Here is a 96,495-nt window from a genome sequence, read left to right as displayed (position 1 = left end):
GAAAGCGCCTTCTGGTAGATGATCATAATCGCCATTAACTACTGCTTTGAAAGATGAAATTGTGTCTTCTAATGGTACTTGCACACCATCTGAACCGGTAAATACCTTTGCCACGTCGAATGGTTGAGAAAGAAATCGTTGTATTTTTCTTGCACGGGCAACTGTCAGCTTATCTTCTTCAGAAAGCTCATCCATACCTAAGATGGCAATAATATCTTGAAGTGACTTATATCTCTGAAGAATTCCTTGAACTGACCGAGCAACATCGTAGTGTTCTTCCCCGACAACAGCAGGATCCATCAATCTTGAAGATGAATCAAGCGGATCAACTGCGGGGTAAATTCCCAGCTCAGATATGGCACGAGATAAAACTGTCGTAGCGTCCAAATGTGCAAACGTGGTCGCCGGCGCAGGGTCCGTCAAATCGTCAGCAGGTACGTAGACTGCTTGAATTGACGTAATCGAACCATTTTTTGTAGAGGTAATACGTTCCTGCATTGCACCCATATCAGTAGCAAGTGTTGGTTGATAGCCTACGGCTGAAGGTATCCGACCAAGTAGTGCAGAAACCTCAGATCCAGCTTGTGTGAACCTAAATATATTGTCTACAAAAAACAAAACATCTGTACCAGATTGGTCTCTAAACTGCTCGGCCAAAGTCAGGCCAGTTAGCGCAACACGCGCACGAGCACCCGGAGGCTCATTCATCTGCCCATATACTAGTGCAACCTGAGACTCTTCTAGATTATCTGGTTTAATCACGTTAGATTCAATCATTTCGTGATACAAATCATTACCTTCACGGGTACGTTCACCCACACCCGCAAATACAGAGAAACCGGAGTGTACTTTAGCAATATTATTTATCAATTCCATGATCAGAACAGTCTTGCCCACACCGGCGCCTCCGAACAAACCAATTTTACCACCTTTCGAGTAAGGCGCTAGGAGATCGATAACTTTAATACCTGTAACCAAGACTTCTGATTCTGTAGACTGTTCAGCGAACTCTGGGGCTGGTTGGTGAATTGCACGATACTCATCTGACTTAACGGGACCTTGTTCATCAACAGGTTCACCAACAACATTAACAATCCGGCCCAATGTAGCGTTCCCAACTGGTACAGAAATCGGTCCTGCCGTATCAACAACTTCTTGTCCCCTAACTAAGCCTTCAGTGGCATCCATAGCAATTGTGCGCACTGTATTTTCACCAAGGTGCTGAGCTACTTCAAGCACGAGCGTCTTACCATTGTTGTCTGTATTAAGTGCATTCAAAATTTCAGGTAATTGATCGTCGAACTGTACGTCCACAACAGCACCGATTACTTGTGTAACTCTACCTTTTGCATTTGCCATATCTGTTTCTCCGGTTCTTAGAGCGCTTCCGCGCCCGAGATTATTTCAATCAGCTCATTAGTTATCACGGCTTGCCGCGAACGATTATATTGTATTGTTAATTTATCGATCATATCACCTGCGTTCCGCGTTGCATTATCCATCGCGGACATTCTAGCACCCTGTTCAGAGGCGCCGTTCTCCAATAATGCAGAGAAAATTTGAGTGCCTACTCCTCTTGGCAGTAAATCAGCGAGAATTTCTTCCTCCGATGGTTCATATTCATAATTCATGCTTTGTGCGTTGCTGTCCTCAGCATCCTCGAAGCTTGCAGGAATAATCTGTTGCGCAGTTGGTATCTGAGTAACAACATTGACAAATTTTGAATAAAAAAGAGTTGCTACGTCAAACTCCCCAGCCGTGAACCTATCCAAAATTGATTTGGATATCCCCTGCGCATCCGTGTATCGTACTGTCTTTATTTCAGACAAATCAACGTGATCAACAAAATGCTCACTAAGGTCCCTCTTTATAACGTCACGACCCTTTTTACCGACTGTTATGATTTTTACAGTCTTGCCCTGCTCTACAAGTTTTAAAGCGTGTGTTTTTGCTAGCTTCGCAATGTTAGAGTTGAAACCGCCACACAAACCACGCTCAGCGGTCATTACGATAAGCAGGTGCGTCTGGTCTTTACCCGTTCCAACTAATAATTGAGGTCCGCCTGAATCTTTATTGTTTGCAGAGGCCAAAGCGCCCAATACAGAATTGAACCTCTCAGTATAGGGTCGGGCTGCTTCTGCAGAATCTTGAGCACGTCGCAGTTTCGCGGCTGCAACCATCTGCATAGCCTTGGTGATTTTTCGAGTGTTTTTCACACTCTCAATACGATTTTTTAAGTCTTTTAGACTTGGCATAACCGAATCCCCTTAAGAAAAATCTGCCGTGTATTCATCCAAGGCTGAACGGATTTTATCTTCAACTTCACCTTTGATTTTAGGATCATCATTCGTAATATGATCTAACAACCCGCCATGCTTACCCCTTAGATGCGCCAACAAACCTGTCTCGAAAGCGCCAACTTGATTGACGTCAACTTTGTCCAAGTAACCGTTTGTCCCCGCATATATCAAACAAACAATCTCAGCGTTGGTTAGAGGTGAATACTGCGCTTGCTTCATAAGTTCTGTCAGCCGAGCACCACGGTTTAATAACTGTTGGGTGGCTGCGTCTAAATCTGATCCAAATTGAGCAAATGCAGCCATTTCACGATACTGCGCCAAAGATAATTTCACTGGTCCTGCAACTGATTTCATGGCATTCGTTTGAGCAGATGATCCCACTCGAGATACTGATAGCCCGGTATTAACTGCAGGGCGTATACCTTGATAAAACAACTCAGTTTCAAGAAAAATCTGACCATCAGTAATGGAAATAACATTTGTAGGAATAAACGCCGAAACGTCCCCACCTTGCGTTTCAATCACCGGCAAGGCTGTTAAAGATCCAGCTCCATTATCTTCATTTAATTTAGCTGATCTCTCCAGCAACCGTGAGTGTAGATAGAAAACATCTCCAGGATATGCTTCTCGTCCCGGCGGCCGTCTAAGCAACAATGACATTTGACGATAAGCAACTGCTTGTTTGGACAAGTCATCGTAAATGATAAGAGCATGTCTGCCGTTATCGCGAAAATATTCCGCCATAGATGTGGCTGAATAAGGTGCCAAGAACTGCATAGGGGCTGGATCCGATGCTGTTGCAGCAACTACGATTGAATACTCAATCGCACCACTTTCCTCTAGTTTTTTTACAAGCTGTGCAACTGTTGATCTTTTTTGACCCACTGCAACATAGATGCAATATAATTTTTTGCTCTCATCGTCGCCTGCAGCATCATTATAACTTTTCTGATTAAGAATAGTATCCAAAGCTACTGCTGTTTTACCCGTTTGACGATCTCCAATGATTAACTCTCGTTGACCTCTACCAATGGGTATCATCGCATCAACGGACTTCAGACCCGTCGCCATGGGTTCATGTACTGATTTGCGGGGAATAATACCAGGAGCCTTTACATCCGCTACTCTACGCTCTACCCCTTTGATTGGACCCTTTCCATCTAGAGGATTTCCTAGACCATCCACCACGCGGCCCAGAAGAGCATCACCTGCCGGAACGTCCACGATGGAATTAGTACGCTTTACTACATCGCCTTCTTTGATATCCCGGTCAGACCCAAAAATAACGACGCCTACATTGTCACTTTCCAAATTTAGAGCCATTCCACGAATACCCCCTGGGAATTCAACCATTTCACCAGCCTGAACGTTATCAAGGCCGTGAACCCTGGCAATACCGTCGCCCACTGACAAAACACGCCCGATTTCGGCAACCTCAGTCTCTTGACCGAAATTCTTTATTTGATCTTTTAAAATGGCAGATATTTCTGCAGCTTGGATACCCATTACCCGACCTCTTTCATAACAGTTTGAAGGGAATTCAGTTTAGATCGAATTGAAGTGTCTATCATCTTCGATCCAACCTTAATTACAATGCCACCAATGATTGATTCATCAACAGATGCATTAATTTTAATCTCTTTACCTACTCGATCCTTAATAGCTTTCGCTATTTTGTCAGATTGTGCCTTGGTTAGACTTTTTGCGCTAACTACATCAGCCGTGATTTCACCTTTATGCTCAGCTATTAGAGCTTTTAGCTGGCGTAGAAATGAGTCCATAACAAATAGACGTCTTTTTGATGCCATGAGAGCCAAAGTGTTAGTGAGATTTACCAACAACTTCATGTTATTTCCAATAGCTACAATGGCACCCTTTTGCTCATCCCTAGTGTACATGGGCGAGCTGATAAGATCCCTAAGTTCCTGGCTGTCTTTTAGTGCTCTAGCTAAACTTTCAACGTCAGTTTCTAACTTCGCCACTTCATTATCTTCCAGAACCAAATCGAAAATAGCTTTTGAATAACGGGAGGCCACACCCATAGAAATTGAAGCAGTTTCAGACACGTTTTACCTTTCGGCTTAGTAATGCGCCAGTTACATTCACTTTGACGCTGTTCTTCTCACTCGTTTCAGAACAAACTGAAATCGATGCGGTATTAGCAGAGCTAATCAGTTCTAGCAACATGCTAAAATGGATTTAATCGTACAAAATTTCAATAATTTGCCGTTATGATGTTTTTACACTGCTGCTTAGGTGGAATCTTGAGATGAATTTCATATATGATTCTTAGAATAAAGCAGCAGGTTAGCCCACTGGTTTGGGCTCAGCCAATCCTCCTAAAAGCCCAATAGCTTTTTCCTTTGCTGACTTTTTAATTTTGTGAACGGGCGGATACCGAGTGCTTGCTTCAATTATGATTATCCCACCAGCCAAAATGGGAAGGAATTTTCCAGATCCTTCAAAAAATTGACCGATTCTTTGCAAACTTTTTCGATGAGATGGAAGCTGATACAAAGCCATTGTATGTCTCTCCGGTATGAATGACTGTGATCTCAATTGCGCCTCTAGTTGTCCAATCGAGTAAGGTCGCCCATATCCAAACGGTGTCTTATCGCTTCGACACCAAAGTCCTGCTCGGTTGGGAACAATAAATAATGCTTTACCACCAGGGCCCAGCACCCGCAGGGCTTCGTCAAGCATCATTGATGGATATTCTGATGTCTCTAACCCATGCATTATTATCAAGCGATCAGCAAACCCAGTATCAATTGGCCATTGATGTTCATGGGTTAGAACTGACTGATTTGGATGCCCTAGCGGCCAATGCAAAGCACCCTGCGGTCCAGGCATAAGCGAAATAATTTTTCTAGAGTGATCATAAAAGTGCCGCAAAATAGGATTTGCAAAGCCGTATCCCATCATTTTATAGCCTGACCCGACAGGCCACATCTTGACAACTTCCCTACTAATTTCTTTTTGAGCAGCTCTGCCTAATGCTGATCTATAATAAAAGTTTTTTAAGTCTTGAACATCAAGGTGCATTGCATAAAGCTCTCATTTGGGACAGCATAAGTGTACGTTAAACATTTTTTGGTGGCACGTCATGTCTTTTGAACTTTTAACCATACCCTGCTTATCAGATAATTACGCATTTTTGGCCCATGATCCTGACACTAAGGCTACTTTGCTAGTCGATGCGCCAGAACCTGATCCTATATTGCTAAAACTTCGAGAAAAAAACTGGGATTTAACTCACATACTTATAACGCACCATCATTGGGATCATGTGGACGGTTTATCTAAATTACTTGAATATTATTCGCCGCAAGTAATAGGGTCTTCATCAGACGTCAATCGCTTACCACCTCTTCACTTATCAGTCGCAGAAAATGATAAAATAAAAATTGGAAATAAGGTTGGTAAAGTATTTGAGGTCTCAGGACACACAATTGGACATATCGCAGTCTATTTTGAAGAGAGCAAATTGCTATTTACTGCTGATAGTTTAATGGCTCTTGGGTGTGGTAGATTATTTGAAGGAACCCCTGGTCAAATGCGGCAATCGCTAAAAAAGCTTTCAAACTTACCAGATGAAACAGTTGTATGTTCCGGCCATGAATACACCGAAACAAATGCTAATTTCGCCCTAAATATCGATCCTCATAACCAAGATTTAATACGAAGGTATAAAAATATTAAGAAGCTTAGATCAGACGGCATACCTACCGTTCCAAGCAATTTGGGTGAAGAGCGAGCTACCAATCCATTCCTGCGTCCGTGGAGCAAAAACATCAGAGCTAATTTAGATATGATTGATGCCACAGATGATGAAGTATTCGCAAAAATTAGAGCGCTCAAAGATGCTTATTAGCTGAAATCTTGAGATTTTACCCGGTAAAATAAAAATTTTGGCACATAAATAGCATTATTGACTTGAATAGTGCGAATTCTCACCCACACTATATAGTATGTGAAAAGTAAACGCCGAAAGGGATTTTAACGTGCCTTCTTTTACAACAACGTTGGAGCATTCCATACACGCAGCATTAGCATTAGCAAATTCTAAGTCTCACGAATTCGCCACCTTGGAACATTTACTTTTAACCCTTATTGACGAACCAGATGCAGAACGCGTGCTCAAAGCATGTGACGTTGATCTAGCAATACTACGCGAAGCACTAGGCGACTTTATAGACGAAGAATTGTCATCGATGACAAAAGAAGACGAAAATCTGGAGGCAACACCAACAGCTGCCTTTCAAAGAGTTATTCAACGCGCTGCAATACATGTGCAATCATCAGGACGAAGCGAGGTAACAGGTGCTAATGTTTTGGTAGCAATCTTTGCTGAGAGAGAGTCCAACGCTGCATACTTTTTACAAGAACAAGAAATGACTCGTTATGATGCGGTAAATTTTATAGCCCACGGCGTGGCCAAAAATCCTGCTTTTGGAGAACAAAGATCAGTACAAGGTTCCGATGAAGGCGGAGATGATTTTGCTACGTCGGGCGCCGAGTCTGAAACAGAAAAAAAAGAGAGTGCACTGGCAAAATATTGCGTCGATTTAAATGCAAAGGCAATAGATGGGGATATCGATCCTCTTATAGGTAGGGATTTTGAGATAGAGCGCTGTGTTCAGGTCCTTTGTCGTCGAAGGAAAAATAATCCGCTACTTGTGGGGGATCCGGGAGTCGGGAAGACGGCGATCGCAGAAGGGCTAGCACGAAAAATAATTTCGAAAGACACCCCAGAAGTTTTGAGTGAAACTACTATCTTTTCTCTAGATATGGGGTCCTTGCTTGCCGGCACTCGCTACAGGGGCGACTTTGAAGAAAGATTGAAAGCAGTTATAACAGAGCTGGAAGACCATCCTGATGCGGTACTCTTCATTGATGAGATTCATACAGTTATAGGAGCTGGAGCTACTTCTGGAGGAGCAATGGATGCTTCCAACTTGCTTAAACCCGCATTGCAAGGTGGCAAGCTCCGAACGATGGGTTCTACTACCTACAAAGAGTTTAGGCAACATTTTGAGAAAGATAGAGCTCTTAGTAGGCGCTTTCAAAAAATTGATGTCAACGAGCCGTCTGTTCCTGACACAATAAAAATACTGAGAGGAATAAAAAGTTATTTCGAAGATCACCACAACTTAAAATATACCGCAGATGCAATAAAAACAGCAGTCGAGTTGTCAGACCGCTACATTACGGATAGAAAGCTACCAGACAAAGCAATTGACGTAATAGATGAAGCAGGTGCGGCACAGCATCTACAGAACAGCAAGCGACGCAAAACTATTGGTGTCAAAGAGATCGAAGAGGTCGTAGCAAAAATCGCGAGAATTCCACCTAAGAACGTTTCCAAGGACGATACCCTTGTTTTGAAAGACCTAGAGAAAAACCTAAACCGAGTAGTATTCGGTCAGCACGAAGCTATAGAAGCATTATCAAGTGCAATCAAGCTGGCCAGAGCTGGCTTGAGAGAACCAGACAAACCGATTGGCAATTACCTGTTTGCAGGTCCAACTGGAGTTGGCAAAACAGAAGTTGCAAAGCAACTAGCTGATACTTTGGGCGTAGAATTGCACAGGTTTGATATGTCTGAGTATATGGAAAAACATGCTGTTAGCAGACTAATAGGGGCACCCCCAGGCTACGTAGGTTTTGATCAAGGCGGGCTGCTAACTGATACGGTTGACCAACATCCCCACTGTGTATTGCTTCTAGATGAAATAGAAAAAGCCCACCCAGACGTTTTCAATATCCTTTTACAAGTTATGGACCATGGCACACTAACCGATCATAATGGCAGATCTGTCGATTTTAGAAATGTCATCCTTATAATGACATCAAATGCTGGGGCTACTGAGCAAGCCAAAGCAGCAATTGGATTTGGACGTGACAGGAGAGAAGGAGAGGATACGGCTGCAATTGAGCGTACCTTTACACCAGAATTCAGAAATCGTTTAGATGCCACGATTAGTTTTGGCCCACTGCCAAAGAAAGTCATACTTCAAGTTGTCGAAAAGTTTGTACTTCAATTAGAAGTACAACTAATGGATCGGAACGTTTCAATCGAGTTATCGAAAGCGGCTGCAGAGTGGTTAGCCAATAAAGGCTATGATGACAAGATGGGGGCTCGACCGCTAGCTCGTGTGATACAGGAGCATATTAAAAAACCTCTTGCAGAAGAACTTCTTTTTGGCAAATTGTCTAAAGGTGGCCTTGTGAAGGTCGGTATTAAGGATGATAAAATTGATATTGAACTTAAACCGCCTCAAAAGGCCCGTATTGCGAAAACAAAACCCAGGTTACTGCCTGCAAATTGATTTTTAGGTTAGTTGTACTCACTAATCATTTTTCAGTAAGCTTGATCTCAATTCTACGGTTTTGAGCCCTTTCCTTTGGCGAAGATCCAGATGTGACCGGTTGAAATTCTCCAAAACCAGTTGCGGCCAATCGATCTTTTGGGAATCCCAGATCAGAAATCATAAAACGTACTACCGAGAGAGCCCTTGCTTGGCTTAGCTCCCAATTATCTTTGAATTCCGCACCTGAAACCATGGAAGTATTATCCGTATGACCATCAACTCTTATTATCCAATTTAAATTCTTTGGGAGTTCTTTTACTACTTGATTTAAAATCACGGCCACTTTTTGGATTTCTAATCGACCCGGCATAGATAAATCGGCTTTTCCAACATCAAATAATACCTCAGATGAGAAAACAAATCTATCGCCTACAATTTTTATACCCTCCTTCCCTTCCACTAATTCTCTTATTCTCCCAAAGAAATCAGACTTATATCGTTCCAATTGAGTTGCCTGAGATTGGAGGCGCTCACGCTCTGCTTGCAATCTATTAAACTCGGCAACTTCCAGCTTTATTCGCTTATCTTCTTCGACTTGGGCTTTTGTTTCCGCACGTTCCAAATCTGTTTTGGAGGCAATTAACTGTGAATTAAGGATCGTAATTTCATTTAATTTAGCTTCAATCTCTAGTCTCAAGGTTTGTTCCAGATGCCTTTTCTTTCTTTCCTCCGACGCAACGCGGGCTAGTGCAGCGTTAAGCCTGTTGCCCAAGTTTTGGAGTTGAATTTCATCTTCCCTATCTTTTTCTTCAGATAGGGTTAAAATTGATTGTAGCGAACTCAGCTGACGACGAAGCTCTAATACTTGCTTGTTCAAAAGTGCCGTCTCTCGTTGGCTTTTTAAAAGGCTATCAGAACTTTCAGATAATTGTTCAGACCGTTCTAGCAACTGCTGTTGGGCCTTTTGCAACAAAATTTCTTTTTGCTTTAAATTTGAGGTGTTCTCTGCATTTAATTTTTCAGAAACAAGCTTAGCTGCCAGGACATTTTTAAGATTTTCTAGTGCCTCTTTCTGAGACTGAACGGCGGCCCATCGAGCCGCTAGCGCATCTGCTAATTTTGAACGAAGATCAGTAATGTCTTGTACGCTATCGTCCTCAAAGGTTTGGCGACTCAGTTTTTCTTGCTCCAACGCCATTAATGCACTAGCCAAATCACTCTCAGCAATTGTTAATTTCTCACTGTAATCTTTAAATTGTGCTGTTTTCTCGTTAATATTTTGACTTAAATTTGACAGCTCCAACTCTAATCTCTGCTGCCTTGCTAACGATGCAGCAAGTGCAATTTTGGTCTCATCTAACTCAGCATCACTACTCTGAATATCTTCCTGTAGAGATTTAAGTTCCGTTTCACTATTTCCAATTGTTAGATTAGCAGCCTCTAAAGCGATGATAGTTTGCCTGAGATTGTCTTCGATTTCTAATTTAGCTGCATCTGCAGCTGCCAATAGCGTCAGGGTGTCCTCTGCACGTTTTCTTTCTTCCTCCAAAACCAAAGTCATTGCTGTAAGCTCAGCATCGGCTTCTTCAAGCCTCTTCCTGAGTTCAGCGGCAGCGGCAGCTTCAATTAGTTTGGCAGCTTCTTCATCATCAAGGGCTATTTTTAAATCCTGAATTTCACTAGCTTGCAATTCTATAGTTTTGTTTGCATCACTTTTTTCGGTCTCTAATGACCTAATTAGAGCATCTAATGCTTCTCTCTCCGCTGCTTTCAATCTCGCTTCTTGCTCTGCCAAGTCTATTTCATCACGTGCTTGAGACAGGGTCAAAGCAAGTGCTTCTTGCTGATCCAACAAAGATTTGCGTTCAGTTTCCAATTGATCAATCTGGATTCTAGATGTAGCTTGTGCTGCTAATAAATTTGCTACCTGGACCTCAAACTGAGTGATTTGAGTTAGCGCATCATCTAAAGCTACTTTACTTTCATTGTTTTGAAGCCTCAGGCTTTCTATTAACAGGCTTTTCTGCTCGTTTTCTGCGTCTCTGTCATTTAGTGTACTTGTTAAAATTCCCAAGTCACTTTCAAGTTCGACTACTTTAGATTTTTCAAGGCCTAAGGCCTCCGAAATAGCAACAATTTCTGCAGCAAGGGCATCAAGTTCGCTTTCTTGCCCAGTGATAGTTTCTCTTAGAACAAATTGGATGACCATGAAAATGGTTAATACAAACATCAATACGAGCAATAAACCGGTCATTGCATCCACAAAACCAGGCCAAATGGATGCCTGAAATCGTTGACCTGTGCGTCTCGATAGAGCCATGTTTATGTTTTCCGATCAGAACTCTTAGCACTAGTTGATTGCAAACTATCTGCTAAATTAGCTATTTCTTCTCTGATAGCTTTGATAGCTTCCTGCCTTCCAACGGCTATTTCCTCTGATATGTGAAGCATTTGAACATCGATTGATCTTAGTCTCATCCTACTTTCAGCATCAATCCCAACCTCAACCGACTCTTTTGACTTAAGAAAATCTAATAATTGTTTCTGTGATTTAGTAAAATTGCCGATCAAATTCTCCAAATTAGACTTATTCTCGTCCATAACTTTAACAAATTTATCTTCTAGAATCGCAAACTCGCGATCGGTTGGTGCCATAGTGGATTGATCTTTATTTAAGAAACGCTCCATCAATTCGATTTGATCCCCTAAACGCTCGAAGATACCTAGGAGAATCGTGTTGTCTGTTGAAGAATTGCCTTCGTCTACTGTCACATTGAAACTAGTAATTGTAGAAAGCCATTCTTCAAGTTCACGATAAAATCTATTCTGCGCTTGACCTGCAAACAGTTCTAACAATCCAACTACTAATGATCCTGCAAGCCCCAATAAAGAAGAAGCAAAAGCAACCCCCATTCCGCTTAACTGTCCCTCAAGGCCACTCATCAATCTAGTAAAAACCTCAAAGCCTGTCTCACCCTCTTGAGGAGCTAGCGATCTTATTGTTTCTACAAGTGCTGGCACCGTTGTTGCCAAACCGTAGAATGTTCCCAATAGTCCTAGAAAAATCAACAAATTGACAATATAGCGAGTTATTTCTCGAGCCTCTTCGACTCGAGTAGAGACAGATTCAAGAATTGACTGCGATGAAGAAGCCGAGATTTGGATACTTGCTCCACGCGACCTTAACAAGGTTGCCAATGGAGCCAGTAGCTGGGGTGCCTTTGCAGAACCCTTATCTGGCTTATTTACGAACTCCTCTATCCAACGAACAGACTTTATTAACTGAACAACCTGAACAAAGCAGCTTATTACTCCAACAAAAAAGACAAAAAGGATAAAGCCGTTCAACCACAAATTAGCTGTAAATACTGCCAACACTCTCGGTGCCGCTACAACTGTTCCTGCACTGGTAAGCGCTAGAATGCTGAGCATCAACAAAACTTGACGTATTGGCTGAGAAAAATGTAGCTCGACCTCTTGTTCTAATTTTACCATAAAATAAGGCCTGTTTTAATTTTTCTTTAATTCTAACGCTCTGTGAACAAAAGTGAAAGCTATCAGCTCTTAATTTTCTTAACCTGTTGCACCAAATAGCGCAGATCAACGGAAGAAACTCCTAACTCCGTGAGTTTTTTTCAGTACTAAACAGATATTCATCATTACTACCGCGCCCTCCTTCTGCCTCCGCGATAATCTTTGCTTGCTCATCAAGCGTTAATTGACAGTACTGATCATGATCTTTCTTTATGACGAAAGTAATTGCTGTTACCAATTGTTTAGAAGTAGCTAACTCGACTTGAACTTCGGTTTCTTCATATGCCGATGACACGAGTTCTCTCTCTCGAAGATATAATAAAACTTGGGTATAGTTATCTGGGGATACCCTGAACACTACCCCCTTACAGCTGTGACCATTACATTTTTCCAAAGCCAAAACCAAACCAGGCCTTTTGACAGTTCCTCTATGATGAATTGACCACATGGAAAAACTTCGCTTGTAATTTTTTATTTCTGCAAGCTCACTTGTTTGAAATTCAAAACCTGGATTCCAAATTAAAGATCCATAGCCAAAAACATACATTAGCTACCCCTAGTATTTGGTGATAACTCACTTTAAAACAGAACTTCTTCCGCTATACTAGGAGAGAATTTTGGCACGCATATTAATACCAATACTACTGATGGCTATAATATGGAGTGGTTATTGGTTTTGGGGTGCCAACGATAACCTGGAAAATATTTATAAAAGTCTAGAAAACCCTAAGAGCGGCTCAATAAACATAAAATATGGATCAACTAGTCAGGTTGGTTTTCCAAATAGATACGACGTAACCGTGAATAATCTTTCAATTGAAAACCGCAATGGCAAACAAATTGCAACGTTTCCATTTATTCAAGTTATACGGCTGATTTATAATAAAAAGCACCAAATAATTATTTTCCCAAATGAATTATCTATCTATAATTTTAATATTAAATGGGAAAATGCAAAAGCCTCTATAGTAAAGGACACTTTTGAAGACAGATTGATAATTGAAGCCGAAAATCTAATGATTAATGACGAAAAAGAATTTCGCTTCCAGGCAAAAAAACTCCAAATATCGCTTTTGTATGAGAAATTTGTCAATGCAAAACCTGAGATTATTGTTAATTTTTCAGGAATAGAAACTGAACAGCAAAACATCGAGTTCAAACTTCAACTAAAGACTAATTTAAATTTTATTGATACTCCCACGCTGGACGTAGTCCATTTTTTAAATTCAATAAGTCAACCCAAAACTTGGATCGAGCTAAGTAAAGAAGATTACAAAATCGATGAAAGCTTTTCCATCGGAAATCAAGAGTTCCGTTTTTCAAGTCCTGCTTATCAATTATTCAAATAAAAGTCTGATGCTACACTAATATAACAAAGAATTAAGGAATTGGCTTAATTACTCCAAAATCATTGAAAAAATTTTTGGAGTTTTTTTTATTTTTGGGGATATAGTAAAGACATGGGAGAAAAAGGGAGACTAAAATGAAGTATCATTTTAAATTATTGCTATCCGCGGGGGTTATAGCAACATCATTAGGTATTCAAGGCGCACATGCAGCTAAAACTAGCATGACAATTGCGTTGCAGCTCGAACCCCCTCATTTGGATCCAACGAGTGCCGCAGCTGGTGCCATAGACAGTGTGCTTTACTCAAATGTATTCGAGGGTTTAACTCGATTTGCTTCGGATGGAGCAGTAATTCCTGGGTTAGCGAAATCATGGGAAATATCTGAGGACGGGACAGAATATATATTTCACTTAAATTCTGCTGTGACCTTCCATGATGGTTCAACAATGGATGCAAACGATGTTAAGTTTTCGTTAGATAGAGCAAGAGCAGAAGATAGCACAAACGCTCAAAAGGCCTTATTTTCTGGTATCAAAAATGTTGAAGTTTTGGCAAGCGATAAAGTCAAGGTAACTTTAGCTTCTCCGAATGGTAGTTTTCTATTTAATATGGCTTGGGGGGATGCAGTTATTGTTGCTCCCGAAACGATAGACGACATAAAAACTAATCCAGTAGGAACAGGCGCATTTAAATTCTCTAACTGGGTTCAAGGCGATAAAATTGAGCTACTAAGGAACGAGGAATATTGGGGCAAGCCTGCTCATCTAGAGACTGCAACCTTCAAATTTATTTCAGATCCAAGTGCTGCTTTCTCTGCAATGATGGCACAAGATATTGACGCATTTGCGGGATTTCCAGCTCCTGAAAATTTAGCGCAATTCGAATCAGACAGCCGCTTTCAGGTCTTGGTTGGAAATACCGAAGGTGAAACTATTTTGTCTACAAATAACAAAATGCCACCTTTGGACAATGTAAAAGTCAGAAAAGCCATCGCACACGCAATAGACAGGCGGGCAATTATAGATGGTGCAATGTTTGGTTATGGCACCCCAATTGGCACCCACTTCGCGCCACACCATCCAGACTATGTGGACCTAAAGGCAAACTCAAACTATGATCCTGAAATTTCAAAAAAACTTCTATCTGAAGCCGGATTTAGCGAGGGTTTCACAACAACTTTGAAACTACCACCCCCATCTTATGCGAGGCGCGGCGGTGAAATAATTGCGTCGCAATTAAGAGCCGTAGGAATCGAGACAGAAATTTCAAATTTAGAATGGGCTCAATGGTTAGAAGAAGTCTTTAGAGGCAAAGACTATGGTTTGACAATTGTAAGCCATACAGAACCAATGGATATAGGGATATACGCCCGGCCCGAATACTATTTTCAGTATGATAGTTCTGAATTTCAAGCGGTGATAAAGGCGCTCAATGTTGAAAGTAACCCACAAAAGCGAAGTGACCTTTTAAGGAAAGCCCAACGAATTATTTCAGAAGATTATGTAAATGGGTATCTTTTCGAGTTGGCTTTTCCAACAGTAGCAAATGCCAAAATTATGGGCCTTTGGGAAAACGCTCCAACCCAAGCAACTGATCTAACAGACGTTAAATGGGCTGACTAATTATTCAACTGCTATGTCCCCCATTATTTTGGGGGACATAATTAAACTGGCAAATTTATGATTAAATATTTTTTCAGACGCCTATTTACGTTTGTATTGAGTCTTGCCTTAGCATCCATTGTTATTTTTTCCCTGGTAGAAATTGCGCCCGGTGATCCGGCGAGCTTTATGCTTGGTATTAATGCGCAACCAGATACAATTGCAGCGCTTCGATCTGAACTGGGGTTGGATCAACCCAAAATAAATAGATATTTCGATTGGATAGGTGGAATGCTCACAGGAGATTTTGGCATCTCATACACATATAGAACAAACGTTACAGAAATGGTTGGAGACCGTTTATGGGTTTCACTTCCTTTGGCAATTTATGCGCTTTTTTTATCCACGGTAATTGCTATACCCACCGGAATATATGCCGCTGCAAAAAGAGGAAAAACCGGCGATTTTGCTGTTATAAGTGCAACTCAACTTGGAATTGCAATTCCAAACTTCTGGTTTGCAATAATTTTAGTTGGAATATTCGCAATCAAACTGCAATGGTTTTCTGCAGGAGGGTTCTCAGGTTGGAAGGATGGTCTCTTTAACGGAATTACCTCGCTTACCCTTCCCGCAATTGCTCTTGCGCTGCCTCAAGCTGCAATTTTGTCTCGTGTCATGCGAAGTGCTCTAATTGAGACGCTTGGAGAAGATTACATTCGCACTGCTCGCGCTAAAGGCCTAAGTTCATCGCAAACGATCTGGACACATGCACTTCGCAATGCTTTAATTCCAGTCCTTACAATAATTGGGCTTCAATTCTCTTTTTTACTGGCAGGCGCAATAATTATTGAGCAAGTATTTTATCTTCCAGGTTTGGGACGTCTCGTATTTCAAGCAATAACCCAAAGAGACTTAATCGTTGTAGAAAGTGTTGTTATGCTTCTTGTTTTTGCAGTGATACTGGTCAATTTTATCGTGGATATCACTTACATGTTAGTCGACCCAAGGTTACGACAGGACAGTATATGATACGACCAAGCACAAGCTTACAATTTGGTATTTTATTGTGCTTGATACCAATGATTATGGCTACTATTTCTTTTTTTTGGCAGCCATTCGATGTCACCGAACTAAATATATCAAACCGATTACAGCCTGTAAGTTTAACCCACCCATTTGGTACAGATCACTTTGGTCGGGATATGCTGTCAATGATAATGGTGGGAGCCCAAACATCAATTGCTGTAGCTTTTGTCGCGGTTGGGATTGGGGTGCTCTTTGGTGTCCCACTAGGACTATTCGCCGCAAACTGGAGGGGCAGTTTCATAGACGATGGCATAATGCGATTTAACGATTTGGTATTTGCATTTCCAAGTTTAGTAATCGCCATTCTCATTACTGCGATTGCTGGGCCAAGTGCATTCAATGCCATAGTTGCTATAGGAATTTTCAATATCCCAGTTTTTGCCCGTATTTCTAGGGGGGCTGCCTTATCTCTATGGCAACGTGAATTTATTTTATCTGCACAGGTTGCAGGAAAAACTGGTTTGCGAATTTCGACCGAACACGTCCTGCCCAATTTGATGCATATATTGATAGTACAAGCAACTATTCAATTTTCACTCGGTATTCTTGCAGAGGCTGGACTAAGTTACATAGGCTTGGGAGCACAACCTCCCACGCCGAGTTGGGGCAGAATGCTGGCAGATGCACAAACAATGGTTTCTTTGGCGCCAAGATTAGCAATTGTACCAGGAGTAGCGATTATTATAACAGTTTTAGGTTTAAATCTTTTAGGAGATGGACTGCGTGACGCACTTGATCCCAAGCTTAGAGGAAGCATGAAGAAATGACGCTTCTTTCGGTAAGAAATCTTTCTGTTGCAATTCACGAGAAACCGATCGTCAAAGATATTTCCTTTAATCTTGGTGCTGGTGAAATTCTAGCTCTAACTGGTGAGAGTGGGTCTGGTAAATCAATTTCTGCATTGGCCCTAATGGGTCTCTTACCCCTCGGCTCAAAAAAAGGGGGTATAATTAATTTTGACGGAAATGACCTTAATAAAATATCAGAAAACAAGTTTTGTAAGCTCAGGGGAAAAAAGATAAGTATGGTTTTTCAAGAACCAATGACAGCTCTAAATCCTTTGAAAAATATTGGAAGGCAAATCTCTGAAACATTAGTTCAACATAAAGCCTGTGCTCCACACGAATTAAAGAATCGAGTTCGAAATACAATGGACCGGGTTGGATTAAGCGGTATAGACCCGTCACGTTTCCCTCATCAACTGTCGGGGGGCCAACGTCAGCGTGTCGTCATTGCTATGGCTGTTTGTTTGGAACCAAGCATTTTAATTGCAGATGAGCCAACAACTGCTTTAGATGTAACAACACAGGCGAAAATCCTAGAACTTCTAAAAAAGTTTGCTGAACAAGATGGTATTAGCATTATTCTAATCACACATGATTTGGCGATAGTTGCAAATATTGCTAATTACTTAATTCTTATGAAAGAGGGCATTCTAGTAGATCAGGGAGAACCAAAAAAGGTTTTTAGAGACCTTGCACACCCATATACAAAAAAATTATTTTCAGCCTCCAGCCAAAAATTGATTTTAAAAGAAAATGAGATTTCCAAAGGAAAGCTACTAGAAGTAAATTCAGTATCGGTTAACTATAAATCTCACAATAGGGGACTTTTTTCAAAAGGTACATCTATCGAGGCGGTGAGCGATGTCTCATTCGATATCAAAAGAGGTGAGCGCCTAGGGTTAGTTGGGGAATCTGGCAGCGGAAAATCTACCCTAACAAGAACCATTCTGGGTTTGCAATCAACCAGCTCTGGCTACATAGAATTTGAAGGGAAAAAAATTTCTAAAGACAACAGAAGTTTTAAAAAAAATATACAGGTAGTTTTTCAGGACCCTTACGGTTCTTTCAATCCTAGGCACAAAGTCGAACGTTTAATTGCAGAACCCTTTTTTGCATTAGGTAAAGAAGCTCCTCATGAAACCGAGCAAAAAAGTATCGTGAAGGAAATGCTCGAAGAAGTTGGATTACCGCTAAACAGTACCGAAAAGTATATTCATGAATTCTCAGGCGGTCAGAGACAGCGCATAGCGATAGCCAGGGCACTTGTGATTAAACCGAAACTTATAATTTTCGATGAAGCTGTATCGGCGCTTGATTTATCAATTCGAAACCAAATTCTTAAACTTATTTCAGATTTAACGGAACGTCATGGGCTATCATATTTGTTTATCAGTCATGACCTTACAGTAATCGAAAATATCACTGAGAAATGTTTAGTTATGAAAAATGGAAAAATTGTCGAACAAGGACAAACTAAGCAAATTTTAAACGATCCAAGAAATGAGTATACTCATTCACTTATTGATGCTGCACCAAAGTTTCCTGAATTTGGTCATGCTTAATTAAAGGAATATATTATGACAGTAGATTTTCCGAATAAGCACTTTTTAATAAATGGTGAGTGGGTCTGCTCAAATACAGAAATAGACCTTATCAATCCATCAACAGGGGATGTTATTGCCCAAGTTTCTGAGGCAAATAATGAACATGTAAATGATGCGGTTGGCGTAGCAAAAGACACCCTTGAGAATACATGGAAAAATATAACTGCTCGAGAAAGGAGTACTCTTTTAAGTACACTCGGGCGCTTAATAGAAGAAAACTATGACGTACTCGCCAGCCTAGAGGCCACAGATGTTGGTAAGCCGCTCCGGCAAGCACAAGCAGACGTAAAGGCTCTAGCTCGATATATGGAATTTTATGCAGGTGCGGCGGATAAACTGCATGGTGATACAATCCCATATCTAGAGGATTATACAGTTTATACTTTACGAGAACCTCATGGCGTATGCGCGCATATAATCCCCTGGAACTACCCAATGCAAATAATTGGCAGATCTGTAGGAGCAGCACTTGCAACTGGAAACACCTGTATCCTTAAACCGGCTGAAGAAGCCTGCTTAACTGCATTAGCATTTGGCGCATTAACAAAAAAAGCTGGCTTCCCCGATGGGGTTTTAAATATTGTAACAGGTTCAGGAAAGACGGGGGCAAGCCTAAGCCAACACAGCGATATCGATCATATTAGCTTCACTGGATCTGTATCAACTGGCATCAAAATTCAACAATCCGCTGCACAAAATGTTATCCCTGTTACTCTAGAACTTGGAGGAAAATCTCCGCAAATTGTCTTTGCTGATGCAGACCTAGATGCAGCGTTACCTTTTTTAGTTAATGCAGGAGTACAAAACGCTGGGCAAACCTGCTCAGCTTCAAGCCGCATCCTAGTCCAAAAGGAAGTTTATCCAAAAGTTGTATCAATGATGACCAAGCAGTATGAGATGCTTTTGGTTGGATCTGCCATGGATGATTTAGACGTTGGACCTCTAATATCGAAAAAACAACATGAAATCGTTTCAAACTATATTCAACAAGGTAAAGATTTAGAGTTAGTAGCAACCGGCAAATACAAAGAAGAAATAAATAAGGGTGGTTTTTATTGCTTACCTCATCTTTTTGTAGACGTTCCCGCCGACCACAGTTTGGCGCAAAATGAAATATTCGGACCAGTTCAAATTATTATGCCTTTCGACGACGAAGACCACGCGGTCGAGATTGCAAATGGGACTGGTTTTGGGCTGGTGGCTTCAGTCTGGACACAAGATGGATCAAAACAAATGCGAATGGCTAAACGTCTAAAATCTGGTCAAGTTTTCATAAACAACTATGGAGCAGGTGGTGGAGTTGAACTTCCATTCGGTGGGCGCGGCTTATCTGGCCATGGACGTGAAAAGGGTTTTGAGGCAATGTTTGGTTTTACAACAATCAAAACGGTAGCTCATTACCATGGTTAGGAAGTCTTTATGAGATTAAACGGCAAAAGAGCAATAGTTACTGGGGCTGCTTCTGGATTTGGTGCTGGCATCGCTAAAAAATTTATTGAAGAGGGCGCTGAGGTACTTATTGCGGATCTAAATGAGAAAATGGCACGAAAAGTTGCTTTAGATCTTGGTGAACGCGCTTATCCATTTTTGGTTGACGTTTCAAAAAGAAAATCTGTAGCAAAGTTGAAAGATTTTTCATTATCGCACTTTGGCATACCCGACATTATCGTAAACAATGCAGGAATAACGCATACCCCTGACGCCTTGGAAAATATTTCAGAAGATGACTTTGATAAAGTATTTTTTGTTAATTGTAAGTCGGTTTACCTAATGGCTCAGCTATTTGTACCAGAAATGAAAGAACAAAAATCTGGGGTTTTTCTAAATGTTGCATCCACTGCAGGCGTTTCCCCTCGACCAAATTTAAATTGGTATAATGCATCTAAAGGATGGATGAACACTGCAACGAAAACTATGGCTATCGAACTCGCCCTCCACGGTATAAGAGTCAATGCAATTAACCCAGTAGCGGGCGAAACCCCGCTATTAGCCACCTTCATGGGCGAAGATACCCCAATGATACGATCTAAATTTCTATCAACCATACCCCTTGGAAGGTTTTCAACTCCAGAAGACATGGGAAATGCCGCCTGTTTCCTTTGCTCTGATGAAGCATCAATGATAACTGGCGTATGCCTTGAGGTTGATGGAGGACGCTGTATATGACCTTTAAACCAGGCTCTAAAAATTTAATTACTGATGTGCCGGGATTGATTGTTGGAAATGCAGAGGATCACATCCTGAAATCGGGCGTTAGCGTTTTGACAAGTTCAAACCCAATGACAGCTTCATACTGTGTTATGGGTGGTGCACCTGGTACCCGAGAAACTGATTTGCTCGAGCCGGATAAAACAGTACATGGTATTAATGCTATTGTTCTTTCCGGAGGGTCTGCCTTTGGTTTGGACGCTACAAATGGTGTGGTAGAATATTTACGTGAACAAGGTAAAGGCTTTGCAATGGGCCCTTTCAATGTACCAATTGTTCCTACAGCAATTATTTTTGATTTACGAAACGGCGGAGATAAAACTTGGCATAAAAATCCATATCCAGCACTGGGGAGACAAGCAATTGAAAATGCGTCAGAAAACTTTCAGTTAGGAAGCCATGGGGCGGGCTTTGGTGCAACAACCGGACAAGTAAAAGGTGGACTAGGATCAGCCTCTTCTATACTGAGTAATGGAGTAATAGTTGGCGCGTTAGTCATCGTTAACGCAATGGGAAATGTTATTGACCCAGTTTCTGGAAAGTTTTGGGCCGCGCCTTTCGAAGTTGAAAATGAGTTCGGCGGGTATGGGGCTCCTGGGGATGCTATTTACGGCTCTGCACTCAAATATAGCAAGATTAATTCAATAAAAGAGGGAGCTAATTCAACAATAGGCATCGTTGCCACCAATGCAACAATTACAAAGTCTGAAGCAAAGCGTGTTGCGACGTGTGCGCATGATGGCCTTTCTAGAGCCATCGTCCCATCCCACTTACCGTACGATGGCGACTTGGTCTTTTCTGTTAGTACCGGAGAGCTAAATATAATATTTTCAAACGAAGAGTTTGCAGAGCTATGCCATTTATCAAGTGTCACAATGTCTCGTGCTATTGCTAGAGCTGTTTATCATGCTTCTTCAAATGAAAACGATACTATGAAGTGTTTTCAGGATAAGTATGAAACGATCTAAGTATCATTGAAATGATTATAGATACGCTCCGCCAGACCAGATGATATACCATCGACTGACTTTAGATCAGATAAGTGCGCACTCTTAATGCGCTTAGATGAACCAAAGTGATCAAGAAGAGCTCTTTTGCGGGAGGCACCAACGCCTGGTATATCGTCTAATAGATTAGCAGAAATCGTTTTTGACCTTTTTGATCTATGGGTCCCAATAACAAAATTATGAACTTCGTCCCGCATCCTTTGTATAAAATATAGAACTGGATCATTTTTTCCTAATGCAAAAGCAGGCCGATTGAGCATATAAAATTCTTCTTTTCCATGGTTGCGATCGACACCTTTGGCGACACCTACCATAGCCACATCCTCAATACCAAGGTCCGCCAAAACTTTCCCAACTGCACTGACTTGCCCTGCTCCACCGTCAATAATTATTAAGTCTGGCCACATACCAAGGCCTCTATCAGGATCCTCTTTACTTAATCGTCTTATCCGTCTTTCGAGGACCTCTCGCATCATTCCAAAATCATCACCAGGAACAAGGTTTTCATTTTTGAAATTAAACTTTCGATATTGGTTTTTCATAAACCCATCTGGGCCAACAACAACCATCGCGCCGACCGCATGCGCACCCTGTATATGCGAATTATCAAAGACTTCTATCCGTCTTGGCGTTGATCTTAACCCAAAAACTTTTGCTAAATCTTTAAGAAGTTTAGTTTGGGTAGCCGTTTCGGCCATTTTTCTATTTAAGCTACCAACCGCATTACGAAGGGCACCACTAACTAGCTCCAACCTTTCCCCTCTTTTAGGAACAGATACCTCAACTTTACGACTTAATCTCTCCGATAGTAAATCTGTAATTAAATCGGAGTTTTCTGGCTCGTGAGATAGAATTAGTAATCTTGCAGGTTCCTTGGAATTATAAAACTGACCAATAAAACCTTCCATAATTTCCGCATTGGACATATCATCAGATATCTTTGGATAAAAATCACTATTACCCCAATTTTGATGCGCTCTTATAAAAAATACTTGGACACACGCATGACCCTTATCTACATGCAGGGCAATAACATCAGCCTCTTTTACAGAGCGAGGATTAATCCCTTGTCTGGTTTGCACCTGGGTTAAAGCGCCTATTCGGTCTCTAATAGAAGCCGCTTTTTCAAACTCCATCTGATCTGATGCTCGCTTCATTTCTTTTGCCAGATTTTCCTGAATATTGGTTGTTTTACCAGAAAGAAAATTTTGAGCATCTTTAACGCTTTTAAAATATTCCTGTTCAGAGATACGCCCCACGCACGGCGCCGAACAGCGTTTAATCTGATACTGAAGGCAGGGTCTTGTACGATTACTAAAAATACTGTCTGAACAATTCCTTAGCATGAACGCCTTTTGCAACTGGTTTAAAGTTCGATTTACCGCACTTGCACTCGCGAAAGGACCAAAATAAGATCCTTTTTCTTTTTTATTGCCCCGATGCTTTTTTAATTGTGGGAAGCTATGCTCCTTGGATACCAAGATATTTGGAAACGACTTGTCATCTCGTAACAAAACATTGTAGCGCGGTTTTAATTGCTTGATAAGGTTTTGCTCTAAAAGCAGTGCCTCCGTTTCGGTACTAGTTGTCAAAAACATCATAGACGCAGTTTCTGAAATCATGCGTGCGATTCTAGATGAGTGACTCGGTGAAGGTCGTGAGTAACTTGAAACTCGGTTTCTTAGATTACGGGCTTTTCCAACATACAGTACTCTGTTTTGTTCATCAAGCATTCGATAAACCCCTGGCGAGTTATCCAGAGCGGTTAAGTACGAGTGTATCAACTCATAACCTGAATTTTTATTTGAAGGCTTCATTTTTTAAGAGTCTTGTAAGGATGAAATTGATTCTCTAATGGCTGCAATGAAAGCGGAAATTTTTCAAGAGGAAATGTTTCCACGTCTCCTGTGGATAAACCTGAAGATAACTTTTTGAAAATAGGAATTTTTTGTTGTATTTTCGGCATTTCACTGATTTGCCTAAAATTTAGGCAAAATACTAACCTATTGTTTTTATTAGTTTTATTTTTTATCTTTTTAGTAAACGGCTGAAATTATTACATTTTTAAAACTATAACATCTATTTTAACTGCTGCAGTGCAAAACTATCACCCAAAATCAAGTTGTAATCTACTCAACTCCTTGAATATCAGGTGTTTTCCAGCCTAGATGCTGTCCACCATCCACACATAGCAGCTGCCCCGTTACGCTTTTAGCATCAATAAAGTAACCAACAGCAGAAGTTATATCTTCGGCGTTAGCTCCTCGCTCTAAAATCGTATTTTTTCTTTGCCCATCAAAATGATATTCCTTTTGACGTGCTCCAATCAAAGTAGGCCCCGGACCAATTGCGTTTACCCTAATGCCCGGAGCAAGAGCTCTGGCGGCAGTTTGCGTCATTGCCCATAAACCCATCTTTGCAATAGTATAGCTTGCAAAATCTGGTGTTAGCTTTTTAACTCTCTGATCGATCATATTCAGGACTAACCCTTGGGAGATTGGCTCATTTTTTTCATCTAAGATTGGTGCCAGGGATTGCTTTGCAAAGTTCTGTGTTAATACGAATGGCGCTCTTAAATTACTCTCAATATGACGATCCCAACTTTTGCGGGTTGCATCTTCAAAACTATCATACTCAAATATAGAAGCATTATTAACCAATAAAGTAATTTGCCCGCCGATCGCTTCAGACGCGCGATTTACTAATTCCTTTACCTCGTTCTCAACCAGCAAATCACATTTAAGGCACTCAGATATACGGCCGAGATCATTTATGTCTTTGGTGACATCAAGCGCCTCGCTTTCTGAATTATTATAGTGTACGACCACATCATACCCGCGACTTGCCAGGTATGTTGATATCTCACGGCCTAACCGTTTAGCCCCACCGGTTACTAATGCACGCATTACTAAATTTCACTTTCATTGAACCGTTAAATACAGATAGCTCGCATACGCGAGCGTCAAGAAGGCACCCCAAAGCCTGTTAATGCTAAGCCCCATAAAAACAAATGGAAACAAAACAATACCTGCCCCTAACATTATCCAAAAATCAAATTCGAAAAACGAAGAGGATATCGGGATATCTCCAAACATTGTGGTTATTCCCACTATCGCGAGTATATTAAATATATTTGATCCTATCACGTTGCCCAGTGCAACATCAGCCTGTCTTCGAACAGCAGCCATAAATGTGGTTGCAAGTTCAGGCAGAGAAGTGCCAACTGCTACGAGTGTCAACCCAACCACCTCATCAGATATACCATAAGATGTGGCTATCAATGAGGCATTTTTTACTAATATGTCAGCACCAATTGGCAAGCCTATTAATCCTAAAGACAAGAAGAGCATTATTTTCCACAGTGCGAGGTTTGGATCCACATTTTCCACCTCTGAATAGGATACTTCTGCATTTCCCTTTAAACTGTCTCGAAAAGCTATAGATAGAAACAAGGTTAATAGAATTAGGAAGATAATTCCTTCAGAAACTGAAAAATTACCTAGGAATGCTAACGAGAGAAAAACAAGTGTTGCAAGCATCATAAACACATAGTTTTTTCCCGTCTTACACTCACTTGTATTAATTCCAGCAATTAGAGCAGGTATACCCAAGACAAGAAGAACATTTGCGATATTTGAGCCAACTACATTTCCCAAAGCAATTCCCGGTGAATTGTCTAAGGTAGCTCTAATTGCTACCAATAATTCAGGAGCCGATGTGCCTAATGCAACCACTGTTAAAGAGACGATAAACGCTGGAATTTTAATCCTTAAGCTAAAATTTACCGCACCACGGACGAGAATATCACCAGCAATTAAGAGGATGATCAGACCGATAAGTGCTTGAAGCCAAACCATAACTATCCAGATTTTTTAGAACATTGACAATCTTTGCCGATTTTAAATTTACCGCACTTATTACATCGTTTAGAATTTAACAGTTTAACTTTTGGTACCCTCAATTTTCCAAACATGGCCATCACGCCCATCACGATTAAAAAAAGAACTACAATCTTTAAGATCATCTTTTAAAGCCCATACTTAGCAAATTCTGCCCTTTCCTCCACTAGGCTGATTGCATCATTTGCAATGCTAACTCCAAATCTCTGAGATAGAGATTTTTTCTGACTATATTCCTTAAAACGAGTTTTTTCGCCAAATCTCTCTTTCAAAACCGGAACAAAGTGCCCTATACCATCTATTAAACCAAGTTCTTTTGCTCGAGCGGCCAACCAAATCTCTCCTGTAAACAGATCATGATCGGTCGATAATTTTCCATCTCTAGCCCCATTCACGTGAGATATAAAAACTTCATGTAACTGCGAAAGAATATCCTTTAATCTTTTGACATCTTCAGCTTTTTCTTTCTTAAAAGGATCAAGCATCGACTTAGATTTACCAGCGGTATATACTCTCCTCTCAATTCCATATCTTGAAAGCAACTCTTGCAAACCAAATCCTGAGGAAATTACACCAATAGAACCAATAATAGAGGCATGGTCTGCATAAATTTCATCAGCGGCTGATGCTATCCAATACCCACCAGATGCGGCAACATCCTCCACAAATGCAATAGTAGGCACCTCTGTTTCTTCCGATAGTCTTTTAATCCTGTCGCCGACAAGAGAAGACTGGACTGGCGATCCACCGGGTGAATTAATAATGAAAGCAACGGCACTGGGATTTCCTTTTCGGAATGCTTTCTCAAGTGTGGGTGCAATCACACTATCAGAAATACCCCCACGCGCTCCTGACGAAATTAGACCGTTGAGCCGAACTACTGAAACCGTCTTTCGCCTGTTCAATTTGTTGAGGAAAGGTATACGTAACATAAGTATCATTTAGGCACAGTGCTCATTTACTTCAATATACAGATTACTTAAACCTGCTACTAGCGACATTTATTCAACATGGGTTTAGTTGCATTATGGCCTTAGTCTCCAACCAGTTTTGAAAATTAAAAAAATTATAAAGATACAGAAAACAGTAAATATTGTTATAGCAAAAAGACTTGCTGCTATGGAAACGTCAGAATTATTGTAAAAAGCCCACCTGAATCCTGAAATCAAATAAACAACTGGATTAAAAAGGCTTACAACTTGCCAGAATTTTGGAAGCATCGATATCGAATAAAATGACCCACCCAAGAAAACTAAGGGAGTGATTATTAACAAGGGTACTAATTGCAGCTGTTCAAAATTGTTTGCCCAAATTCCTAGGATGAAGCCAAGTAACGAAAAAGAGATGCAAGTCACCACTAATAAAAAAATCAAAATAAAAGGGTGAATGATTTCTATATCGACAAAGAATAGTGATGTCGCCAATATTACTAAACCAATAAACAAAGCTTTAGATGCCGCAGCACCGACATATCCAATAACAATTTCCAAAAAATTTACAGGAGCTGACAGAACCTCATATATGGTTCCAATAAACTTTGGGAAATAAATACCAAATGATGCATTTGAAACCGCCTGCGTCATTACGCTGAGCATAATCAATCCAGGCACTATGAATGCACCGTAACTAACACCATCAACAGCATCTATCCGGCCACCAATTGCCGCCCCAAAAACGACAAAATACAAACAAGTTGATATGACTGGAGAGACAAAACTCTGTAATAATGTTCTAAAAAATCTAGACATTTCAAAAATATATATTGCTCGTATAGATCGAAAATTCATTTAGACGGCTCCTCGATTAGTGAGACGAATATTTCTTCTAATGAGGACTGTGATGTTTTCAAATCACTTATTTGCAAATTTGAAATCGAAATCTCATTTAGTAATTTCGTAATTTCATTACTAGAAGCTTTAGCATCATATAGATAATTTATGGTCAAACCATCGTTTGAAAGGTAGAGATCAAAGTTTTGCAGTTTAACAGGAATGACCGCAATTGGAGATTGTAATGAGATCTCTACTTTTTTCCGGCCCATTCGCTTCATTAAAGCTTTTTTCTCTTCCAATAAAATTAACTTACCCTTTGAGATTACTCCAACTCGATCAGCGATTGCTTCTGCTTCTTCGATGTAATGCGTGGTCAATATTATTGTAACACCTTGAGACTTTAAATCAGACACCAGTTTCCACATGTCTCTTCTTAACTCTACATCTACACCTGCAGATGGTTCGTCGAGGAATAATACTCTTGGCTCGTGCGCCAAAGCTTTAGCAATTAGCACGCGTCTTTTCATACCGCCTGACAACTGCAAAATTTTAGAATCTTTTTTGTCCCACAACGATAACTGGCGGAGAACTATTTCTATTTGATCATCATTAGGACTCTTTCCAAATAAGCCTCTTGAAAAACGCACTGTATTGATAACTTTTTCAAACGGCTCCAATGCAATTTCTTGGGGCACCAAGCCAATTAGAGATCGTGCCAACCGATAATTCGATCTCGTGTCAAATCCCCCAACTGTTACTTGACCCGCCGTTGGCACAACCAGTCCACAAACTGCAGAAATAAGAGTAGTCTTTCCCGCCCCGTTCGGCCCAAGGAGGGCAAGAATTTCACCCTCGTTAACATCAAAAGAGACGTTTTCAAGCGCTACTTGTCCATCATTATATCTTTTCGAAAGTCCAGTAATAGACAGCATATTTGTCATGTTAAAATATTCTTTTGATGGAAGTATCAATCAGGAACGTTTAAAGTTTCTAATTGTTTCTATCATTAGGGCAACGTTATCTGGGTTAGCTTCAGGGGTAATACCATGACCTAAGTTAAATATATGAGGACCTTGTGACAAATCTGAAACTATAGTTTCGATTTCATCAATCATATTTTGACCACCTGAGACCATATGAGAAGAGTTTAAATTTCCCTGTATACAACCATCCTTTTGTAAATATTTAGCAGCCCATGCTGAACTTATACTATCGTCAATCGCGAGACAGTCTGCACCTGTGGATTTTAAAAAGCCTTTGTAACAATCGCCCGCCTGTCTCGGGAAAACTATTATTGGCACCGTTGGATATTTGGCTTTTAACTCCATTACTATCTTTTTTGTCGGCTCATGAGCATATTTATAAAAATCATCTCCTTTCAAAGAACCGGCCCAGCTATCAAATATTTTTACCACCTCAGCTCCCGCATCAATTTGTGCAGACAAGTATTTAATGGTTGCTTTTGTCAAAATCTCAATCAAATTTTCAAAAACTAATATATTATTATCTTTTAAATCATGCGCTGGCTTTTGATCCGGCGTACCCCTTCCGGCAATCATATAAGTGGCGACCGTCCATGGAGCTCCTGCAAAACCAATAAGTGTTGTCTCTTCGGGCAATTCTTTTGATAAAATCCGGACAGTCTCATAGACTGGACGCAATGTATCGTGAATTTCATCAACAGGCTTAAGCAAATTCAATTCATCGGTAGAGTTAATTGTTGATAGCCTTGGACCCTCGCCCGTTACGAACCACAAATCTGCCCCCAGAGCTTGGGGAAGAAGCAGGATATCAGCGAATAAAATTGCCGCATCAAATCCATATCTTCTAATCGGTTGCAACGTAACTTCAGCAGCAAGATCACTGTTGTAACATAGTGATAAAAAGTCACCCGCTTGAGCTCTGGTCTCCCTGTACTCTGGCAAGTAACGACCAGCCTGACGCATCATCCAAATAGGCGGTGTGTCTAGCACTTCGCCAGCAAGAGCTTTTAAAATTTTTTTCTTAATGGTCATTCTTCTGCCTTTCTCTGAGTACTTGGTTCACGTTCTTTAAATAAATGTCAAGCTTGGTATCTTGCTTTGATGCAAAACACCGCTTAAACCCTATTTATGAAATTAAAATTACCAGATCCGAAATCACCATTGCGCATTGGTACCAGGGGTTCACCTCTAGCGTTGGCACAAGCATATGAAACAAGAGAGAGACTTAGCATAGCATACGGCTTGTCACTCGACTCATTTGAAATTGTTGTAATTAAAACAACTGGCGATAAAGTCCTTGATCGCCCTCTAAAAGAGATTGGTGGAAAAGGACTTTTTACCAAAGAAATTGAAGAAGCATTACTACAAGAGAGTATTGATATTGCAGTGCACTCAATGAAAGATATGCCCGTTCAGCAGCCCAACGGCCTAATTTTGGACACATTCTTGCCCAGAGAAGATGTGCGAGATGCATTTGTATCGAGGATCCACACAAGTTTAGCAGATATTCCACAAGGGGCTACGGTGGGCACTTCATCGCTCAGACGAAAAGCTCAAATTATGTCAAAGCGTCCTGATTTAAAAATAGTAGAATTTCGCGGGAACGTGCAAACAAGGCTGAAGAAGTTAGACGACGGTGTGGCTGAGTGTACATTTTTAGCAGTTGCTGGACTAAATCGTCTTAAGATGGAAGATATAATAACTGCACCTATTTCAACAGACGAGATGCTTCCAGCCGTTGCACAAGGTGCAATAGGCATTGAGCGTCGTGAAAAGGACATAAAAGTTGCAACAATGCTAGAAGCAATTCACAATTCTGCAACGGGATTGCTACTGTCTGCCGAAAGAGCTTTCTTAGAAGCCTTAGATGGTTCATGTGAGACCCCGATCGCCGGGTTGGCTGAGTTTAAAAATGAGAACCTTAGATTTCGCGGCGAGATTTTAAAAACTGATGGATCCGAGGTTTTTAGTGATGAGCAAGTAGTTTCTAAAGAGGACGCCACTCTCGTCGGCATTGAAATGGCGCAAAAACTATTAAGTCAAGCAGGCAATGATTTCTTTTCATGATCAGGTGCTAGGTAAAAGAACTACCGATTTGTATTGGAAAACCGCGTAAGAAGTCCTCAGTGGTCTGAACCAACTTCCCTGGTCTTTGGAGTAAAGTAATTTCCAATGCCCCTCCCTTGCAAGCAATTACTAATGGCGTTCCAATTACCATACCTGGCTCTGCTTGATTATTTTGCTTCGAACTATTTATTCTAACATTCAAAAATTTTATTCGCTCGCCGTTGTAATAGGTCCAGGCACCGGGGTATCGCGAAAGGCCTCTGATTTGCTGCTCTATTTTTTGAAAATCTAATGACCAGTCAATCTTTGCCTCTCTTTTATCAATTTTTTTGGCATAAGAAACTTCTTTAGTCGACTGAGGTTTTGGAATAAACTCGTCAATCTTTTTTATTGCTTCAATTAGCAACTTTGCTCCTAAATCAGCTAATCGCTCGCTCAATACACTAGTTGTATCGTCTGGTTTAATTGGCACTAATTCCTTTGCAACTATTGGCCCCGTATCCAAGCCTGCATCCATTTTCATAATACAAACCCCAGTTTCACTATCCCCAGACATTATTGCGCGGTGAATAGGAGCCGCCCCTCGCCATTTCGGCAAAATAGATGCATGAATATTTAGGCTACCATACGTAGCAGTCTCAATAATCTCTACGGGTAAAATCAAACCGTAGGCGACTACGACCGTAAGATCAGCATTCAGATCAAAAAATGCTAATTTATCTTTTTGCAATTTGAAATTTTCAGGCGTTCTAACTCTTATCCCATATTTTAATGCCATTTCATGCACGGGAGTAAGGTTGACTTTCTTACCCCTTCCTGCACGCCTAGGTGGCTGACTATAAACACAAGTAATTTCATGCCCAGCCTCGATTAATTTTACGAGTGTTGGAATTGAAAAATACGCTGAACCCAAAAATACTATTTTCATTGTCTTTTTTTAGCCTTGCGAATTAACATATCTCTCTTCACAGCCGAAAGCCTATCAAAATACATTACTCCATTTAAATGATCGATCTGATGCTGGACAGAAGTAGCCCAAAGGCCCTCAAAATCAGTTCTTACGATCATGCCGTCTTTGTCTAAATATTTGACTGTTACTTTTCTTGGTCTTGTAATTTTTGCCGACACGCCTGGAAGATTGGGGCTAGCTTCAACATTTTCATTCATTTCCTTAGATACTTGCAAGATTTCTGGGTTTGCCAGAAGAATAAATTGGCCACGGTTCGTCGACGCATCCACAACCGCTAGACTAGACATAATACCTAATTGACTAGATGCGAGACCGATACATGACATGGCTTCCATAGTATCAGTTAAATCTGACCAGATTTTTTCTATATTTCCATCAATTTTCTTTATAAGCTGCGCTTTTTGCTTGAGTCTTCTGTCTGGCCACATCAGCAATTTTCTTATAGCCATCTATTTTTCTTTTCGCTCCATTTCACGCTTGAATTTTTGCATTTTTCTCGTAATCAACTGTCTCTTTATTGTACCAAGATAATCTATGAAAAGTTTTCCATTTAAATGATCAATCTCATGTTGAACGCAAGTAGACCATAGGCCATCAAATTCTTGCTCTTGCTGATTTCCATTCTGGTCTAGCCATCGAACTTGAACAGAGGTTGGGCGCTTAATTTCAGCAAAATGCTCTGGAATAGATAAGCACCCTTCTTCATAAATATTTTCTTCATCAGAGCTAGCAACTATCTCAGGATTTATCATTACAATCGGTTTACCTTTAGCAGCTTCTTCCTTTTCACAATCCATAACGATAATTCGAGTTAAAACACCAACCTGAGACGCAGCCAAACCAATTCCTGGTGCATGATACATGGTTTCCAACATATCATCCGATAACTCAATAAGTGTGTCATCAATCTCTAAGACTGGTTCACAGATCTTTTTCAACTTAGGATTTGGATGTAATAAGATAGGTCTAAGCATAGATTTCATTTAGGTTAAAAAGTAATTACATGCAACTTCGAAGGGTTTTATTACCTAATGAGGTGCTTGTTTTACACTTTCCATTGCCTTAGTTATGGCACTCTAAAATTATTTGGAAAATTTATGGATTTTGACGAAGTAATAGATAGACGAGGAACACACTCTAGCAAGTGGGATACTATGGAGGAACTTTATGGTGTATCTCCTGATACTGGTCTTTCTATGTGGGTCGCCGACATGGATTTCCGCGCTCCTGAAATTATTCAAGAAAAACTTCGTGGTATAAACTCCCATGGTATCTACGGATACTATGGAGATCACAAAGAATATAATAATTCTATTAAATGGTGGATGAAAAATAGGCACAATTGGGAAATTGATACTTCATGGATTTTCACAACACATGGTTTGGTGAATGGTACAGGGTTATGCATAGATGCATTCTCAAAACCTGGAGATGGTATAATCCTTTTTACTCCAGTTTATTATCAATTCTCTAACCTAGTTGAAGCCGCAGGAAGAAAAGTATTGGAATGCCCACTAAAATTAATAGACAACCAATACCATTTTAATTTTGTAGCATACGAAAGAAACCTGTCAGGTGATGAAAAGATGGTTATTCTATGCTCTCCACACAACCCAGGTGGGCGTGTTTGGACAAAGAATGAGCTGCAGGAAGTTGCTAAGTTTGCGAAGAAACATGATCTAGTATTAGTATCCGACGAAATCCATCACGACCTAGTCTATCCGAACAAGAGCCATACTGTAATGCCAATTGCAGACCCATACGTGTGTGATCGTTTAGTAATGATGACGGCAACAACAAAAACATTTAATATTGCTGGCGCCCATTCGGGAAATGTAATTATTTCCAATCCAAACTTACGTCAAAAATTTTCGCAAAGAATTAAAGCCCTTGGGATCAGTCCCAATAGCTTTGGTTTATTTATGGCAACGGCTGCATACTCACCAGAGGGCGCCCAGTGGCTCGATGAGCTTATGCACTATATTGACGGCAATCGCGTTATTTTTGATAGAGAAATTAATAAAATTCCAGGCCTTAGCTCTATGCCCTTGGAAGGTACATACTTAGCTTGGGTTGATTTTTCTGGTACCGGTATGGAGGAAAAAGAATTTATCTATAGGGTTCAAGAAAAAGCTAAAATCGCAGTAAATCATGGAAGCACTTTTGGAACTGGTGGTGAAAAATTTTTACGCTTTAATTTAGCCACTCCACGAACGTTAGTTGTTGAAGCAACGAAGCGATTAAAGGACGCTTTTTCCGATCTTCAATAATTTAGTTAAGCAATGCCACTGGCTTATCTTTAGGTAATACGAAATCTAAAGCAGGAGTATCTGTAACATCTGTACTTCGTTTAAATTCAAAATGAATTTCACCACTTTCTTCTGTTGATGCTATAATTAGACACTGCGATAAGTGACGGGAACCATCGAAAATATCTACCAAGCCCCTCAACTGCGGGGCATGCTCAATATCCATAGAAAAACCTTTATCCCAAAGCTTTAATACAGGAACAAGAGCTCCATCAAACTCGACCCTCAGCCTACTTTTTTTCACCTTTTTGTCTTTTTGCGCTCTGGTTAGATCAGCATGCAATTCTTTTGATAGAAAAGTCGTCATAAATCCTCCTGACCACAGAATTTTGGACTTACATACAGGAAAATCAAGTATTTTATTTTTGCGGGGAATTTTTACCTGCAACCGAAAATATGCTGCAGTATTAGAATTCGTTTAATATCATGCATTTTTTTATAAAAGCGAATATATTTACGTATACTTTAAGCAACATTTACTAGATCTTGAGGGCGATACGTTCGTTTGTTATGCGGTTAATATGACACAAATACAACATAATCGCGATTTATTTAATAGACGGGCATAACAGCCGTTAAAAGAATGAGATATGTCCCAGACGATATTTTTATTTTCTTGAATTACGGAATCGCGTCGCCATAACAATTTACAGTACAAGTAATGTGACAATTTATTACAAAACTTGACTGGGCTGCGGTGTTCTTCTTTAACTAGGCTACAAGCTGTTCAGCCTTTTTTAGATCGACTGAAACAAGCTGACTCACACCCTTTTCCTGCATTGTTACGCCAAAAAGCCGATCCATTCTCGCCATTGTAACCGCATGGTGGGTAATTATCAAAAAACGCGTATCGGTCCGTCGACACATTTCATTTAACATATCACAAAACCGTGAAACATTTGCATCATCTAGTGGGGCATCTACCTCATCCAAAACACAAATAGGAGCCGGGTTTGCTAAGAAAACGGCAAAAATAAGTGCTAATGCTGTCAAAGTTTGCTCTCCACCAGACAACAGTGATAGAGTTGATAGCTTTTTCCCAGGTGGCTGGCACATAATTTCAAGCCCTGCTTCTAAGGGGTCATCACTTTCGACCATAACAAGATTGGCTTCTCCTCCACCAAATAAATGTTTAAATAATGTTGAAAAATTAACGTTAACTTGCTCAAATGCAGTAAGAAGTCTTTCACGGCCCTCTCGATTTAAAGACGCTATGCCATTTCGGAGTGATCTGATAGCCTCAAGTAGATCTGTTCTTTCTCCTTCTAAATTATCGTGCTCGGCCTGCACTTCTTTCATATCCTCTTCAGCTCGCAAATTAACAGCACCAAGGGAGTCACGTTGTCTTTTTAGCCTATTCACCTCGATCTCAATTTTTTCTGAATCCGGTAATTTCTCTGGATCTTTGCCTAGCTTTTTCAGTAACTCATCAGGAGTTGCTTGAAGTTCATCACGAATACGCTCAACTGCATTATCTACGGTTTCTTGCGCCGCCTCACTCATCGCTTGTGTGCGTGCTCTATGTTCTCGCAGGTTTGATGCTAATCGCTCAGCATCTCGCTCTTCTTCTCGGAAATCGCGTAAAATTTTCTCTGCACCTATAAGATCACTTGTAGCTTCATTTTTTTTTCTACTTGCTTCCGATATAGATATTACAATTTCTTCTCGGCGTTTGGATAACATTTCTGGCTCAGCAAGAGCATTTTGCAACTGTTCTTTGTTGTCTTTTTGTCTCTGTACCAATTCTAAATGCCGTTTTTCTGCTGTTTCCAAGCGATACTTCCAACCACTTAGCTCTTTTACAACTTCTTGTATTCTTTTTATACGCTCATCACCCTCTCGGCGCACCTCATCATGTAAAGCCCTTTTTGACAACATTGCTGCTCGATGCAATTCAACACTATTTTTTGCTTCTTCAACCTCTGCTTTTACATCCTCTAAGTTAGGAAGCTGGCTTAATACTTTTTGGGCGTCGACCATTTGTGCTTGTGTAACTTCAAGGTCTTTTTTGTGCCTTGAGAGAGCCATTGATGATGTATCAAGAAGGTTTATCGCTAGGCTTAGCTCCGCCTCAGCTCGATTTTGGGCCCTTTGAGCATCAGATAGGGTACTATCTGCTTCCTTCATTCTATCTCTTGCAGCCCTATCGTTATTAGTGTCAGCAGCAAGTCTTTTTGTCAAAGATCCATGTGCTGCTTTTGCAGCCTCTAATTGCACATTGGCTCTCTCATTGAGTTGCTTTAATTCTTCTAGTCGATTTAATTGTTCCAAACGTAATGACGTTGCCGTTGGCGCATCTTCAGACCAAGCCCTGAAGCCGTCCCATCGCCACAGGTCACCTTCTGTGGAAACAAGCCTTTGACCAGGTTTCAACAATCTCTGCAACTTCGGCCCTTCATCTGCATCTACTAGGCCAATTTGAGAAATCCGTCGATTTAAAACCTCTGGCACGGACACGTGATGGGTCAAAGGGGTTACACCGTTAGGTAAATCTTGCTGAATCGCCAGTTCGTCTAGAGAGACCCACCCCGATGGCCCATCTTCCGGCACTTGCGGTGATCTTAAATCATCAGCTAGTGCTGCACCGAGAGCTTTTTCAAAACCATGTTCAACCTGGAGACGATCAACTACCTGACCGCCCTCCATAGTGTCTCGCTCCAGGATTTTTGCTAAAGCAGCAACTTCTGCACTTATTGCGTTAGCCTCGCCTTCAGCCGAAGACAAGGCAGCTCTAGCATCTACCTCAAGGGCTTGTGTTTGATTTCTTGTCTCTTCAGCTTTAATTAAGTTTTCATCGGCTTCCTTACTTTGCAACATCGCATTATCAAAAGACTTTTCTGCCACTCTAAGATCATCTTTTGTTTTTTCTTGTGCCTTGAGAGCCTCGGCTCTAGATGCTTCGGCGGCAACTGCCTCTGATTTGTACCTGTTTGTTAAAAGCTCAATCTCTTGCAAATACCTTTCTGCAGATTGATAACGCGCCACTAGCCGAGCCATATCTTCTGTAATTTCAGAAAGCTGAGCTTCTTTTTCTTGTAAATTATGTGCTGCTTCATGTGCCTCTTCAGCTGCTTTCTTCACCTTCGTGTCATGACCTTTTGAAGCTTTATCTAATTGATCAGCTTCCCATTCGAGACTTTTTATTGTTCCCACTGCATCACTGTTTAAGGCAGCTTCACGATCCAAATCTAAAACTAATTGACTTAAACGGGTATTTATCGTTTCTATCCTCGCCTTTGCATCAGCCTCTTTTGCACCTAAAGTATCTCGCTCAACTTCCAACCTTTGAAGTAATGAAGAAGCAATGGACTCTTTTTCTCTCAAAGGTGGAATTTTTTCTTCGGCATCAGACCGTAGTGCAGAAAGTTCTCTGACGGCTTGCTCACTGTTGGAGGCCTTAATTGTACATTCCTGCAACTCTTTTTGAGATTTCAGACTTGCTTCATCGGCCTCTTTCCAGCGACGATATAGCAAAACACCTTCTGCTTCGATTAACTCCTGCATTATCTCACGATATCTCACAGCTTGCTTTGCTTGACGTGAAAGTTGATGTAGCTGCGTAGCGAGTTGCTCTAAAACGTCATCAACTCTTACGAGGTTGCTGTCTGCACCTTTAAGTTTCAACTCAGCTTCATGGCGACGTTGGTAAAGTCCAGATATTCCTGCTGCTTCTTCAAGTATTCGCCTTCTATTTTGAGGCCTAGCATTAATTAACTCAGCAATTTGCCCTTGGCGCACTAATGCTGGTGAATGGGCACCCGTCGAGGCATCTGCAAAAAGCATTTGAACATCACGAGCTCTGATATCCTTGCCTGAAGCTTTAAACGCGCTCCCTACATCCCTGGTAATCCGTCGAACAATTTCAATAAGATCATTATCATTGAAAGCTTTGGGGGCCAGTCGCTGACTGTTGTCTAATATCAATGATACTTCAGCAAAATTTTTAGCTGTGCGCGTTGCTGCTCCAGCAAAAATTACATCTTCCATGCCGCCGCCACGCATTGCTGTTGGCCTGTTTTCCCCCATGACCCATCGAATAGCCTCTAAGAGATTAGACTTGCCACAACCATTTGGGCCCACAATACCCGTCAACCCATCTTGAATTATTAATTCAGTCTGATCTACAAAGCTCTTAAATCCAGTCAAACGCAGTTTGGAGAAGTGCAACTATATACCCATGATTTTTGATTCTATTTCTAAATGGATGAAGCTCAATTAAGTTTAAGTCAATCAATTCTATACCGTATATGGAAGAAAATAAATAATTATCCACAACATATCGTAGATATCATATAAACTAACAGCATAAGAACAGAAAATACTGTTTGGAAAATAATATGAAGTATCAAATAGACTATGCAGATCCGACCCACCCTCAGATAACCGAACTTTTGAGACAAAGTCACAACTTAATGGATAAGCTATTTCCAGATGAGACTAATAATTATCTAGAAATAGAGGCTCTTCTGGACAAGGCGGTACATTTTTTTGCTGCACAGGACATAAATGGTAAATATGTTGGCTGTGGTGCATTTGTTCTATTTAGTGATTATGCAGAAATTAAATCAATGTTCGTGGACCCTAACTATCGTGGTAAAAGGATTGGAGATGCACTTTTAGTTCATATGCTAGAAACTATGGCTGATAACTCGGTACCTGTAGTTAGATTGGAAACGGGAACTCTACTGAAAAGTGCTCTGAATTTGTATCATAAGCATGGTTTTCGGTATTGTGATGCCTTTGCTAACTATACTGAAAACAATTATTCTGTGTTCATGGAAAAAAAATTGAAAATTTAATCAAATATTCTTACCCAATTTTGAAACTTATGAATTGTAGGCCACAATGCCATTTGAAAAAATCCCTAACAATAAATTATCTTTATTCGTCGTTAACCAGATAGAACAGATGATACTAAGAGGTATTCTTAGTCCTGGAACGAGATTGCCAGCCGAACGAAATTTGGCCGATAGACTTGGTGTTTCACGCCCCTCTCTAAGAGATGCAATATCGATATTAACAAATAATGGTTTGCTAGAAACCAAAGCTGGATCAGGGGTTTTTGTTGCAAATGTTTTAGGCAATGCTTTTTCCCCTGCTCTCATGAATTTGTTTAAATCGCATGATGAAGCGGTATTTGATTACATTTCATTTCGTCGAGATATAGAGGGCATAGCAGCGGAACGTGCTGCAAAACAAGCTTCAGAGGCAGATCTTGATGTTATAAAAAGGATTTTTGAGAAAATGGTGACTGCGCATCATAAGCGCGACAATTCTAGACAAGAATCCAGTTTAGATGCTGAGTTCCATCTTTCTATAATTGAAGCTAGCCATAATGTTGTAATGCTACATATGATGCGTTCCATGTATGATCTTTTAAAGGAAGGTGTATTCTACAATCGACAGGCGCTTTTTGTGAACAAATCCAACCGCCAAATACTTCTCGAACAACATGAAAAAATCCTAATCAATTTAGTTAGAAGAGACGCACGTGCATCTCGCATCTCAGCTGAGGCACATTTGGATTTTATTAGTAAAACTTTACAAGAAAATATAATTGCTGAAAAACACGAAAAATTTGCACAAAAACGTTTAGAAATTGAAATTTTGCAAAAAAATAATTCGTAATAAGGTTAGACTTTTTGGAATAAATACTTACACAAATCCGATTTTGGATTTAAAAGCTGATCGATTATATCGAAATGATGAGCATGAGGCTGAATATTTAACCCACATTGCCATTTTTTTGAAAGTATTTCCGCTTGATGTAAGAAGGCTGGGCGCTCGTGTTCACCAACCCAAACCCTTGTGTTTACTGCAAGTGGTTTATAACAGACAGGGCTTTCAGAAATTGCAGACTCCAGTGAGAGATTTAAATCTGAATTCAAATCCGTAAAAATTAATGGTTGTAAATCAGCAAGTGGCGAAATTGGTACAACACGCTTCAGACGATCAGAAACGTTTTTTGGCAACACCCCCTCACATAACATTCTTAATACAAGATGCCCACCAGCTGAGTGGCCTGCGAGCACTATCGGACCCTCGCTCACTCTTTTAGATAGAAAGGTAATACATCGCGCTATATCTTCAGTAATTTGAGCGATGCTTACCTCTGGACATAATCTATAGCTTGGTATTACCGAGGCAAATCCGTTCTCCACAGCACCTAAAGATAGGTGTGACCAGCTCGACTTATCAAAAGCTCTCCAATAACCGCCATGTATGAAAACAAAAAGGCCAACAGTTCTTATTTTTGGATAAAAAATATCCATTTTTTCTCGTTCTGAAGCGCCATATCGAATATCTAATTCTACATTGGAAAGAAGAGCTTTATTGTTTCTAAAATTAGTCGCTTTTACCTGCCATTTTCCTGGGAAACTTTTTGCATCAGCTATATACTTCGCGTTTGCATAATCGTCGCTTAAGTCAACTTCCGACAATTTTTTCTTCCTATAATTAAAAAAAAGCAATACCTGTTATACTGCTGAATATTATATCTACTCGGAGAGAGCCAATGTCTACTAAAACTACAAACCTTTCAAACATGTTACATGACCCCTCTCTTCTAGAGACAAGGGGATACTTAGCGGGAGATTGGGTTAGTGGAGATAAAAACCAAACCTTCGATGTTATAAACCCAGCAAGAGGAGATACTATCGCAAAGGTGGCAAATCTTAGTCGCGAGCAAATCTCGGCAGCCATTGATATTGCATACGAGGCACAAAAAGAGTGGGCCAGTAGAACCGGAAAGGAAAGAGCAAATATCCTGAGACGTTGGTTTGACCTAATGATGGAAAATTCCGAAGATTTAGCTAAAATTTTAACTGCCGAGCAGGGAAAACCATTGGCTGAAGCAAATGGTGAGATAGCTTATGGTGCTTCGTTTATAGAATTTTTTGCAGAAGAAGCTAAGCGAGTTTATGGGGAATTAATCCCAGGGCATCAAAAAGATAAAAGAATAATGGTTCTTAAACAACCAATTGGCGTGACAGCATCAATTACTCCTTGGAATTTTCCAAATGCAATGATTACAAGGAAAGCAGGACCTGCACTAGCTGCTGGGTGCGCATTTGTATCCCGTCCAGCTACAGAGACCCCTTTTTCAGCTCTTGCACTGGGTGTCCTTGCTGAAAGGGCAGGACTACCAAAGGGTATTCTTTCAATTTTACCATCCACTGATGCATCTGGCACAGGTAAAGAATTCTGTGAAAATAAAAAGGTTAGAAAACTCACTTTCACAGGCTCAACGGAGGTGGGGCGTGTTTTATTGGGCCAAGCGGCCAAAAATGTTTTAAAATGTTCCATGGAGTTAGGTGGTAATGCCCCATTTATTGTCTTTGACGATGCTGACTTGGATGATGCAGTTCAAGGTGCAATTATGTGTAAGTTCCGCAATAACGGACAAACATGTGTTTGTGCAAATAGGATATATGTCCAAACTGGGGTGTATAAAGAGTTTGCAGCAAAGCTAAAGAAGGAAGTTTCTAAGCTAAAAGTAGGAGATGGTTTTGACCCTGAAACTACACTTGGACCATTGATCGGTTTGAATGCAGTTAAAAAAGTAAATTCACATATAGAAGACGCAATATCGAAAGGCGCTGAGCCTGTTTATTGTAATACTTATAGCGAGGAAGATGGAAACTTTATTAATCCAACAATTCTCACGGGTGTAACAAGAAATATGAAAGTAGCTACCGAAGAAACATTTGGACCACTTGCTCCACTTTTTGAGTTTTCAACGGTTGAAGAAGTTATAGAGTTGGCCAATGATACAATATTTGGGCTTGCTTCATATTTCTACGCGAAAGACTTGAGCCGTGTATATGAGGTAGCTGAAGCGCTGGAATATGGTATTGTTGGAGTGAATACCGGGATAATCTCAACAGAATTGGCCCCTTTCGGTGGCGTCAAACAGTCAGGGCTAGGTCGAGAAGGAAGTCATTATGGGATAGATGACTTCTTAGAAATGAAATATGTTTGTTTAAGTGTTTGATTTTCAGATTACGCGGTAGGTTCTGATTGCAGTTCTTCAAATTTCAAAATCTTGGTGAAAAATTGAGCAAGTCAAACGCGGCCCAAAATATCAACGGCTGGATCATAATAGACAAACCCACAGGAATGACGTCTACCGCGGTAGTAAATAAAATAAAGTGGGCATGCAGCGCTAGAAAAGCTGGCCATGCGGGGACTTTAGATCCAAGCGCTACAGGAATTTTAGCAATAGCTTTGGGCGAAGCAACAAAAACAATCCCCTACGTAACCGAACAAGTTAAATCATATACTTTCGAGGTAAAATGGGGTGAAGCAACAGATTCAGATGACTCGGACGGGAAAATTATACAAACATCTCAGGTGAGGCCATCTGAACAAGACATAATTGCCATACTCCCTCGTTTTCGCGGGGAAATAAAACAAACTCCACCTTTCTTCTCAGCTGTTAAAATAAATGGGAGGCGAGCTTATGAACTTGCACGCAGCGGAGAAGACTTTGATATAGAATCACGATCTCTATTTGTTAGTAGCCTTAAATTAGAAAAATATATCAGTGAGAATAGTGCTATCCTTTCACTAGAGTGTGGTAAAGGCGGCTACGTTCGATCAATCGCCAGAGACCTAGGACTGGAACTAGGTTGTTACGGTCATGTGAAGTGGTTAAGAAGAATAGCATCAGGATCCTTCAATCTATCAATGGCACATTCGTTAGATACCATATTGAAATTGAATAAAACGTCAGCGGTAAATAATTTTATACTTCCCGTGGAGTTGGGCTTAAGTACAATAAAACATGGAACATGCACTTCAACGGCGGCTGAAAAAATTAAGAATGGAAACTCAGCGCCCATTTTATGCAAAGGAGCAAGAACTGGGGACGAAATTTGGGTCAGCTATAGCGAAATCCCAATTGCAATCGGAAAATATGAAGCGGGAGCATTCCTGCCAAAAAAAGTTTTTAATTTAATATGAATCAAGCTTGATGATCACAAAAAAATTTCTCAAGGGTGATGCTATTTCAGAAGCTACATATTCGAAGTGTGAGAAGTACAGGTATTACCTTTCAAGAGACTGGGACGACACAAAAAAAAGAGTGCATTTTATAATGCTTAATCCATCTACTGCGACGGAGTCTCAAAATGACCCTACTGTGGAAAGATGCGAACGCCGTGCACGGTCACTCGGATATGGCGCATTTTCTGTTACTAATATTTTTGCCTGGCGAGAAACAGACCCAAGAAAAATGGAAAAGGTCAGTGATCCAGTAGGGCCTAAAAATGATAGTATAATTCTGAAAACATGCTTAAATTCAGACCTCAATATTGCGGCATGGGGTACCCATGGAAGTCATCGTGATAGAGGGGTAGTCGTAAAAAAAATATTCCTTGAGGCAAAGTTACAAATATTCAGCTTAGGAATCACAAAGCTAGGATATCCTAAGCATCCACTTTACCTTAGTTATAAAGTAAAACCACAGTTATGGCTAAACGGTGGTATGAATGTCTAAGTTTTTCAGCTTTATGTTTCTCGATCCTAGCATTTTTATTATGGAATTAAAGCACTTCACTTTCTGGAAAGATTAAAATAGATACCACCATTGAAGTGATTCATAATTAGTAACGGTCTTGCTGGACGACATCCTGGCTTGTACCATAAAATAAGAGGATAGTGCGTTGTCGATTACAGCAGAAGAGAAAGCTAAAGTTTTAAAAGAGTTTGCAACAAAAGAAGGAGACACTGGATCTCCTGAAGTCCAAGTTGCAATTCTTACATCGAGAATTAATACATTAACTGAGCATTTTAAAATGCATAAAAAAGATAACCATTCCCGTAGAGGGTTATTGAAAATGGTAGCTCAGAGACGAAAGCTTCTTGATTTTTTAAAGAATAAAGAAGAACAGCGATACAAAGATCTTATTGGTCGCCTTAGTATCCGAAGATAAAATCAACTTATTATATGAAGCCTCCAAAATATACTTTGACGGCGGGTTAAAGTGCTTTGATTAGTTCGCTTTCGTCGCTTTTAATTCTTTTCATCGTGATATATACGCGCGTTATGCAAATACCGGGCTAGTGACCGTGGTTTGGTATGAACAAATTGGTCAGGGGGAATACGCCCCCTATTGGAATGGCTGTAAAGCCTTATTAGGATATGTAGATGTTTGATGTAACAAAAAAATCAATAGAATGGGGTGAGGAAACCCTCACATTAGAAACTGGAAAAGTAGCTCGGCAAGCTGACGGTACTGTCATTGCGACACTTGGTGAAACTTCAGTAATGGCGAATGTAACATTCGCAAAAGAAATGAAAGAAGGACAGGACTTCTTCCCACTAACTGTCCATTACCAGGAAAAATATTACGCTGCTGGTAAAATACCTGGTGGGTTTTTTAAACGAGAGGCACGACCTTCAGAGGCTGAAACATTAACAGCAAGATTAATTGACCGCCCAATAAGGCCCCTTTTTGTAGAGGGTTTTAAGCATGAAGTTTTGGTAATGTGCACTGTACTTTCGCACGATTTAGTCAACTCACCAGACGTAGTAGCTATGATAGCAGCATCCGCGGCGCTTACGCTTTCTGGCGTGCCATTTATGGGGCCAATAGCTGCTGCTCGGGTTGGTTTTGAAAATGGTGATTATATCCTGAACCCGACGGTAGATGATATGCAAGGGCTCAGAAATAATCCAGACCAACGCTTGGATTTGGTCGTCGCAGGAACCAAGGATGCTGTGATGATGGTAGAGTCTGAAGCATATGAATTATCTGAAGATGAAATGCTCGGGGCTGTGACTTTTGCTCATCAGCAAATACAACCTGTAATCGATCTGATAATTGAAGTCGCAGAAGCCTGTGCAAAAGAACCATTCAATTTTAAAGCTCCAGATTTTACAAAACTGCTGAACAATGTCAAAAAGATTGGTGAGAAAAAAATGCGCTCTGCATTTGCAATAACTGACAAACAAGAGCGGCAAGCTTCTGTAAACGAAACGCGCGAATATATAAAAACAAAATTATCAGAAGAAGAGTTAGAAGATCCTAACCTTGGGTCAGCAATGAAAAAACTTGAAGCTGGTATACTAAGAGGCGATGTAGTTAAAGGTGGCAAAAGAATAGACGGCAGATCAACTACTGATATCCGCCAAATAATTTCTGAAACGGGCCTCCTGCCAAGAACGCATGGTTCTGCCTTATTCACTCGCGGTGAAACTCAAGCGCTCGTAGTAACCACGCTTGGTACAGGCGACGATGAGCAAATTATAGATGCATTGCATGGTAATTTTAGATCAAATTTCTTGCTGCATTATAATTTTCCCCCTTACTCTGTTGGAGAAGTTGGGAGAGTTGGTGCAACTGGTAGAAGAGAGATTGGTCATGGAAAGTTAGCATGGCGAGCACTACAAGCAGTATTACCAGCAGCAACCGATTTTCCTTATACGATACGTGTTGTCTCAGAAATTACTGAGTCCAATGGATCATCTTCTATGGCTTCTGTCTGTGGAGGCTCACTAGCGATGATGGATGCTGGGGTACCATTAAAAAGTCCGGTTGCTGGAGTAGCTATGGGTTTAATTCTCGAAGAAGACGGTTCCTATGCCGTTTTAACCGATATTCTCGGTGATGAAGATCACCTTGGAGATATGGACTTCAAAGTAGCAGGTACAGAAAATGGAATAACCTCTCTTCAGATGGACATCAAGGTTGCAGGCATAACACCGGAAATTATGAAGCAAGCTCTATCTCAAGCTAAAGATGGGCGCATGCATATACTTCAAGAAATGTCCAAAGCAATTTCTGAAGCTGGGGAGTTTAGTGTTCACGCGCCACGAATTGAGACTATGAAAGTTGCAACCGATAAAATTCGAGAGGTAATTGGATCGGGTGGTAAAGTTATTCGCGAAATAGTGGAAACATCTGGAGCCAAAGTAGATATCAGTGATGATGGAACAATTAAAATTGCTTCTCCAGACGGTGCATCGATTCAAAAAGCATATGATATGATTTATTCTATCGTCGCAGAACCAGAAGTCGGTAGCATATACACTGGAACGGTTGTAAAGCTGGTTGATTTTGGGGCATTCGTAAACTTTTTTGGTAAGCGAGATGGTCTAGTGCACGTGAGCCAAATTGAAAACCGCCGGCTTAACCATCCATCTGATGTATTGAAAGAGGGCCAAGAAGTTAAAGTTAAACTGATGGGCTTTGATGATAGGGGTAAAGTGCGATTATCAATGAAGGTTGTAGATCAAGACACTGGTGAAGAAATAGTTGAAGATAAAAAGGAAAGCTAAGCATTACTATGGAGGACGCCATTTTAAAGTGGCGTTCTCTTTACTATTATTCGTTTCGTAACGAATTAATTTGTTTTCTTAAAGTAGCTAATACCACGCCCCAAGTTTTTCTGTTTTCTTTTGGACCAAGTATTTCAGCACCTCTCCTTCAACAACATCATCCGTTGCGAAGCTTTTCATTTTTTGGATCGTAAGGACTATCAGAAGTTACAACAGCATCCCACAAAGCATTCTGAATTTTAACTTTCAACTTTGTTCCTTCAATTGCGTAACTTGGCTTTACATAACCCATACCTATTGATTTTTCAAAAACAACCGAATAACCACCAGATGTTAATCTGCCAACTCTTTCAGTTCCGTCTTCAGTATAGAGCGCTTCTCGACCCCATGGATCTGCATCCACTGGGCCATCTATAAGAAAAGTAACACATTTTGACCTTATGCCTATTTTTTCCATTTGCATCTTACCATTAAAGTCTTTTGACATATCCACAAAGCGCGGAAGATCTGCCTCGAGCGGCGTAGCATCCCTGCCCAATTCAGTGCCAAATGCCCGATATGATTTTTCCTGTCGCAACCAATTTTGAGCTCTAGCTCCGACCCATTTCAACTCATATTTCGCTCCAGCACTCTTTAGTAAGTCAAAAAGGTAATTTTGCATTTCGATTGGATGATGCAATTCCCAACCTAATTCACCAGTGTAAGAGACTCGGATTGCATTAATTGGACACATTGCTAATTCAACTCTTTTAAAACTAAGCCAAGGAAACCGGGCATTTGATAAAGCAGTATCTTGGTCTTCGTCCCTAATAAGTTGGGATAAGAAATCACGAGATTTAGGCCCTGCTACAGCGAAAACACCCCATTGCGATGTTACATCCTGTATTTCAATATACCCAAATTCAGGACATTTATCTTCAGCACTCTTTATTAGGAAATCAGCATCATAGTCCGTCCAAGCACCAGCTGAAACAAGGTAAAATTCATCTTGCTTCAACCTAACTATTGTGTATTCCGTTCTTGTTGTTCCGGCATCTGTCAAAGCATATGTTAAATTAATACGGCCGACGTTTGGCAGTTTGTTACAAGTAAACCAATCCAAAAACCCCGATGCTCCCGGACCTTTTACAATGTGCTTTGTAAAAGCTGTAGCATCAATTATTCCCACGCCATTTCTGATTGCTTTTGCCTCAGCAAGTGCATATTTCCACCAGTTTCCCCTTCGAAAGCTTCTTGACTGAAGGTCAAAGTTTTCATCAGCACCAACAGGCCCAAAATAATTCGGACGTTCCCAACCATTCACCTGACCGAATTGTGCTCCTAGTTTTTTCTGCCGATCATACGCAGGAGCAGTCCTTAATGGCCTACATGCTTCTCTTTCCTCATCAGGATGGTGCAAAATATAAACATGCTCATAGCATTCTTCATTCTTTCTTGCAGCATACTCAGTGGTCATCCACTTCCCGTACCGCTTAGGGTCTAATGAAGCCATGTCGATTTCAGCCTCACCCTCAATCATCATCTGTGCTAAATAATAGCCGGTTCCACCAGCCGCCGTGATACCAAAACTAAAGCCTTCAGCGAGCCAAAGGTTTCGCAAACCGGGCGCTGGACCAACAAGAGGGTTCCCATCGGGTGTGTAGCAGATCGGACCATTAAAATCATCCTTTAGGCCTACCTCTTCAGTAGAAGGTATTCTATGGATCATTGATAAATATTCTTGCTCAATGCGATCTAAATCTAGAGGGAATAGATCAGCTCTAAAACTATCTGGCACCCCATACTCAAATCTAGCAGGTGCATTTTTTTCATATGGCCCAAGTATCCAGCCACCTCGCTCTTCACGTACATACCATTTGGCGTCTGCATCCCTCAAAACTGGGTGTTCCGAATTACCTAACTCCCTAAATTTAACTAATTCTTTATCTGGCTCAGTAACGATAAATTGATGCTCAACTGGTATCGCTGGAATTTTAATTCCTAATAAAGCTGCAGTCCTTTGTGCATGATTGCCTGTTGCAGTAACTACATGCTCAGCAGTAATTGTAATTTTTTCATTGCTTTGGACTAAATTACCGCCCTTTTCCACCATTTTACTACAAATTATCTCCCACTCAGACCCCGTCCAATGATAAGAGTCAACCTGTAGTTTGCGCTCTATAAATACACCTCTTTGGCGAGCACCTTTTGCCATGGCCATAGTAACGTCCGCAGGGTTTATATAACCATCTGTTGGATGATAAATAGCCCCAACTAAATCTTCTGTACGGACTAAGGGCCAGCGATCCTTGATTTGGTTTGGCGTCATCCATTCAAATGGCACACCACAAGTTTCAGCTGTAGAAGCATATAACATATACTCGTCCATTCTATGCTGACTTTGAGCCATGCGGAGATTTCCAACCACTGAAAAACCTGCATTCAACCCAGTTTCGGCTTCAAGCGTTTTATAAAATTCGACGGAATATTGATGAATATGCGTTGTTGCATAGGACATATTGAATAAAGGAAGGAGCCCTGCGGCATGCCATGTTGAGCCAGATGTCAATTCGTCCCGCTCTAATAGCATGACATCATTCCAGCCCCCTCTAGCTAGATGATAGGCAATAGATGTTCCGACAGCACCACCACCAACTACAACTGCTTTAACATTGGTTTTCATTATTCTCTCCTACCGATAATATTTCTCTAGCATTATCTTGTGTTAACACCGAACCCAGCCGACATTAAAAATCAAAAATACGACGTATGCCCTTTTATTGACGAATATAATTACTATCAGGTCAGCATTTATTTCTAATGATATTAATTACTTAACGTATGTAAAATAATCTGTCTCTTATTAGATAAACCTTTATCTAAATGCAGTTGATGCGTATAAGGTTAGTTTAAAGACTTGTATAAGAATCATACAGGATAAAACTTTTAAAAAAGGCGCGGGTTTATGGTTGGGTTATCAAGTATCACCGGTATTTTATCGCAGGATATGGCAATAGATTTGGGAACCGCGAATACATTAGTTTATGTAAAAGGCAGAGGTGTCATCTTATCCGAACCATCAGTAGTCGCCTACCATGTTAAGGATGGTGGAAAAAAAGTTTTAGCCGTAGGCGAAGATGCAAAATTAATGCTTGGACGCACTCCAGGCAGTATTGAGGCCATACGTCCTATGAGAGAAGGAGTAATAGCAGATTTTGATGTGGCTGAAGAAATGATAAAACATTTCATAAGGAAAGTGCATAAGAGATCAACATTTTCTAAGCCAAAGGTTATCGTTTGCGTACCACACGGGGCGACACCTGTGGAAAAAAGAGCCATACGCCAGTCAGTTCTTTCGGCGGGCGCAAGAAAAGCAGGATTAATCGCAGAACCCATAGCAGCGGCTATCGGTGCAGGCATGCCAATAACTGATCCAACGGGAAATATGGTTGTAGATGTAGGCGGAGGAACAACGGAAGTAGCAGTGCTATCACTGGGTGACATAGTATACGCTAGATCCATTCGTGTTGGTGGCGATAGGATGGATGAAAGTATTATAAATTATCTTCGAAGACACCACAATTTGTTGGTTGGGGAAAGCACGGCAGAGCGAATAAAAACATCAATTGGAACAGCACGGGTTCCAGATGACGGCAGAGGTTCATCTATGATGATTAGAGGGCGTGATATTTTAAATGGTATTCCAAAAGAAATTGAAATCACCCAATTACATATCGCAGAGGCGTTAAGCGAACCTGTTCAACAAATTTGCGAAGCCGTAATGACAGCGTTAGAAACAACCCCACCTGATTTAGCAGCAGATATCGTAGATCGCGGTGTCATGCTTACTGGAGGCGGCGCATTACTTGGGGACTTGGACCTTGCACTTCGAGAAAGGACAGGCCTTGCCGTTTCAATAGCTGATCAAAGTTTAAATTGTGTAGCTCTTGGGACTGGAAAAGCTTTAGAATTCGAAAAGCATCTACGACATGCAATAGATTACGATAGTTAAAACGAGTAAATTCATCTTTTGAGTAATGATAGACAGACGCAGACCGACTACTTTGCACCTATTCGCAGGGCAATAACTGTTATTTTGCTTTTAGGTCTCTTCGGGCTTTTTGTTTTATGGAGAATAGATAGTCCTAGAGTTGAAAAATTCAGGGCTTTGGTAATCGACACATTCGTACCTAGTTTTGAATGGATGTTGCGTCCAATGACATCAGTCGTAAAACTTGCGCAGGATTACCAAAGCTATGAAAAACTTTTAGAACAAAATAAAGAATTAAGACGAGAACTACAACAAATGAAAAGCTGGAAAGAGGCAGCTTTGCAATTAGAACAAGAAAATGCGCGTTTACTGGATCTTAATCAGCTAAGAGTCGACAGCAAACTGACGCATGTTAGTGGTATCGTAGTCGCAGATAGTGGATCGCCCTTTCGTCAATCAGTTTTATTAAATATTGGCTCAAAAGATGGTATACAAGATGGTTGGGCTGCTATGGATGGTTTAGGTTTAGTCGGTCGAATTTCCGGTGTTGGTTCTTCGACAAGTCGCGTTATTTTATTGACTGATAATGCGAGTCAGATACCCGTTATCATTCAACCTTCTGGACAACAGGCTATACTTATGGGCGATAATTCGTATGCTCCACCAGTTGAATTTATAGAGAATGTTGAATTTGTTCGTCCTGGAGATAGAATTGTAACATCTGGGAGGGGAGGTGTTCTTCCCGCAGGGCTTCTGATTGGCACTATAGCCTTGGACCCTAATAATAGACTAAGAGCAAGGTTAGCCGCTGACTACGAAAGATTAGAGTTCCTGAAGGTGCTGCGGGATTATGGTACAGAAAAAATAGATAACTTCGGAAATTTGGTAACCCGAAAAGAAATAGAAAGTGGCGTTTCCACCACTACAGAAACTTCTGAGACAGTAAATGAGGGTTCCAGTGAGTAACATTCCAAGCGAACGCATATGGATTTACCGTATAGTTTTCATAGCAATCTCTATTTTTCTCGTTTTGACTAATCTAATGCCGCTTCAAACAATGCCTCAAATCTGGCCTTGGCCAAATACTCTTTTGCTCGTCATATTCTGCTGGTCATTGCGAGAGCCAAATTTTGTGCCAATTCCACTAATTACATTTGTCCTTCTTTCCCAAGACTTTTTACTGCATCGCCCACCAGGATTATTTTCAGGAATAACCATTCTAATACTAGTTTGGATAAAGGCTATAACAGCTAGCACCGACGACAAATCATTTCTAGCTGAGTGGATGCGAGTAGCGTTGGCTTTTGCTGCTATTTCATTAATCAATCATTTAGTACTATCACTATCACTTGTGGCGACAACGGAACTGAGAATAAGCCTGATCCAAACAATATTTAATATTTCTACCTATCCGTTTGTTGTTTTGATTTCACATTATATATTTCGTGTGAAAAGACCATATTTTACCAGGAGTGGGCGCGTAATCTAGAGATTTGAACATGTGGCAAAAATCTAATTTAGTTTCATATCGACATTTTCGCACAGGACGACGTGGCTTATTAGTTGGTGGCCTGCAGCTTGGCTTTTGCGGATTATTGGCTTGGCGGATGCACCAACTTCAAGTTGAGAAAGCAGAAAGCTTTCGACTTGTTGCAGATGAAAATAGGATAAACGTTAGGCTAATCCCAAACCAAAGAGGCGAAATCTATGACAGAAATGGTGTCAAATTAGCAGAAAACGAGGCGAGCTACAGAGTTACAATGGTCGCAGAAGATGCGGGTGATATAGATTTAATTTTAGAACGCCTGTCAAAACTTATAAATTTATCCACTGAAGATATTGAACGTTCCAAAGCAGAGCTTCAAAGAAGTGCAAAATTTCTACCTGTAACAATCATTGATAGACTGGAAAAAGACGATATTGCTAAAATTGCAGTTAATGCCCCAATGCTGCCTGGCATTAACCCAGAAATAGGCTTCTCAAGAATTTACCCTTTAGGTGAAATTTTTGCACATGTTGTTGGATACGTAGGCCCAGTAAGTAGCCGTGATCTCGAAGTACGAGACGACCCTGATCCACTTTTAAGAATACCCAGATTTCAGATTGGGAAGGTTGGAGTGGAAAGAGAATTAGAAAGTACTCTTCGCGGTAAGGCAGGAACAAAAAGGGTAGAAGTAAACGCCCTTGGTCGGGTGATGAGAGAAATAGAGCGAAAAGAAGGATCTAAAGGCGCCAACTTAAAACTGACATTGGATACGAATTTGCAAGCATATGTACGAGCTAGGTTGGGGACTGAGAGTGCTTCAGTCGTTGTGTTAGATTGTAAAACCGGGGAAATTTTGGCTATTTGTTCATCTCCTGCTTACGATCCAAATAAATTTGTCCGCGGGATTTCTTTTGATGATTATGGTACATTAAGAGATGATAATCGTAGACCCTTAGCTTCAAAGACAGTTCAGGATGCATATCCACCCGGTTCTACATTTAAAATGGTCACCGCCCTTGCAGCACTTGAAGCAGGAATTATTGATCATAGAAAAAAAATTAGATGCAATGGACACGTAGAAGTCTCAAATCGAAAGTTTCATTGCTGGAAAGCAGATGGCCACGGCAACGTAGACTTGGTAAAATCCCTCAGAGAAAGTTGTGACGTATATTATTACGAATTAGCTCAAAAGGTGGGGATTGAGAAAATAGCCGAGGCAGCTCGTATTCTAGGTTTAGGACAATCTTTCAATATCGAAATGTCCGCCGTTACATCGGGTATTGTGCCAGATAAAATTTGGAAACAAAAAACTCGGTCTAACGAATGGGTTGTTGGTGATACTGTTAACTCATCAATAGGTCAGGGGTACGTACTATCATCTCCTTTGCAGCTTGCCGTTATGATTGCGCGCATCGCAACTGGCCGTGAAATTTTACCAAAGCTTATTAAGTCAATAAATGGAATTGAGAATGAAAGGATACAAGATAAGCTAAAGCTAAACAGAAATAACTTACACCTTATAAGAAAAGCTCTTTTTGAAGTAACTAATGATAAAAGAGGCACCGCTTATCCCGCAAGAGTTTTAGATAAGAAAAGTGAAATTGTTGGCAAATCTGGCACATCACAGGTTAGAAATATTTCTTCCGTTGAGAGGACCCTAGGGGTTCTGGAAAACAAAGATCTACCTTGGGAGCAACGTGACCATGCCTTGTTCGTGAATTACGCGCCGTATGATGATCCAGAAATAGCTGTATCAGTTGTCGTAGAACATGGTGGTAGTGGATCGACTGTTGCTGCACCCATTGCGAGGGATATTACGCTCCAAGCCATTTTCAAAGGTACGCCGCCTATAACCGCATACCCTGTCGAAGATCGAGCCAGAATTTATAATCAGCAACGCGAACTGAAGAAATTAATGCCAAAAACGACAAATTCTTCGAAAGTTCAGGCATGAGCTACCTTGAATACCGAGTTAAAACAGTACCGACAGGATGGAGAAAAGTTCTATTTATTAATTGGGGCTTGATAGTATTAATAATTGGTGCTGCCTTTTCTGGTTTTGTAATGCTTATCTCAGTTGCTGGTGGAAGTTTGGAGCCATGGGCATCAGCTCAAATCCAAAGATTTTCAATTGGCTTGCTCGCGATGTTTATAATCGCCATGACACCCATTTGGATTTGGCGAAATGTTTCGGTCCCAATATATATAGTTGCTCTTTTACTACTTTTACTCGTCGAGTTCTTAGGGCGTACCGGAATGGGCGCTCAGAGGTGGATAAATTTAGGATTCATCAACTTACAACCATCAGAAGTGGCAAAGGTAGCATTAGTAATGCTAATGGCGGCTTACTATGATTGGCTCCCGACTGATAAAGTATCAAAACCACTTTGGGTCTTAGTTCCAGTAATTTTTATATCTTTACCCGTTTTACTCGTTCTCCAACAACCTGATCTTGGCACCTCAATTCTATTACTTATATCAGGCGTAATTGTGATGTTTCTTGCAGGTGTGCACTGGGTTTATTTTGGGACAGTCATCGCGCTATCAAGTGGCGTTGTTGTAGCACTTTTCAAAAGCCGAGGTACAGACTGGCAATTACTTCAAGACTACCAATTTTTAAGAATTGACACATTTTTAGACCCCGAAAAAGATCCCTTAGGAGCAGGATATCACATTACTCAGTCGAAAATTGCCTTGGGCTCAGGCGGTTGGACTGGGAGAGGTTTCATGGAGGGAACTCAGTCTCGCTTAAATTTTTTGCCCGAAAAGCATACTGACTTTATATTTACAACTATTGCTGAAGAGTTCGGTTTCATTGGAACAATCTCGATTCTAGCAATTTATGTAGGAATTATAATTTTTTGTTTGCACTCCTCGTTGAGACACAAAGAAAGGTTTTCGTCACTATTATCCCTGGGCCTCACGGTAACATTTTTCTTATTTTTTGCAGTGAACATGTCTATGGTCATGGGCTTAGCACCTGTAGTGGGAGTTCCCTTACCTCTAATTAGTTATGGGGGATCTGCTATGTTAGTTCTGATGGGTGCATTTGGTTTAATTCAGTCGGCTCATGTCCACAGACCAAGAGGAAACATATGACGATCAAAATTTTATTTTCAGCAAATGAAGAGAATTGGAAACGTTATAAAGCACCACTGCAAGACGCACTTGATGACAAATCTTTAGATTACGAATTAGGAACAAATATCACACCAAGTGAAGTGGATTACATAATCTATGCTCCGAGTAGCTCTCTGCAAGATTTTTCACCATATACCAAACTAAAGGCAGTTTTGAACTTATGGGCTGGAGTGGAGGGAGTCACAAACAATAAAACGCTAAAGGTACCACTAGCTCGAATGGTCGATTCAGGTTTGACTGATGGAATGGTAGAATGGGTTACCGGGCACACCTTACGTCACCACCTTGGAATCGATAAACATATTCATGGCCAAGATGGTATATGGCGTTCATATGTTCCACCACTAGCAAAAGACCGCGTTATAACAATACTGGGATTGGGCACTCTCGGAACTGCATGCGGAATAGCTCTGAAAAGACTAGGATTTAATGTTCGCGGATGGTCTAGGAGAGAGAAAAGAGTAGATGGCATTCTATGCTTTTATGGTGATGAGCAAATCGATTCATCTTTAATGGATGCCGACATAGTAGTTTTGCTGTTACCAGATACACCACTGACTCAAAATATATTAAATCAACATACACTTAATCTTTTAAAACGGGGTGCTTTTGTACTAAATCCAGGTCGTGGTCCGCTGATTGATGATGATGCTTTACTGGCGGCATTAGACAGTGGTCAAATTGAGCACGCCACATTAGATGTTTTCAGGATTGAGCCCCTTCCCCAAAATCATCAGTATTGGTCGAATAATAAAGTTACAGTCATACCTCATAAAGCATCCGAGACAAGACCAAAAACAGCGTCACAAGTCATTTCCATGAACATAGAAAAAGCAGAAAATGGTGAAGAACTACTATATTTGGTTGATAGAGAGAATGGTTATTAACCAGGGCTAAATATCACCAAAAGGTTGCCAAATCAGCATTTATGTTGTTGTCTCTATCTTTTAAAAATTCACACGAACTTTATACAAATAATTAAAGCAAGTTTTATACGGTCAATATAAATGGTTCAAATTTTCTTAGTACGCCACGGGCAGGCTAACTCTGAGGCTAAAGATGAAATATCTTACGACAAGCTGAGTTCCTTAGGAAAAATGCAAGCCGGATGGTTGGGACAGTACTTTAAGAAAAATGAATTTTCCTTTGATGCTTGCTTCAGTGGGACCCTTTTTCGTCAGAGAGATACTGCAGATTTATTGGAGACTCATAATCAAGAAGAAATAATACGTGATCCCAGGTTAAATGAGATCCAATACTATACCTTATCCACACTGGTAGAAGAACAATTTGGCAAACGACCACCAAAGTCTGGTCTAGATTTTGAAGAACACTTTGAGTTTATTATGTCAAAATGGAAAGCCGCTGAAATAGTAAATGCACCCGAGCCTTATGTTGATTTTGTAGAAAGAGTATCCCAAGTTTCTGATGTTCTAAAAGACAGTGGAGACCGGGTTCTAGTCGTTACTTCTGGAGGTATCATCGCGAAAGTTCTTCAAAATTGTTTGGATTTGAGTGATAGCTCTATGATAAAATTCCTGCTAGCTTCAATGAATACGGGAGTAACGACTCTTAATTACTCGAATGGTCAATTTAATGTAGAACAAGTAAACTCTCTACCACATTTGGATCATTTTAGCAGAATTAAATCCCGAACATTTTTCTAATATCCCAAGGATTTACAACCTAAATGACGCATATTTTAGTACGATCAGAGTGTAGAGAAAACGAAAAAAGAGTTGGTATTACACCACTAGAGGCTGAGCACTTACTAAAAAAGGGTATTAAAGTTTCAATAGAGGACAGTAACTCACGAATTATCCCTAGTTCAAAATATCATGACGTAGGATGCGAGATTCTCGAAGAAAAAAGTTGGCCAAATGCACCCTTGGAAACAATCATATTTGGTTTAAAGGAGCTACCAGATGAACCGTTTCCACTAAAACATCGGCATATTATGTTTGGTCACGCATTTAAAGACCAACCAATGGCTGAGACTTTGTTAAAAAGATTTAAAGTTGGTGGCGGTGCTTTGTACGATATTGAATACTTGGTAAGTCCTGCAGGCAAGAGAGTAGCTGCATTTGGGTATTGGGCTGGATATGCTGGTGCAGCAGTAACAATATCATGCTGGGTTTCTCAGAAGTCAAAAAAAAGGTCAAAAGTTTTTACCACCTATAAGGATAGAGATAGCTTGGATGAACAAATAAGAAGTGAACTAGAAAGTAGCAAACTCTTACCAACAAGTGCGATTGTTATTGGAGCCCTTGGCCGAGTTGGTAGCGGCGTTATAGATCTCTGTGAAAAGATGAATATCAAGACAACAAAGTGGGATATTACGGAGACAAAAGAAAAAGAGGCGTTCTTTGATATCTTGAACCATGATTTGTTCTTCAATTGTGTTGTTGCAAATAAAGAAACACCAACCTTTATCTCAGAGAAAATAATTCAACAAAATCAAAACCTCAGCATAATAGGAGACATAGCTTGTGATCCTGGTAGTGAGCATAATCCTATTGCTTTATACGATTCTGTAACAACTTGGTCAGAGCCAGTAACTCGCGTAAGTGAAAAACCTATTTTAGACGTGATGGCAATTGATAACCTACCTTCACTTCTCCCCTTAGAAAGCTCTGTAGATTTTGCATCTCAGCTATTGCCAAGTTTATTGGATTTAGACAGACTAAATCAGGGCGTTTGGTTAAGAGCACATCAAACTTATTTAGAAAATGTGAAGCGAGTATAAAATGACAGTTCATTGGTGTGGAGCAGGTTTATCAGCAATTCCAGGTCTAAGGAGACTAATAAAAAATGGGTATGATGTAGTTGTCTGGAACAGAACACTTGACAAGGCTAATGCTGCCGTTGGAGACATTACGAACAATATTAGAGAATTTGACAAAAGCTCACTTCAAGATTGTTTAAAAGAAAACGATATTATCGTATCCATGCTGCCAGCAGATTGGCATGTGCCTTTAGCTTCATTGGCAATTTTAAAAAAGGCTCACTTTGTTAGCTCATCCTATATAGCACCCGAGATGCGGATACTTGATAGTGAATTCAAGAAAATAAATCGAGTTTGCATCAATGAGATAGGTTTAGATCCGGGAATTGATCACTTAATGGCTCACAAACTAGTTAGTGATTATCGCCAGTCCAAAGAATATAATATCGAAAATGAACTAAGCTTTCTCTCTTATTGTGGAGGTATTCCAAAATTTGAAAATGCGTTTAAATACAAATTTAGTTGGTCGCCATTAGGTGTATTAAACGCACTAAAGTCACCATCTAAATCAATACGTGATTTCAAAGAGTTTAACGTGGACCGCCCATGGAACGCAATTTCATCTTATCAGGCACCACTAGAAAAAGCAGAAACATTTGAAGTATATCCTAACCGAGATAGCCTACCTTTCATGGAGGATTATAAATTTGACCCCACTTGGAAGGTAAAAAACTTTGTGCGAGGAACCCTCCGCTTAAATGGATGGAGCTCTGCATGGCAAGATATTTTTAGTGAGATAGAAGGATTATCAGGAAAAACCGGTGATCATCGCTTGAAAGAAATGTCAGATCAATTATGGAATGATAATGCCTACGAAAAGAATGAGCCAGATAGAGTAGTTTTATGTGTTTCACTCAAAGCGGAAGTTGAAAACTCAGTTAAGTGGCACAAAACATTCGTTATGGATGCTTGGGGAAATGGTGGGGAAAGTGCTATGTCAAGGCTTGTGTCACAGCCAGTATCTCTTGCAGTTGAAGCAGTCATACAAAAAAAGCTTGAGGCAGGAGTTCAAGCTGCACCAAGCAATATAAATATAGTAGATAATTGGTTGTCAATAATCGATGAGTTAGCCCAATACCTAAATATTATTGAGCATAATTGATACAAACAAAACAGATATCCTGTCTAACTGAAAATTTTGAAATATAACCAGTCAGGAAAGTTTTTTATAATTTTACTTATTATTGAAAAAATACGCGGAAATGATGACTGAAAACGATTAGATCTCATATGCATTACTGAAAATTGTGCAGCTTCCTCTGGTGTCATGACGTATATTTTTTTATAGGGGTTTTTATCTGTCAGCCTAGTTTTAATGTATCCAGGGTTTAAAAGCTGAACATCAATATTACTTTTTGAAAGATCAATTTTCAATGTTTCTGCAAGAGACATTAAACCTGCTTTTGAAGCACAATACCCTACTGATCCCGGCAAACCGCGGTAACCAGCAATACTCCCAGTCAATACAATATGACCAGACCCTTGTTTCATAAATTTAGGAACCAAGTGAGCCAAACACCTCATTGCTCCAACCAAGTTTACATCGACCATTTCCTCGGCTTTTTCTCGATCCCATGAAGAGGCGCTCATGTGCCAGTAAACTCCGGAAACATATATAAAACCATCTAAAGTTCTGGGCAGTTTTCTGTATGCGCTCCTGACACTGGATTCCTTTGTAACATCCATAGGCAAAACTAATGAACTAGACCCAATTTCTTCAGATAATTCAATAAGTCTTTCTTCATTCCTGGCGGAAATAATAACTTTAGCGCCTACTTCAGCCAACTGGATTGCTAAAGCTCTCCCCAAGCCCTCGCTAGCACCAACTATCCAATAAGTCTTGTTCTGGAGGTCACGCATGAGAAATGAGCCCCTCACCGCGAATAAATTTGAAAAGTAATACAATGGATATGCATTTCAGCATACAAGGTAAAATCGCATAACCGAACGTAAGAGCGAACAAAGCATTTTGAGAATTTGGGCCACTTGAATTAAACCCAACCAGTCCAAGTAATGGTAACGCTCCTATTGCTGCAAAGGCTAAAGTTGATTTTGACACAAAATTCCATAAGCTAAAGCCAAGGTCCGGCTCTATTTTGCTACTTTCTATCTGACGAGCAAATAACACTGGCAATAAAGCTAGATCAGCACCCACAGTTGCGCCACTTAATAAACAAATTAAAGAAAATGTTAGGATATCTCCCTCCGACAAGAATGAGGCCCCAAAAAATGAAAGAATGGATAAAACCATTGAAACTCTCAAAATGTTAAAAACACCATGAACATCAGCTAATTTTGTCCACAACGGTGTAGCTATTGCTGCCGCCAAAAAGAATAATATTAGAAATATTCCTGCCCAATCCGGAGCGTTTAAACGGCTCTCAACAAAGAAAAGAAAAAGAGTGGAACTAAGAGCGACAGGACTTGAGTTCACCAGAGCAAGTACCAATAACTTTCTTAGTTGTAAATCTTTGGTTGCACTAAGCAAGCTTAGGAAAGAATTAGTTTTCCTTTCGAATTTATCAACAGCAGGAAATTGAGGCCAAACGTATACGAGGGCTGCCACAGCCATCACACAAAAAAATATCGCAAAGTATGCATATCCATCGTCTACGAAAAGAAGAAAAAAGGTAGGCAAAATCGCAGCTACACAAATTCCTAGCGTGGTTCCAACTTCACGCCATCTTGCCAAACGTATCTGGTCGTTTGCCCCCAGATTTATTAAACCCTGGGCGTAAGAACGAATATACGCAAAACTAAAACCAGTAAAAACCATAAAAAGTGATATAAAAAACCATAATGATGGCGATATTGGGCTTTTTATTGCAAACAACATTATCATCCCAACGGACATTGCTGCTACAGCTAATGCAATTGGTAGAGCCCCAAAACGTGTAGTTTTGGAAGCGATAATACCCAGTAAAGGGTCTTGAAAAACATCAATAAGCCTTAATATGAACATTATAAAGCCCATGGTAAATAAGCTTATTCCATATACATCGACAAAATATTTAGGCGCATGTATGTATACAGGTAGGCCAGCCATGCCAATCACGAAAGCAAGGCTTGAAAAGCGGTGTGTAGCCTGCCTCATTGAGTAACATCAATTTTAGGCGGTTCTGGCCGAGTTCGATAGCGTGCGCCCTTCCACCAGAGCTTTAGTGCTTGCCAATGTATTAAACCTAGTACTCTTCTAGACCCTAGAGGGCGAAAAATTACCGACTTTATTATTCCCAGGTTGGTTAATTTCCGCCTAGTTCCAATAAGATTAGTTTTTATTCCACCACTGCGATGATTCAGATCTATCCAAATGCCAATTTTATCCTGCCTAATGTCAAAGCGAAATTCGTATTGACCTTCAATCGGCTGAAAAGGCGAAACATGAAAAATCTTCTGAGCGTTTAAACGATCTTTGGGAAGAATTGCTGAATGATCCTTATTGTAAGAAATATACCAATGCCTATCACCAAACGTATTCGTAACCTCTGAAATCACGGCTAAAAGACTGTTGCTTTTTTTATAGCAAAGCCAAAAACTTACAGGATTGAATACGTGGCCTAGGATTCTAGGTTGAGCCAGTAAAAATATTTTTTCAACGCCTTTAAGATCATAGCTCGCGAGGACCTCACGAACCCAATCACTACTTCTGCCAGCACCTGGCGGACCACCATAATCACTATCTATAATACCAAAAAAATTTCCAGTAGTCCTGGAAAACAAAGCTGGGCCTCGCGCATTTTCGTCAAGATCAAGCAGCACAAATCCGACTTTATATTTGAAAGCGTTTTTTAAGTCACCCAATCTTCCATGCCATGTGAAGCCATCTACGTAATCTACGTTGGTCATTGTGCTGCAATCTTCACGGATATTCTATCTGAAAACTTATCTACAACGTCTATTGCCGAAGCTAACCCATCTTCGTGGAAACCATTCTTCATCCATGCTCCACAGAACCAAGTATTCCGCTGACCATTAGTTTCCGCAAGATCTTTCTGAGCTTCCAGTGCAGGTAAATCATAAACGGGATGCCTAAAGGTAACCTCATCATAAATTTTATAAGGATCAATTTTATTTTTTGAATTCAAGGTCACAAACATTGGATCGACCTCAGGAATTGGTTGAAGAGAATTCATCCAGTATGTTAACCCTATTGGGCCCAATGATCTTTTCTTATCCTCTGTGTATACCCAACTTGCCCAACAATTTTTACTTTTTGGCATCACGTTTTCATCATGATGTAAGACTGCCTGGTTGGACTGGTACTTTATAGCATCCAGTGCTTTAGACTCACGCTGGTCTGCATCTACGAGTATTTTTAATGTATCATCGCTGTGGGTCGCAAAAACGACATGATCAAAATATTCGAAGTCACTTTTCTGACTGGAAATCTGAACCCCTAACGGGCCTCGTTTAACTTCTTTAATTGGATCACCCAAACGCAATGCAACGTTCCTCTCAACCAGCTCTCGATTAAGTCGCTCCACATATTGGATCGATCCACCCTTTACAGTGAACCACTGGTGTTGCCCAGTGCGATTTAAAAGCGCATGATTTTCGAAGAAGTTAATCATCGAGTGAGCCGGAAAATCAAGTATTTTGTCTTTGGGTGTCGACCATATGGCGCCTGAAAAAGGAAGGAGATAGTAGTCCCTAAACCACTTACCTGTACCCAACTTGTGCAAAAGTTCTCGTATTGTCATTGACCTGTCAGTTGCTAAAGCCACTGCTTTTTTATTGAACTTCAGTATGTCCATTAACATTTTTAAATAATTAAAGTTTTTGAGATTTCTTGGCTGAGCAAATAGGGATTGGAAATTGCGTAATCCGTATTCAATTTCACCACCTCGAACAGATGCGCCAAAACTCATGTTACTTTGACAAATTGGAACATTTAATTCATCAAAAAGAGCCATTAGATGAGGATAATTTATTTTATTGAACACTATAAAACCTGTGTCTACAGGTTGGTTGCCACGCTTTCCAGCAAAGACAGTTCTAGCGTGACCACCTAGTCTGACTTCACTTTCGTATAATGTTACTTTACCGAAATGGGACAGCTGATAAGCCGCCCCCATACCAGAGATGCCACCCCCTATTACTGCTATTCTTAGTGGGCTAGGCGTTGTAATAAAATTCATATTCGTCTCCGGTAGTTTATTTATAAGTACGGCTCCGGACACAATTTGGATGAAATAAAAGTTTTTGATCCAAATCACAATTTTTAACGAATAACTGTTATGTTGAAATTAATTGACGATATCGAAAATCCTTACTCGCCATCTGGCGACAGGGGTGGTAGAATTTCAGTGCACTCTACTGGGATGGGACCACGGATATTGAGCGACAACAAAGGTCATGATTGGGAAGAACTTCTGTTAATGGTTAGCAACGACAAAGACAGGGTTGCTTTTAGACAACTGTTTAACCACTTCGCTCCAAGAATAAAGTCATTCTTGATGAAAGCGGGAGCAGATCCAACAATGGCTGAAGAATGTAGCCAGGAAGCAATGGCAACCGTTTGGAATAAAGCACAACTCTTTGATCCAGCCCGGGCAAGTGCATCGACATGGATATTTACAATTGCTAGGAATAAAAGGATTGACGCTATCAGAAAAATTCGCAGGCCTGAACCTGATGAATTAAATTGGCCCGATGAAATCGAGCCGGCGCAAGAAGATGCTTTAGAACTTAAACAACAATCTGAAATTTTAGCAGATGCCATTCAAAATTTGCCTGACAAACAGCGCCAATTGGTTGAAAAAGCTTTTTTCAAAGAATTATCGCACAGCGAAATAGCATTAGAAACAGGATTGCCACTTGGCACAATTAAATCCAGAATTAGATTAGCCTTAGAGAGATTGCGTCATGCAATGGGATAAATATGAAAAACGATAGAAAAATTGAACACCATTTAAGCGAAAACTTATTGATGAGATATTCAAATGGGACACTGTGTGAAGCTTTCTCACTTGCAGTTGCTACTCATATTTCAATGTGTGACGATTGCAGAGCTGCATTAGAAAGTTATGAAGCCGTCGGTGGAGCATTGTTGGATGTATCTGAACCAGAAGAGATGAGTGATGATAGCTTTGAAAACGTCATGGCATTGATTGAAAGGGAGCCAGCGCAAGCGGCACAGGTAACCGTGCGTAGTGAATCTGATATACCGTCAGCTCTGAGCGACTATATCGGTGGATCTTTGAAAGATATAAAATGGCGGCCAATAGGGTTAGGCGTAAAGCAGTCTCTACTGAAAACATCTGGAAATTCGACAGCTAGATTGCTTTACATTCCTGCAGGTACTGCAGTACCCCACCACAGTCATAATGGGAATGAGCTTACACTTGTGCTTAAAGGAGCTTTTGAAGACGAAGTCTCTCGGTTTGGTCCCGGTGATGTAGAAATGGCAGATGAAGATCTTGATCACCAACCAATCGCTGTGGACGGTGAAGACTGTATTTGTCTGGCTGTTACAGATGCTCCATTGAAGTTTCAAACACTTGTACACAAATTAGTGCAGCCGTTTCTAAAGATTTAAGGCAGAGCCTACCTGTTCAACCACTAGTCTGTTCCCAGCTATTATGCCGCTGGTTTTTTGTCTTTTAGTGTTAAAAACAGGCGTTGATAAGCAGCGGTCTACTACAACGCCACCCGACTCATTAATTAACAGTGAGCCAGCACATACATCCCATTCCCAAGAATCTCTCAATGTCATCATTGCGTGGTATCTTCCCTGGGACACGCTGGCCATTCTGAATGCAATCGACGGTTTATGTTCTCGATTAAATTTTGGCTTTAAATTTGCCTTCCAGATTTTATCATCTTCGACGACTTTAGCAGCAATTAAGTCGATCACACCAGATTTACTTGGCGCTTTTATATGAAGTCTCTCACCGTTTAACCATGACCCTCCACCAAGATAAGCAGAGAATAAAAGGTCTTGTTTTGGTACATATACAACTGCAGCACTCACTTTACCTTTTTTTACGACGGAAAAAGAATGTGACCAGTTGTTACCACCTTTAATATAATCCCTAGTTCCATCAATGGGATCAATTACAAAAGCACAATTTTTCTCATAATGAGGAATATCGCTGGTACTTTCTTCACATAACCAACCATAATCTGGCCTGGCCGAAGTTAAATATTTAAAAAGCATTCTATCTATTTCAATATCTGCCTGTGTAACTGGTCCGGCACCACCCTCTTTTTCCCAGACTTTAAGCTTTCTAAATTCATAATTTTTCGCAAGTTTACCAGCTTTTTTTGCTGCAGTTATAAGGAGATTAAGATCAGGATCCTGCAAGGGTCATACTCTCAACTAATATCGAAGGAACAACATATGAAAGATGCTTTTTAGCATCATTTCCCAATATAATTCCTTTGAGCATGTCTCTTAAATTTCCTGCAATTGTGATTTCACTAACTGGATAACAAATTTGACCATCCTCCACCCAAAACCCAGATGCGCCCCGGGAGTAATCACCAGTATTAGCGTTTATTGTTGAGCCAATTAAGGACGTAACAAGCAGACCAGTCCCCATCTCCTTCAATAAATTATCGTGGAGATCTTCTCTAGAACTGAGCTCAATATTCCAATTTGTTGGTGACGGATTCGAACTAACGCCCCTTGCGGCGTTTGCAGTTGGCTTCATGTCTAATTTGCGTGAACTGGCCAGATCCAATGTCCACTCGTTCAAAATACCATTACTCACAATCTCACGCTTCTTTGTTGCCAAACCCTCGGAGTCATATAATCTAGAGGCTCCACACCTTAATCGATGCGGATCTTCAACCAATCTACATGTTTTAGGCAACACTTGTTTGCCCAATGAGTCTTTTAGCCAACTTGATCCTCGGGCGATTGCTGCACCGTTTATAGCACTAAGAAAATGACTAACCAGACCTGATGAGATACGTTCATCATATAGTACGGGATAGTTACCAGTAGTCGGCCGTCTGGGTTGCAAACGCTCTGCTGCTCGCAATCCAGCAGTTCTACCAATTTCCTCAGGTGACCTTAAATCAGATTGATAAACTCGGATGTCCGCATCATAATCACGCTCCATATCTGAGCCTTCACCGGCAATCGCAACGCAGGAAACCGAGTGGCTTGATCTTTCATAGTTAGCAGTAAAACCATTACTGGCAGCCATAAAAACAGAATATTTTCCATAGGATGCTGAAGCATCTGACACCTTAGAAATTCCACTCACTTGCAAAGCAGAGGCTTCCGCTCTTTCAGCCTCTTCCTGTAATTTAGATGGAGATGGTTCAGGCGCGGGGTCACAAATCTCCAAGCCAAACAAATCTGTCTCTTTAGTTAATTGATCAACATTTGCCAAACCTGCATATTTGTCTTCTGGAGCATCCTTTGCCATGGCAATTGCACGCTCTACCATAAGATGAAGCGTATCCTCAGATATATCTGAAGATGAGACGATTGCTTGCCTTTTCGAGACCAACACACGTAGACCCACCTCTGTACCTTCGGCTCTATCAGCATTTTCCAAAGCCCCTTGTCGAACATCAACATTTAGAGATTGACCTTTAGTGGCTATAACATCTGCCTCATCTGCCCCCATCAATTTAGCTTGGTCAAGCAGTTTCTGAGTAACAAAATCAAGAGTATCATTAGTCATTTTAATCATACCGCCATGTAGGGTTGGAGTGCTTTAATTATAAAGCTAGAGTTACCTCAGCCTTTGTCCATTGGCTAATACTTGACCAAGACTATTAAACTCTATTTTCGAGGTTAACTCATCGTCACCCGTTGGTATGGCAAACATACTTAGCATCATTCGAGCACCCATTCCTGTATCAGGGTCAATAAACCCACTGTTTATAAATTTATCAACTAAAGCATTGACACCGGACAAAACAAACTCAGCTGATCCAACTGGCTTAGGATATCCATCGTAGGTAATGAGATCCTCATTATCTAAAGTTAGCTTTCCCTTTCCTCGTAAAGACGTGCCCATAACAGAAAGATCTAATTTTTCAAGATGGATTTCCTCAATTTCAAGAGGAATTTGACTTGAGTAATTCTCTTCATAAAAGTCAGTACTCAACTCTGTTAGATTTTCAAACAAGTCAGCTTTACCAGATAAAAAAATCTTAGCATTTATTGGACCATTTGAAAGTTTATTACTCGGATCGAACAGCCCCCATAAATCTTGTGCAATAAGCAAATCCGAAATACCAAGTCTTACACCAAAATTCTGTGGCTTATTTTTATTTAAAAGCGGCAAAGTAATTCCATAATTGGCATTTTTTACAGATATATCAATTGGAATTGGCAATACAGATGCACTCAACTTAAGAAGCCCGTTTGAGAAATATGCATCAAAAATAAGTCCATCCTCTGTAAGGCTACTACTAACATTAGACTTCTCTGATGCCAATCTACCCTTAAAATTCCCGTCTGGGCTTGAAAGATCGAACTCAACAGAGCCCTTTCCAACACTATAAGAGCCTAAAGCATTGTAACCATTTTCTAATAGAAGTTGTAAATTTGCGGAGTTGGATGATACTGAATTATCTTGTCTCGAAACAACTAGTATATCTTCTAGTTGATAATTTATCAGTCCTGTCATTTGCTCATCTGGTACATCAAAGTTTAAGAATAATTTTACAAAATCTGCTTTAAATGAACTTTTTGGATTATTTTGCTTTGTTCCCGCAAACGCTTGAGTTGATTTTAAACCGTCTAAAGTTATCCGCGCTTCAAATAGTTCATTGCCTTGATATCCTGATGACAACTCGTATTCGTTTAATTCAACACCCAAGAGAGAAGAATTTATCTGGAAATCGGGTGCTCCAACTTTTCCACTTATGATCATATTTGTATTGTCGCTGAGAGGCTTGATAACAAAAGATGAAACCCCATTCCCTTCATATACTTTTATCGTTATTTCTTGATCATAATCAGGCCGAATTTCCACCGACCCGTCACTTCTTTCGAAAAGCGCAATATCTACTAACTCAATTTCTAACCTTTCAAACTCGTTATTTTCTGAAGCTTTGTTAATTAAAGAAAATTCTTCAATATTAATGCCTTCTGCACTTTGGTTTATTATAGCAGAAATTTTAAATCCGTTTTCTGATGCGATTTGCTTTATCTCATCCCAAACAATTGTTGCAGTCATTTGTGCATAAGTTGGAGAGTAGGCAAACGTACAGATTACGAAAACTATACCAGTGAAGAATTTCTTAGATATCATCATATTTCTTTTAAAAACATATGCTTTAATCTGGGGTTTGCTTAGTCTATCGTCAACCCAGATACGTGTAATTAGAAAACAAATTGGCCAAAAAATGAACTTAAGTGGGAAAATTGTAATAATGACTGGCGCAAGCCGCGGTATTGGCGCGGCTAGCGCAAAAGAGTTTGCCCAGAAGGGAGCAATTGTCATATTAGCAGCGCAAGATGAACACAAACTGGCGCATGTTGCGCGCGAGATTGGATCTGCTGCAAGAGTACATGTTCTGAATATTGCTAAACCCGAGCAAGTAGAAAACATGATTTCGCAGACATTAAATGAGTTTGGAAAAATTGATATAGTTGTTAATAACGCAGGAAGAATAAAACCAATCCAGAGACTTGCGGATATCAAGATCGAAGATTGGAACAATATCATAGATGTGAACTTAAAAGGCGTTTTTTACGGTTTCAAATTAGCAATTCCTTCCATGTTAAAAAGCGGTGGTGGAACCTTCCTTACTTTGAGTTCTGGCGCCGCTCATAATCCATTAGAGGCGTGGAGCCACTACTGCACATCTAAAGCGGCTGTGAATATGCTAATTCGCTGCGTAGACTTAGAGTATCGCCAATGTGGTATTCGCTCGATTGGCTTATCGCCAGGAACAGTTGCTACAAACATGCAGCGAGAGATAAAAAAAAGCAAAATTAATCAGGTTAGCCAGTTAGAGTGGTCAGCGCATATTGATCCCAAGTGGCCCGCAAAAGCGTTGGTTTGGTTAGCCTCTTATCCTGGAAATGAATATTTGGGAAAAGAGGTTAGTCTGCGAGACGAAGCTTTAAGACAACAAATAGGTATGGTATGATAACCTCACACTTAAAGGACGATATACGGTACATTACTATTGATCGTACGTCGAAAGCCAACGCATTAACAGCTAATATGCTTGATGAGATGATCGAAATAGCAGGTGTTTCAAATGAAAATAAGGCCTTAATTATTACAGGGTCGGGTAAAGTTTTTAGTGCTGGAGCAGACCTAGATGAAGTGAAAAAAAAAGATTTAGCAACCTCAACTAAATGGGAGCTTTTATCTGATACGATACACCGGCTGTCATGTGTGACCATTGCGGCAATAAACGGAACGGTTGCAGGTGGAGCTATGGGAATGGTATTGGCCTGTGATATTCGGATCAGTGTCCCAGAAGCCTATTTCTTCTATCCAGTTATGAAATTGGGCTACTTACCCCAACCTAGTGATGCGTTGCGTTTGAGCAAAATCTGTGGCTCTTCTAGAGCTAAATTTATACTTTTAGCAGGCCAAAAACTTACTTGCAAAACAGCCTATGAGTTTGGGCTAGTTGATGAGATAGTCGCTGGGACTAATATATTATCCCGAATTGATGAATTGTGTTTAGGCATATCAAATTCAAAAAGGGGCCAACTATCAGCGATTAAAGAAATGATACCATAGTTACTTTTTTTTTCGCACCCGCGATCTTGACAAAAATTCTGGTGGCCTTTTTTTTACCCATGAGATGAATTTTGCTAGCCTGGGGTGCGTTTTCAAGACCTCTATATTGTTATAATTTCGCGCAAGTTCAGCCTCAGACAGAGTTATGTGAATTTCCTTGTGGCATATGTGGTGAAGGATAACGGTAGGACCATTTTTGCCTCCCTTCGACTTGGGAATTAAGTGATGCACACTTTGGGGGGCATCAAGAGGGATAGGCCGGTTACATAATCCACATATAATCATAACAAAAAGCTAGTATTTTTTATTTTTATTTCTAATCAGAAGGCTATTTATTAATATTCACTCATTGCGAGAAAGTAACGACACCTTCCACTGTTAAATGTAAACATTAAGAATGATTAATAAAAAAATACTTATAGTAGGGGGAGGTCCAGCAGGACTAATGGCTGCAGATTTTGCCAGCCGTAGCGGTGTGGAAGTTACTCTTGCGGACTCAATGCCAACTTTTGGTAGAAAATTCCTTATGGCTGGAAAGTCCGGACTCAATTTAACCATGCACGAAGATGACGTAACTTTTCAAACACGTATTATCCATAATAATAATACGATTGAGAAGGCATTAGAAGAATTTGGACCAAATGAAGTAATTGAATGGGCGAAGTCGCTAGGTATAAAAACTTTTGTCGGATCAACTGGCCGCGTTTTTCCTACTGAAATGAAAGCATCTCCCCTGTTGCGCAACTGGATATCTAGACTCGATGAACTGGGTGTTACACGTCAAAATCGCTGGAAGCTAAAATCTATATCAAATAAGGTCGCTACTTTCGAAACACCGCAAGGATTATTAAATAAGTCTGCCGACGGAATTGTTTTAGCATTAGGTGGAGCAAGCTGGCCTAAACTGGGGTCCAATGGTGATTGGAAATCACTTTTTGACCCAGCTGAGTTAGAAAGCTTTCAAGCCTCAAACTGTAGCTTCATGGTAAAATGGTCCATAAAAATGTCCAAATATTTTGGACAACCTCTGAAATCAATCAAATTAAGTGCTGGGAGCCAATCGTCACGCGGAGAAATAATCATTTCACAAAAAGGAATAGAGGGGGGAGGAATTTACTCACTATCCGCACAATTAAAAAAAGGAGAAGACCTTATACTTGATCTACTACCCGACTGGGACAATGATAAAATCCTTAAACTGTTAACTATGCCATGGGGAAAATCTAGCAGCTCAAATGTTCTCCGGAAACGTCTAAAACTTGAGCCGATAAAGCAAGCTATATTAAGAGAGTTTGCCATGGATGTTTTCAAAGAACCAGCTTTGCTTACTAAAAGTATAAAATCTCTCAAAATCCCTTTAAATGGAACTGGCCCAATCCAAACCGCAATCTCCACTTCCGGTGGAGTGAAAATGGGCTCAATCGATGAAAATTTTATGTTGCGAGGCAGACCAGGAGTATTTTGTGCCGGAGAAATGCTGGACTGGGATGCTCCAACTGGAGGGTACCTTATTACCACATGCTTAGCTACAGGGCGTATGGCAGGTAAACGAGCTTTGCAGTTCGTATCTTATTGCTAAAATCTTATATTTTTCTTTGGTAGAATCGGACATTTACATGCTAGTGATTGTGGTATGAACAAATATGACCACAAAATAAGCCAAAAGAATGTGATCAAACAGTTAGATGAAACTGTTATAAATAAAATTGCGGCTGGCGAAGTGGTAGAACGCCCTGCATCAGCAGTAAAAGAATTAATCGAGAACTCAATTGATGCTGGATGTAGTGATATTACAATCGAAGTCGCAGATGGCGGCAAGACACTGATTAGAGTAATTGATGATGGGCTCGGCATGTCTGACATCGATCTACCAATAGCACTTAGAAGACATGCGACTTCAAAGTTACCAAATAATAATTTGTTGAACATTAATAGTTTTGGTTTTAGGGGAGAAGCTTTGCCTTCATTAGGGGCAGTAGGCCGACTAAGAATAATCTCACACAATGACGGTAATGGGGCACATGAAATCAATGTAAACGGTGGAAAGATTTCGGATATCAAGCCAGCTGCAAGGACTCTAGGAACAACAATTGAGTTAAGGGATTTGTTTTATGCCACTCCAGCTAGGTTAAAGTTTCTTCGCTCAACTAAATCTGAACTAAAAGCTATTACCGACATTGTTAAGGGTTTATCCATCTCTACCCCAAATGTCGCCTTCACCTTAATAGACAAAACTGGTGGTAAAAGTAGGAAGATAATTCAGGTTCAGAAAGAGAAAGATGTTTCTCTAGCATCTATAAAAAACCGTCTTTCAAGAGTTTTAGGTCAAGATTTCTCAAAAAACTCTATTTCTATCGATGTAACTCGAGAAGATGTAAACTTGACTGGGTATGTATGCTTGCCGACTTATGCGCGGGCATCAAATGCTATGCAGTATTTTTTCGTAAACAACCGTCAGGTACGAGATAAACAACTTATTGGGGCACTGCGTGCGGCGTATTCAGACTTCATGCCGCGTGATAGGTTTCCAGCAGCGGCAATTTACATAAATTGCAGACCCGACTTTGTGGACGTCAATGTCCATCCCGGAAAATCAGAAGTGCGTTTCCGAGACCCTCAAGGAATACGCAGTTTAATAGTAACAGGAATTAGGCAGGTGATCGCAATAGAGGGCCATCGGTCATCAAGCACTCTATCGACGGCAGCCCTTGGGGCGATGCGCGAGCAAACTCGCCAAATACCTAATGCTACTGATGAACAGGTTACTAAAAATTCACAAAATATGGATGACAGCGGCAATAAACGCTTTTTCACAAGAGATGTTGAGCCTGCTTTTCAAGAAACATGGAAGCCATCCGCTCGTGATTTCCAAACCAAGGATGAACATGCGAAATTTATAGAAGAATTTGAAAGTTTTCCCTTAGGCGCGCCAATTGCTCAATTCGGTGAGAACTATATTATTTCACAAAACGATGATGGAATCGTGATAATCGACCAACATGCTGCACATGAGCGATTAGTATACGAAAAATTGAAAGAACAAGTCAAAGACAATAAAATCGAAGTTCAAGCACTTTTAGTTCCAGAAATTCTAGAATTATCAGAACCAGAAATTCTTGTATTGATAGAATACAAGGATAACCTAAGTATGTATGGGCTTAAAATAAATCAGTTCGGTATAAACTCTATTGCGGTCCAAGAAATTCCAGCAATTTTGAATTCAGAAAATATAAAAAAATTGATTTTTGATATTCTGGATGAACTTACAGATCTTGAAAATTCAGACACCTTAGAGAAAAAAATAAACGCAGTTTTGTCAAGGATAGCTTGCCATGGGTCAATTCGTTCAGGGCGCATGTTAAGAACTGAAGAAATGAATTCCCTGCTAAGGGAAATGGAAAACACGCCCAATTCTGGACAATGTAACCACGGAAGACCTACCCATATTTCAATCAAGATGAGTGATATAGAGCGGTTATTCGGTAGAAGGTAGTATTAAAAGAACTTTGAAGAAGGTTCTAGTGGGTCCAAACAGTTTTTCTATCCGTTGCAAAATTTTCGCCGTACCCTCTCTTTCTAATATTTGGACGACGCTTTTGCGGGTCCAACACAATAAATTGCAATCCATTGGACTTGGCATACTCAAGAGCAGCCTCCTTGGAGGGAAAACTCAATTTAATTTGTGACTGCGTATCAACAGATGAAGTCCAGCCCATCAATGGGTCAACCTCGCGAGCTGCCGATGGCGAAAATTCTAAAACCCAAGATTTTGTATTTGCCGAACCCGAGGACATTGCTGTTTTCGCTGGCCTGAAGATTTTGACAGTCATTTTGAAACCCTCTTTTAATGATTACTTTATGCTCTATTTAATTTTCATGAGCAAGTTACAAATCTAATCAAAAAATAGTAACAAAAGTTTTATGAACATATCCTTTGAAAGAGAGACAACTAGAGGATGACTGATATCAACGTTATTACAAAGGATCATTTGGGACCTCGGCCTAAATTGGAGGGTGGTAAAAGCTTTGTAATGGCTACAGAATTTGACCCTGCAGGAGACCAACCGACCGCTATATCAGAGTTATCAGCTGCAATTGAAGGAGGCGAAAGAAACCAGGTTCTATTGGGAGCAACAGGTACGGGAAAAACTTTTACCATGGCTAAAGTGATAGAGGAAACGCAAAAGCCAGCAATAATTCTAGCACCAAACAAAACTTTAGCTGCTCAGCTTTATGGCGAGTTTAAAGGGTTTTTTCCAGATAATGCCGTCGAATATTTTGTTAGCTATTACGACTATTATCAACCCGAAGCCTATGTTCCAAGATCTGATACTTATATTGAGAAAGAAAGCCAGATCAACGAACAAATTGACCGTATGAGACACTCTGCAACCAGAGCGTTACTTGAGAGAGACGATGTAATTATAGTTGCATCTGTAAGTTGTATTTATGGTATTGGATCGGTCGAAACCTACGGTGCAATGACACAGGAGTTAATCGCTGGCGAGATTTATAACCAAAGGGAAGTTATTGCTAATCTAGTCGCTCAACAATATCGACGAAATGATCAGGCATTCCAAAGAGGTACTTTTAGGGTTCGGGGTGATATACTTGAAATATTCCCTGCTCATCTAGAGGATAGAGCCTGGAGACTATCTTTCTTTGGTGATGATTTGGAAAGCATAATTGAATTCGACCCTCTTACCGGACAAAAAACCAACATCTTTGATAAAATTCGAATTTATGCAAATTCTCATTATGTAACGCCCAAGCCTACAATGAAGCAAGCGATAGTAAACATTAAAAAAGAATTAAAAGTTCGGTTGGACCAACTTATTGCTGACGGAAAATTATTGGAAGCTCAAAGGCTAGAACAGAGAACAAATTTCGATATAGAAATGCTTGAGGCAACAGGCGTTTGTAATGGGATAGAGAATTATTCACGCTATTTAACGGGTAGAAACCCAGGAGAACCTCCACCAACACTTTTCGAATTTATTCCGGATCATGCAATTGTTTTTGCTGATGAGAGCCATGTAAGTATACCTCAAATCGGTGGAATGTATCGCGGCGATTACAGACGAAAATTTACATTAGCGGAGCATGGGTTTCGGTTACCATCTTGTATGGATAATCGGCCACTTAAGTTTGAGGAATGGGATGCTATGAGGCCGCAATCAATTTACGTTTCGGCTACACCTGGGAAATGGGAGCTTGAGCAAACCGCTGGAATATTTACTGAGCAAGTTATCAGACCTACCGGGTTGTTAGATCCAGAGGTAGAAATTAGACCAGTAGAGATGCAGGTAGACGATTTACTTGATGAGGTCAGAAAGGTTTCTCAATCCGGCTATAGAACCCTTGTAACCACTTTGACAAAACGGATGGCGGAAGACCTGACAGAATACATGCATGAGCAAGGTATCAGGGTGAGATATATGCATTCAGACATCGATACGATCGAAAGAATTGAAATACTCCGTGACTTACGGCTAGGTACTTTTGATGTACTGGTAGGAATAAATCTTCTTAGAGAAGGTTTGGATATTCCTGAATGTGGATTGGTAGCTATCCTGGATGCAGATAAGGAGGGATTTTTAAGATCTGAAACATCCTTGGTCCAAACAATTGGCCGCGCAGCAAGAAATGTTGATGGAAGAGTTATAATGTATGCCGATCGGATAACCGGCTCGATGGAGCGTGCCCTAGCAGAAACAAATAGGCGACGTGAGAAACAGCAAGCATACAATCTCGAAAATGGAATTACGCCCGAAACAGTCAAAAAAAATGTCGAGGATATACTGGCAGGTCTTTATAAAGGAGACACTGACCAATCTAGGGTAACCGCGAACGTTGAAACAAAATTACAGGGTGGTTCTAATCTACAAGCGGTCTTGGATGGCCTTCGCACTGATATGCTTAAAGCTGCTGAAAACTTAGAATTTGAAGAGGCCGCACGATTACGAGATGAGGTTCGACGCCTTGAAACAGTTGAGTTAGCTATTTCTGATGATCCACTAGCACGTCAATCGGTAATCAATGCAGCTGAAAATGAAAAAATTCCAGGCCGCTCAACTGCAGGGAAAGGAGGCACAAGAGCGTACAGAGGTAAAAGTAGAAGAAAAGTCTAAGTGGCTATACACTAAAGTCTGATGCTGGTAGAAATTCAACCCCACCTATGCGCCAGGAACCATCAAATTCCATCATGTAGTATCTCAAGTAATGCGATTTACCGTTTGCATCTACGATTTGTACTACTTGTGCCAGTCCATGATGATATCTTTCATTTTCCAAAAAGATTACTTTGGATGGGCGCCATACCATAGGGTATCCGTTACGTACCATTCTTCCAAAATTCTCTGCACTGCCAAACTTTTCCCTAAGAAACGGAGTAGCAAAACTAAAGGCTGTCTCAAAATCATTGAGTTTAAATGCAGCTATTTGGTCTTCAATAGTCCTCTTTATTGCGTCATTGCCGCTTGCGCTAACCTGAGCAGCAAAGATTGTAAAAATCGCAAATGTAACAACTTTCCACATATTATATCCTCCACACCAGTAGATAGAGCGGAATTAATCAATAGCAATTATTACAAAAATTTACCTTCTAGTGCAGAGTCGATTAAGGCGATTGTCTCTTCAATCCCGTATAAGGCTATAAAACCACCAAATCTAGGACCTTGGGATGCGCCTAACAATATTTCATAAAGTGCTTGGAACCATTTACGCAGCGGGTCAAAACGTTCTCGACCACAAGAAAATACAACACTCTGGAGAGACTCCGCGTCTAGATCACCATTATAATTAGCCAATTTGTCCCGTAAATCTAATATAGCTTCTCGCTCAACTTCACTAGCTTCTCTGTAGATCTTATTTGGTTTAACGAAATCATTGTAAAACGCGACAGCAAAACCGACGGCCTGATCTAAGTCGGGATGTGTTTCTGGAGTAGCCTCAGATTGATAGCGTTTTATAAAACCCCATAGAGTTTCTTTTTCTTCTGCTCCAGCAACTGAAGCAAGATTTAATAACATAGAAAACGGAATAGCCATATGAGATTTAGGCACGCTATTACCATGAATATGCCAAACAGGATTATTTAATTTTCCCGAAAAATCTTGATTTGAATAAGCTCTTAATTGCTGATGATATTCGTCAACCATCTTTGGAATTATATCAAAATGAAGGCGTTTCGCAGTTTTTGGTTTTTGGTACATGAAATAAGATAAGGATTCACTGCTAGCATATTTCAGCCAGTCCTCAATAGACACACCATTCCCACTTGTTTTTGAAATTTTTTGCCCATTTTCATCAAGAAACAGTTCATAAGTGAAGTGCTCGGGCGGACGGTGTCCTAGTATTCGACAAATTTTATCATAAATTGGGGTGTTCGTAGAGTGATCTTTGCCATACATTTCAAAATCTATACCTAAGGCTGCCCAACGAGCACCAAAATCTGGTTTCCATTGTAATTTCACATTTCCACCAGTCACAGGCAGGGTCCAATCCTTTCCATTTTCATCAGAAAAAGTGACAGTACTATTGTCTGAATTTACTTCTTTCATCGGTACGTATAGAACTCTTCCAGTCTCGGGGTGGATAGGTAAGAAAATCGAGTAAGTCTCCCTCCGCTCATCCCGAAGTGACTTCAACATCACAGACATTATCTCATCATAGTTTTCCACTGCTTTAATCAGAATTTTATTAAATTTACCTGATCGGTAGAATTCTGTTGCACTTATAAAATCATACTGAAAATCAAAGGTATTCAGAAATTTTTTCAAAAGCTCATTATTATGCTGCCCAAAACTTTCATATTTCTCAAAAGGATCAGGAACGGAGGTCAACGGCCTTTGAAGGTTTTCTTCTAACATTTTCTGGTTAGGGACATTTTGTGGCACTTTTCTCATACCATCTAGATCATCCGAAAAACAGATTAATTTACAGGGGATATCACTAATCTCACGAAAAGCTCGCATGACCATAGACGTTCTAGCTACCTCACCAAAGGTTCCAATATGAGGTAAGCCAGATGGCCCATAACCTGTTTCGAATAGGACATGACCCTTCTCTGGAGGAGCATTTTGATAGCGCTTCAATACTCGGCGGGCCTCCTCAAATGGCCATGATTTAGAAGTCAAACCAGCCTCACGCATTTCAGACATCATAATTCTCCATATTCACTGAATAAATATCGTGCAGTAGTAAGCTTCCTATTGATACATTCAGGAATGGTCAATATTCTGGGAAAAGCATTGTTTAAGAAAGCAAAAAAATGACACGCAAAATCTCACATGCGATGACAGCTCAAGATTGTTTGGTTGCACTCATGGTCGCAATATCTGTATCAGACGAAACAATTAGAACCTCTGAGCTAGTAAAAATTCAATCAGCGGTAAATAACCTGCCAATCTTCGCAGAATATGACATTGATAGGTTAAATACCGTTTCACAGATAGTTTTTGATTTATTCGAACAAGAAGAAGGTCTTGATGCCCTATTCGGCCTAGTTAAAGAAAATTTACCTGCAGAACTGAATGAAACAGCTTATGCCTTGTGCTGTGACGTTGCCGCTGCTGATGGCTTAATACTTGAGACTGAATTACGTTTGTTAGAGGAAATACGTTACGAATTTAAGATCGACAGGTTACACGCCGCCGCAATTGAAACGGGCTCTAGGGCTAGGCATAAAACTATTCCTTCATGACGCTCTAATTTGTGACGATGATACATTTAGTAAGGGAAGGTTTTTATAGCACCAATATGGTGCTTTCAAATTTCCGAGGTCACGAGATTGATTAGCTCTCAATCTATAAGATGAAAATGCCTTTGCCAATTTGGATTTTAAAGGCGCCAAGGTATGATCTGGTCTTGCAAGAATTCCAATCGGAACACGGTATACAATTTCTTTCCAATTCATCCACTTATCAAATTGTATCATATTGTCTGCTCCCATCAGCCAAACAAATCTAACATTTGGACATCTTATCTGAATTAACTTTAAGGTCTGAGAGGTGTATACTGTATTTAATTCATTCTCAATTTTAGTAACAAAGATTTTAGGATGCTCAACCAATAGATTAGCAACACGTAATCTCTCATCTACAGGACTTGGATCATTTCTCTTTAAGGGGTTTGAGGGTGTAAGCAACCACCACACTTGATCTAAATCAAAGTATTTCAGCGCGTGCTTACTAATGTGTACGTGAGCTTCATGAGCTGGATCAAAAGAGCCCCCTAGAAGGCCAATCTTCTGTCGTCTAGAAGCTAAAGGAATTTCCATAAATTCCATAAGCCAGAATTATTTTCAAAAAGCAAGAGCGTCAATTTCTTCATTATACTATTTATTTCTGCTGAGTATTGCCCCTAAAGTATCATCAGGTTATCACTCTACTAGTTTTAAAGTTTCGGAGTTTCAGATGGCTTCATATCAATACGTATATCACATGCAGGGCGTTTCAAAAACATACCCTGGAGGGAAGAAATGTTTTGAAAATATTCATTTATCTTTTCTACCAGGTGTAAAAATTGGGGTTGTAGGCGTTAACGGTGCTGGTAAGTCAACATTAATGAAAATAATGGCTGGTATTGATAAAGAATTTCAAGGAGAGGCTTGGTCCGCTGAAGGTGCTAAAGTCGGATACTTGCCACAAGAACCTGAATTAAATGAAGCACTCACTGTTCGTGAGAATGTAATGCTCGGTGTCGCTTCTAAAAAGGCCATTCTCGATAGATATAACGAATTAGCCATGAATTATTCAGACGACACAGCAGATGAAATGGCAGAATTACAAGATAAAATTGATGCTGACAATTTGTGGGATTTAGATAGTCAAATTGATGTATCTTTGGAAGCCTTGAGGTGTCCTTCAGATGATGCTGATGTAGGGAGCCTATCAGGCGGCGAACGCCGTCGTGTAGCACTCTGCAAGTTGCTGTTGGAGGCTCCGGAAATGTTATTACTTGACGAACCTACCAACCATTTAGATGCTGAAACAATAGCTTGGTTGCAAAAGCATCTGATCGATTACAACGGTACAATTCTGATTGTAACCCATGACCGATATTTTCTGGATGATATTACGGGGTGGATTTTGGAATTAGACCGAGGACAAGGAATACCTTACGAGGGCAACTATTCTAGTTGGTTGGAACAAAAAGCAAAAAGGCTGGCACAAGAAGCGAGAGAAGATAAGAGTCGGCAGAAAACCTTAGAACGTGAACTTGAGTGGATGCGGCAAGGTCAAAAAGCTCGCCAGGCAAAACAAAAAGCGCGGGTTAGTGCTTATAATGACTTAGCAGGCCAATCTGAGAGGGAAAAAATAACAAAAGCTCAAATTGTAATTCCTAATGGACCTAGATTAGGATCAAAGGTGATCGAAGTAAGTAATTTAAATAAAGCTATGGGCGATAAGTTGCTCATTGAAAATCTAAGCTTTTCTTTACCTCCAGGAGGAATCGTAGGCGTAATTGGTCCAAACGGCGCAGGAAAATCGACCTTATTTAAAATGCTCACAAAAGAACTAGCAGCTGACACAGGTGATATTTCTATGGGGGAAACAGTTCAATTATCGTATGTTGATCAATCCCGGGATGATCTACAGGATAACGAAACTGTTTGGGAGGCCATTTCTGGCGGCGCAGAAATAATTGAATTAGGCGATGCTCAAGTCAACTCAAGAGCATACTGTTCATCATTCAATTTTAAAGGTGGTGATCAGCAAAAGAAGTTATCACTTTTATCTGGGGGTGAGCGTAATAGGGTTCATATGGCAAGACTGCTTAAGGAAGGTGGCAATGTATTGCTTTTGGATGAGCCAACAAACGATCTGGACGTAGAAACATTAAGAGCTTTAGAAGACGCACTGGTAGATTTTGCCGGCTGCGCAGTCGTAATTTCTCATGATAGGTTTTTCTTGGACAGAATTTGCACCCACATTTTATCGTTCGAAGGGGATGCACATGTCGAGTGGTTTGAAGGAAATTTTGAAGATTATGAAGAAGATAAAAAACGTCGCTTAGGACCAGATGCGTTGGAACCGAAACGGATCAAACATAAAAAATTCTCGCGATAAAAATCAATTCTACTTTCATATAAATGTCTAAATCTCTTGAACATCTAAGACACCATCCAAACTTTTGATTGCTCCCCTGATTTGCGGGCTTGTATCGCAGTTAACTCCAGTATCCAATTCAACTTCCCCTGGCAGTCCAGAATCAACTAAGCATAAATGGATCGGGCCCTTGGATACAATTTTTTTATTCTCTGAGGCCTGATGTAATACTGATAATATAGATGGAAATACTTTCTTATCTTCCACAAAAATTTTGATTCCATGCGATGTATCAGTAGAAATAGCTTCATCAATATTTGCAATTGATCTACATAACAGTTTTAACTGTTCGCCTTCGAAAGATGCTTCGGCCGTTAAAATGATCCTAGCCCCGCTTTCGAGGTTATTTCTGGATTTCTCTAAGACCTCAGAAAATAAAGTAACTTCGAAATTCCCGGTAAAATCACTTAACTGAACAAAAGCAAACCTGTTACCCCGGGCCGATTTTCTTTCTTGCCGGCCAACTACCACACCAGCAATTTTTACCAAGCAAGGGCCTGATAGTGCTTTTTCTTCAACCTCTTCAATTGTAAGAATCTGATTTACTTTAAAAGCAGATTTATAGTCGTCGAGTGGATGCCCCGTAACATAAAACCCAATAGCTGAAAATTCACGTGACAAACGCTCAGCAGGCAACCAGTCAGAAACCGAGGGTAATACGGGTTCAGGCAGATCATCGCCTCCATCACCAAAAAGCGATACTTGCTTTGATATCTTCTGATCATGAATAGCCGCAGAATACGCTACTAATGCGTCTAGGCTCTTAAATACCCGATGTCTATTATTATCCAGAACATCAAAAGCTCCCGCTTGAACAAGCACTTCGAGAGGACGCTTACCAATTTTTCGCAAATCTAATCGTCTGGCAAAGTCAAATAAATTTACAAAAACTTTATTATTTCTGACGTTTACGAGTGCACCCATTGCTTCCAGGCCAACATTTTTTAATCCTGCCAATCCATAAACTAAAGAGTTTTCTGATACCGAAAACTTTGGTTGAGACCGATTCACACAGGGAGAAATAAAAGGTAATTTCATACCTTTTCTGACATCATCGACATACTGTGAAAGCTTATCTGTCAAATGCAGATCACAGTTCATAGCACCTGCCATGAACTCAAGAGGATGATTTGCTTTCAACCAAGCTGTTTGATAACTTACTACAGCATAAGCCGCTGCATGCGATTTATTGAAGCCGTAGTTGGCAAATTTTTCTAATAGATCGAATATCTCTGAGGCTTTCTTTTCAGATATTCCATTATTTTTAGCACCTGCTTCAAATTTTGGCCGTTCAGCATCCATTGCCGCCTTTATCTTTTTGCCCATCGCACGCCTTAGTAAGTCCGCCTCACCAAGTGAATAACCAGCCATGATTTGCGCTATTTGCATGACTTGCTCTTGATAAACAACTATGCCTTGAGTCTCTTCAAGAATATGATCAATCATGGGATGTATCGATACGCGATCTTTTACACCATTCTTTACATCACAATAGGTAGCTATATTTTCCATTGGTCCAGGTCGATATAAAGCAACCAGTGCCACGATATCTTCTATAGAAGTAGGTTTCATTCTCTTGAGAGCATCCATCATACCGGAACTCTCCACTTGGAAAACAGCAACAGTTTTAGCGGATGCGTATAAATCGTATGTCGATTTATCATCTAGAGGTATGGTATTAATTTGATTTTCAACATTCTTTATAGGTTGAAATAATTGACGACCATCTGCTGATTGATGCAGCGAACGTCCTGAAGCAATTATTAGGTCTATTGCGTTTTGAATGGCTGTGAGCGTTTTCAAACCTAAAAAATCAAATTTAACAAGCCCTGCTTGTTCTACCCATTTCATATTAAACTGGGTTGCAGGCATATTAGACCGCGAATCTTTATAAACAGGCACAAGATCGTCTAATGGGCGGTCACTAATAACTATGCCAGCTGCATGAGTAGCAGCATTTCGCAAAAGACCTTCAACTTTTTGACCATAATTGAGCAATCGATCAACAACCTCCTCTCTTTCTGCTTCCTCTTTTAAGCGAGGTTCTTCAGCAAGAGCTTGCTCAATACTTAAAGGTTTGACTCCTTCTATAGGGATAAGTTTTGCTAAGCGATCAACTTGTCGGTATGGCATTTGCAAGACGCGGCCCATGTCACGAATGGCTGCCTTAGACAACAAGGCGCCAAATGTTATAATCTGACCAACTTTATCGTGCCCATATTTTTGTTGAACGTATTGGATGACTTCTTCCCGCCTATCCATACAAAAATCTATATCAAAATCTGGCATCGATACGCGATCTGGATTTAAGAATCTTTCGAAAAGAAGATTATATCTTAGAGGATCGAGATCAGTTATTGTGAGTGCGTAAGCAACGAGTGACCCTGCTCCAGAGCCACGACCCGGTCCAACTGGTATGTCCTTTTCTTTTGCCCATTTTATAAAATCCGCGACAATCAAAAAGTAACCAGGGAAACCCATCTGCTCAATGATTTTGAGTTCAAAATCTAATCTTTCTTCATACTCAGAAACTGGCGCAGCATGCGAAATAATTGCTAATCGATTTTTCAAACCGTCTTTGGCCTGTCTGTTTAGCTCAGTTATCTCGTCACTCGCGAACAATGGAAGGATTGGGTCGCGGCAAGTGGCCATAAAAGCACAACGCTGTGCTACTTCTACTGTACTTTCTAAAGCTTCCGGCAGGTCAGCAAATAAAGCTGCCATTTCTTCCTGTGTTTTAAAATAATGTTGGTTAGTTACAGTTCGGCGAGGCTCCTGCTGATCAACGTAAGCACCGTCAGCGATACATAAAAGAGCATCGTGGGCTTCATACATTTCTATATTATCAAAATATACATCATTTGTTGCAATCAATGGGATACTTAAATCATATGCCATTTCGATAAAAACAGGCTCTGTATCATTCTCTTCTTTGGGCAATCCAGCTCCTTGCGGGTGCCTTTGTAATTCAAGATACAGGCGATCAGAAAAAATATTTTGAAATTTTAAAAGTAAATCTCTCGCGGCTTTATCTTGAGCCGCCAGGATCAGTTGGCCTAGGGGGCCTCTAGAACCCCCGGTGAGACATATCAAACCGTCAGCATATCTCTCCAATTTTTCGATGGAGATTTCTACCTTTTCATCATCATTTTGAACATACATTTCGGAACTTAGTTTCATAAGATTTTTGTAACCAAGTTCATCTTGTGCAAGTAGCACAATTGGGGCAGTCGTTCGAGCCCGCCTCTCTGAAACCATATCTGTAAATCTAAAATCAATTTGGCAACCAATAATTGGTTGCAAACCATTATCTTTAAAAAGAACTGAAAATTCTAACGCACTGAATAGATTATTGGTTTCTGTCAGTGCAATGGCAGGCATATCATTAGCCTTACAAAGTTCTGGTAGTTTCTTTAAGCGCGTTGCTCCTTCGAGTAGAGAATACTCTGTATGTACACGCAGATGAATATATTTTGGAAAGCCGCTCATATTTTTAGTTTATTGTGCGAGATAAAAAAACTAAAGGCCTTGAAACAATTAAATTTCATACTTGAAAAAAGAAAATTTTTCGGTTCTTTTTATGAAGAGAAAATATTTGGTGGCCATTTCTACACCGCATCGAGGTGGTACATCATAAGCATACTAGGGTAAGGCGGTAGGTATTCTGGATGGATATCAGGTTTCTTCTTAATGGGGAGCCAGTCGCTTTAACTGAGGTTGATGCGACTAAAACTCTGCTAGATTGGTTAAGAATTGACAATCAGCTTACTGGAACGAAAGAAGGCTGTAATGAAGGCGACTGTGGAGCTTGCACTATTATCATTATAGATAAAGAAAAGGCAATCAAACCTCTAAATTCATGTATTCTATTTCTTCCTCAGCTTGATGGTAAAGCAGTTCGAACTGTAGAGGGAATTAAACACCATAAAGTACAAGAAAAAATGGTTGAGTTCCATGGCTCACAATGTGGATTTTGCACTCCAGGTTTTATTACCTCTATGGTTGCTGCAAATATTAACAGAGACAAGGATCACGAAACAACCCTAGCTGGCAATCTTTGCCGATGTACTGGCTATGAACCAATTATTAAAGCAGCTAGCGCGGCTGAAAATGAAAAAAAGCCAAGCTGGGTTGAAGAAGATTTTCAGAAACTAGCCGAACTTCGAAAATCAGAATCCAAAAAATTACCAAAATCTAAAAAAGAGTTGGCGGAAATATTACAGAGCGAGCCAAATACTCAGTTAATTGCCGGGGCAACTGACGTTGGATTATGGGTGAATAAAGAATTTCAAAAATTCACAAATATTGCTTTTTTAAATCAGGTATCTGATTTTTGTAATATTGAAGAACTACCAGACGCATGGCAAATTGGAGCAGGAGTTAGTATCGAAAAACTGCGTAAGTGGGCTTTCGTCGAAGCACCATCTTTTGCAGAATTGCTTACCAGATATGGCTCTACACAGGTTAGAAATGCTGCGACTTTGGGAGGAAACATAGCAAATGGCTCACCGATAGGCGATAGTGCCCCAGCATTGATAGCTATGGAAACTGAACTCATCCTAAGGAGTGCAAAAGGACAGCGAAAAATAAAGTTAGAAAACTTTTTTCTTGATTATAAAAAACAGGATCTGAGAGAAGGTGAGTTTTTAGAGTACCTGATTATTCCTAAAACAAATACGACGACAAAATGTTATAAAATTAGCAAGCGCTTTGATCAAGATATATCGTCTGTCTGCGGTTGTTTTAATATCATTTTAAATGATGGTTTGCTAAAAAAATGCGTGATTGCTTTTGGAGGCATGGCTGGAATACCGAGGAGGGCTTTCCATTTAGAAAGTAAATTACTAAATCAACCATGGGAAGAAGGAGTATTACGGGCAAGCAGCGATAGTTTGAAAAAAGATTTTACTCCATTGTCCGACCTGCGGAGCTCTTCTGAATACCGCCAAACTTCAGCTCACAATTTATTACTTCGCTGTTATTATGAGACGATTGGCTCAAATACAAATGTTCAAAAGGTGGAACCATGAGTATGAATAAAGCCATACCTCATGACTCAGCGAAGTTGCATGTTACTGGTGAAGCTCGCTATGTTGACGATATTCCACTTCCAGCAAAAATCTTACATCTTGCTTTTGGCCTATCCAGCATAGCCAAAGGTCAAATAAAGTCGATTGATCTCTCGGCTGTTAGAGAAGCACCTGGAGTTGTAGATATTATACTCTCAAAAGACCTTCCATTTGGAAATGATGTTGCTCCAAATGCACATGACGAACCTTTGCTAGCCGATGTATCTGTAAATTTTATTGGCCAACCAATTTTTATAGTGGCTGCGAATTCACATATGCAGGCACGATATGCTTCAACTTTAGCCGTCATTGAATATGCTGAAGAGCAACCAGTCATAAGCATTGAGCAAGCTATTAAGTTGGATAGTCGCTTCGAGGAAGGTCCAAGAGTCTATAATAAGGGTGACGTTATATCAGCATTTAAGAGTTCACCAATGACCATTGAAGGCACCCTTGAATTAGGTGGGCAAGAACACTTTTACCTTGAAGGTCAAGCAGCTATAGCGTCCCCACAAGACGATGGTGAAATGGTAATTTATAGTTCCACCCAGCATCCCACAGAAATTCAGCACAAAGTTGCTGAAACGTTGGGCCTAGACATGAACCTCATTAAAGTTGAAGTCCGCCGAATGGGAGGTGGCTTTGGTGGCAAAGAAAGCCAAGGAAATGCCCTAGCATGTGCTTGCGCGATCGCAGCAGTGCGAAATAATTCAACTGCAAAAATGCGATACGACCGCGATGATGATATGAAAATCACCGGCAAACGCCATGATTTTCGAATAGAATACACAGCTGGCTTTGATGAGTTAGGCATTATAAAAGCACTTGATGTTAAACATTATGTTCGCTGTGGATGGTCACAAGATCTATCTCTGCCAGTTGCCGATAGAGCTATGCTGCATGCTGACAATTGTTATCACATTCCAAACTTTAGGGTGGAAAGCCACCGATTAAGAACCAATACCCAAAGTGCAACTGCATTCAGAGGTTTTGGCGGTCCACAAGGTATGATCGGCATGGAAAATATAATCGATCACATAGCCTTTTCACTTAATTTGGATCCTGGTTTAGTAAGAAAGCACAATTTCTACACCAGTGAAAAGAAAATCAAAGATGGGATTAAACCCCAAACGTCTCATTATGGTATGGAAATTAAAGATTTCATAGTTCATGAAATGATGGATGAACTTTTAGAAAGCTCGGAATACTATACCCGTAAAACAAAAGTTACAGAGTGGAATAAAGAGAACAAAATCTTAAAAAGAGGTATAGCTTTCAATCCTGTTAAGTTTGGAATTTCTTTTACACTTACTCAACTTAATCAGGCAGGAGCATTAGTTCACGTTTATAATGATGGCTCTGTGAGAATTAATCATGGTGGCACCGAAATGGGTCAAGGCCTTTTCCAAAAAGTCGCTCAAGTAGCTGCACATATTTTCGGGATACCAATAAAAAAAGTGCAAATAACCGCCACTGATACCGCAAAAGTACCAAATACTTCGGCAACAGCAGCAAGCTCTGGAAGTGATCTGAATGGTATGGCAGTAAAAGAGGCCTGTGATATTATTTGTGCTAGGATTTCATCGTATTTAATAAAGAAATATCGACCAAATACAAATGATGTTAAATTTGAAGATGGAAGAGTGAGGGGTAGCAACTTCGATATATCTTTTGAGGATGCCGTATACGAAATATACACACAGCGTATTAGCCTCTCATCAACTGGGTTTTACAAAACACCTGATTTGCAGTGGGACAGAATCAAAGGGAAAGGTCGACCCTTCTACTATTTTGCTTATGGTGCCGCAGTCTCAGAAGTGGTTGTAGACACCTTAACAGGTGAATTCAAATTATTGAGAAGTGATATATTACACGATGCGGGAAATAGCTTAAATTCAGCAATCGATATCGGTCAAATTGAAGGTGGATTTATACAGGGTATGGGCTGGCTAACAACCGAAGAACTTGTTTGGGATGAAAGGGGCGAGTTAAAAACTCATGCACCATCAACTTATAAAATTCCTTGTGCATCTGATCGACCAAAAATTTTTAACGTAAGCCTGTTTGATAATTTGAATGTCGAAAACACAATTTACAAGTCAAAAGCAGTTGGAGAACCACCTTTTATGCTTGGTATTTCTGTATTCCTTGCTCTTAGAAATGCAGTGTCGGCTTGTGGCAATGAATGGCCAATCCTAAATGCTCCAGCAACACCTGAAAATATACTAAGGGCCGTCAGGCGTGTAAATGGCACTTGATTACAGCACCCTTAAAACTGTTATAGAAAACAACGGACCGGTGGCTAGAATCTTAATTCTGGAGACAAAAGGTTCTACTCCAAGGGGCCTTGGTACCGAAATGTATGTCTGGGCCAAAGGCACACATGGCACAATAGGAGGCGGCACTCTTGAATTCGAGGCGATAAAAGCTGCACGTGAAATTTTAGAAACAAAGAAGACAAAACTTAAGTCGTATCCGCTTGGCCCTGAATTAGGGCAGTGCTGCGGTGGTTTTGTAAAATTAGTAACCGAGTATTATGATGAAAAAGATGTTTCCAATTTGAAAGATCAGAACCTAAATGTAAGATCACTTTCGAGTACAACGGAGACTCCAAAAACGGTAGCACAGTTCGTCAGAAACTATAAAACAGAGACTATTGACTTTGACCACAAACTTTCCGAGGACTGGCTAATTGAGAAAGTTATTGCTGCGAAGATGCCGATATGGATATGGGGTGCTGGGCACGTAGGGTCTGCAATATTATCGCTTATGGCCCCTTTGCCAAACCTGGAAATTTATTGGCTAGATACAGAAAGTAGCAGGTTTCCAGACTTAGAACTCTCTAATGTCCACAAAATAATTTATGAAACACCAGAACAATTTATAAAGCGAGCGCAACCAAATGCTGAACATTTGATATTGACTTACTCACACAAAATCGACCTAGAGATCTGTGATAAGATTTTAAACCATGATTTTCAATGGGCTGGCTTAATTGGATCAAAAACAAAATTTACTCGTTTTAAAAAGAAACTTGTATCGTTTGGGCACAGCAAAGACAAAATTGACCGAATTCAATGTCCAATAGGATACAAAAAATATGGAAAGCATCCTCAACAAATCGCTCTGGGCGTTGTAGTAAATTGGATGGAAAGAAATCACCAGATGCAAAAGGGTTTAATTCTTGATCAAAAAATTGCTTGAGATCAATGGTATCTCAAAGACATATCCTGGCGTGATCGCCAACAGCGATATTTCTTTTGATATAAATTCTGGTGAAGTTCATGCCTTGCTGGGAGAGAACGGTGCGGGAAAATCTACGCTAGTAAAAATAATCTACGGGTTAGTGAAACCGGACAGTGGTAACTTGTTATTAAATGGAGTTCCTTTCAAACCAGTAACTCCCAGCGAAGCTCGGAAAGCTGGCATAGCAATGGTTTTTCAGCACTTTTCACTCTTTGAGGCATTGAGTGTTGCTGAAAATATCTCGTTAGGTATGGATAATCCCCCAAACCAAAGGGACTTGGGCAAAAAGATAAAATCGGTATCAGAGTCTTACGGACTGCCACTCGACCCAGCAAAGACAGTTGGTGAGCTGTCGGTTGGAGAGCGGCAAAGAGTAGAAATTATTCGCTGCCTATTACAAAATCCAAAGTTATTAGTGATGGACGAACCAACATCCGTTTTGACACCACAAGAAGTAGATATATTATTTAAAACTCTTCTAAAGTTAAGATCTGAGGGCACCTCCATTCTCTACATCAGTCATAAATTGGAAGAGATAAGAAAATTATGCGATACAGCGACAATTTTACGTCTCGGAAAAAAAGTTGATACCTGCACACCAGAGAAAACAAGCACAAAAAAATTAGCAGAAATGATGGTTGGCTCTACTATTAAAGCCCCAGAAAAATTAAATAAACCTGCTGGGCAGGTTATGCTAAATGTGGACAATATTTGCTGCGTTAGTAAGAGCCAGTTCGGGACTTCGCTTACCAATGTGACATTTGATTTGAGGCAAGGAGAAATACTTGGTATTGGCGGCGTTGCTGGTAACGGGCAAGATGAATTATTTGCGGTTTTGTCAGGTGAGCAATTCTCGCAGCATGGCAGCATCAGTTTTAATGAAATTAATATTACTAAATTCAATCCTAACCAACGAAGAAAAATAGGATTGCTTTCTGCACCAGAGGAGCGCCTAGGCCACGCCGCTGCGCCTAACATGAGCCTGATCGAAAATACATTAATTACTGCCGAAAATTCTCAAAATCTTGTCTCTCTTGGCTTCATTGATTGGAAGAAAAGTAAAGCCTTTGCGGAAAAAGTTATAAAAAAGTTTGATGTAAGAACTCCCGGCTCCCAAAATACCGCTAGATCACTTTCTGGAGGAAATTTGCAAAAATTTGTTATTGGCAGAGAAATTTTACAGAATCCGAGTGTATTTATTGTAAACCAACCAACATGGGGTGTAGATGCTGCTGCTGCATCTTCCATAAGGCAAGCGCTTTTGACGCTTTCAGAGAATGGTGCAGCAATTTTAGTTATTTCACAAGATCTAGATGAGCTATTGGAAATCAGTGATCAGTTTGCCGCCTTAAATGGTGGAGCTTTATCTAGGATAGAAAAAACGGCCGACCTGTCTATGGAACAAATTGGCCTCATGATGGGAGGGGCTAAAGACCTAGAAGCGCGCAATGTTTAAATTAGAAAAACGTCCCCAGCAGTCTCAAAAATGGATTTACTTATCTCCTTTCCTCGCAGTCTTAATTACAATGATTTCTGGAGGTATCCTATTTGCCGCATTAGGCGAAAACCCTTTCGAAGCAATACGCATTATCTTCTGGGATCCATTGTTTGATCCAAATTTTGCAAGTTACTCCCGCCCACAGTTACTCGTAAAAGCAGGCCCTTTAATCTTAATAGCTATTGGTCTCTCTTTTGGATTTAAGGCAGGTGTTTGGAATATAGGAGCCGAGGGTCAATATATACTGGGTGCTATTTTTGGAGCAAGTGTTGCGCTAGCTTTTTATCCTATGGAAAGTAAATTTATCTTTCCGTTGATGATCATCGCTGGTGCACTTGGCGGTTTCCTTTGGGGGTTGATCCCTGCGTTGCTAAAAGCAAAGCTCAATACCAATGAAATTTTAGTTTCACTGATGCTTGTGTATGTAGCTGAGTCAATACTCGCCTCTGTAAGTCAGGGCCTTTTAAAAAATCCTGATGGATATGGCTTTCCGGGGTCACGCAACTTACAAAATTATGAGAGTGCTGCCAATGTTGAAATCATCGCTAACTCAGGCATGCATTGGGGTGTTTTATTTGCTTTTATTACAGTAATTGTCTCCTACATCATTCTAACCAAACATATCCAAGGTTTTAATATTCAACTAACTGGGCAGGCACCTAGAGCCTCTAAATTTGCTGGAGTAAATCCAACTGCAAATATTGTCTTTTGTCTTGGCATCTCCGGGGCGCTTGCAGGTCTCGCCGGAATGTTTGAAGTATCTGGACCATCTGGGCAGATAACCATTGAATTTAATTCAGGCTATGGCTTTACCGCAATTATCGTCGCTTTTCTTGGGCGACTACATCCTATTGGTATATTTCTATCAGGCTTATTGATCGCGCTAACATATATCGGAGGTGAGTTAGCACAGTTAATGCTAGGTTTGCCTGGAGCGTCTATACAGTTATTTCAAGGAATGCTTCTGTTCTTCCTTCTCGCAACAGATCTGTTTGCAAATTATAAAGTTAAAATAGGAGCCGATAATTAATGGACTTTTCTAGTATCAATCCTGCTCTTCTAATAGCCTCCCTCATGGTATCCGCAACGCCCATCTTATTAGCAGCTATCGGGGAAGCAGTTGTAGAAAAATCTGGTGTATTAAATCTCGGTGTAGAAGGTATGATGATTGTTGGAGCAGTAGTAGGCTTTATCGTGGCGGTGAATACTGACACACCTCTATTAGGGTTTGTTTGTGCAGCCATTATATCAGGAATATTTTCAATCATATTCGGCATGCTCACTCAATATTTAAAATCTAACCAGGTAGCGACTGGCCTTGGCCTGACATTAGTAGGCTTAGGTTTATCTGCGTTATTGGGACGGCCCTATGAGGGCATGAAATCTCCAACTCTCAAGGCGCTGGAAATACCATTCTTTAGCGATATCCCTGTTTTAGGGAAAATGCTATTTTCACACGATTTAATGATTTATTTTTCTATTTTTTTAGTAACCTCGGTTTGGTGGTTTTTAAAATACACACACGCCGGAATGGTTTTGAGAGCGGTAGGTGAAAATCATGACGCTGCTCATGCGCTTGGATACAAGGTCGTTCGGGTAAGAATGCTTGCTATAATGTTTGGTGGTGCCACAAGTGGCTTAGGAGGCGCATATATTTCTCTGGCGAGAGTTCCACAATGGACCGAAGGAATGACTGCCGGTGCAGGATGGATTGCGTTAGCAATTGTAGTTTTTGCTAGCTGGAGACCATGGCGTGTTTTGTTTGGCGCCTATATTTTTGGCGGTGTGACAGTATTACAGCTAAATTTACAGGCGGCTGGAGCTTCTATACCTGTCGAGTACTTATCAATGTCACCGTATTTGATTACAATTGTAGTTCTTGTTATTATTTCATCACGGGGGAATCAGGGAGCGCCCGCATCCCTGGGACGACCATTTCACGCCTCTTCATGAGGCCTATTTCAATTTAGGGAGAGATATATGTACATAAAATCTGTAATAGCTGGCGCAATAGCTTCGCTCGGAGTTGCGGCAGCGGCTTTGGCTGCCGATGTCAAAGTAGGGTTTGTTTATGTGGGACCCGTTGGTGACTATGGATGGACATATGAGCATGATCAAGGCCGACTGGCAGTAGAAGAGCATTTCGGTGATAGAGTAGAAACTGTATACCAAGAATTGGTTCCAGAGGGTGCAGATTCAGAGAGAGTTATGACTCAAATGGCTCTACAGGGAGCAGATTTAATATTTACAACTTCATTTGGTTATATGGAACCAACGATAAACGTTGCAAAAAAATTTCCAGATGTAAAATTTGAACATGCCACTGGCTATATGCGAGCTGACAATGTTTCGACCTATTCGGCTCGGTTTTATGAAGGAAGAGCTATTCAAGGTCATATTGCAGGGAAGATGACCAAAACAAACAAAGTTGGTTATATCGGATCTTTTCCAATTCCAGAAGTTGTAAGAGGAATTAACTCTGCATTCATACATGCCAGGAAGGTTAACCCCGATGTCGAATTTAATATAGTTTGGATTTACACATGGTTTGATCCTGCAAAAGAAGCTGATGCTGCAACTGCTTTAATTGAACAAGGTTGCGATGTCGTATTACAGCATACTGACTCAACTGCACCACAAGCTGCTGCAGAAAAAGCAGGCGGCGTTATAACTTTTGGCCAAGCTTCGGACATGGCAATGTTCAAACCTATGCCGAGAGTTTCATCCATTATTGACGACTGGGCACCATACTATATTGCCAGAACACAGGCTGTCCTAGATGGAACTTGGACTTCAACTGATACCTGGGATGGTATCGGACCTGGCATGGTTGGAATTGGAGAAATTACTTCTGCCGTTCCAGCTGATGTAAAAGCGGAAGCACTAGCTATGAAAGATGCAATTGCCTCAGGAGATTATCATCCATTTACAGGACCAATTAATAAGCAAGACGGTTCGGTATGGCTAGCTGCGGGTGAAACTGCAGACGATGGAACTCTTTTGGGCATGAACTTTTATGTTGAAGGCATAAAGGGTGACGTTCCACAATAAAAAGATTAATCGCCCCCATAACTTTATGGGGGCTTTAAAACCACCGTTGGAACCAATCTAATGACAGATGTAGTAATAATCGGTGGAGGAATTGCCGGCATTGCTGCATGTGCCCAAATAGCACCCCATTTAAAGGTAACTTTATTAGAAGCAGAACCCGAGTTATGCTATCATTCATCGGGGAGGTCTGCTGCAACGTTTATCGAGGATTATGGTAACAGGGTCACAAAAGAGCTAAATATAGAAAGCTTGGCTTTTCTTAGAAGTGAAAGCAAAGACTTTTTAAAAAAGCGAGGCTTGTTATTAATTGGTAAATACGGTGAAGAGAAAGAATTTCAAACTGATGCCGGAGATCTAGGCTTAGCTCATATTTCATTCGACGAAGCTTTCCAACTGCTTCCTGCTCTAAAACAAGAAGGGATCACACGACAAGCCTACAGACCCGATGTTTACGATATTGATACAAACAAACTCTTTCAATATTACAGAAAAATTGCATTAGAAAATGGAGCTCAAATAAGAAAAAAGACAAAACTTATTAGTGCTTATCTTCAGAATAATAAATGGCAAATAAAAAGCTCAAATGGTGACCTATCGGCCAGCATATTGATAAATGCAGCTGGAGCTTGGGCCGATCAGGTTGCAGAGTTATGTGGAGTCTCAAAACTTAATATAATTCCTTACAAACGCTCTATCGCTAGAATGCAGGCACCAAAGGGAGTCGATGTGCAAAATTGGCCTATGCTCGATGGTGTTGGAGAGGCTTGGTATGCAAAACCCGATGCAGGAAATCTTATAGTATCACCCGCTGACAAGCAAATGGTCAGCGCTCACGACGCATGGGCAGATGATGAAACGTTAGCGGCTGGCATTCAGTCTTTTCAGGGCGTAGTAAATTTTCCAATCAACCGCATGCTATCTAACTGGGCTGGTTTGAGAAGCTTTGCTCCAGATGGAAATTTGGTGATAGGACCAGACAAAAATAACTCTTCTTTTTTCTGGTTTGCAGGTCAAGGAGGGTATGGTTTCCAAACAGCAGCAGCCGCAAGTCAGTTATTGTCCGATTTGTTACTGGAAGAAAACGTATCAGTTGATAGCAAAATACTTGAGGCCCTTTTACCAGGAAGATTTTAATGCCACTTCGGGAAAACTTACCACTAACAGCCAACCAGGCTGCAAATATTGAAGAAAAAAAATTATATTCAGATTCTGCTGCAAGAAATACTTCCGTCATACTGGAAGTTCTATCTCAATATCTGCCGCAGAAAGGAAAAGTCTTGGAGCTTGCAAGTGGTACTGGTCAGCACTGCACATACTTCGCTAAGACTTTTTATAATCTTGAATGGCAACCAAGTGATATTGATCCTAAGCGTTTAGATAGCATCAAGGCCTATATCCAAGAAATAGACCAAGCGAACATTAACACACCATTATTGCTTGATGTCACAGCCTCCGACTGGGCCAAAAAAATTAATGATTATGACGTAATAATCACGATTAATATCTTCCATCTTATAAGCAATAGAGAAATGAAAAATCTTATTCGCGAAAGTTCATTTGCGCTAAAAAAAAATGGCTATTTTATGATTTACGGCCCATTTATGAGAAGTGGTGAACTAACAAGCGATCAAGATTTTCAGTTTCACAACTCACTGATCAATTATGACCAAGAAATCGGGTATAAAGACGACTTTGATATACTTGATGAAATCGAAGAAAATAACCTATCTCCAGAAGCAGTTATTGAAATGCCTGCTAATAATTTGATGTTTATAGCAAAAAAATAGAACCAAAATAGAGCTTTGATTATTGAATTATAAAGTATTAGTGCATTACGATATTGTTAATCACACTATAAACTGGGGCCATGATGTTTTCGATCGAACATGAATTTGACTCAACAGTCATAACTTTAGTTGATGAAGGAACTGCTCAATTACAAGAAGATCTTATCATCAATAGTTTCTCTGAATGCGTAACAATTGAACAATATGACGCTCGTACTGATAAAATTAATAAAATCACATTTTCTATGGCACAGCTAAAGGACTTAAGTGCTGCCATCAATCTTCCCGAAGGAGTTTATACAAGGTTTAAAAAAGAAAATTTTAAGTAATAATATCCGAAGTAGCGACCGAAACAGTTTTTAAGAATGCAAAACAAGTTTGGCCAAGCTTTAAATTCATTGCATTAAGAGAACGCTGCGTTATTCTTGTTGTTAGCTTATGACCTCCAACTTCAATACCAACAATAGCACCAGGTCCATTCCCTAGAATTACCTCATCCACCTTACCCTGCAAAATGTTAAGAGCCGATATCTTTTTAGGTTTTTCGATTGCAAGTGTTATATCTTTTGCCAGGATTCTTAAATAAACTTTGCTACCTAAAATTGCATCTATCTTGGGCAAAAATAATTTAGAACCTGCAAAATCTAGTTCTGTAATGCCATCGGATGCATGTTTTGAGACCTTAGCCTCAACAAAAGATGAAAGGTCTCTTAAACCCAACTTCTTTGCAACACTGAAACTAGACAATATTTGCAAGGTCTTGCCTTGTTCGAGAATCCTGCCTTTTTCAAGAACTACAATTCTATCGGAAAGTCTGACAACCTCAGATTGAGAATGGCTTATATAGAGGATTGGTATTTTAAAATTATCACGTAAGAATTCTAAATACGGGATTACTTCTGCTTTCAAGCCTTCATCAAGCCCGGTCAACGGCTCATCCAAAATGAGTATCTTTGGATTGCTCAGCAAGGCACGACCGATTGCCACTCTTTGCTTCTCACCACCTGATAAATTTCCAGGTAAGCGATGAAGAATTTGTCCTAAATTTAGCACTTCCACAATTTCTGTAAATGAGCTGAGGTGACCCTTTCGGCCAAATCTATTTGAATACTTTAAGTTACTCTCAACGTTCATATGTGGGAATAGTCTTGCGTCTTGAAAGACAAAACCAATCCCTCTCTTGTTAGCGGGCACATTAATTTTTTGCTGACTTTCAAAAATTACTTCATTGAGTATTTTTATATAACCGGTATCTGGTTTCACTAATCCTGCGATAAGGTTTACCAGCGTTGATTTACCAGCACCCGAAGGTCCAAAAATTGCAGTTATACCAATGTCGGCATAAAATTCTGTATTGAGCTGGAAGTCACCCATAGTTTTTTCAATGTTTACAGCTATACTCATTCGTTGTCTTCTCTTCTGCTCAACCTGCTGGCGAGAACTTCGGAAATATATAACGCTCCAATAGAAATCAGTAACGAAAGACAGACTAATCTTAATGTCATAAAATTATTGTCTGGAATCTGCAAAAATTCAAAAATGGCCGATGGTATTGTTTGGGTTTGCCCGGGAATGTTTGATACAAAGGTGATTGTAGCTCCAAAT

The 96,495-nt window shown here is 40.3% G+C and carries 84 protein-coding genes (1 of these 84 cut by a window edge); 47 read left to right on the top strand and 37 right to left on the bottom strand.

Annotation, left to right across the window (positions count from 1 at the left end; all coding sequences use genetic code 11):
• The 5 genes from atpD to ACTF5Q_RS08160 form a co-directional block, all read right to left on the bottom strand.
• Window positions 1-1,359: F0F1 ATP synthase subunit beta (gene atpD, locus ACTF5Q_RS08180; RefSeq protein ID WP_438954136.1), on the bottom strand; the 1,359-nt coding region annotated here is incomplete at its 3' end.
• A gap of 17 nt (window positions 1,360-1,376) precedes the next feature.
• The gene (locus tag ACTF5Q_RS08175) at window positions 1,377-2,255 is read right to left on the bottom strand and encodes a F0F1 ATP synthase subunit gamma (RefSeq protein WP_438954135.1); all 879 of its coding nucleotides are present in this window, start codon (window positions 2,253-2,255) and stop codon (window positions 1,377-1,379) included.
• 12 nt (window positions 2,256-2,267) lie between these two features.
• Window positions 2,268-3,806: a F0F1 ATP synthase subunit alpha gene (gene atpA / locus ACTF5Q_RS08170; RefSeq protein ID WP_438954134.1), complete on the bottom strand. Its 1,539-nt coding sequence runs from the start codon at window positions 3,804-3,806 to the stop codon at window positions 2,268-2,270.
• Complete coding sequence (locus ACTF5Q_RS08165; RefSeq protein ID WP_438954133.1) at window positions 3,806-4,366, bottom strand: F0F1 ATP synthase subunit delta; 561 nt, start codon at window positions 4,364-4,366, stop codon at window positions 3,806-3,808. Before ACTF5Q_RS08165 ends, atpA begins: the two co-directional genes overlap by 1 nt.
• Before the next feature lie 241 nt (window positions 4,367-4,607).
• Window positions 4,608-5,345 (bottom strand): hypothetical protein, encoded by a 738-nt coding sequence (locus tag ACTF5Q_RS08160; RefSeq protein WP_438954132.1) that lies wholly within the window; start codon window positions 5,343-5,345, stop codon window positions 4,608-4,610.
• A gap of 61 nt (window positions 5,346-5,406) precedes the next feature.
• Between ACTF5Q_RS08160 and gloB the strand changes: the two genes are divergently transcribed.
• A complete protein-coding gene (gloB, locus tag ACTF5Q_RS08155) occupies window positions 5,407-6,174 on the top strand; it encodes a hydroxyacylglutathione hydrolase (protein WP_438954131.1) in 768 nt (255 codons plus the stop codon).
• A gap of 130 nt (window positions 6,175-6,304) precedes the next feature.
• A complete protein-coding gene (gene clpA, locus ACTF5Q_RS08150) occupies window positions 6,305-8,632 on the top strand; it encodes an ATP-dependent Clp protease ATP-binding subunit ClpA (RefSeq protein ID WP_438954130.1) in 2,328 nt (775 codons plus the stop codon).
• 25 nt (window positions 8,633-8,657) lie between these two features.
• Here the strand turns inward: clpA and ACTF5Q_RS08145 are convergent, their stop codons facing one another.
• From ACTF5Q_RS08145 to ACTF5Q_RS08135, 3 genes are all read right to left on the bottom strand, one after another.
• On the bottom strand, window positions 8,658-10,934 hold the full coding sequence (locus ACTF5Q_RS08145; RefSeq protein WP_438954129.1) for a peptidoglycan -binding protein: 2,277 nt from the start codon (window positions 10,932-10,934) through the stop codon (window positions 8,658-8,660).
• Window positions 10,935-10,936: 2 nt separating this feature from the next.
• Complete coding sequence (locus ACTF5Q_RS08140) at window positions 10,937-12,109, bottom strand: biopolymer transporter ExbB (protein WP_438954128.1); 1,173 nt, start codon at window positions 12,107-12,109, stop codon at window positions 10,937-10,939.
• A gap of 121 nt (window positions 12,110-12,230) precedes the next feature.
• Window positions 12,231-12,695, bottom strand: coding sequence for a gamma-glutamylcyclotransferase (locus ACTF5Q_RS08135; protein WP_438954127.1), 465 nt, complete (start codon window positions 12,693-12,695; stop codon window positions 12,231-12,233).
• Between the two features lie 70 nt (window positions 12,696-12,765).
• Here ACTF5Q_RS08135 and ACTF5Q_RS08130 point away from each other — a divergent pair, with 70 nt between their 5' ends.
• The 8 genes from ACTF5Q_RS08130 (at window position 12,766) to ACTF5Q_RS08095 (ending at window position 21,749) form a co-directional block, all read left to right on the top strand.
• Entirely contained in the window at window positions 12,766-13,497 is a 732-nt protein-coding gene (locus ACTF5Q_RS08130) for a DUF2125 domain-containing protein (protein WP_438954126.1), read from the top strand.
• Between the two features lie 134 nt (window positions 13,498-13,631).
• A complete protein-coding gene (locus ACTF5Q_RS08125) occupies window positions 13,632-15,119 on the top strand; it encodes an ABC transporter substrate-binding protein (protein WP_438954125.1) in 1,488 nt (495 codons plus the stop codon).
• Window positions 15,120-15,176: 57 nt separating this feature from the next.
• On the top strand, window positions 15,177-16,127 hold the full coding sequence (locus ACTF5Q_RS08120) for an ABC transporter permease (protein ID WP_438954124.1): 951 nt from the start codon (window positions 15,177-15,179) through the stop codon (window positions 16,125-16,127).
• A 50-nt stretch (window positions 16,128-16,177) separates the two neighbouring features.
• Entirely contained in the window at window positions 16,178-16,951 is a 774-nt protein-coding gene (locus ACTF5Q_RS08115) for an ABC transporter permease (RefSeq protein WP_438954142.1), read from the top strand.
• Window positions 16,948-18,531 carry a dipeptide ABC transporter ATP-binding protein gene (locus tag ACTF5Q_RS08110; RefSeq protein WP_438954123.1) on the top strand — a complete coding sequence of 528 codons (1,584 nt, stop codon included), beginning with the start codon at window positions 16,948-16,950 and terminating at the stop codon, window positions 18,529-18,531. Before ACTF5Q_RS08115 ends, ACTF5Q_RS08110 begins: the two co-directional genes overlap by 4 nt.
• Before the next feature lie 15 nt (window positions 18,532-18,546).
• Window positions 18,547-19,983 carry an aldehyde dehydrogenase family protein gene (locus ACTF5Q_RS08105; RefSeq protein WP_438954122.1) on the top strand — a complete coding sequence of 479 codons (1,437 nt, stop codon included), beginning with the start codon at window positions 18,547-18,549 and terminating at the stop codon, window positions 19,981-19,983.
• Between the two features lie 9 nt (window positions 19,984-19,992).
• Entirely contained in the window at window positions 19,993-20,739 is a 747-nt protein-coding gene (locus ACTF5Q_RS08100) for an SDR family oxidoreductase (RefSeq protein WP_438954121.1), read from the top strand.
• Complete coding sequence (locus tag ACTF5Q_RS08095) at window positions 20,736-21,749, top strand: P1 family peptidase (protein WP_438954120.1); 1,014 nt, start codon at window positions 20,736-20,738, stop codon at window positions 21,747-21,749. The genes ACTF5Q_RS08100 and ACTF5Q_RS08095 overlap by 4 nt, the downstream gene beginning before the upstream one ends.
• Here the strand turns inward: ACTF5Q_RS08095 and uvrC are convergent.
• From uvrC to hemE, 7 genes are all read right to left on the bottom strand, one after another.
• Entirely contained in the window at window positions 21,746-23,605 is a 1,860-nt protein-coding gene (uvrC, locus tag ACTF5Q_RS08090; RefSeq protein WP_438954119.1) for an excinuclease ABC subunit UvrC, read from the bottom strand. The genes ACTF5Q_RS08095 and uvrC overlap by 4 nt on opposite strands.
• A 312-nt stretch (window positions 23,606-23,917) precedes the next feature.
• On the bottom strand, window positions 23,918-24,694 hold the full coding sequence (locus ACTF5Q_RS08085; protein ID WP_438954118.1) for an SDR family oxidoreductase: 777 nt from the start codon (window positions 24,692-24,694) through the stop codon (window positions 23,918-23,920).
• A gap of 15 nt (window positions 24,695-24,709) precedes the next feature.
• Window positions 24,710-25,645 (bottom strand): calcium/sodium antiporter, encoded by a 936-nt coding sequence (locus ACTF5Q_RS08080; RefSeq protein ID WP_438954117.1) that lies wholly within the window; start codon window positions 25,643-25,645, stop codon window positions 24,710-24,712.
• Window positions 25,646-25,815: 170 nt separating this feature from the next.
• Window positions 25,816-26,619, bottom strand: a complete 804-nt coding sequence (locus ACTF5Q_RS08075; protein ID WP_438954116.1) for a S49 family peptidase — start codon at window positions 26,617-26,619, stop codon at window positions 25,816-25,818.
• Between the two features lie 93 nt (window positions 26,620-26,712).
• On the bottom strand, window positions 26,713-27,474 hold the full coding sequence (locus tag ACTF5Q_RS08070; RefSeq protein WP_438954115.1) for an ABC transporter permease: 762 nt from the start codon (window positions 27,472-27,474) through the stop codon (window positions 26,713-26,715).
• Entirely contained in the window at window positions 27,471-28,400 is a 930-nt protein-coding gene (locus tag ACTF5Q_RS08065; protein ID WP_438954114.1) for an ABC transporter ATP-binding protein, read from the bottom strand. Before ACTF5Q_RS08065 ends, ACTF5Q_RS08070 begins: the two co-directional genes overlap by 4 nt.
• Before the next feature lie 30 nt (window positions 28,401-28,430).
• Window positions 28,431-29,474 (bottom strand): uroporphyrinogen decarboxylase, encoded by a 1,044-nt coding sequence (gene hemE / locus ACTF5Q_RS08060; protein WP_438954113.1) that lies wholly within the window; start codon window positions 29,472-29,474, stop codon window positions 28,431-28,433.
• 96 nt (window positions 29,475-29,570) lie between these two features.
• On the opposite strand from hemE, the gene hemC reads away from it, so the two are divergent.
• Complete coding sequence (hemC, locus tag ACTF5Q_RS08055; RefSeq protein WP_438954112.1) at window positions 29,571-30,509, top strand: hydroxymethylbilane synthase; 939 nt, start codon at window positions 29,571-29,573, stop codon at window positions 30,507-30,509.
• 7 nt (window positions 30,510-30,516) lie between these two features.
• Here hemC and fmt read toward each other — a convergent pair whose 3' ends face one another.
• The 3 genes from fmt to def (ACTF5Q_RS08040) are packed head-to-tail and all read right to left on the bottom strand — an operon-like array spanning window position 30,517 to window position 32,453.
• Window positions 30,517-31,437: a methionyl-tRNA formyltransferase gene (fmt, locus tag ACTF5Q_RS08050; RefSeq protein ID WP_438954111.1), complete on the bottom strand. Its 921-nt coding sequence runs from the start codon at window positions 31,435-31,437 to the stop codon at window positions 30,517-30,519.
• Complete coding sequence (gene def, locus ACTF5Q_RS08045; protein WP_438954110.1) at window positions 31,434-31,928, bottom strand: peptide deformylase; 495 nt, start codon at window positions 31,926-31,928, stop codon at window positions 31,434-31,436. The genes fmt and def (ACTF5Q_RS08045) overlap by 4 nt, the downstream gene beginning before the upstream one ends.
• Complete coding sequence (def, locus tag ACTF5Q_RS08040) at window positions 31,929-32,453, bottom strand: peptide deformylase (RefSeq protein ID WP_438954109.1); 525 nt, start codon at window positions 32,451-32,453, stop codon at window positions 31,929-31,931.
• Window positions 32,454-32,576: 123 nt separating this feature from the next.
• Here def (ACTF5Q_RS08040) and ACTF5Q_RS08035 point away from each other — a divergent pair, with 123 nt between their 5' ends.
• A complete protein-coding gene (locus ACTF5Q_RS08035; protein ID WP_438954108.1) occupies window positions 32,577-33,749 on the top strand; it encodes a MalY/PatB family protein in 1,173 nt (390 codons plus the stop codon).
• 1 nt (window position 33,750) lies between these two features.
• Here ACTF5Q_RS08035 and ACTF5Q_RS08030 read toward each other — a convergent pair whose 3' ends face one another.
• Both ACTF5Q_RS08030 and smc read right to left on the bottom strand, forming a co-directional pair.
• Window positions 33,751-34,095 carry a hypothetical protein gene (locus tag ACTF5Q_RS08030; RefSeq protein WP_438954107.1) on the bottom strand — a complete coding sequence of 115 codons (345 nt, stop codon included), beginning with the start codon at window positions 34,093-34,095 and terminating at the stop codon, window positions 33,751-33,753.
• Between the two features lie 404 nt (window positions 34,096-34,499).
• The gene (smc, locus tag ACTF5Q_RS08025; RefSeq protein WP_438954106.1) at window positions 34,500-37,955 is read right to left on the bottom strand and encodes a chromosome segregation protein SMC; all 3,456 of its coding nucleotides are present in this window, start codon (window positions 37,953-37,955) and stop codon (window positions 34,500-34,502) included.
• A gap of 170 nt (window positions 37,956-38,125) precedes the next feature.
• Here smc and ACTF5Q_RS08020 point away from each other — a divergent pair, with 170 nt between their 5' ends.
• Together ACTF5Q_RS08020 and ACTF5Q_RS08015 are read left to right on the top strand one after the other, a co-directional pair.
• Window positions 38,126-38,587: a GNAT family N-acetyltransferase gene (locus tag ACTF5Q_RS08020; protein WP_438954105.1), complete on the top strand. Its 462-nt coding sequence runs from the start codon at window positions 38,126-38,128 to the stop codon at window positions 38,585-38,587.
• A 46-nt stretch (window positions 38,588-38,633) separates the two neighbouring features.
• Window positions 38,634-39,416, top strand: coding sequence for a FadR/GntR family transcriptional regulator (locus ACTF5Q_RS08015; protein ID WP_438954104.1), 783 nt, complete (start codon window positions 38,634-38,636; stop codon window positions 39,414-39,416).
• Window positions 39,417-39,421: 5 nt separating this feature from the next.
• Here ACTF5Q_RS08015 and ACTF5Q_RS08010 read toward each other — a convergent pair whose 3' ends face one another.
• Entirely contained in the window at window positions 39,422-40,228 is an 807-nt protein-coding gene (locus tag ACTF5Q_RS08010; RefSeq protein ID WP_438954103.1) for an alpha/beta hydrolase, read from the bottom strand.
• Between the two features lie 74 nt (window positions 40,229-40,302).
• On the opposite strand from ACTF5Q_RS08010, the gene ACTF5Q_RS08005 reads away from it, so the two are divergent.
• The 5 genes from ACTF5Q_RS08005 (at window position 40,303) to pnp (ending at window position 46,071) form a co-directional block, all read left to right on the top strand.
• Window positions 40,303-41,781 carry an NAD-dependent succinate-semialdehyde dehydrogenase gene (locus ACTF5Q_RS08005; RefSeq protein ID WP_438954102.1) on the top strand — a complete coding sequence of 493 codons (1,479 nt, stop codon included), beginning with the start codon at window positions 40,303-40,305 and terminating at the stop codon, window positions 41,779-41,781.
• A gap of 62 nt (window positions 41,782-41,843) precedes the next feature.
• Window positions 41,844-42,752, top strand: a complete 909-nt coding sequence (truB, locus tag ACTF5Q_RS08000) for a tRNA pseudouridine(55) synthase TruB (RefSeq protein ID WP_438954101.1) — start codon at window positions 41,844-41,846, stop codon at window positions 42,750-42,752.
• A gap of 10 nt (window positions 42,753-42,762) precedes the next feature.
• Window positions 42,763-43,287 carry a DUF1643 domain-containing protein gene (locus ACTF5Q_RS07995; RefSeq protein ID WP_438954100.1) on the top strand — a complete coding sequence of 175 codons (525 nt, stop codon included), beginning with the start codon at window positions 42,763-42,765 and terminating at the stop codon, window positions 43,285-43,287.
• Window positions 43,288-43,453: 166 nt separating this feature from the next.
• Complete coding sequence (gene rpsO, locus ACTF5Q_RS07990; protein WP_153902274.1) at window positions 43,454-43,723, top strand: 30S ribosomal protein S15; 270 nt, start codon at window positions 43,454-43,456, stop codon at window positions 43,721-43,723.
• Between the two features lie 215 nt (window positions 43,724-43,938).
• The gene (gene pnp, locus ACTF5Q_RS07985) at window positions 43,939-46,071 is read left to right on the top strand and encodes a polyribonucleotide nucleotidyltransferase (RefSeq protein ID WP_438954099.1); all 2,133 of its coding nucleotides are present in this window, start codon (window positions 43,939-43,941) and stop codon (window positions 46,069-46,071) included.
• A 157-nt stretch (window positions 46,072-46,228) separates the two neighbouring features.
• On the opposite strand, the gene ACTF5Q_RS07980 is transcribed toward pnp, so the two are convergent.
• Window positions 46,229-48,733, bottom strand: coding sequence for a GcvT family protein (locus ACTF5Q_RS07980; RefSeq protein ID WP_438954098.1), 2,505 nt, complete (start codon window positions 48,731-48,733; stop codon window positions 46,229-46,231).
• A gap of 282 nt (window positions 48,734-49,015) precedes the next feature.
• Here ACTF5Q_RS07980 and ACTF5Q_RS07975 point away from each other — a divergent pair, with 282 nt between their 5' ends.
• The 9 genes from ACTF5Q_RS07975 (at window position 49,016) to ACTF5Q_RS07935 (ending at window position 58,555) form a co-directional block, all read left to right on the top strand.
• Complete coding sequence (locus ACTF5Q_RS07975) at window positions 49,016-50,062, top strand: rod shape-determining protein (RefSeq protein ID WP_438954097.1); 1,047 nt, start codon at window positions 49,016-49,018, stop codon at window positions 50,060-50,062.
• 18 nt (window positions 50,063-50,080) lie between these two features.
• Window positions 50,081-51,007, top strand: coding sequence for a rod shape-determining protein MreC (gene mreC / locus ACTF5Q_RS07970; protein WP_438954096.1), 927 nt, complete (start codon window positions 50,081-50,083; stop codon window positions 51,005-51,007).
• Window positions 51,000-51,530, top strand: coding sequence for a hypothetical protein (locus ACTF5Q_RS07965; protein ID WP_438954095.1), 531 nt, complete (start codon window positions 51,000-51,002; stop codon window positions 51,528-51,530). The genes mreC and ACTF5Q_RS07965 overlap by 8 nt, the downstream gene beginning before the upstream one ends.
• Window positions 51,531-51,540: 10 nt before the next feature.
• On the top strand, window positions 51,541-53,481 hold the full coding sequence (gene mrdA, locus ACTF5Q_RS07960; protein WP_438954094.1) for a penicillin-binding protein 2: 1,941 nt from the start codon (window positions 51,541-51,543) through the stop codon (window positions 53,479-53,481).
• Entirely contained in the window at window positions 53,478-54,626 is a 1,149-nt protein-coding gene (gene rodA, locus ACTF5Q_RS07955; RefSeq protein ID WP_438954093.1) for a rod shape-determining protein RodA, read from the top strand. The genes mrdA and rodA overlap by 4 nt, the downstream gene beginning before the upstream one ends.
• Complete coding sequence (locus tag ACTF5Q_RS07950; protein ID WP_438954092.1) at window positions 54,623-55,555, top strand: 2-hydroxyacid dehydrogenase; 933 nt, start codon at window positions 54,623-54,625, stop codon at window positions 55,553-55,555. Before rodA ends, ACTF5Q_RS07950 begins: the two co-directional genes overlap by 4 nt.
• Before the next feature lie 120 nt (window positions 55,556-55,675).
• Entirely contained in the window at window positions 55,676-56,335 is a 660-nt protein-coding gene (locus ACTF5Q_RS07945; protein ID WP_438954091.1) for a histidine phosphatase family protein, read from the top strand.
• Window positions 56,336-56,358: 23 nt separating this feature from the next.
• A complete protein-coding gene (locus ACTF5Q_RS07940) occupies window positions 56,359-57,414 on the top strand; it encodes a saccharopine dehydrogenase (protein ID WP_438954090.1) in 1,056 nt (351 codons plus the stop codon).
• Window position 57,415: 1 nt separating this feature from the next.
• The gene (locus ACTF5Q_RS07935; protein ID WP_438954089.1) at window positions 57,416-58,555 is read left to right on the top strand and encodes a saccharopine dehydrogenase C-terminal domain-containing protein; all 1,140 of its coding nucleotides are present in this window, start codon (window positions 57,416-57,418) and stop codon (window positions 58,553-58,555) included.
• A gap of 23 nt (window positions 58,556-58,578) precedes the next feature.
• Here the strand turns inward: ACTF5Q_RS07935 and ACTF5Q_RS07930 are convergent, their stop codons facing one another.
• From ACTF5Q_RS07930 to ACTF5Q_RS07915, 4 genes are read right to left on the bottom strand one after another with little or no spacing between them, the layout of a single operon-like run.
• Window positions 58,579-59,313 (bottom strand): SDR family NAD(P)-dependent oxidoreductase, encoded by a 735-nt coding sequence (locus ACTF5Q_RS07930; protein ID WP_438954088.1) that lies wholly within the window; start codon window positions 59,311-59,313, stop codon window positions 58,579-58,581.
• Window positions 59,306-60,547, bottom strand: coding sequence for an MFS transporter (locus ACTF5Q_RS07925; protein ID WP_438954087.1), 1,242 nt, complete (start codon window positions 60,545-60,547; stop codon window positions 59,306-59,308). Before ACTF5Q_RS07925 ends, ACTF5Q_RS07930 begins: the two co-directional genes overlap by 8 nt.
• Complete coding sequence (locus tag ACTF5Q_RS07920) at window positions 60,544-61,299, bottom strand: DUF1365 domain-containing protein (protein WP_438954086.1); 756 nt, start codon at window positions 61,297-61,299, stop codon at window positions 60,544-60,546. Before ACTF5Q_RS07920 ends, ACTF5Q_RS07925 begins: the two co-directional genes overlap by 4 nt.
• Window positions 61,296-62,591 (bottom strand): NAD(P)/FAD-dependent oxidoreductase, encoded by a 1,296-nt coding sequence (locus ACTF5Q_RS07915; protein WP_438954085.1) that lies wholly within the window; start codon window positions 62,589-62,591, stop codon window positions 61,296-61,298. Before ACTF5Q_RS07915 ends, ACTF5Q_RS07920 begins: the two co-directional genes overlap by 4 nt.
• A gap of 240 nt (window positions 62,592-62,831) precedes the next feature.
• Between ACTF5Q_RS07915 and ACTF5Q_RS07910 the strand changes: the two genes are divergently transcribed.
• Together ACTF5Q_RS07910 and ACTF5Q_RS07905 are read left to right on the top strand one after the other, a co-directional pair.
• A complete protein-coding gene (locus tag ACTF5Q_RS07910; RefSeq protein WP_438954141.1) occupies window positions 62,832-63,332 on the top strand; it encodes a sigma-70 family RNA polymerase sigma factor in 501 nt (166 codons plus the stop codon).
• Between the two features lie 2 nt (window positions 63,333-63,334).
• Window positions 63,335-63,991, top strand: a complete 657-nt coding sequence (locus ACTF5Q_RS07905; RefSeq protein ID WP_438954084.1) for a ChrR family anti-sigma-E factor — start codon at window positions 63,335-63,337, stop codon at window positions 63,989-63,991.
• On the opposite strand, the gene ACTF5Q_RS07900 is transcribed toward ACTF5Q_RS07905, so the two are convergent.
• Genes ACTF5Q_RS07900 through ACTF5Q_RS07890 form a run of 3 tightly spaced genes read right to left on the bottom strand, consistent with a single transcriptional unit; the run spans window position 63,980 to window position 67,676 of the window.
• Window positions 63,980-64,759, bottom strand: a complete 780-nt coding sequence (locus tag ACTF5Q_RS07900) for an inositol monophosphatase family protein (RefSeq protein ID WP_438954083.1) — start codon at window positions 64,757-64,759, stop codon at window positions 63,980-63,982. The genes ACTF5Q_RS07905 and ACTF5Q_RS07900 overlap by 12 nt on opposite strands.
• Window positions 64,746-66,095, bottom strand: a complete 1,350-nt coding sequence (locus tag ACTF5Q_RS07895) for a TldD/PmbA family protein (protein WP_438954082.1) — start codon at window positions 66,093-66,095, stop codon at window positions 64,746-64,748. The genes ACTF5Q_RS07900 and ACTF5Q_RS07895 overlap by 14 nt, the downstream gene beginning before the upstream one ends.
• A 51-nt stretch (window positions 66,096-66,146) precedes the next feature.
• Entirely contained in the window at window positions 66,147-67,676 is a 1,530-nt protein-coding gene (locus tag ACTF5Q_RS07890) for a hypothetical protein (protein WP_438954081.1), read from the bottom strand.
• Between the two features lie 121 nt (window positions 67,677-67,797).
• Between ACTF5Q_RS07890 and ACTF5Q_RS07885 the strand changes: the two genes are divergently transcribed.
• A complete protein-coding gene (locus tag ACTF5Q_RS07885) occupies window positions 67,798-68,520 on the top strand; it encodes an SDR family oxidoreductase (protein WP_438954080.1) in 723 nt (240 codons plus the stop codon).
• Window positions 68,517-69,128: an enoyl-CoA hydratase/isomerase family protein gene (locus ACTF5Q_RS07880; protein ID WP_438954079.1), complete on the top strand. Its 612-nt coding sequence runs from the start codon at window positions 68,517-68,519 to the stop codon at window positions 69,126-69,128. The genes ACTF5Q_RS07885 and ACTF5Q_RS07880 overlap by 4 nt, the downstream gene beginning before the upstream one ends.
• On the opposite strand, the gene ACTF5Q_RS07875 is transcribed toward ACTF5Q_RS07880, so the two are convergent.
• A complete protein-coding gene (locus tag ACTF5Q_RS07875; RefSeq protein ID WP_438954078.1) occupies window positions 69,129-69,413 on the bottom strand; it encodes an HNH endonuclease in 285 nt (94 codons plus the stop codon).
• A gap of 112 nt (window positions 69,414-69,525) precedes the next feature.
• Here ACTF5Q_RS07875 and ACTF5Q_RS07870 point away from each other — a divergent pair, with 112 nt between their 5' ends.
• Window positions 69,526-70,707 (top strand): TIGR03862 family flavoprotein, encoded by a 1,182-nt coding sequence (locus tag ACTF5Q_RS07870; protein WP_438954077.1) that lies wholly within the window; start codon window positions 69,526-69,528, stop codon window positions 70,705-70,707.
• A 54-nt stretch (window positions 70,708-70,761) separates the two neighbouring features.
• On the top strand, window positions 70,762-72,621 hold the full coding sequence (mutL, locus tag ACTF5Q_RS07865; protein WP_438954076.1) for a DNA mismatch repair endonuclease MutL: 1,860 nt from the start codon (window positions 70,762-70,764) through the stop codon (window positions 72,619-72,621).
• Between the two features lie 25 nt (window positions 72,622-72,646).
• On the opposite strand, the gene ACTF5Q_RS07860 is transcribed toward mutL, so the two are convergent.
• Complete coding sequence (locus ACTF5Q_RS07860; RefSeq protein WP_153691465.1) at window positions 72,647-72,958, bottom strand: ETC complex I subunit; 312 nt, start codon at window positions 72,956-72,958, stop codon at window positions 72,647-72,649.
• 126 nt (window positions 72,959-73,084) lie between these two features.
• On the opposite strand from ACTF5Q_RS07860, the gene uvrB reads away from it, so the two are divergent.
• Window positions 73,085-75,259, top strand: a complete 2,175-nt coding sequence (gene uvrB, locus ACTF5Q_RS07855; protein WP_438954075.1) for an excinuclease ABC subunit UvrB — start codon at window positions 73,085-73,087, stop codon at window positions 75,257-75,259.
• Between the two features lie 4 nt (window positions 75,260-75,263).
• Here uvrB and ACTF5Q_RS07850 read toward each other — a convergent pair whose 3' ends face one another.
• Both ACTF5Q_RS07850 and ACTF5Q_RS07845 read right to left on the bottom strand, forming a co-directional pair.
• Window positions 75,264-75,665, bottom strand: coding sequence for a DUF4864 domain-containing protein (locus ACTF5Q_RS07850; protein WP_438954074.1), 402 nt, complete (start codon window positions 75,663-75,665; stop codon window positions 75,264-75,266).
• A gap of 50 nt (window positions 75,666-75,715) precedes the next feature.
• A complete protein-coding gene (locus ACTF5Q_RS07845) occupies window positions 75,716-77,290 on the bottom strand; it encodes a lysine--tRNA ligase (RefSeq protein ID WP_438954073.1) in 1,575 nt (524 codons plus the stop codon).
• Between the two features lie 110 nt (window positions 77,291-77,400).
• Between ACTF5Q_RS07845 and ACTF5Q_RS07840 the strand changes: the two genes are divergently transcribed.
• The gene (locus tag ACTF5Q_RS07840; protein WP_438954072.1) at window positions 77,401-77,832 is read left to right on the top strand and encodes a tellurite resistance TerB family protein; all 432 of its coding nucleotides are present in this window, start codon (window positions 77,401-77,403) and stop codon (window positions 77,830-77,832) included.
• On the opposite strand, the gene nadD is transcribed toward ACTF5Q_RS07840, so the two are convergent.
• A complete protein-coding gene (nadD, locus tag ACTF5Q_RS07835) occupies window positions 77,827-78,408 on the bottom strand; it encodes a nicotinate (nicotinamide) nucleotide adenylyltransferase (RefSeq protein ID WP_438954071.1) in 582 nt (193 codons plus the stop codon). The two genes, ACTF5Q_RS07840 and nadD, sit on opposite strands and share 6 nt — an antisense overlap.
• 136 nt (window positions 78,409-78,544) lie before the next feature.
• On the opposite strand from nadD, the gene ettA reads away from it, so the two are divergent.
• The gene (gene ettA, locus ACTF5Q_RS07830) at window positions 78,545-80,200 is read left to right on the top strand and encodes an energy-dependent translational throttle protein EttA (RefSeq protein ID WP_438954070.1); all 1,656 of its coding nucleotides are present in this window, start codon (window positions 78,545-78,547) and stop codon (window positions 80,198-80,200) included.
• A gap of 27 nt (window positions 80,201-80,227) precedes the next feature.
• Here ettA and dnaE read toward each other — a convergent pair whose 3' ends face one another.
• The gene (gene dnaE, locus ACTF5Q_RS07825) at window positions 80,228-83,728 is read right to left on the bottom strand and encodes a DNA polymerase III subunit alpha (protein WP_438954069.1); all 3,501 of its coding nucleotides are present in this window, start codon (window positions 83,726-83,728) and stop codon (window positions 80,228-80,230) included.
• 179 nt (window positions 83,729-83,907) lie between these two features.
• Between dnaE and xdhA the strand changes: the two genes are divergently transcribed.
• The 10 genes from xdhA to ACTF5Q_RS07775 all read left to right on the top strand — a co-directional run bounded on the left by xdhA (window position 83,908) and on the right by ACTF5Q_RS07775 (window position 95,219).
• On the top strand, window positions 83,908-85,269 hold the full coding sequence (gene xdhA / locus ACTF5Q_RS07820; protein ID WP_438954068.1) for a xanthine dehydrogenase small subunit: 1,362 nt from the start codon (window positions 83,908-83,910) through the stop codon (window positions 85,267-85,269).
• A complete protein-coding gene (gene xdhB / locus ACTF5Q_RS07815) occupies window positions 85,266-87,566 on the top strand; it encodes a xanthine dehydrogenase molybdopterin binding subunit (protein WP_438954067.1) in 2,301 nt (766 codons plus the stop codon). Before xdhA ends, xdhB begins: the two co-directional genes overlap by 4 nt.
• Window positions 87,556-88,512 (top strand): xanthine dehydrogenase accessory protein XdhC, encoded by a 957-nt coding sequence (gene xdhC, locus ACTF5Q_RS07810; protein ID WP_438954066.1) that lies wholly within the window; start codon window positions 87,556-87,558, stop codon window positions 88,510-88,512. Before xdhB ends, xdhC begins: the two co-directional genes overlap by 11 nt.
• Window positions 88,493-90,010 carry an ABC transporter ATP-binding protein gene (locus ACTF5Q_RS07805; protein ID WP_438954065.1) on the top strand — a complete coding sequence of 506 codons (1,518 nt, stop codon included), beginning with the start codon at window positions 88,493-88,495 and terminating at the stop codon, window positions 90,008-90,010. Before xdhC ends, ACTF5Q_RS07805 begins: the two co-directional genes overlap by 20 nt.
• Window positions 90,003-91,082, top strand: coding sequence for an ABC transporter permease (locus ACTF5Q_RS07800; protein ID WP_438954064.1), 1,080 nt, complete (start codon window positions 90,003-90,005; stop codon window positions 91,080-91,082). Before ACTF5Q_RS07805 ends, ACTF5Q_RS07800 begins: the two co-directional genes overlap by 8 nt.
• Entirely contained in the window at window positions 91,082-92,005 is a 924-nt protein-coding gene (locus ACTF5Q_RS07795; protein WP_438954063.1) for an ABC transporter permease, read from the top strand. Before ACTF5Q_RS07800 ends, ACTF5Q_RS07795 begins: the two co-directional genes overlap by 1 nt.
• A 27-nt stretch (window positions 92,006-92,032) precedes the next feature.
• Complete coding sequence (locus tag ACTF5Q_RS07790; RefSeq protein ID WP_153692550.1) at window positions 92,033-93,103, top strand: BMP family ABC transporter substrate-binding protein; 1,071 nt, start codon at window positions 92,033-92,035, stop codon at window positions 93,101-93,103.
• 60 nt (window positions 93,104-93,163) lie between these two features.
• Window positions 93,164-94,237: an NAD(P)/FAD-dependent oxidoreductase gene (locus tag ACTF5Q_RS07785; protein ID WP_438954062.1), complete on the top strand. Its 1,074-nt coding sequence runs from the start codon at window positions 93,164-93,166 to the stop codon at window positions 94,235-94,237.
• Complete coding sequence (locus ACTF5Q_RS07780) at window positions 94,237-94,890, top strand: DUF938 domain-containing protein (RefSeq protein ID WP_438954061.1); 654 nt, start codon at window positions 94,237-94,239, stop codon at window positions 94,888-94,890. Before ACTF5Q_RS07785 ends, ACTF5Q_RS07780 begins: the two co-directional genes overlap by 1 nt.
• A gap of 83 nt (window positions 94,891-94,973) precedes the next feature.
• Window positions 94,974-95,219, top strand: coding sequence for a hypothetical protein (locus tag ACTF5Q_RS07775; RefSeq protein ID WP_153692553.1), 246 nt, complete (start codon window positions 94,974-94,976; stop codon window positions 95,217-95,219).
• Here the strand turns inward: ACTF5Q_RS07775 and modC are convergent.
• On the bottom strand, window positions 95,212-96,294 hold the full coding sequence (modC, locus tag ACTF5Q_RS07770; RefSeq protein ID WP_438954060.1) for a molybdenum ABC transporter ATP-binding protein: 1,083 nt from the start codon (window positions 96,292-96,294) through the stop codon (window positions 95,212-95,214). The two genes, ACTF5Q_RS07775 and modC, sit on opposite strands and share 8 nt — an antisense overlap.
• Window positions 96,291-96,495 carry the 3' portion of a molybdate ABC transporter permease subunit gene (modB, locus tag ACTF5Q_RS07765; protein ID WP_438954059.1) on the bottom strand. The gene runs 494 nt beyond the window's last position, so 205 of the gene's 699 nt are visible here — the last part of the coding sequence; the start codon falls outside the window, past its right edge; the stop codon is at window positions 96,291-96,293. Before modB ends, modC begins: the two co-directional genes overlap by 4 nt.

The organism is Candidatus Salinivivens marinus (genome assembly GCF_965655845.1).
Lineage (GTDB): Bacteria > Pseudomonadota > Alphaproteobacteria > Rhodobacterales > Rhodobacteraceae > Salinivivens > Salinivivens marinus.
Note: the sequence above shows the minus strand (reverse complement) of the source record. Positions and strands in the feature narration are given on the sequence as shown.

What these genes read in the sequence shown, in the direction of transcription:
- ACTF5Q_RS08175 (WP_438954135.1), bottom strand. Translation starts at nt 2,255, where the DNA reads ATGCCAAGTCTAAAAGACTTAAAAAATCGTATTGAGAGTGTGAAAAAC.
- atpA (WP_438954134.1), bottom strand. Translation starts at nt 3,806, where the DNA reads ATGGGTATCCAAGCTGCAGAAATATCTGCCATTTTAAAAGATCAAATA.
- ACTF5Q_RS08160 (WP_438954132.1), bottom strand. Translation starts at nt 5,345, where the DNA reads ATGCACCTTGATGTTCAAGACTTAAAAAACTTTTATTATAGATCAGCA.
- gloB (WP_438954131.1), top strand. Translation starts at nt 5,407, where the DNA reads ATGTCTTTTGAACTTTTAACCATACCCTGCTTATCAGATAATTACGCA.
- ACTF5Q_RS08145 (WP_438954129.1), bottom strand. Translation starts at nt 10,934, where the DNA reads ATGGCTCTATCGAGACGCACAGGTCAACGATTTCAGGCATCCATTTGG.
- ACTF5Q_RS08140 (WP_438954128.1), bottom strand. Translation starts at nt 12,109, where the DNA reads ATGGTAAAATTAGAACAAGAGGTCGAGCTACATTTTTCTCAGCCAATA.
- ACTF5Q_RS08135 (WP_438954127.1), bottom strand. Translation starts at nt 12,695, where the DNA reads ATGTATGTTTTTGGCTATGGATCTTTAATTTGGAATCCAGGTTTTGAA.
- ACTF5Q_RS08125 (WP_438954125.1), top strand. Translation starts at nt 13,632, where the DNA reads ATGAAGTATCATTTTAAATTATTGCTATCCGCGGGGGTTATAGCAACA.
- ACTF5Q_RS08120 (WP_438954124.1), top strand. Translation starts at nt 15,177, where the DNA reads ATGATTAAATATTTTTTCAGACGCCTATTTACGTTTGTATTGAGTCTT.
- ACTF5Q_RS08115 (WP_438954142.1), top strand. Translation starts at nt 16,178, where the DNA reads ATGATTATGGCTACTATTTCTTTTTTTTGGCAGCCATTCGATGTCACC.
- ACTF5Q_RS08110 (WP_438954123.1), top strand. Translation starts at nt 16,948, where the DNA reads ATGACGCTTCTTTCGGTAAGAAATCTTTCTGTTGCAATTCACGAGAAA.
- ACTF5Q_RS08105 (WP_438954122.1), top strand. Translation starts at nt 18,547, where the DNA reads ATGACAGTAGATTTTCCGAATAAGCACTTTTTAATAAATGGTGAGTGG.
- ACTF5Q_RS08100 (WP_438954121.1), top strand. Translation starts at nt 19,993, where the DNA reads ATGAGATTAAACGGCAAAAGAGCAATAGTTACTGGGGCTGCTTCTGGA.
- ACTF5Q_RS08095 (WP_438954120.1), top strand. Translation starts at nt 20,736, where the DNA reads ATGACCTTTAAACCAGGCTCTAAAAATTTAATTACTGATGTGCCGGGA.
- uvrC (WP_438954119.1), bottom strand. Translation starts at nt 23,605, where the DNA reads ATGAAGCCTTCAAATAAAAATTCAGGTTATGAGTTGATACACTCGTAC.
- ACTF5Q_RS08085 (WP_438954118.1), bottom strand. Translation starts at nt 24,694, where the DNA reads ATGCGTGCATTAGTAACCGGTGGGGCTAAACGGTTAGGCCGTGAGATA.
- ACTF5Q_RS08080 (WP_438954117.1), bottom strand. Translation starts at nt 25,645, where the DNA reads ATGGTTTGGCTTCAAGCACTTATCGGTCTGATCATCCTCTTAATTGCT.
- ACTF5Q_RS08075 (WP_438954116.1), bottom strand. Translation starts at nt 26,619, where the DNA reads ATGTTACGTATACCTTTCCTCAACAAATTGAACAGGCGAAAGACGGTT.
- ACTF5Q_RS08070 (WP_438954115.1), bottom strand. Translation starts at nt 27,474, where the DNA reads ATGAATTTTCGATCTATACGAGCAATATATATTTTTGAAATGTCTAGA.
- ACTF5Q_RS08065 (WP_438954114.1), bottom strand. Translation starts at nt 28,400, where the DNA reads ATGACAAATATGCTGTCTATTACTGGACTTTCGAAAAGATATAATGAT.
- hemE (WP_438954113.1), bottom strand. Translation starts at nt 29,474, where the DNA reads ATGACCATTAAGAAAAAAATTTTAAAAGCTCTTGCTGGCGAAGTGCTA.
- hemC (WP_438954112.1), top strand. Translation starts at nt 29,571, where the DNA reads ATGAAATTAAAATTACCAGATCCGAAATCACCATTGCGCATTGGTACC.
- fmt (WP_438954111.1), bottom strand. Translation starts at nt 31,437, where the DNA reads ATGAAAATAGTATTTTTGGGTTCAGCGTATTTTTCAATTCCAACACTC.
- def (WP_438954110.1), bottom strand. Translation starts at nt 31,928, where the DNA reads ATGGCTATAAGAAAATTGCTGATGTGGCCAGACAGAAGACTCAAGCAA.
- def (WP_438954109.1), bottom strand. Translation starts at nt 32,453, where the DNA reads ATGCTTAGACCTATCTTATTACATCCAAATCCTAAGTTGAAAAAGATC.
- ACTF5Q_RS08035 (WP_438954108.1), top strand. Translation starts at nt 32,577, where the DNA reads ATGGATTTTGACGAAGTAATAGATAGACGAGGAACACACTCTAGCAAG.
- ACTF5Q_RS08030 (WP_438954107.1), bottom strand. Translation starts at nt 34,095, where the DNA reads ATGACGACTTTTCTATCAAAAGAATTGCATGCTGATCTAACCAGAGCG.
- ACTF5Q_RS08020 (WP_438954105.1), top strand. Translation starts at nt 38,126, where the DNA reads ATGAAGTATCAAATAGACTATGCAGATCCGACCCACCCTCAGATAACC.
- ACTF5Q_RS08015 (WP_438954104.1), top strand. Translation starts at nt 38,634, where the DNA reads ATGCCATTTGAAAAAATCCCTAACAATAAATTATCTTTATTCGTCGTT.
- ACTF5Q_RS08005 (WP_438954102.1), top strand. Translation starts at nt 40,303, where the DNA reads ATGTCTACTAAAACTACAAACCTTTCAAACATGTTACATGACCCCTCT.
- ACTF5Q_RS07995 (WP_438954100.1), top strand. Translation starts at nt 42,763, where the DNA reads ATGATCACAAAAAAATTTCTCAAGGGTGATGCTATTTCAGAAGCTACA.
- pnp (WP_438954099.1), top strand. Translation starts at nt 43,939, where the DNA reads ATGTTTGATGTAACAAAAAAATCAATAGAATGGGGTGAGGAAACCCTC.
- ACTF5Q_RS07980 (WP_438954098.1), bottom strand. Translation starts at nt 48,733, where the DNA reads ATGAAAACCAATGTTAAAGCAGTTGTAGTTGGTGGTGGTGCTGTCGGA.
- ACTF5Q_RS07975 (WP_438954097.1), top strand. Translation starts at nt 49,016, where the DNA reads ATGGTTGGGTTATCAAGTATCACCGGTATTTTATCGCAGGATATGGCA.
- mrdA (WP_438954094.1), top strand. Translation starts at nt 51,541, where the DNA reads ATGTGGCAAAAATCTAATTTAGTTTCATATCGACATTTTCGCACAGGA.
- rodA (WP_438954093.1), top strand. Translation starts at nt 53,478, where the DNA reads ATGAGCTACCTTGAATACCGAGTTAAAACAGTACCGACAGGATGGAGA.
- ACTF5Q_RS07950 (WP_438954092.1), top strand. Translation starts at nt 54,623, where the DNA reads ATGACGATCAAAATTTTATTTTCAGCAAATGAAGAGAATTGGAAACGT.
- ACTF5Q_RS07945 (WP_438954091.1), top strand. Translation starts at nt 55,676, where the DNA reads ATGGTTCAAATTTTCTTAGTACGCCACGGGCAGGCTAACTCTGAGGCT.
- ACTF5Q_RS07940 (WP_438954090.1), top strand. Translation starts at nt 56,359, where the DNA reads ATGACGCATATTTTAGTACGATCAGAGTGTAGAGAAAACGAAAAAAGA.
- ACTF5Q_RS07935 (WP_438954089.1), top strand. Translation starts at nt 57,416, where the DNA reads ATGACAGTTCATTGGTGTGGAGCAGGTTTATCAGCAATTCCAGGTCTA.
- ACTF5Q_RS07930 (WP_438954088.1), bottom strand. Translation starts at nt 59,313, where the DNA reads ATGCGTGACCTCCAGAACAAGACTTATTGGATAGTTGGTGCTAGCGAG.
- ACTF5Q_RS07925 (WP_438954087.1), bottom strand. Translation starts at nt 60,547, where the DNA reads ATGAGGCAGGCTACACACCGCTTTTCAAGCCTTGCTTTCGTGATTGGC.
- ACTF5Q_RS07920 (WP_438954086.1), bottom strand. Translation starts at nt 61,299, where the DNA reads ATGACCAACGTAGATTACGTAGATGGCTTCACATGGCATGGAAGATTG.
- ACTF5Q_RS07915 (WP_438954085.1), bottom strand. Translation starts at nt 62,591, where the DNA reads ATGAATTTTATTACAACGCCTAGCCCACTAAGAATAGCAGTAATAGGG.
- ACTF5Q_RS07910 (WP_438954141.1), top strand. Translation starts at nt 62,832, where the DNA reads ATGGTTAGCAACGACAAAGACAGGGTTGCTTTTAGACAACTGTTTAAC.
- ACTF5Q_RS07905 (WP_438954084.1), top strand. Translation starts at nt 63,335, where the DNA reads ATGAAAAACGATAGAAAAATTGAACACCATTTAAGCGAAAACTTATTG.
- ACTF5Q_RS07895 (WP_438954082.1), bottom strand. Translation starts at nt 66,095, where the DNA reads ATGACTAATGATACTCTTGATTTTGTTACTCAGAAACTGCTTGACCAA.
- ACTF5Q_RS07890 (WP_438954081.1), bottom strand. Translation starts at nt 67,676, where the DNA reads ATGATATCTAAGAAATTCTTCACTGGTATAGTTTTCGTAATCTGTACG.
- ACTF5Q_RS07885 (WP_438954080.1), top strand. Translation starts at nt 67,798, where the DNA reads ATGACTGGCGCAAGCCGCGGTATTGGCGCGGCTAGCGCAAAAGAGTTT.
- ACTF5Q_RS07880 (WP_438954079.1), top strand. Translation starts at nt 68,517, where the DNA reads ATGATAACCTCACACTTAAAGGACGATATACGGTACATTACTATTGAT.
- ACTF5Q_RS07875 (WP_438954078.1), bottom strand. Translation starts at nt 69,413, where the DNA reads ATGATTATATGTGGATTATGTAACCGGCCTATCCCTCTTGATGCCCCC.
- ACTF5Q_RS07870 (WP_438954077.1), top strand. Translation starts at nt 69,526, where the DNA reads ATGATTAATAAAAAAATACTTATAGTAGGGGGAGGTCCAGCAGGACTA.
- mutL (WP_438954076.1), top strand. Translation starts at nt 70,762, where the DNA reads ATGAACAAATATGACCACAAAATAAGCCAAAAGAATGTGATCAAACAG.
- ACTF5Q_RS07860 (WP_153691465.1), bottom strand. Translation starts at nt 72,958, where the DNA reads ATGACTGTCAAAATCTTCAGGCCAGCGAAAACAGCAATGTCCTCGGGT.
- uvrB (WP_438954075.1), top strand. Translation starts at nt 73,085, where the DNA reads ATGACTGATATCAACGTTATTACAAAGGATCATTTGGGACCTCGGCCT.
- ACTF5Q_RS07850 (WP_438954074.1), bottom strand. Translation starts at nt 75,665, where the DNA reads ATGTGGAAAGTTGTTACATTTGCGATTTTTACAATCTTTGCTGCTCAG.
- ACTF5Q_RS07845 (WP_438954073.1), bottom strand. Translation starts at nt 77,290, where the DNA reads ATGTCTGAAATGCGTGAGGCTGGTTTGACTTCTAAATCATGGCCATTT.
- ACTF5Q_RS07840 (WP_438954072.1), top strand. Translation starts at nt 77,401, where the DNA reads ATGACACGCAAAATCTCACATGCGATGACAGCTCAAGATTGTTTGGTT.
- nadD (WP_438954071.1), bottom strand. Translation starts at nt 78,408, where the DNA reads ATGGAAATTCCTTTAGCTTCTAGACGACAGAAGATTGGCCTTCTAGGG.
- ettA (WP_438954070.1), top strand. Translation starts at nt 78,545, where the DNA reads ATGGCTTCATATCAATACGTATATCACATGCAGGGCGTTTCAAAAACA.
- dnaE (WP_438954069.1), bottom strand. Translation starts at nt 83,728, where the DNA reads ATGAGCGGCTTTCCAAAATATATTCATCTGCGTGTACATACAGAGTAT.
- xdhA (WP_438954068.1), top strand. Translation starts at nt 83,908, where the DNA reads ATGGATATCAGGTTTCTTCTTAATGGGGAGCCAGTCGCTTTAACTGAG.
- xdhB (WP_438954067.1), top strand. Translation starts at nt 85,266, where the DNA reads ATGAGTATGAATAAAGCCATACCTCATGACTCAGCGAAGTTGCATGTT.
- xdhC (WP_438954066.1), top strand. Translation starts at nt 87,556, where the DNA reads ATGGCACTTGATTACAGCACCCTTAAAACTGTTATAGAAAACAACGGA.
- ACTF5Q_RS07800 (WP_438954064.1), top strand. Translation starts at nt 90,003, where the DNA reads ATGTTTAAATTAGAAAAACGTCCCCAGCAGTCTCAAAAATGGATTTAC.
- ACTF5Q_RS07795 (WP_438954063.1), top strand. Translation starts at nt 91,082, where the DNA reads ATGGACTTTTCTAGTATCAATCCTGCTCTTCTAATAGCCTCCCTCATG.
- ACTF5Q_RS07790 (WP_153692550.1), top strand. Translation starts at nt 92,033, where the DNA reads ATGTACATAAAATCTGTAATAGCTGGCGCAATAGCTTCGCTCGGAGTT.
- ACTF5Q_RS07785 (WP_438954062.1), top strand. Translation starts at nt 93,164, where the DNA reads ATGACAGATGTAGTAATAATCGGTGGAGGAATTGCCGGCATTGCTGCA.
- ACTF5Q_RS07780 (WP_438954061.1), top strand. Translation starts at nt 94,237, where the DNA reads ATGCCACTTCGGGAAAACTTACCACTAACAGCCAACCAGGCTGCAAAT.
- ACTF5Q_RS07775 (WP_153692553.1), top strand. Translation starts at nt 94,974, where the DNA reads ATGTTTTCGATCGAACATGAATTTGACTCAACAGTCATAACTTTAGTT.
- modC (WP_438954060.1), bottom strand. Translation starts at nt 96,294, where the DNA reads ATGAGTATAGCTGTAAACATTGAAAAAACTATGGGTGACTTCCAGCTC.